The sequence below is a fragment of the Devosia sp. MC532 genome (genome assembly GCF_016461625.1).
In the GTDB taxonomy this organism is placed as follows: domain Bacteria; phylum Pseudomonadota; class Alphaproteobacteria; order Rhizobiales; family Devosiaceae; genus Devosia.
Window position 1 is genome coordinate 173,014 of the sequence record NZ_JAEMNZ010000005.1, and the last position, 107,751, is coordinate 280,764.

The window sequence follows — 107,751 nt, forward strand, 5'->3', positions numbered from 1 at the left end:
GTGAGCGAACTGGTATGGAACACGGGTGGCGGCATTTTCTGCGCCAACATGTTGCTGGACGAAATCGCCGCCATCTATGGCGTTGATCCAGCGAAGGCCGACTAAAGCCTGGCTGCAGAACCTCAACCATGGACTTTTGCACTGATTACGCCATTGCCCAGCCGCTCGCCGGCACCGGGGCAATGGCACTGCGCCACATGTTTATCCGCTGGCCGAAAGGGAAATGGCGTCGGCCACGGTACCAGTCGGCTGGTTTGGATGAGGTTCTGCAACGCGCCATCCACGAGTCCTACGGGCCGAACTGCTATGTCGGGCTGCTTGAGAGCGACGGCGGCCCAGACTTGGAACTGGTGTCATTTCCCGACAGCCGCACCGCCCTACCCGCAAATCAGACCGAAGCCGTAGCCCTCATTCGCGCTTGGGCGGACGGCACGCCACTGAGCGGTCCCGTTTTGCCGCGACCGGTCATTCTGTGCTGCACTGATGCCAAGGTGAATGCGTGTTGCGCACGCTATGGTTTCCCCATCTACAAAGCCCTTCGAGAACAGGCCGGAGCGTTTGGCTTTGATGTGATGCAGACCACCCACTTTGGCGGCTGTCACTTCGCCCCTTCGGTCATTGTCATGCCACAGCGCGCCCGCTATGGCCGCCTTACGCCAGATCAAATTCCAAGCTTCTTAGATACCCTCGCCCAAGGCCGACATTACCTGCCTGCCTTTAAGGGCCGCCCCGAACTCAGCGAGGCTGAACAGGCCGCTGAAATTGCAGCGTGGGAATGGGCCGAAGCAAACGGCTTCACCCAAGACGATGTGCGATTACTGGACCCAATTGAGGGAACTGGCGGCACCGCGAGCGCTCAGGCCATGGTCGGCAACGCTGTTCTCGCAATTGGCTTAGAAACCAAGTCGTTCCACATGCACGGCACCTGCCGTTCGCTAGCCAGCGACGACGGAAAAACCGTTGAGCGCCTCATCGTGACCGCGGTCCAAGTCGTCCATCGACCGTAAAACACACGAGTGCACTACTCGGCGTACACTTCGGCCCCGATGAGAGGCCGAATACCCGGCCTCTCATGATCTGCTATTCGCAGTGTCCGCAGCCTCAAACGTATTTGAGGCCCTTTTCGGCCAAGCGTTCACGCATCTTGTAGATATCGAGGCCCAACTCGCCAGCTGCGAGACGTTTGCGCTTCGCCTCTTCGGCAGCCGGGACGCTTGCACTCACCTTTTCCGTCTGGCTCGGGACGATAGAATACGGCACACCGTATGGTGCTGACTTCGAGTTTAATGCACTTGAATTGCCAGATCGGGCACTCATCCTATTAAACTACTTGGTGCTTCCGACATTAAACGTGGCACTCTACTTCGGGTTGATAGGCAATGACGTGCCCCCAGATATTGGACCGCCCGCCTGGGGCTTTTCCGGGGGTATGCGTTCAGGGATGGCCGGATGCCCCTGACACATTTATGAGCGATATCGGCGGTTTGTTGCCGATGGCGCACGAGGCGATGCTTGCTTAACCTTTTTCATCGCCGGAGGACCGGCACTGAAGTCATCTTCGCCTCGTGCAGCAGTCCCACGCCTCAGGCCAAGATCTCGACCCGCGGGCCCGCAGCCACGCGGCGCATGTTCACGTTTTTTGCTCTGAGCCCGTGGCACGCCACGCAATATTGCTATGCCCCAAACAGAGGCATAGGCTGCTCGCCAAGGAGGACAACACGATGGATACCGCGAGCAAATTTGGGGGCGTCACGCCCTACCTCAGCGTCGATGGCGCACGCAAAGCGATCGAGTTCTACAAGGTCGCCTTTGGCGCTATAGAGCGCCACGCCCTGCCAAGCGAGGACGGCAAGCTGATCATGCATGCCCATATCGACATCAACGGCACGCCGATCTTCCTCAGCGACTTCTTTCCCGACTACGGCTATCCCGCCGTCCCGCCCCAAGCATTCAATCTGCACATTCACGTCGACAACGCCCAGATGTGGTGGGACCGCGCCTTGGCGGCAGGGTGCACAGTCGGCCAGCCGCTCGAAAAGCAATTCTGGGGTGATATCTACGGCCAGCTAAAAGATCCCTTCGGCGTCACCTGGGCCATCGGCCAAGAGACTGCAGACTCGTAGTGCGCGCCGCGAGCCTTTAGGCCAACCCCTGCCGAACCTCAGCCGCATGTCTCCAAGACTTTTCCGATCATCGTCTTGGAGCCACGCGCGCCAAACACATGCGTATCGAGCTGATCAAAAGCCCCGCCGCCTTTCGTTCGCACAAAGGCAACCCGCATGCTGTCTCGCGCCTGTTGCGCAATCCGCGCCCACTGCCGCGCCACGGGGCCCCGCACGATCACCGAACTTCCATCCAGATGCACCAATGGCATGTCCTGGGCAAAGCTTGTTCCACCCCCAGATGACACCCGGCTACCAGAAGCCGCGTCCGGGGTAATCGCCACGCTAATCGAACTCGCGCCCACCACAGCTTTGTCCGGTGACTTCACCCAAAAGCCCATGGTGAGCGTTCCGCCGCGACACGCAAACTGAAACTGGGCCTTGTCTGTCTCAAACCACGCAATGGGCGTCGCACCGCCCTCATAGCGCCAAAGCTCATCGGCCATGAGCGGCGCGGTGAAAGCCAAAGAAAGAACTGCGGCAGCAAAAATACGCATGGCAAACCAGTGAGTGATCGACAGGTTCACTGGCCACCAAAACCGCTAAAATTCTCTTTCAATTTTCGCGAGCCAACAAAAGGTGATGACCCAGTCGCACAGGGCGCCTCACTCGCTGATCAAATAATTCCAGAGCACTTGCCAAGAGTTCGAGAGCAGAACACTCTCCTTCTCATCAAAGGACAAGCTTGGCTTGAGGACGAGTCTCATATGACCGAAGTACAATCCAATATCGGACTTAATCGTCGCCATGTTCTGTTTGGCGCAGCGTCTTTAGCGGCACTAACGCTGGCCGGGTGCACCAGCATGGGCGGCGGCATGTCGCACGAGGAAGCTCTGCTCGCCTATGGTCCTCTGCCCAAAGAACGTTTCCCGGTCCCGGCCGTCAATCTGAACAAGGTCGACCCACGGTATCTGCGCCGCACGGTCGCCTATAAATCCAATGAGGCGCCGGGAACGATCATCGTCGACCCAGGAAAATTCTACGTCTATCGCATCGAGGGGAATGGCATGGCCACGCGCTACGGCGCCAATGTTGGCCGCGCAGGCTTTCTTTGGAATGGCGACGCTTACATCGGCCGCAAGGCAGAGTGGCCCGTCTGGACCCCGCCACGCGAGATGATTGCCCGCCAACCTGAAGTCGCAAAATATGCAGGCGGCATGGCCCCCGGTCTCGACAATCCACTCGGGGCGCGGGTGCTCTATCTGTACCAAGATGGGCGCTACACGCTCTACACCATCTATAGCACCGTCATGCCGGAGACGATCGGCAAGAACATCACCAGTGGCTGCGTCGGCCTGCTCACGCAAGACGCCAAGCATCTGTTCGACCGAACCCCGGTCGGCACCAAGGTTGTGGTGCTCAAGGCCTAGTCGCCAAAACACAAAAGGCCCCTGCGGGGGCCTTTTAGCAGTCTATCGACGATTGGGCCTCAGCGGTCCTGCTCGTCGCTCCAGCCTTTGGCCCACATCATGCCAATGATCGCCCCTTTGATGGGCGGCATCACCGCGAGCGAGCCGAAAAGCGTCACCGGCACCAAAATATAGAGATAGAACATCGGGTCATTCGCTCCCCGCAGTTCCATATCCAGCATCAACACAGCGACAACATGAACAATGAGCGTGATGACCACGAGGCTGGTAAACAACCCGGCCTTAAACTCGCCGATTGGTTCATTGCAGTTGGCGCAGACATCCACCTGTTCGAGATAGTGATGGAATAGCCATCCCTTCCCACAATTTGGGCACTTGCACTTGAGGCCACGCTTCATCGCTGGCCATACGCGCTTCTGGTTAGAGACGGGCTCTTGCATCTGCCTTCCTCTCCTTCGGATTGCGGCCCTCTAGGGCTAGGTCCGCATACCGCCTGGGTCAAAGTGGCGATTTGTATCACCCTGACCAAATTTTACGCATCAGGCGACTATAGTAGCCAAATCCCAAGGAGATCGGCCACGGAACAATTTTTACGCGTGTGCGGTGCCTTAAGGGAGAAACACGCATATGGGTTCCACACTCTTGACCTTACCCCTTGGGAAGGCCGTACCTACCGTGCCGGTCCCGCCAACCATCGGTCAATCCGGCCAATTGCGGCCCACTTAAGCCGACTCAGCGGCTTTCAAATAGCGCTCGAAAAACCATAAAACGCTGTCCCGCATCTGGGGCGTTTCCATATGGCCAACACCCGGCTCTATCAGCAGGTCGAGCGCTTCTGGCTTACCCAGATAGGCTGCTTCAAGTTCCAGCCAAGCAGCCTTGAACGCATCTGGCGGCGTCAGGCTATCGTCTTCACCGATGCACACCATTTGCGGGCGCGGCGCGATTAAAGCTGCCACCTGTCCGGCGTCGAACTCTTCCAGCAAGCCCGGCACGACCATATAGATGCCGTGACCGTCATGCGCCCCGGAGGCGATCATCTCCCTCTGATTGGCAAAGCAACAGAGATGGGCCACGACGGCAATGCGCTCGTCCAAGGCGGCATGAAAATAGCTCAGCGTCGACCCCATGGACATGCCCAGCGCGCCGATGCGACCGGGATCAACATCGTCTCGGCTGGCGAGATAGCTCAATGCGGCAGCTTCTTCATTGAGCATTTTGCCAAGAAGCGATTTCCCATACCAAAGCAATGCCTTAGACGCGCTCGCTTCAGTAACGGTGTTACGTCGACCAAAGCACGGCATGTCGATACATAGGGTGACATAGCCCGCTTTCGCCAAAGCAGGCCCGGGCCCATCGAGCAAATACTCCCGCCCCCGGATCAACTCCTCGGCGCCAATATCATAGTTGCCACCATGCGAATGCGCATAAAGGATCGCTGGCCCGCGCCCGACATGGTCAAGCGGCCTGGTCAGCAGCCCCCGCACCTGCTCCTCGCCGATTTGAAGCGTTAGAACTTCAAGAACATAGCCGTCACGCCGCGTTTCGAGGCTATCAATGACTGCTGCCTCGGGAACCTGCCAGCGAATGAGCTCAGCAAGCCGAGCGCGTGTCTTCGTCATGGTCCCCTCCAAGCCCAAAACCTACGCGTCAAACAATCATACTTTTGAGAAAGTTCAAACTCTTTCCGCCACGTATAATTACCGCGCAGCAAGGCGATAGCGGCTCACCCGGCGTTCTAGAACCTGCAACAGATCGTTGATAATAATAGCCAACAGCCCAACGACCAGCGCCCCCTGAGCGATGAAGGCAATGTTGGAGTTGATCAATCCTGCGATGATCGTCTCCCCCAAGGTCGAGGCGGCAACAGTCGAACCAATCGTTGCCGTTCCCAGCGAAATAATCGCCGAAATCCGAATGCCTGCCAAAATCGCAGGCATAGCAATAGGCAATTCCACCTGAGTCAGCTTCTGCCATTCGGTCATGCCGACACCATCTGCGGCTTCCGCAACTTGGGGTGGCACCGAGCTTAGCCCCGTTAGCGCATTCTCAAAGATCGGCAGCAAGCCATAGAGAAACAGCGCCAGAAGCGTCGGTGCTGTACCAAACCCCAGGATGGGCACCGCAAGCGCCAGAACCGCCACAGGCGGAAAGGTCTGTCCGGCGTTGGCCAGCGTGCGCGACAGCGGCAGGAATTCCCGACCGAAAGGCCGCGTCACCAAAATCGCCAGTCCCACAGCCAATACAGCGCCCGCAAGTGTCGCCGCCAGCACCAGACCTAAATGGCTCAGCACCAGATTCAACACCGTGTTCTGCGTATAAATCACCGGCTGGCCCTCCTTGGCGAGAGGCGCGAACACAGGCTCAAACCACTGCGGCTGCGCAATGAATGCGACAAGGATGGCCAGCACAGCTATATTGATCAGCGCGCCCCACCTCATTGTGGCCTCGCCGCTTGCCGGATGGCCGTGTCGAGCGTCACACGTCCAATGATTGCCCCTTGCGCGTCAGCCACGGGCACGGCCTTGCGCCCGCTCCACAATGCCTCCTCCAGCGCATCGCGCAGTGTTACGTGCTGGCCCAGTGGCAGCCCGCTGGCCTCACCCGCCTCAATGAAGGTGCCAATGGGTTGCAACGCAAGGCGTCGGAACGCCCGCTCCCCGCTCCCCAGCAAGGCCCCAACAAATGGCGTTGCAGGTTTGACAACAATCTCGAGCGGCACGTCATATTGAACCAGCCTGCCCTGATCCATAACCGCGATCTTATCCCCCAGATCTATGGCCTCAGCCATGTCATGGGTCACGAGCACCACAGTCGTCCCTAGGCGTCGCTGAATGTGTTTGAGGTCTTCCTGCGCCCGCGATCGAATAATGGGATCGAGCGCGCCGAAGGGCTCATCCATAAGCAAGACTTTTGGCTCCGCCGCGAGCGCGCGGGCAACGCCAACGCGCTGTTGCTGCCCGCCAGAAAGTTCACTGGGATAGCGCTCCGCAAAATCCTGTTCAGGTAACTGAAACAGCTCAAGCAGTTCATGAACACGGCGCGCTATCCGACTCTGTTCCCAGCCCAAAAGACTGGGCACAGTCGCAATATTCTGCGCAACAGTGCGATGCGGAAAAAGGCCATGCCCTTGAATGGCGTAGCCAATCTCCCGCCGCAGCGTATGGGGTGGGACTGTCGAAATATCGCGTCCATCAATGCGGATTGCGCCGGAACTGGGCTCAACCAGCCGATTGATCATCCGCAAGAGCGTGGTTTTCCCCGACCCAGATGTCCCCACGATAGCCGCGATCTCGCCATCCGCCACGGTGAAGCTGACGTCATCGACAACGCATTTGTCGCCGAAGTGCTTAAAAACATGGTCAATTTCGATCATGTGCGCCCCTTCGTGGAAACACCTTCAACCAAAGCATCAAGAACAACGGCGGAGGCAAAGGCCAGCGCCACCGTCGGCACGGCACCGAGCAGGACCAGATCCATCGCCGTCTGACCAACGCCTTGAAACACAAAGACCCCTAAGCCTCCGCCGCCGATCAGCGAGGCAATGGTCGCAAGGCCAATGTTTTGCACCAGCACCACGCGGATTGCTGTGAGGAGCGAAGGAAAGGAGAGCGGAAGCTGGATGTGCATCATCCGCTGCCATGTGGTCATGCCCATGCCTTTGGCAGCTTCGTTGGCAGCGGCTGGCACAGCAGCAAGGCCAGAAAGAGTGTTGGCGACGACCGGCATCAAAGAATAGAGAAATAGCGCGACCATGGCAGGCGCGGGACCGATCCCTGCTATGCCCAGATTGGCCGCTCCGGGGATATTGGCCGAGACCCAGGCCAAAGGCGCAATCAGTAGACCGAACAGCGCAATGGAGGGCACGGTCTGGATCGCACTCAATACGCCGACGACGCCGGCCCGGATCGGCTTTGCTTTATGCAAAACAATGCCGAGAGGAATGCCAACGACAACTGCCGCTGCCAGCGAGCCCAGCGCAAGGATAATATGGGTGCCCAGCTCACGCCAGAATACCTCAGCCTGATTGGCATATTCGCGCAGCACCGAGACATTTTCCCAGAGCCCAAACCAGAGAGCGGCCCCCGCGAGACCCGCCATCAGCACCACGAGTGCGACGCGTGCCATCGGACCGAGCCTGAGTTTAACGACGCTATCCGTCGCCAAAAGCCCGAAAGCCAGCGCTGCAATCCACAGCCCACCGGCAGGCGCGGTCCGGGAAATCTTGTCGCCCTCTGTGGTTGCCATGTCCGCCGCAAAACCCAGTGCGACGGCTAGGCCAATAAGGGACGCCAAGGCCAGAACAAGCCGCCAACGCGGGTCAAACCGCAGCAGGGCGAGAGCGCCGACGCTCCCAAACACGCCCATGGCCACAAAGCCCAAGGGCGCAGGGAGCGCATCGACCCAGCCCAAGGCTTGGCCGGGCACGATACGGTTGGCTTTGAAAACGACCAATGGCGACCACAAGGCAAACGCAACCAGCCCGGCGATAATCACGCCGAGCCGATCACACCACGCGTGCCCCATAGGTGCAGCTTGGCTTTCAACCACGCTCATCGCCAAGACAGCGACGGGCTAATTAGAGATAGCCCTGCTCAGTGAGCCAACTCACAGCCACATCCTTGGCTGCCTCGCCATTGACCTGAACCCGACCATTCAGCTCTTGCAGAGTTGCCAGATCAAGTCCTTCGAAGATCGGGCCCAAAATGTGCTCCAAATGCGGGTTCTCGTCGATAATCTGCTGACGGACGATTGCCGCTGGCTGGTACACAGGCTGCACGCCCTTGTCATCTTCCAGAACGACAAGATCGGAAGCCGAGATTGCGCCGTCAGTGCCATAGACCATGGCAGCATTCACGCCATCCGTTTGCTGAGCGGCCGCAGCAATAGTGGCCGCCGTATCGCCACCAGCGAGCGTCACCAATTGTTCAGGCTTGAGGGTAAACCCATACACCTCCTGAAACTTCGGCAAGGCTGCGGGCGAACTGACAAACTCTGCCGAAGCCGCCAGTTTCACCTCTCCGCCTCCGGCAACAAATTTACCAAAGTCAGAAAAGGTCACGAGCCCATTGGCTTCGGCGACGTCTCTTCGGAGCGCAACCGCCCAGGTGTTATTGGCAGGCGCAGGGGCAAGCCAGACGATCTTGTTGGCCTCCAGGTCCAGCTTCGCCGCCTCGGCATAGGCCTGTTCGGCATTGGTCCAGAGCGGATCATCGGCCTTATTGAAGAAGAAAGCCGCATTGCCGGTGTATTCTGGATAGATGTCGATCTGACCGGCCAGAATGGCCTCACGCACCACCGATGTTGCGCCCAACTGGATTTTCTCTGTCACTGCAATGTCATTGGCTTGCAGCACCTGCGAGATGATGTTGCCGAGCACACCGCCTTCCGTATCAATTTTAGAGGCAACCACGACCTGTGCATGGGTCATCGTGGTCGTGATTGCTAGCGCAATGGCAATGCTCGAAATTTTGGTCACGAAACGCATAGTTGAAAACTCTCCATGTCGTCTGGCCAAATCCAGCCCGGCAAAAGTCTCGCCGCGCTGAGTGACAGAACTTGTCAGGGTAAAATCCTGTCACGCCGATGGGGTTCCCAAATTGCAGTCGGCCTAATCGCCGCGAGTCCTATGCGGCTTTCCGCTCCGCTCGGATTGCCACGAGGGCGGCGACAAGCGCAGCGACTGCCGTGGCGAGCATGATTAGGAGCAGGGAATATCGCGCGTTCTCAGGCGTAATGATCACGCCGACCAATCCTGAGATAACGGCGGCCCCGCCCACGGAAATCGCGCTGGCAAGTCCCGCGGCACTACCAATCAGCTGCGGCTTGACCGAAATTGCCCCCGCATTGGCGCTCGGCTGCGTAAAGCCATTGGCAAAGCCGACAAACATGCACGGCACAAAAAGCATCAGCACATGGTCTGCCCCTGCCCACACGACGAGCAGCCCACCCAAGAGCCCGCCGATGGCCAAAAGCCGCCCGAGCAGAAGCAATCGAGACAGCTCGAGCTTGCCCGACAAACGCCCGGCAAAAATACTACCCAGCATGAAGCCGACCGTGATTGTCCCCAAGAGCAGGCCGAGGGTTGCGGGCGAAATGTTATAGAGCGCGTGTGCGGCCAGAGGCGCGCCAGCCAGGAACGCATAAAATCCGCCCATGGAGAAAGACATGCAAAGCGCATATGCCCAGAACTTCTGCGACGACAGCAACTCCGGATAGGCCCGCATTTGCGACAGCACAGAGGTCGACCGCTTATAGTTGGTTTCGCGGAAATCAGACCAGCACAGAACCAGCACCAGAACCGCCAACACAGCCAGTAGCGCGAAACCGACGCGCCACCCGAACACTTGATCTATGACCCCACTGATGCTTGGCCCGAGCAAAGGGGCAATGCCCCAAGCCGTCGCGATATAGCCAATCTTGCTCGCGGCCTCTTCGCGCGTATGAACATCGCGAATTGAGGCCAAAGACACCGCATAAACCGGCGCAATCACCGCCTGCACCATACGAAACGCGAGGAAGCTGGTCGCGTCTTGCGCCAAGGCCGCGCCGAGCGTGGCGACAAGAAAAACCGCGAGGGCAGCGAGAATAACCGGGCGGCGGCCAAAACGATCAGAAAGTGGCCCAAGCACCAGCTGCAAACACGCCGATACGCCAGCATACCCAGCCAGCGCCAAGCCGACAACGCCGTAATCAACCTCGAACTCCCTCGCCAAAGCCGAAAGCGACGGAACGATGAAATTCAACGGCAAGACGGCAAGGGCAGCCAGCAAAATCAGGGTTATGACGCGCGGCGCGCGAACTTCTGTCGTCATTGGGAAACCGCCTTTGCCAGCCGGAGATGGAAGTCGAAACTGAGCCTCAGCCCAGTTCCTTCCATCTCAGCTTAACCTATGCAGCACGACAAAAATCGCCAACTCTGTTCATCATGTGAGAGACAGCTCGCATCGGTCGTCTATTCGCCAGACCATGGCCCACTTGAGCCGCGCGGCACCAATGAGACTGGCACAACACGATCTTCGCGGCTTATCCCCGGCGCCTTAATGCGCTGGATGAGCAGATCGACGGCCCCTTCGCCCAATCTGTCCAGAGGCTGACGCACGGTGGACAGGTCAATCAGCGGCCAACTGCTCATCTGCATGTCGTCAAAGCCGATGACAGAGACATCTTGCGGAACACGAAGTCCGAATGTTTTCAATGCACTCAGGGCCGCAATCGCAACCAAATCATTCACGCAGGCAATAGCTGTCACCGCGCGCCGACCAATGGCCTCTATGGCGCTTTCTGGCAGCTGGGGAATGAGATCAACCTCGTGCTCCCATACAATCTCAAGCCGCCCATAGGCTGTGGCGAGAAATCCCTCCCGCCGACTTTCCGAGGAGAAAAGCTCCTGTCGTCCGCGCAGATAGCCAACGCGCTTATGACCCAGAGCGATGAGGTGCTCTGCCATCAGCCGCCCACCGACGAAATGATCAGACATGATGCTATCGAGGCCGAGATGGGGAGAGTCCAACGCGACCAGCGGGAAGTGTTCAATGCCGTCCATATCAAAGCCGGGATGAAGGAGGGCGACGGCCCCGTCGACTCCATGGTTGATCAGCGTCTGGATCAAATTCTCCTCGCGCTCAATCTCGGTACCAGAATCAACAACAACGGTAGCGAAGCCATGCGCTTCAGCGCGCCTCTGAACTGCCTGTGCGATTTCGGGAAAGATCGGACTGGTCAAGCTAGGCAAGAGGCAACCAATAGTATTGTTGCGCCCGGTCTTGAGCGCACGAGCCGCGTTATTGCGCGTATAGCCCAACTCGGCCGCAACCCTGCGGACAAGCTTATCCACTTCGGACGAGACTTTATTAAGATCGTTCAACACGTAAGAGACTGTAGCGGAAGATACGCCCGCAGCTCTTGCGACGTCTTTGATGGTCGGACCGCGCCCTTTAATCATTCCGATCAAATCCCCCGTTCACCCGCCCCTTATTTGCTGAAAACGCCTCCGACGCCAAGGGAATACTAACCCCTGCCCACTCCGACTTGACGCCCGCCAGAAAATCCCCTTAGAAGTTTACACGATTAAACGCCGCTCATCAGGCGGTTTGCGAGCGCTCCGACTTCCGCAGCGTGACGAAGGACTATTGCTATGAAAGCTTGGGAACTCACCCGAGATCTACTGCGCGACACCAAGCCTGTCGTGCGGACCGCTGAAGAACAGACCTGGGACGCGACCGATGTCATGGCCGGGACGGACTTCAACCTGAAGCTCTTTTGGTCCAGCAATGTTCCGGGTTCCGCGGCCCCAGAAAGCCTGATGGCCGGCGCGCTGCAGTCGCTTGAAAACAAGGGCTATATCCTCGCGCCTTACGCTGACCTACTCCAGCAAGGTCTTGATGCTGTTGCCGCTGGCGACTACGAAAACCTCTACATGATCGACATGCGCCTGCGCGCCATCATGCAGGCCGCAAAGCCCGATCCAGAACACAAGTCGCAAAAGACGCTGCGCTACAAGTCTTGGAAAGAGTTCGACGCGGCCGTAACTTGGCCCGCTGATGAAGCGGTCGACACCACCAGCGAAGACTTTGCCGATCAGACCCGCGCCGCTTGGCTCGGTCAGCTCGTTGGCGCCGCTGCCGGCACCGCGCTCGAAGGCTACACGGCTGATAACATTGCCGAAGTGTTCGGCCCGATTACCAGCTACCCGCGCGAACCCAACACCTATAACGACGATATCACCTTCGAGATCGCCTTCCTCGAAGCCTATCGCGAAAAGGGTTCGGCTGTGACCGGTGAAGACATTGCCGCCCGTTGGACCGGCATGATCCCGCTCGGTTGGTCGGCAGAAGCCATCGCGCTCAACAATATCCGTCGCGGTATTCTCCCGCCGGTCTCCGGTTCGCTCGACAACCCGTTCGATGAATGGATCGGCGGCCAGATGCGCGGCACTATTTGCGGAATGGTCGTTCCCGGCCAGGCACGGGAAGCTGCGCGTCTTGCTTATATGGACGCAGAAATCTCGGCAGCCGGTAACGGCATTTTGGGCGAAGTGTTCAATGCCGTTCTCGCGGCCCGCGCTTACACGCTCACCGACACGCGTGAGCTGCTGAACTCGACCATCGATCTCATCTCCACCAAAACCGAATACGGTGCCGTTCTGGCTTTCGCGCGCAACGCCTGCGAAACCTCGCCAGATTGGCGCTCGGCTTGGGCCAAGTGCGATGAAGAATACGTCGAATACAACTGGATCCACGTTTACCCCAACGCGGCCGCTCAGGTCGTGGCACTGTGGTTTGGTGAAGGCGACTTTGACAGAACTCTCGAAATCATCTGCGGCATTGGTCACGACGTGGACTGCAACGCCGCTCAGATCCTGTGTGTCATCGGCATCCAGAAGCGCAGCGGCGTGATCGCTGAGAGCTGGTACAAGCCACTGATCGCAGACGATATCGTCACCTACATGCGCCGACCGGCTAAAATCGCGTTCGCAGACCTCGTTGCCCAGACAATTGAGGGCGCGCAGAAGGCGTGACGAGCGCAGAGCATGGCGGTGCCCCACTGCCGTGCTCTGCCCCCAATTACGCCCCGCAAGAGGCGTATAAACGCAAGGCCCTTCCCCCGAGGGCCTTGCAACCTCTAGCGGCTAGTCTCTCAGCCGCACCCAGCGACCATCAGAATGGCTTTTGGCCATGGCATGAATAGCGCGCTCAATCTCCAGCCCCTTGGCAAAATCAATCACATGGCCCTGCCCGCTCTTGATCGTGCGGATAAGCTCGTGCGCCTCGATCGCCTTGAGGTCGTTGAAACCCAGGCCATGGCCTGCTGCCGGAACAAATAGATTATAGGGCGGATGATCCGGGCCAGCCAAAATGGTCCTGAACCCCTGATCGGCTGGTTTGCCGCTGCGCGTGAACAGCTGCAACTCATTCATCCGCTCCTGGTCATAGGCAATCGTGCCGTCAGAGCCAAAAAGCTGAATGGCAATGCGCCCCTTACGTCCCCAAGCGGCGCGGGACAGTTGAATGGCGCCGGACACACCGTCCGTCAGGCGGAGGAGGACATGGGCGACGTCAAAGTTCTCGACATCGCGGGCCGTGCCGTCCGCGGTCACCCGACTAGCATAAGGCTTACCGAGATCGGCAAAAACCGCCTCAACAGGCTCGAGCATGGTCGAGAGAATGGACAGTGGATGCACGCCGAAATCATCGACCACGCCATAGCCGGACTTGGCCTCGCTGCGCCACGAGAAAGGCGCGTTCGCATCAGCCATGAAGTCTTCATCCATCTCCACACGGAATGAATGCACCTGACCAATCGCGCCGGATTTGACCAGCTTGGCCATGTGCCGGACCATTGGATTTTGGATGTAATTATAGCCCAAGACCGCCTTACGGCCGCTCGCCTTGGCGGCTGCGAGCATACGCTCGGCATCAGCAAAACTTGGCGACATCGGCTTTTCGCACCAAACATGCTTGCCAGCCTCTAGGGCCGCAATCGCCATTTCGGCGTGCAGAGCATTGGGCGTCGTGATGGAGATGACCTGAACTTCGGGGTCCAGCAGCAGATCCCGCCAATTGCCGGTCGCGCGTTTAAACCCAAGCTTATGCGCCTGATCGTCGGCCAGTTCGCGGTTCCATTCGGCCAGATGGATCAGCCGAGGCCGCTCAACATCCCCGAATATGGACGCCACGCTATTCCAGGCCAGCGCGTGGCACTTCCCCATATAGCCAGTGCCGATAAGGCCAACACCTAAGCCCGCCATGTTCTCACTCCCAGACATGCAGACGGCGCCCATAAAGAGCGCCGTCGTTTCGTTTGTTAAGACCGTTTACTTGTATTCAGCAGCATTGGACGCATCGACCAGCACGGTGCCGGTATCGACCCAAGCGTCGACAGTTTCGCCCTTCTTGAGCTTGATCAGGCTTTCAATGCCGAACTTGCCCATATTGGTTGGTGCCTGAGCAATCGAGGCTTCCATGTCACCTGCAATGATGGCATTGGCCGCATCTGGGTTGGCGTCAAAACCAACGATGGTGATCTTGTCGAGAAGCGCTGCCTGCTTGACAGCTTCAACAGCACCGAGCGCCATATTGTCGTTCGACCCGAAGATGCCAGCGAGGTTTGGATTACCAGCCAGAATGGTTTCGGTCACAGAAATACCGGTCGCACGATCCCAGTTTGCTGGCTGTTCGGCCACGATCTTGAGGCCGCAACCTTCAAGACCACCCTTCGCACCATTGTAACGTTCCTGACCGGTCGACTGGCTGATCAGGCCCTGCAGAATGGCGACTTCAGCGCCGCTCGGCAGGTTGTCACAAAGATACTTGGCGGCAAGTGCTGCGCCCACTTCGTTGTTGGTGCCGATGAAGGAAACGCCGTCATTGGTGCCACGGGTGTCGACGAACACCACTGGAATGCCCTGAGCCTTAGCTGCCTCCACAACTGGGGCCAGAGCATTTGGATCGGTTGGAGCCAGCGCAATGCCGTCAACCTTCTGAGCGATCAAGTCTTCGATCTGGTTGATCTGAGCCTGAACGTCGGATTCCTGTGGCGGAGCCACAACAATCACTTCAACGCCATGCTCAGCACCGGCCGCCTTGGCACCGGCTTCAACAGCGGCCCAGAACGGGTTGCCCGCGCCGGGGCCCTTCATACCGAGCACATAGGTTTCTGCCTGTGCGCCGATTGCCATGGTTGCGAAAGCAACGCTAGCGAGTAGTACAGCTTTCATCACGGTCCTCCCTAAGAACCACTCCACTTGAAACTACGGTTCGGTCCGGCTGGAGTGCACCGGACCGACCTGTTGGTAAAATCCTAGCGGCGAACCGATGCCCGACGACGGACCACGTCGATCCAGACCGCGAAGATAATGACGGCACCAATAAGAACCATCTGCCAGAACGGGCTGACATTGTTGATGTTTAGGCCGTTCCTCAAAAGCCCCATGATCAACACACCAGCCAGAACGCCGATCACCGTGCCACGCCCACCAAAGAAGGACGCACCGCCAATGATAACCGCCGCAATGGCGTCAAGTTCAAGGCCGATCCCGGCATTGGGGAAACCAGAGTCTGTGCGACCAGCGAGCAGCAACCCGCCAAGACCCGCAAAGAACCCCGAGATAACGTAGACCAAGACCAGGACGCGGTCGACGTTGACCCCGGACACACGAGCCGCCTGCGGATTGCCGCCGATGGCATAGATATGACGACCCACATTGGTCTTCTCGAGGAAGAACCACAGGCCCACAGCACAGACCGCAACCAGAAGGAGCGAGGCCGGAATACCTGCCGGTGGCGCAAAGATGCCAAGGTCATAATAGGCCTGCCCGATGTACCGTACTTCAGGCTGCAGACCCGAAACCGGCGCGCCATTGGTGGCGAGATAGGTCAGACCGCGAGCGATATTGAGCGTGCCGAGCGTCATGATGAACGGGTGCGGTAGCTTCAGCCACGTCAGGCCAATGCCGTTGACGAGACCCACTGCGATCCCAACGAGCGGCCCAATCAGAATAACGACCGGCCACGGCAGCCCCATCTTGCTGGCGACCGCCAGACACACCATTCCCAAGGCCATGGTTGAACCGACCGACAAGTCGATACCGGCGGTAACGATGACGACGAACATGCCGAGCGCCAACAGCGCCAAGGTCGCGTTCTGCTTGAGAATATTGGTCAGGTTCTGCGGTGTCAGGAACACGTCAGGACGCGACAGCGCAATCACAAAGGCCATCACCAGAACGACGATGATAATGCCGTAGGACTCAAGGAATTTGGAGAGCTTGGGGTTATACATCTCAGGCTCCTACAGACGGTCATGAGCAAGGGCTTCATTGTGCCCCTTGGTGCCCATGATCCAACCGATCACTTCGTTACGATGCGTTTGATCCAGCGGCGCTTCAGCGAAATTCGTGCCCTGATAGAGCGCCATGACGCGGTCGCAGCAGTAGAAGATATCGTCCATACGGTGCGAGATGATGATCACCGCCACGCCGTGGTCCTTCAGCCGCTTGATCAAGTCGAGCACCTTGCCCACTTCCTTGATCGCCAAGGCGGCAGTCGGCTCATCCATGATAACCAGACGCGCATCAAACGCCGTCGCACGGGCAATTGCCACAGCCTGACGCTGCCCACCGGAGAGATCTTCGGTGTTCTGGTCGACCGACTTCACATGAATGTGGAGGTTATCGAGATGCTTCTTAGCCATCTCTCGGGACTTGCTGTGGTCAATGACAGTCAGCGGCCCGAACTTCACACCCGGCTCGCGCCCCATATAGATGTTTTCGTAAATGGGCATGTTTCCGGCGAGCGCGAAGTCCTGATAGACCATCTCAATGCCTTGAGCACGAGCGTCCTTGGGGCTAGAAAACCGCACCGGCTTGCCGTCGAGCACCAATTCGCCTTCAGAAGGCTGAAACAGGCCCGACAGAATTTTCATCAAGGTCGACTTGCCCGCGCCATTGTCACCAACAACGCCCAGCACTTCACCTTTGCCAACATGGAAGTTCACATCATGCAGAGCGGTGATCGCCCCGAAATGCTTTGCTACTCCCCGCGCCTCCAACAGAGGCACCTGCGTATGAGCCATGTCTGTTCCTCCCAGTCACAGCAGCAAATAGAACGCCTGTTCATATTTGCGAGTTAGTAGAACATTCATTCCATCTATGTTAGAAAGCGTCAACAGTATTCTTCAAACAAATTGCTCGCCTTTTGGGCCAAACAGCGAAGACCACTGACACCATTGAATAATCTTCTCCCTCGCAGGGATCGCTCTGGAGTATTTTAGAATGACCAACTCAAAACACACTCCAGAACCCGACAACAAGCTGGCTCCGCCCCGCGATTATTCTGCCCTGCGCGACATGGTTGTTGCGCGCTGGGAAGACCTCCCCAAGCGCCTCACCGAAGTTGCTCGCTACGCACTAGATAATCCTGATGAAATTGCTTTTGGAACGGCAGCCTCGATCGCCGCCAAGGCCAATGTCCAACCATCGACCCTGGTTCGCTTTTCCCAGTCTCTCGGCTACCAAGGTTTTTCTGATCTGCAGGATGTGTTCCGCTCGCGTCTGCGCGATCAGGTGATTGGCTATGACCAACGCCTCGCCAAGTTCGGCGAGAATGCGGACGGCAAATCCCGCTCCACCTTGATTCTGGAAGGAGTTACCGAAGCCGCCAGCACCTCGCTCGCGGCGCTGCAGAGCCGCACTCAGCCCGACCAGCTCGACAAGGCCCTCGACATCCTCACCCCCGCCGAGACCATTTATCTCGTTGGCCTGCGCCGCTCGTTCCCGGCCACGTCTTATCTGGCTTATGTCTTGGGCAAGCTCGGAATTAAGTCCATGCTGATCGATGCGGTCGGCGGGCTCGCCCCAGAGCAAGCCAGCTTCATCACCCCGCAGGACGCCGCTATCACCATCTCCTTCACGCCCTATGCGAGCGAAACCGTCGCCCTGACCCAACAGGTGCGGGAGCGCGGGGCAAAAGTGGTGGCCATTACGGATTCAGTCTTCTCGCCACTGACAGCGCAGTCGGACCTCTGGTTTGAATTGGCCGAGGCAGACTTTGAAGGGTTCCGCACCCTCAACGCTACGATCACCCTCGCAATGGCAATCGCAGTTGGAATTGCCGACCGCCGCAAAGCGACAGCCGGCTAAATTATTGCCCAAAGGCAGACGTCAGAGCTTGATGACCGATCCGGTCTTCAGGCTCTCGGTTGCAGCTTCCGCCAGCTTCTGCGCCATCAGACCATCATGGCCAGACGCACGCGGAGCCTCACCCTTTTCCAGATAATCCAGGAACTTATGGATCTCGGCTGTGTAAGCTGCCTGGTAACGTTCAACGAAGGAGAACGGGATGGCGTCTTCAGTCCAACCGTTTTCATTGGCCAATTCCACAGTGGTGTTGTGAATATTGGCAGCACGCAGCAGGCCCTTCGAACCGTGCACTTCAATACGCTGATCATGCCCATAGGTGGCGCGACGCGAATTGGTGATGACAACCATTTTCCCTGAAGCCGTCTGCATATGCACCGCCGCGGTGTCGATGTCGCCCGCCTTGCCAATGGCCGGATCAGTCATCACGCCACCCAGGGCATGAACCGTCGCCACTTCTTCGCCGCCGAGCAGGAAGCGCGCCATGTCGAAGTCATGGATCATCATATCGCGGTAAAGGCCGCCCGAGCGTTCGATATAAGAGACTGGCGGCGCCGAAGGATCGCGGCAGGTGATGGTGATGATTTCCGGGTCACCAATTTCACCAGCGCGCAAACGCTTTTCAAGCACCGAAAAATTCGGATCGTAACGACGGTGGAAGCCGATCATCAGCGGCACACCGGCCGCATCGACAACCTTCAAGCATTCTTCAATGCGCGACACTGAAAGCGACACAGGCTTTTCGCAAAGGATCGCCTTACCTGCACGCGCCGCCATCTCGATCAAATCGGCATGGGTATCGGTCGGCGTCGCGATCAGAATGGCATCGACGTCGGACGCGGCAATAACCTCCTCCAGCGGAGCGGTTTTCGCGCCGACAACCTCGGCCAGCTTGCTCGCAGCGTCAGGCATAGCGTCAGCAATATAGCTGACCTTCGCACGGCCTGAGCTCGCAATAGAACGAGCGTGCACATTGCCAATACGCCCTGCCCCAAGAATACCGAAACGCAACATGAGTTTGCCTCCTAACAATCTCGCCGCGCATGTAGCGTTGCACGGACCTCACGCCAAGTCATAGTGATTTGCGTCATTCCGAAAAGAATTTCAACATTAAAATAGAACGTACATTCCAGATTGACGAAGTGGTGGAATTGATGTTTCACTCAAAACAACACATCCGCGAGCTCTGGACAGCGCGCGCATCGAGATTCTGAGGAGGCAATCGATGAGTGAGGTACACCCCACGCTCGACATTATTACTCTAGGCCGCGCCTCGGTCGACCTCTATGGCCAACAGATTGGCACACGACTCGAAGACACTGTCAGCTTCGCCAAGTCGGTTGGCGGTTGCCCGGCCAACATAGCCATTGGTTCGGCCCGTCTGGGCCTGAAATCGGCATGGCTTGGCCGCGTCGGTAACGAACAATTCGGTCGCTACATCACCGAACAAATGGCCCGCGAAGGCGCATCGACCGACGGGATCACCATCGACCCGACCCGCCTCACCGCCCTCGCTATTCTCGGCATTGAAGACGACAAGAAATTCCCACTCCTGTTTTATCGCGAAAACTGCGCCGACATGGCACTGAGCGAAGACGATGTGGACGAGACATTCATTCTGAGCGCGGGTGCCATCCTCGTCACCGGCACCCACTTCTCCCGCGCCAATACGGCTGCGGCCCAGTTCAAGGCGATCAAAATCGCTCGCGAAAACGGCATGAAGGTCGTGTTCGACATTGATTACCGCCCGAACCTTTGGGGCCTCGCTGGCCACAATGCCGGTGAAGAGCGCTACATCGCCTCCGACACTGTCTCGCAAAAGCTGCGCGACGTGCTCCCCCATTGCGATCTCATCGTCGGCACCGAAGAAGAAGTGCTCATTGGCTCCGGCGCTGATGATCTGCACGAAGCCCTCCGTACCATTCGCGCCCACTCCAGCGCCACCATCGTTCTCAAGCGCGGCCCCATGGGCTGCATCGTTTACGAAGGCGACATCCCGAAGGATTTGGAAGACGGCATTATCGGCCAGGGTTTTCCAATCGAGGTCTACAATACACTCGGCGCTGGCGATGCCTTCATGAGCGGGTTCCTCCGCGGCTGGCTGCGCAACGAGCCGCTCGACACTTGCGCCACTTGGGCCAATGCCTGCGGTGCCTTCGCTGTCTCCCGCCTCCTCTGCTCTGCCGAAATCCCGAGCTTTGTTGAGCTGCAGGATTTCCTCGCCAAGGGAAGCTCTGAACGCGCCCTGCGCAAAGACGCGCGCATCAATCACATCCACTGGGCGACCACGGCCCGCCGCCGCGATTATCCGACCCTCAAGGCTTTCGCGATTGACCATCGCATCCAGCTCGAAGACGTCGCTGACCGACTTGGCGCGCCGCGCGAAAAGATCTCCGAATTCAAGGTGCTCGCTGTGCAGGCTGCCGCCCGCGTTGCCGATGGCCGCGATGGCTTTGGCATGCTGCTCGACGACAAATACGGCCGCGACGCGCTGTTTGCCGCCTCGAAAGTACCAGACTTCTGGATTTCGAAGCCTTTGGAAGAGCCCGGCTCGCGCCCACTGCGCTTTGAGTTCAGCCAGGACGTGGGCTCGCGCCTCGTCGAATGGCCGATTGATCACTGCATTAAATGCCTCTGCTTCTATCATCCAGACGATCCTGCCGATCTGCGCGCTACCCAGATCGACAAGCTCAAAACCCTGCACGAAGCCGCTCGCAAGATCGGTCGTGAACTTCTGGTCGAAATCATTGCGGGCAAACACGGCAAGCTTGACGCCAACACCATCGCCCGTGCGCTGCAGGACGTCTACGACGCCGGAATAAAGCCCGATTGGTGGAAGCTCGAACCACAGGCCTCGCCCGAGGCTTGGGTCGCCATAGACGACACCATTGAACGCAACGATCCGCTCTGCCGCGGCGTCGTGCTCCTCGGCCTCGAAGCGCCCCGCGCCGAGCTCGAAGCAGCATTCAAAGCCACCACTGCCTCGCGCACCGTAAAAGGCTTCGCGGTCGGCAGAACACTCTTTGCCAGCGCTGCCGAAAAATGGTTGGCTGGCACAATCACAGACGATGAGGCCGTGGAGGATATGGCCCAGCGTTTCGCCGAACTCGTGTCGGCTTGGGAGCAGAGGGGGAACGCATGACCCAAACTATTCGCCTCACCATGGCTCAAGCCGTGGCGCAATTCCTCGCGGCTCAACGCACCATTATCGACGGCAAGAACGTTCCGATTTTTGAAGGCGTCTGGGCAATCTTTGGCCACGGCAATGTCGCGGCCATGGGCGAGGCGCTGTATTCGGTCAAAGACAAATTGCCGACATATCGCGCTCACAATGAGCAAGGCATGGCTCACGCCGCCATTGCTTATGCCAAGGCCAATTTCCGCCAGCGCTTCATGGCCTGCACCACCTCCATCGGCCCCGGCGCGACCAATATGGTCACCGCCGCCGCTCTGGCCCATGTGAACCGCCTGCCCGTGCTTTTCCTGCCCGGCGACGTGTTCGCCAATCGCCGCCCCGACCCTGTGTTGCAGCAGGTCGAAAACTTTGCCGACGGCACTGTCTCGGCCAATGACTGCTTCCGCCCGGTATCGCGCTATTTCGACCGCATCACCCGCCCTGAGCAGATCATCTCCGCTCTCCGCCGCGCCATGCAGGTGCTCACCGATCCCGTCGATTGCGGCCCAGTCACCCTTGCACTGTGCCAAGACACGCAGGCCGAGGCTTACGACTACCCACGCTCATTCTTCGATGAAACCATTTGGTCGCTCCGCCGCCAGGGTCCGGACGAGAATGAACTCGCTGCCGCTGTCGCAGCACTTCAGAACGCCAAGCAACCGGTGATCATCTCCGGCGGTGGCGTGCTCTATTCCGGGGCCACAGAGGCATTGCGCAGCTTTGCCGAAACCCACGGCATCCCCGTTCTCGAAACTCAGGCCGGAAAATCCTCCCTGCCCCATTCGCACCCGCTTAACATGGGTTCGGTTGGTGTTACGGGTTCCTCGGCCTCCAATCAGCTGGCAGAAGCCGCTGACGTGGTCCTCGCCGTCGGCACCCGCCTTCAGGATTTCACAACCGGCTCCTGGGCCCTATTCAAAAACCCGAACGTTAAATTCATCGGCCTCAACGTCGCCGCCCCCGACGCTGCCAAGCACCGCGCCTTGCCGCTCGTCTCCGATGCAAAGCTGGGTCTCAAGGCTCTCAGCGCCGCTCTGAGCACGACCAAAGCTCCGGCAACATGGACCAACGAAGCTGCATCCGGCAAAGCCGAATGGCTCAAGGCCGCTAACGCCGCGACCGCTTCGTCAAATGCACAGCTCCCATCCGACGCTCAGGTGATCGGCGCTGTTCAGCGCGCCATCCCCGATGCCATTGCCGTCTGCGCGGCAGGCGGTCTGCCCGGCGAATTGCACAAGCTCTGGCAGGCCGAAAAGCCGGGCCATTACCACCTTGAATACGGCTTCTCCTGCATGGGCTACGAGATCGCTGGCGGTCTCGGCGTCAAGCTGGCGCGGCCCGACGAAGACGTCGTCGTCATGGTCGGCGATGGCTCCTACATGATGATGAATTCCGAGCTCTCGACCTCGGTCATGATGCGCAAAAAGCTCATCGTCGTGCTGCTGGACAATCGCGGCTACGGTTGCATCAATCGCCTGCAAATGGGCACCGGCGGAGCCAACTTCAACAATCTGCTTGAAGACGCCAATATCGAAATCATGCCCGATATCGACTTCGCCCTCCATGCCCGCGCTCAGGGCGCGCATTCGGAAAAAGTCGCCTCCATCGCCGAACTCGAAACCGCCCTCGCCGCTGCCAAATCCCGCGACATGACCTCGGTCATCGTCATCGACACCGATCCGCTGATCACCACGCAAGCGGGCGGTCACTGGTGGGATGTGGCTGTGCCGGAAGTGTCAGACCGCGCCGAAGTCCGCACCAAGCGCGCCGAATACGAAACCAATATTACTCGCCAGACCATCGGCTAAGTCTTTTCTAGGGAACACGAAGAATGATCCGCATCGGTGCAAACCCCATCGGCTGGTCCAATGATGACATGATCGAGATTGGTGGCGAAACCAGTCTCGAAACCTGTCTGACCGAAGCGCGCGAAGCTGGCTTTACCGGCATGGAGCTTGGCAACAAGTTCCCGCGCGTCGCCAGCCAGCTCCGCCCGATCCTTGAGGCCCACGGCCACAACCTCGTCTCCGGCTGGTATTCGGTTGAACTGCTCACCCGCGACGTCGCCGCCGAACTCAAGGCCGCCGAAGCCCACGCCACGCTCCTGCGCGACATGGGCTGCAAGGTCTTCATCGTCTGCGAAACCTCCAACGCCATCCACGGCCAGATCGACACCCCGCTGTCGGCGCGTCCGGTCTTGGCCAAAGCGGATTGGAAGCAGTTCGGTGAGCGCCTCACAGCCTTCGCCGAAGCGATCAAGGCACAGTACGGCCTGACGCTGGTCTATCACCACCACATGGGCTCCATCGTCCAGACCGAAGCCGAAATCGACCGCCTGATGGCCGTCACCGGCCCGGCCGTACATCTCCTGCTCGACACCGGCCACATCACTTGGGGCGGCGGCAATCCGGCCCGCGTCGCGCGCAATCACCGTGCTCGCATTGGCCACGTCCATTGCAAGGACGTCCGCGCCGAGGTCATGAAACAGTCGAACTCGGAAGACTGGTCCTTCCTCAATTCAGTCCTCGCAGGTGTCTACACCGTCCCCGGCGATGGCCTGGTCGACTACCCGGCAGTCTTTGCCGAAATCTCGGGCTACGAAGGCTGGGTTGTCGTCGAAGCCGAACAGGACCCGAAAAAAGCTAACCCGCTGCAATACGCCAAGCTCGGCTACAAAAACCTACGTGGCTACCTTGAAGCCGCTGGTTTCACCGTCACCGAATAAAGCGAGAAGCCGACATGTCTAAACTGCTCGTCAAACCAAACGGCACCTCCGGCAAAGTCATCGACGTTACGCCGGAAAGTGCAGGCTGGACCTATGTCGGCTTCACCCTCCACAAGCTCAGCCCCGGCCAGTCGGTCAGCGCCCCAACAGGCGACCGCGAGGTCTGTCTCGTTCTCGTCTCCGGCACAGCCGACATCACCGCCGGGTCCGAAAACTTCCCATCGGTCGGCAAACGCACCTCGCCTTTCGAAGGCAAGCCCGAGGCCGTCTACGTCCCCGGCCATTCCGATTGGTCGGCAAAAGCCGTAACCCAAGTCGAACTGGCCGTCTGCTCCGCACCAGCGCTCACCGAGAAAAAGCCGCGCTTTATCTCGTCGGACGACATGAGCCAGGAGGTTCGTGGCAAGGGCACCAATGTGCGCCACGTCACCAATATCCTGCCCGAGACCGACCCAACCGCGGACTCGCTCCTTGTGGTGGAAGTCATCACCCCCGGTGGCCACACCTCGTCCTATCCGCCGCATAAGCACGACGAGGACAATCTCCCGCACGAGAGCTTTTTGGAAGAGACCTACTATCACCGTCTCAACCCGCCGCAGGGCTACGCCTTCCAGCGCGTTTACACCGATGATCGTTCGCTCGACGAAACCATGCTCATTGAAGATGGCGTCACCGCCCTCGTGCCCCAGGGCTACCACCCCTGCGCCACCATCCACGGCTATGATCTTTATTACCTAAACGTCATGGCCGGCCCGACGCGCATCTGGAAGTTCCACAATCAGACCGAACACGAGTGGCTGCTTAAGAAGTAGCGCCAAAAACACAAAAGCCGGGGTCATGCCCCGGCTTTTTCCTTCGAAGTTACGATGGCGAACTATCAACAGCACCGTCAAATTGACGATATATTACAATGAAGTACTAGCCACAACGCGAATGTCGACCACCAATCACCATTAACGAACTCTAAAAATCTTACCATGCCTGCATTGAAATCATAACGGATCGATCACACATCCGTGAACTTCAACAACAGCAATGCAAGGATATTTCATGAATTACACTGAAGGCGAGATCAGACTCGCCGCGCTGATAGCACTGAATGCTTCCGTGACAGGCACACTTACAACTACCGAGTTGATTACTGCACTGTCATACTTCATGCACCCGCGCGGACACGACGCGCAGATTGCACAAGGACGAGCGGACACGTACTTCTCGCAGAAGGTGCGAAATCTAATCTGTCACCGCGACTCCTTTAGTAGCCTCACAAGCCAAGGTCTTGTCGAGTACGATGCAGACAATGAAAATTTGACCATCACACAAACTGGTCGAGCAGTGTGCTCATTGTAACCGCTCAAACTTGGCTCCCCGAGTTGATCAGGGAGCCACCTACTAATTAGCGAAAATCCAAGCTAGCCAGGCTAGATTTACGGCGTCATCAACCGAACTTCCCCAGCCCAAAACTCCCCCGCCCCAAGCCCGCCGCAACTGCGCATTAAGTCAATCTCCACAGCCGCCCAAAGCTGCGCCAAATACCATTGCCTTGCGCCCATTCCGCACTATGGTCACGGCCAAATAACCCGAGATTGAGCTACATGTCCGAAATCGACACCCGCATTGCCAAACAGATCGCCACCGAAATCGCTGCCCGCCCCGAGCAGGTACGCTCCGCCGTGGAATTGCTTGATGGTGGCGCGACGGTTCCGTTCATTGCCCGTTACCGCAAGGAAGTCACCGGGGGCCTCGACGACACCCAGCTGCGCAACCTTGCCGAGCGCCTGACCTATCTGCGCGAGCTCGAAACCCGCCGCGCCTCGATCATCAAATCCATCGATGAAAAGGGCCAACTCACCCCCGAATTGACCGCCTCGCTCGTCGGCGCGACCACCAAGGCCGAGTTGGAAGATCTCTATCTTCCCTATAAGCCCAAGCGCCGCACAAAGGCCGAAATCGCCCGCGAGCGCGGCCTTGCGCCCCTCGCCGAAGCCATTTTGGCCAACCACGCTGCCGCCCCCTACAAGCTCGCCGAAGCCTTCATCACCGAAGAGGTTCCGGGCACCAAGGAAGCGCTCGAAGGCGCGCGCGACATCGTCGTGGAAGGCCTCACCGAAAATGCCGCCCTTCTGGGCCAACTGCGCGCCTATATGCGCGACAAGGCCATGCTCGTGTCCTCCGTCCTCAAGGGCAAGGAAGCCGAAGGCCAAAAATTCTCGGATTATTTTGAGCATTCCGAACGCTGGAACAAAACCGCTGGCCACCGTGCACTGGCGATGATGCGCGGCCGTGACGAAGGCTTTCTGGGTCTCGATATTACCATCGATGCCGACCTCACCGATCCGGTAAAACCTGTCGAACGCATGGTTGGCGCAGCGCTGTCCGCACAAGGCTCTGGCGCTGGCGATATCTGGCTGCGCGAAGTCGCCGCCTGGGCTTGGCGCGCCCGCCTCTCCGTCTCGCTTTCGGTCGATCTCATGGTCGAACTGCGCGAACGCGCCGAGGCCGAAGCCATCACCGTTTTCGCCCGCAATTTGAAAGATCTGCTACTCGCCGCCCCCGCTGGCGCCCGCACCACCATCGGCCTCGATCCGGGCATTCGCACCGGCGTAAAAGTGGCCGTTATCGACAAGACCGGTAAAGTCTTGGATACCGATACCATCTACCCCTTCCAGCCGCGCAACGATGTCATGGGCGCGCAAGCAGCCCTCGGCCTGCTCATTAAAAAGCATGGCGTTGAACTCATCGCTATCGGCAACGGCACTGGCTCGCGCGAGACCGAAAAGCTCGTCGCCGATCTCATCGAGCGCCTTCCAGCACCAAAACCCACCAAGGTCATCGTCTCGGAAGCTGGTGCTTCGGTCTATTCCGCCTCCCAGCTTGCGGCCAATGAATTCCCCGATCTCGACGTTTCGCTGCGCGGCGCGGTTTCCATCGCCCGTCGCCTGCAAGACCCGCTGGCCGAACTGGTCAAAATCGAACCCAAGGCCATTGGCGTCGGCCAATATCAGCACGACGTCGATCAAGGCCGCTTGGGCCGTCAGCTAGACGCCGTTGTGGAAGACGCAGTGAACGCCGTTGGTGTTGATCTCAACACCGCCTCCGCCCCGCTCCTCGCGCGCATCTCGGGCCTCTCCTCCTCGGTTGCCGACGCCATTGTGCTGCACCGCAACGAAAACGGCCCCTTCGCCAATCGGAAGGCACTGCTCAAGGTCGCCCGCCTCGGCCAGCGCACTTTTGAACAGGCCGCCGGGTTCCTCCGCATCACCGATGGCGACGAGCCGCTCGACGCTTCCGCCGTGCACCCCGAAGCCTATGGCGTCGCCCGTAAAATCGTCAAATCCTGCGGCCGCGACCTACGCACGCTGCAAAACGACAAAACCGCGCTCGCCAACATCGATCCGCGCCAGTTCGTTGACGACCGTTTTGGTCTGCCGACGGTCAAGGACATCCTCGCCGAACTCGAAAAGCCCGGCCGCGACCCGCGCCCTGCCTTCAAAACCGCCACCTTCGCCGAAGGCATTGACGAGATCAAACATCTCGTCCCCGGCATGTTGCTCGAAGGCACCGTCACCAATGTCGCCGCCTTCGGCGCTTTCGTCGACATTGGCGTCCATCAGGACGGTCTCGTGCACGTCTCGGCCCTTGCCGACAAATTCGTCAAAGACCCGCATGAAGTGGTCAAGGCGGGCGACGTCGTAAAAGTTCGCGTGGTCGAAGTCGACGTCGCCCGTAAACGCATTGCGCTCTCTATGCGCAAGGACGACACCCCCATCCAGCGCGAGCGCGGCAATGAACGCCCGAATGAGCGTCCAAGCGGCAATACCCGCCCGAACAATTCACGCCCATCCAATCAGCGTCCCGCCCAAAATAACTCTGGTGGCGCCTTTGGGTCTCTCGGCGACCGCCTCAACGACGCCTTCAAAAAGCGCACATAACAGCAAAAAGCGGGGCGACACTGTCGCCCCACTTGTCTTTTGCCACCGCCCTTAGGGCAGACGCACCGTATGGTTTGGCTCAAACTCGGCCTTGCCAAAGGTGGCGCGCAGGTTGTTGTCGGTCCATTCAAACGGATAGCCCAGCTTGAGCGGCATAGCCTCGGTGAGCTGGCGCTGAATTTCATCCGGCAGGTTGAAATCGCCCGCATGGAGGTTCTCCGCCACCTGCTCCACCTTGCGCGCCCCAATGATTGCAGCGGTAACCTGATGATTACCGAGTAGCCAGCTTAAGGCCACTTGGCTTGGGGTTTTGCCGAGCTGCTTGGCCACCGCGACCAGCACATCTATGGCCTTGAGAGCATCGTCGAACCAATAGCGCGGCAGAGCAATCGACGCCTGAATACCCATGCGCGTATCAGCATCGGGCTTATCCTTGCCCTGATATTTTCCCGATAGCATCCCCGCCGCCAGCGGGCTCCAGCAGATCATCCCCACACCCGCGTCCTCACAAGCTGGCAGGATTTCGCGTTCCACATCGCGACGAATGAGATTGTAGAGATGCTGCGCCGAGATCAGCTTCTCATAGCCCTTAGCCTCCGCCAGCGTATTCGCCTTGGAGATTTGCCAGCCGTAGAAATTGGAGCACCCAAGGTAACGCACCTTGCCTGAGCGCACCAGATCTTCCGCCGCCCGCATGCTTTCCTCAATCGGCGTGTAGGGGTCTGGCCCGTGGAACTGGTAGAGATCGATATAGTCGAGCCCGATGCGCTTGAGGCTCTTCTCGCAAGCCTCAATGATATGTTTTCGCGACAGCCCGCGCGAGGTCACGGCGCTATTGGTGGGAAACCAGCACTTCGTTGCCACCACCAGATCGTCGCGGACAAAATCTTTGAGCGCGACCCCGAGCATGCGCTCGCTATCCCCGCCAGAATATCCATCCGCCGTATCAATGAAATTACCACCGCCCTCGACAAAGGCACGCACAATGGCCGTGGATCCATCCTGGTCGCAGCCCCACTGTTTATTGCCAAAGGTCATAGTGCCAAGGCAGAGGCGCGAGACCAAAAGGCCCGACCGTCCCAAATAGCGATATTTCATAATCCCCTCCTCCTTGGACTAATCAAAGAAACCGGCGTCTTCCTCCGCGAGATATTTTTTGGCCCCTTCGGCATCAATGTCCAGCCCAAGGCCGGGCGCTTCGAGAAGCGCGACATGGCTATTGGTGACGATCTTTTTGGGCAGGCCAATGACGATGTCCGTCCACCACGGGTCAGACGCGCTTGGAAATTCAAAGGCGATGAAATTGGCTGGCAGCGTCGCGCAGACATTGATCAGCGCCCCCAGTCCCAGCAGGCCGTTGGCCGTGCCATGCGGCGCCATCATGATCGAGTGCATATAGGCGTGTTCCGCCACCCACTTCAACTCTGCTATCCCGCCAATATCCGCCGGGTCCGGCCCGACGACGCGCACGGCCTGCGTTTCAATCAGCTCTTTGAAATTATGCCGGAGATAAATCTGCTCGCCGGTATGGATCGGCGTTGAGGTAGACACGGTCAGCTCGCGATAGGCTTGCGGATTGACCCAGGGAACATAGTCCCCCGTCAGCATATCCTCGAGCCACATGAGGTCATATTTCTCTACCGCCCGCGCAAAGCGGATGGCATCGTTGAGAAACCACCCCGGCCCACAATCGAGCGCAAGGGATACCTTATCCCCCAGCACCTCCTTCATGGCCGAGACGCAATCGAGCATGTGATTGAACCCACGCTCAGAGATCTGCCCCTGATCCATCGCCCCATGATAGCCCGCCTTGGTCTGGCGCGGCCCATAGTGGAAGTCGTCTATGCTGTCCTTCATGTTGGAGTGGAAGCTGATCCCCTGCTTCACCATGAAGAAGTTCTCGTCGCGCTCCATCATCCATTTCACATCCGCCGCATAATCCTCAGGCCGATCGCCGGTGCGCTTCTGCCGGATGGAACCGTTGTAGACGCGCACACTATCGCGCACCTTCCCGCCCAGCAGCTTATAGGCGGGCACACCCGCCGCCTTGCCCGCAATATCCCAAAGCGCGTGCTCAATGGCGCTAACAGCCGCCCCATAAGGCTTAAACGAGCCACGCTGGCGGATTTTCATCATGCAGCGCTCGACGTCTGTCGGGTCCTCCCCAATCAGCGCCTCTTTGAAATGCAAAACGAAGGGCTTGAGATAGGTCTTGGTGAATTCCACCTCGCCTAAGCCATAAAGCCCTTCATCGGTCACAATGCGAACAATAGGGTGACGCCCGATAACGGCGCAGCGCAGATCAGTAATCTTCATGGGTCCCCTCCCGTAAAAAGATAAGACCTAGGCGCTTGCACTCCCTGGTGCTTTGAGACGCGCTAGGCGCATTTGCTCGATAATATGGCGCCCAGAACCCTCCACGTGCTGGGCAACAATAGCTGCGGCCTTCTCCGCGTCTTGCTTGCGGATCGCCTCAATCAGCTCTCTATGTTCCCGCACCACCGTCTGGCGACGGCTCAAGGATGTCGGGAATTTTCGCGCGATAGAGCGCAAAATCTCTCTGTGCCGCCACCAAAGGTCCGCCGCGTGGCGATTATAGTGCCGACCATAAATGACCATGTGAAATTGCGTATCGAGCTGGCCGTGCTTTTCCGGATCACCGAAGTTCAAACCCTCGATCTGATCCTGAATGCGTTCCAGTTCGGCGATATCCGGATCACTGGCAATCGTGCAAAACCACCGCGTCAGCGAGGGCTCAATGAGCATTTCGATTTCGCAAATATCGCGCACGAAATCCTCGTCAATGCGCACCACCCGCGCCCCACGATTGGGCTCGATCGTCACCAGCCCTTCGCCACGCAAAACCTGTAACGCCTCGCGCACCGGATTGGTCGATGTGCCATAGGTCGCGGCCAGTTCGCCGATCTTCAATCGCGCCAATGGAGCCAGTCGGCCCGAGACAATATCGTCGCGGATCCTCTGGTAAATCGTGCTGTGTGAAACGTCGAAATCAGGCGCGGTCATGATGCTTTTTGCGCAACCAACATGCCCCATCTGTAGCGCCAGAACATCGACAAGCCAAGAGCGATCATCACATAATCAGATTCAGATAATGTACGATCTAATTGCCATTGACAGACAGGTTAACGTCTGTAACGTTTTCGACAGCAACAAAACGTTCATCGAAAGAACGATTGCCAGCAAGCAGGCAGTACGTCCCGTCAGGCCCCGCATGGTCTGGACTGCCACCTAAGGAGGCGCAGCTGAGATTACTCGCTGCGGGGAGGACAAACCTCGGCCGAGGGGGCTGAGAGCTTCTCCCATGATGAGGAGGACTACCAATGACACATTCGCAAGGCCGCTTCACGCGGTCGGGCTGGGCTTGTGCACGGCGTGTTTCTGCTTACGCCCTAGCCGCAGCCACCACCGCATCCATGCTTTCACTTCCTGCCATGGCGCAGACGGTCGACCTCAGCAAATGGTCGCCCGAATACGTCAAATCCATTGCGGGCACCCACACATTTGACACCAATGGCGATTGCGCCGCTGTCGTCCCCGCCGACTACAAGGGCAAGGTCAGCTATTGGTACACTGGCCCCTTTGAAGCCGATCCCGAAATCGCCCACAAGGTCGACAAAGACTTCTGGGAAGCCTTCAAAGCCGCCTACCCCAATATCGAAACCGACGTTCAGTCGATCACCTATAATGAGCTCCTCGACAAGTTCCGTACCTCCCTGCTCGGCAATGCCGCGCCAATGGTCGTGCGCTTGCAAATTCTCGGTGGCGTCGAGTTCTCCGCCAAGGGCTATTTGAACCCACTCAAGCCCGAAGATGTCGGCTATTCCAGCTCCGACTTCTGGCCGGGCGCGATGAAATCCGTCACCTATGACGGCGTCCCCTACGGCATTCCCACCAATAACGAGACCATGGCGCTGATCTGGAACGCCAAGATCTTCAAAGACGCCGGTCTCGATCCTGAAAACCCACCCGCCACCTGGGACGATCTCGTCACCTATTCGAAAACCATCAAAGACAAGCTCGGCATCTCTGGCTATGGCCTCGTGGCCAAGCAAAACGCGGGCAACACCCCGTTCCGCTTCATGCCTCAGCTCTGGGCCTATGGTGGTGGCGCGCTCGACGAAGCCGCTGACAGCCCGTCCTATACCGATGTCTGGGTGAACAACGATGGCTCCAAGGCGGCGCTGCAAGCCGCCGTGCAGATGTATGTGACCGATAAGTCGGCTCCGACATCTGCCCTGACCAATACTCAGGCCGAAAATCAGGCGCCGTTCATTGCTGGCCAACTGGCCATGATGATCGCCCACCCGTCTGAATACGCCCGCATGGTCGATCTTTCGAGCAAAGCCACCGGCGCTGATAAAGCCGTAGCCGACGAAGTGATTGAGAACATGCGTTATGGCCTCATTCCAGAAGGCCCAGCCCGTCGCGCTGTGGTGTTCGGAGGCTCCAACATCCACGTGGTCAAACCCGAATATGTCAACGGCGGCGCCTATGACGAACAGGCTGTAAAGGCGCTCGTCTGCATGTGGACCAGCCCGGAATGGTCAACCAAGCTCGCTTGGACAGGCTCCAACCCGGGTCACCTTGGTGGCTTCACCACCGAATGGATGAAAGAGCGTCTCGACACCATCAAATTCCTCGACGTCACCACCTCCATGCTGCCCAACGGCATTCCCTTCCCGGTTCTGCCCGAAAGCCCGGAAATCATGAACATCGTCATTCCGGACATGATGCAGAACGCGCTGACCGGAGCCATGACGGTTGATGAGGCGGTCAACGACGCCGCGGCCAAGATCGAAGAGATCATCGGCGGCTTCTAACGCGGTTTTCGCTCCCGAAACGCTGATCGGCGGTCGCTGGCCACCCGCCACCGCCGGTCACTCTCAAGCCTATAGGGACGTCTCTAATGACCAATATTTCAGGGCAGCCCGCTATGCGTGGGCGGCGGTTAGACGAGGTTTATCGTAAACCCAATGTCGCCGAACGGGCCTGGCAGAGCCGTGCAGACTATCTCTACGTCATGCCAGCCATTGTGGTGATGTTGGTGGTGATCGCTTACCCGGTCTACTACACCATTGAATTGAGCTTTTTCAAAACGCCGCCGAGCCTCCAGCTCAAAGACAAGATTTTCATCGGCTTTGAAAACTACACCACCATTCTGGGCCAGGCCTCGTTTTGGAAGGTCACCGTCAATACGCTGATCTGGACCTTCTTCTCCACGCTCTTTGCCTTTGTGCTCGGCTTAGGCGCAGCCCTCGCCCTCCACCGCGAATTCGTCGGCCGGGCATTCTTGCGCGCCATCCTCCTTATTCCGTGGGTCGTCAGCGCCGTTGCTGCCTCTTACGTCTGGAAGTGGATGTACCACTCCGACTTTGGCGCCATCGGCGCGCTCATGGTGCAACTGGGCGTCACCGATCAGCCGATCAACTTCATCGACAACACCACCACTGCGCTGCCCTCGCTTATTGTCATCAACGTCTGGAAGGAATTTTCCTTCGCCATGATCATGCTCATGGCGGGCCTGCAGACCGTGCCCGAGCAATTGCTGCGCGCTGCCAAGGTCGATGGCGCCAATGCCTGGCAGCGCTTCTGGCATGTGACCTTCCCGCATTTGGCGGGCGTCTCCACCGTCACCGTGCTTTTGCTGCTGGTGACAAACTTCAATTCCTTCATCATCCCTTGGCTCACCACCGGCGGCGGACCCGCTGGCGCGACCGACATCTGGATCACCCAGATTTATCAGCTCGCCTTTGGCCGCCAACGCTGGGGCGTGGCAGCGGCCTACTCGGTCCTGCTGTTCCTCATCATGATGACACTGGGCTATTTCTATGTCCGCGCGCTCTCTCGCGGCGATGACAAGAGGGAAGTCGCATGAGCACTCTCACCGCATCGCAAGACCGCGCCGTTGCCAGAACCAGCTTTGACGGCTGGCGCTGGGGTGGCCGCTTGTTTTTGGTCTTTCTCGTCGGCTTCACCGTCATGCCTATGGCGTGGATGCTGATCACCTCGCTCAAGACCGGCTTTGCCGCCATGCAATATCCACCGCAATGGTGGCCGACCGAGCCAACGCTCGACAATTACTGGCGGCTTCTCGATCCACGTGGGCAAGTGGGGCAGGATTTCCTGCGCTACTTCGGCAATAGCGTCTGGGTTTCCGTCGCCACCACAGTTCTCGCCGTGGTCGTCGCCGTCCCCGCGGCTTATGCCTTCTCCCGCTTCCGCTTTCCGGGCCGGACATTCCTCTTCTTCGCGGTGCTGCTGCGCAACATGTTCCCGGCCGTCATCTTCCTCGTCCCGCTCTTCATCCTGATGCGCTGGTTGGGGCTGGTGAACACCCACGGATCGCTGATCCTCACCTATCTCACCTTTGGCCTCCCGCTCGCCATTTGGCTGCTCAAAGGCTTTTACGACAATATCCCGATCCAGCTGGAGCAAGCCGCCCGTATCGATGGCGCCACTCGCTTCCAGGCCTTCTTCTACATTGTCATGCCCCTCTCAACGCCAGGGATCATTGCCACCTCGATCTATTCCTTCATCGGAGCATGGAACGAATACATCTACGCCTACACCTTCCTGACCCGTCACGATCAGATGACGCTTCCGGTCGGCATTCAGCGCTTCTTCTCTGAAAACGCCACCGATTGGCCCGGCCTCATGGCCGCGACCTTCCTCATGAGCGTGCCCGTCGTGGTGCTGTTCCTTGTCCTTCAACGCTATTTCGTGCGGGCCCTCGCTGAGGGCGCCGTCAAGCACTAGGGAGCACTCCCATGGCTGAAGTCGTCCTCCAAAACATCATGAAGCTCTACGGCGATCTCTATGCCGTCAATGATGTGTCCTTCACCGTCAACGACGGCGAGTTCGTCGCCCTCGTTGGCCCCTCGGGTTGCGGCAAAACCACGACCCTAAACCTCATCGCCGGGCTCCTCCCGATCACGTCAGGGAACATCTCCATCGGTGATCGTAACGTTACCCGTCTTGATCCCAAAGACCGCGACATTGCCATGGTTTTTCAAAACTATGCGCTCTATCCGCAAAAGACGGTCTTTCAAAATCTGGCCTTTCCTTTGCAGATGCGAAAACTGCCCAAAGACCAGATTGAGACCAAGGTGAAAGAGGCCGCCCGCGTCCTCGACATCACGCACCTGTTGGAGCGTCGCCCCCGCGAACTCTCAGGCGGTCAGCAACAGCGCGTCGCCTTGGGCCGCGCCCTGGTGCGCGATCCGCTGGTCTTTCTCATGGACGAGCCGCTCTCCAATCTGGACGCCAAGCTGCGCGTGCAGATGCGCTCTGAGATCAAGCGCTTCCACCACAACCTCAACGCCACCATTGTCTACGTCACCCATGACCAGCTCGAAGCTGTCACCATGTCCGACAAAATGGCGGTTATGAACGGCGGCCTGCTCCAGCAATACGACGCTCCAGAGAAAGTCTTCGCCGATCCGGTGAACATGTTTGTCGCCAGCTTCGTCGGCTCTCCGGCCATGAGCCTTATTCCGCTCGAAGCCGTCACCAAAGGCGCCGATACTGTTCTGCGCTCTCCCGAAGGCTGGGACTTTACCCTGTCTCCAGAGAACGCCCGTAAAGCGCAACGCTCGACAACCGTCAAAGTCGTCCTCGGCGCGCGCCACTCAACCCTGAAACTGCACCACAGCGCCCAACCGGGCACCGTCCCCGGCAAAGTCTATACCGTTGAACCTACAGGCGACATCACCTTCGCCCAGGTCTTCATCTCCGGCGCAGTGGTCAACATCAGCCTCGATCCATCGGTCCACATCCGGCCCGACGATCTGGTCCACATCGAGTTCGACCAATCCCGCATCCATCTCTTCGACGAAAACACCACTATGGCCCTCAAGGCCGATTGAACCGAGTTTTGCCATGAACCTGCACGACGCTGCACTCAATCACGTCAATACAAACTCCCGTCCATCGGAACTGCGCATCACCGACATGCGGGTCGCCGAAATCCAGGGTGCCCCCTTCTATTCGGCCATTCTCAAGATCTACACCAACCAAGGCATTGTCGGCCTTGGCGAGGTCCGCGACGGCGCCAGCGCCACTTTCGCGCTCATGCTCAAAAGCCGTCTCTTGGGCGAAAACCCCTGCGATGTGGATCGCCTCTTCCGCCGCATCAAACAATTTGGCGGTCATGGCCGTCAGGGCGGTGGCGTCTCTGCCATTGAAATCGCCCTTTGGGACATTGCCGGCAAAGCCTATGGCGTGCCGATCTATCAGATGCTCGGCGGCAAATTCCGCGACAAGGTCCGCATGTATTGCGATACCGACGCCACCGTCCCAAGCGGCACCGAAACCGGCAAGCGCCTCAAAGAACGCATGGATATGGGTTTTACCTTTCTCAAGATGGACTTGGGACTCATGCAGATCGTCGACACGCCCGGAGCGGTCGTCTCGCCCGCCGGCTCGCTGGAAGGATTTAAAACCCACCCGTCACGCGGTGCTGTTCGCTCGATGGAAGATCGCCGCGCCCGCAACGCCGTCTATGACGTCCACAACGTCCGCCACCCCTTCACCGGCCTCAACTTCACCGAACTGGGGCTCGAGCTGCTCGAGCAATACATCTACGAGGTGCGCGAGGTCATCGGCTACGAGATCCCGCTCGCCATCGACCATGTAGGTCATATCTCGCTGCAGTCGGGCATTCGCCTTGCCAAGCGCATTGAAAAATACGCCCCCGCTTGGCTCGAAGACGTCATCCCTTGGCAATACGCCGAGCAATATCGCACGCTGCAACAAGCGACCACGGTGCCAATCTGCACGGGCGAGGACATCTACCTCAGGGAAGGCTTTGAGCCGCTCCTCAATTCCGGCATCGCCATCATCCACCCCGATCTTCTGACCTCGGGCGGCATTCTCGAAACCAAGAAAATCGGCGATGCAGCGCAGGAAAAGGGCATCGCTATGGCCATTCATATGGCCGAAAGTCCGGTCGCCTGCATGGCCGCCGCCCACATGGCCATCGCGACCGAGAACTTCATGGCCCTCGAATACCACTCGGTCGACGTCGACTGGTGGGACGACATCGCCGTCGGCATTGATGGCCCCATTGTCAAAGATGGCTTCATCACCGTCTCCGACAAACCTGGTCTCGGCATTGATGACATCAACGACGAAGTCATCAGCCAACACATGGGCCCCGGCGTCACAGGCATTTGGCAGCCGACCGATCAGTGGGACGATGAATACAGCTGGGATCGCACTTGGAGCTAAGGCGGCCACAGGGGGACTGTACCGATGAAAATCACAGCAATCATTCCCTACCCCGCCTGGGTTGGGATCAGAAACCAACTCATCGTCAAAGTGGAAACCGATGAAGGCATCTACGGCTGGGGAGAGTCAGGTCTCTCCGGCCGCGAGAAGGCCGTCATCGGGGCCATCGAGCATTTTCGGGAGTTCCTGCTGGGCAAAAACCCAATGGCTATTGGGGCGATCTGGCAGGAAATCTATCGCTCGCAATATTTCGAGGGTGGGCGCGTGCTCACCGCCGCCATGTCGGCCATCGACATCGCCCTGCATGATCTAAAAGGCAAGGCCCTCGGCGTGCCGGTCTATGAATTGCTCGGCGGCAAGCAGCGCGACTTCATCCCCACCTTCGCCACCGTTCGGGGCCCCTGTGGCGAGATCATGGTGCGGCAAGCCGAAGAACTGGTTGAGCTGGGCTGGCGCGCTATTCGCCTCTTTCCGCACGGCCATGAAAACCCCCGGATTTTCGAGCCCCGCGAAAGCCTCGCCGAGACGGCAAACTGGTGCACAAAAACGCGGGATGCTGTGGGCCATGAGATCGTTCTCGGCATTGATTACCACCATCGCCTCTCGGTCGCCGAAGCGGCGAGCTTTTGCCAGAAAATGCCCTCTGGCACTCTCGACTTCCTCGAAGAACCCATCCGCGATGAAACGCCCGAGGCCTATGAGGCCCTGCGCCGTCTCACTGACATTCCCTTTGCCATTGGCGAGGAGTTCGCCAGCAAATGGCAATTCCTGCCCTACATCGAACGGGACATTCATCAGTTCAATCGCATCGACGTCTGCAATGTCGGCGGGCTGACTGAGGCTATGAAAGTGGCCGGATGGAGCGAGGCTCACTACGTCGATGTCATGCCCCACAATCCCCTGGGGCCCATCTGCACCGCCGCCACCGTCCATTTCGGCGCGGCTGTACCCAATTTCTCGTGGCTCGAAACCCGCGCCTCGCCGGGCGAGCTCTACCACGGCTTCGACAACCCTGAGTTGTTCCCAAGCCAGATAACCCTCAACGGCACGGTCTATGACGTGCCCGATACACCCGGCCTTGGCGTCGAGGTGGATGAAGAGCGCCTCAAAGCCCAAAGCTTCAAATTCTGGGAAGCGCCTCATCTCATCCGCAGCGATGGCTCTGTCACCAATTGGTAATTTTGGATTTTTGCAACGATGACCCATACGCCTGATATTACCCGCCCTTCCCAGACCCTCGTTGACGCTGTCCTGCACATTGGTGCCGCCGCTGCCTCGTCAACCTTGGCCAAACTCGGCGTCCGCAATTGCCATATTCGCGGCCCGGTCGCGCAGCAGTCGGGCAAGGCCATTGCGGGTCCTGCTTTGACGCTCCAATTCATGCCCAAGCGCGAAGACATTTACGGCGAGGACGAATATTCCGACCCAGAAAAGCAGCTCCATCGCCACGTGCTCTACCACGTGCAAGCGGGCGACATTGTCGTGGTGGATGCGCGGGGCGACATGAGTTCCGGCGTGTTCGGGGATATGATGTCGACCTATTTCAAGGGCCGTGGAGGCGCGGGCATGGTCATTGACGGCGTGCTGCGCGACCGTCCCAATCTGTCAAAACTCGACATCCCGCTGTGGATCAAAGGCTGGACGCCGAACTTCCACACCCAGACCGACCTCATGCCTTTTGCCGTCAACGTTCCCATCGCCTGCGGCGGCGTCACCGTCATGCCGGGCGACATTATCGTTGCCGATGACGACGGCGCGGTTTGTGTTCCTGTCGCATTGGCTGCGCAAGTGGTTGAATTCGCCAACAATCATCACGAGTGGGAGGACTATTCCCGCATGATGCTCAAGCGCGGCGAACCGCTCCAGCGCTATTATCCGCTGCACAATGATGCGCGTGAAGAATACGAAGCTTGGCGCAAGCTTAACCCGCTACAGCTCTAGCGTCCCTAACGGGTCTCCCTCCCGGAGGAAGGGTGGCATGCGGATGCCACCCTTCTTTTTAGCTAATGCTGTGTGGGCCTTCGTCGGACCCGGCTTCCCAGCGCCGCAGCGCATCGCGACCGCGCGACAAGCGGGACATCACCGTCCCCGGGCGAACACCGAGCACCCTGCCCGCCTCGTCGTAGCTCAGCCCTTCCATCGCCACCAGGCGCACAGCGTCCTGCTGCTCACGCGGCAAAAGGTCAAACGCCCGCCGCAGCTGGCTCAGCCGAACGCTGTCTAATTGATTGGGCGCCAGCATATGGCTGTTCTGCTCAACAAAATCCCGCTCGCGCGCTCTGCCACTATGGCCCGAACGCAGCTGGTCGATGTGTAGATTATGGAGGATGGCGAGCAGCCACTGTTTTAGATTGCGCGAAGGGTCGTAGGTGGCGCGGCGCTCGATGGCACGGAGCAAAGTATCATGCACCAGATCGTCAGCATCAATCGGATGTCGCGTGAGCCTCAGCGCATAGCGCCTCAAAACCGGCACAGCACTTAATATCTCAAAATCGCTTGTGTCTAACCGCCCCATCAGCCCCCCAGCTTATCCAAGCGCATAGTCTAAGCTGACCACGAACAACTAGGCAAACGTCTTTTTGCGGCGCTCGCCTCCGCTAGACCTACAGCGATTTCAGACGTAGCCGCGCATTGCAGAGAAATTCTTGGACAAGTTCTTGGCGCGGCAACATAAAATCCAGGATCTTCTGTCGCCGCGCTTTTTCTATATGGGTCTAGGGCTTAGACAACTTTGGAGATGTCCGGCACCGCATCGAGCAGCATCTTGGTATAGTCCGCCTGCGGGCTATCAAAGATCGCGTCGGTCGGCCCTTTCTCCACCAACACGCCATTGTGCAATACGCCAACGGCGGTCGACATCTGCCGCACAACAGCAAGGTTGTGGCTGATGAGCAGATAGGTCAGCCCAAATTCGGCCTGCAATTCGCTCATCAAATCCAAGACTTGCGCTTGAACGGAAACGTCCAGCGCCGAAGTCGGCTCATCACAGACGATAAATTCCGGCTGGCTGGAAAGCGCACGCGCAATGGCGATACGCTGCCGCTGACCACCCGAAAACTCATGCGGGAATTTCCGCATAACGGACGGGTCTAGGCGCACCTTGGTGAGAAGATCAGCAACGCGTTGCTCCACTTCGCTGCCATTGCGCGCAATGCCCAGCGTCCGCATGGGTTCAGCGATAATGTCCTTCACCCGCCAGCGCGGATTAAGGCTCGCATAGGGGTCCTGGAAAATCATCTGAACGCGCTTGCGCCGCTCTTGATGCCCCGCGCCACCAGCCCAAATGTCGTGACCGGCCACAGTGATGTGGCCCGAAGTTGGGCGCAGCAACCCGACAATCATCTTGGCGCACGTGGATTTACCCGAACCGGATTCCCCCACAAGGCCAAAGGTCGTGCCCTTCTCGATCGAGAAGCTGACATCGTTGACCGCGCGGAATTTTTCCACTTTGCCCGGCAACAGCTTGAAGAACCCGCCACCGCCAATTTCAAAGTCACGGTGAAGGTTTTTCACCTGCACATAGGCTTTGTCGTCAGCGACAGTGGGCGCAATCGCCGCTGCCCCGTCCTTGCGTTCAATCGTCGGGATCGAGTTGATCAGCTTGATCGTATAGGGCTCGCGCGGACGACGAATAATGTCCCCGACCGTCCCAGTCTCCACCACCGTACCCTGATGCATCACCACCATGCGGTCAGCGGTTTGCGCAATCACGCCCATGTCGTGGGTGATCAGCATCACCGCAGCACCACGGCTCGAACAGAGCTTTTTCAGCACCTTGATGATCTGGGCCTGCACGGACACGTCAAGCGCCGAAGTCGGCTCGTCCGCAATGATCAGCTCCGGCTCAGCCGCGATAGCCAGCGCGATAACCACACGCTGGCGCATCCCGCCCGAAAACTGATGCGGATAGGAGTCGATGCGTTCCGCAGCGCGCGGAATGCCCGCTTCCGTCAGCAGATCAATTGCCTTCTGCCGCGCTTCCGCTTCGGAAAGCGGCAAGTGCGTGCGGATGGTTTCGATCAGCTGCTGACCCACCGTGTAGAGCGGGTTGAGGCTCGTCAGCGGGTCTTGGAAGACCATGCCGATACGCTTGCCGCGCAGCGCATCACGCTGTTCGGTCGGCAGATTGTCGATGCGCTGACCATTGAGGAGGATTTGGCCTCCCGCAATATGCCCAGGACGATCGATGAGCCCAATAACGGCGGAGCCGGTCATCGACTTGCCCGCACCAGACTCCCCGACGACGCCGACAATTTCGCCCGGCATGATGTCAAACGACACGCCGTTTACGGCACGGAACACGTCGTCGCGGAATGGAAACTCAACAACGAGGTCGCGAATAGAAAGAACGGGTTCAGGCATTAGCGCAACTTCGGATTGAGAGCATCACGCAGCCAGTCACCAAGGAGGTTGACCGACAGAGCGAGAAGGATGAGCGTCAGTGCGGGGAACGCGAGGATCCACCATTCGCCGGAGAACAGGAACTGCTGGCCGATACGGATCAGCGTCCCAAGCGAAGGCTGGGTCGGAGGCACGCCCACACCAAGATAGGACAATGTCGCCTCTTCGATGATGGCGAGTGCCAGCCCGATCGTCCCGATCACCAGAACCGGACCAACCACATTGGGCAGCACATGGCGGAAGATGATGAAAATCGGATGCACACCAAGGATGCGCGCCGCCGACACATAATCCTTCTGCCGCTCAACCAAGGTTGCGCCACGCACCGTGCGCGCGAACTGCGCCCAGTTGGCCAGGCCAATGGCAATGATCAGAACCCAGACCGCTGCGCCTTCCTGCTGATTGGGCGGAATAACGCCGCGCGCAATGCCGAAGATCAGCAGCGCAATGAGAATGGCCGGGAAGCTGAGCTGCACGTCGCAGACACGCATGATGATCGCATCCACGACGCCGCCGACATAGCCTGACACGAGGCCGAGGCCGACACCCATCACCATAGCGAACAGCGTCGCCATAATGCCTACGAACAGCGACACGCGCGATCCGTACATAATGGTCGAGAGCACATCGCGCCCCTGACTATCCGTGCCGAGCGAGAAATACTTGCCGGACATCGAAGTCGAATTGGGCGGCGTAAACCCGTCCATCAAATTCAGCGTCGCTGGATTGAACGGATTATAGGGCGCCAGCAATGGCGCAAAAACTGCCATGAGAATGAGCGCCAGCGCGATAATCGAGGCAACGATCGCCACGGGTGAATGGCGATAGGACCAAACAACGTCTGACTTGATAAAGCTCTGCCAACGCGACGGCGCGGCCGCTGGAGCTTCCGGAGTTTGAGGGAGGTCTGTCACGAGTTACTTCCCCGTTCTTGCGCCGTCGCGCAGGCGCGGATCGACGATAAAGTAAAGAATATCAACGATGAGGTTAATAATAACGAACACCAACGCCACGAAGACGAGGTATGCAGCCATGACCGGAACGTCGACGGCGGCGACCGAATTGACGAAGAGCGAACCCACGCCCGGCCACTGGAACACCGTCTCGGTGATAATCGCGAAAGCGATCACCGAACCCAGCTGTAGCCCCGTGATGGTGATCACCGGCACCATGGTGTTCTTGAGCGCATGGCCAAAGTTGATGGCACGCTTGGAAAGGCCCCGAGCGCGCGCAAACCGGATGTAGTCCGTGCGCATCACTTCGAGCATTTCTGCGCGCACAAGGCGCATGATCAGCGTCAACTGGAACAGCGACAGCGTAATCGCCGGCAGAATGATCGAGCGCAGTCCCGATTGGGTCAGCAGCCCCGTTTTCCACCAACCGAGCTCGACAACTTCGCCACGACCGAACGAAGGCAGCCATTTGAGCTCGACCGCGAACACATAGATCAGGCCAATACCGATAAGGAAGGTCGGCAAGGACACGCCCACCAGCGACAGCGTCATGATCACGCCGGTCGAAAACGCCTTTTGGCGCAGAGCGGTATAGATGCCGAGCACAACACCACCCACCAGAGCGATGATGGATGAGGCGAAAGCCAATTCGATGGTTGCGGGCAAGCGATCGAGGATGAGTTGGCTGACCGGCTGTTGCAGCCGATAGGAAATGCCAAACTGCCCCTGAAGTGCGTTCACCACGAAATGGAAGAATTGGACATAGAAGGGCTCGTTTAGACCAAGCCGTTCACGAGCCGCGTCATAATCCGCTTGTTTTGCGTCCTGGCTCAGCAAAGCTGCGAGCGGGTCGCCGACGTAACGGAAGACGAGGAAGGCAATAAACGCCACGACGAGCATGACGAGGACGGATTGCAGAAGTCGTCGGGCAATAAAGGCGAGCATGTGGCTCCCTCAAAATACGAACCGCCGCGGAAGAACTCTCTTCACGCGGCGGCCTTGGATTGCAGGAAGTTAGTCGAAGGTGACCGTAGTCATGTTCGGCTGGTTTTCCGGCTGAACAGCCAGGGTAACGCCATCACGCATTGCGTATGCGAGCACCTGGTTGTGGATCGGCATGAGCACGCGATCTTCCTTCACGACCTTCCAGATTTCGGCAATGGTCGCATCGCGCTGTTCGATGTTGTCCATGGTGCCGAGCGCGATGATCTTCTCATCGAGTTCTGGGTTGGTGTAGAGGCCGACGTTATAGGTGCCGTGCAGATCAGTCTTGGAGTGGACGAGGTCGTTGAAGACATAGGCCGAGTCAAATGTCGGAACGCCCCAACCGAGCAGGTAGAAGTCCGACTTATTCGCCAAGATGATCGGGCTGTGTTCAGCCACTGGACGCGATGCCAGCGTCACCTTGATGCCGATCTGGCCGAGCATGCCGACATAAGCGGTCGAGATCGCTTCGTCGTTCACGTAACGGTTGTTTGGCGTATCGAGTGTCACCGTAAAACCGTTCGGGTAGCCAGCTTCAGCCATAAGGGCCTTCGCCTTTTCCACGTCTGGCTTCGGATAAGCGTCGAGTTCTGGCGTCCAACCGTTTACGAACGGAGGGTTCGGGATACCGGTCGGGATCGACTGGCCGCGCATCACAACCTGCTTGATCGCATCACGATCGAGCGCCAGCTCCATCGCTTCGCGAACCTTTGGATTGTTGAAGGGGTTGCTGTCCTTGATGTCGGACGAAGCCAGTGGCTCTTCACCAAAGCGATAGCCGAAATAGATGAAGCGGTTTTCTGGGCCGATTTCGACCTTAAAGCCTTCGGTATTGCTCAGACGATCGATGTCCTGTGGCGGAACGTCCTGGACGATATCGACTTCACCCGAGAGCAGAGCCGAAACGCGGGTCTGCGCATCAGCGATCACCAGATATTCGATCTTGTCGACCGCAGGCTTTTCGCCCCACCAGCCGGCGTTGTAATCAAGCACGGTCTTCACATCGACTTCGCGCGAGGTCAGCGTATAAGGACCGGTGCCATTGGTGTTGAGCACCGAATAGTTGGATGCGCCCGAGGCAAAGTCCTGCACCACAGCCAGATCATGTTCATCGGACCAGGTCTTGTCCATGATGAAGGTGTTGGTGAGGTTGTTTGGGTAGATCAGGGCTGGGCCCTTCATCTGGAATTCGACGGTGTAATCGTCGACCGCAGCAACCGAAACCACTTCGGCATGCAGCTGCTTCATGTTCGAGAACTCGCTCTTGGCGCGTTCAATCGAGTAGATCACGTCTTCAGCCGTGAAGTCGTTGCCGTTGTGGAATTTTACGCCTTCACGCAGCTTGAACACCCAAACTGTTGGGTCGCCTTCCTTGAGGGCCCACTCTGTCGCCAAACGTGGCGTCAAAGCGCCGTCATTGGCGCGGCCGAGCAGCGTTTCATAGATGTGGTGGGAAAGAGTGTGGGTATTGCCTTGGTTCTGCGAGTGCGGATCCATAGTCAGCGAGTCCGAGGAACGCGCCCAGCGAATAGTTTCCGCGCTGGCCACACTAACGAGCATAGTGGATGCAGCGAGCACCGCAGCAATGCGGGTGAGTGAAGTGTTCATTAAGTCCTCTCCATTTCCTGAATACTTGCTCTCTCTCGAATGAACTGGAGAGCTTTGAAGACAGCAAAGCCGAAAACAAACGCCAGTGCAATTGCAGGCAATGGGCAACAATATTCAGGAATGTCGGGAAAACTAACCCACGTAGCCCCATTCCCCCGGATTCGGGAGGGTTATCTTTCGATAGCAGGCGCCAAGATGAAACACATACAAAGCTTGCAACGCATGCTTTGTATACGGAGCCAAGTCCGCTTTTCTTCCAATCGTCCTCAAAAAATAATCATTCTTCTGATTTCGCCGCTTTGAGACCAGTTCAACACAGCACGACCGCAGAGAATCTTTAAATTTTTCAAGTGTGACGCCAGTTCAGCCCCTCTGTCCTGCCTCTTCCATCTGCCCAAATCTCTGTCATGATCAGAAGAAGAGATTGAGGATTCCGGAGGAGACACGAATGACAGAACAAGGCCTCTACACTGTCGTAGATACGCGCTTCTCAGGGCTAATTTTGGGCAATGCCAAGCTCGAAACAATCTACACCGGCTGTCGCTGGGCCGAAGGCCCGGTCTGGTTCAAAGATGGCAATTATCTCCTGTGGAGCGACATCCCAAACCATCGGATGCTGCGCTACATCCCCGATGTCGGCACCCATGTGTTCCGCGCCGATAGCCACTACTCCAACGGCAACACCAGAGATCGCTCTGGCCGCCTGCTCTCCTGCCACCACGGCACGCGCAGCGTCACCCGCACCGAGCATGACGGCACCATCACCACGCTGGCCGACAGTTTTGAGGGCAAGCGCCTCAACTCGCCCAATGACCTTGTCGTTCATTCCAGTGGCAGCGTCTGGTTCACCGACCCGACCTACGGCATTCTCTCGGACTATGAAGGCTTCATGGCCACTCCAGAGCAGGCCAAACACAATGTCTTCCGCCTTGATCCATCAGGCGAGTTACAATCAGTTTCCGGCGACTTCTCCCAGCCCAATGGCCTCGCCTTCTCACCCGACGAAAAACTGCTTTATGTTGCCGATAGCGGCTCCAGCCACGACGAAAACGTCCCGCGCCGCATCACCGTCTTTGACGTCATCGACGGCCGCCTTTTGGCCAATGGCCGCAAATTCTGCGATTTGAAATTCGGTATTCCCGACGGCCTGCGCACCGACACTTTTGGCAATGTCTGGACCAGCGGCGGCAACGCCGTGCACTGCTACGCCCCCGACGGTACGCTTTTAGGGCGCATCAACATCCCCGAGACCGTGTCCAACCTCACCTTCGGCGGCCCGCGCGGCAATCAGCTCTTCATCACGGCCACGACCTCGGTCTACGCAATCTTCGTCAACGCCAAAGGCGCACAGGTGCCTTAAGCTCCGCGCCCCACCACAGCGCCAACTCCTCCCCCTTACAGGGGGAGGCTGGGTGGGGGTAACGCTCCGCAAAACAGGCCCAGCGCCCTCCCCACCGTTATTGCCCGACTTAATCGGGCAATCCAGTACGATGCAGAGCCAGTCTAGATCACCCGGACAAGCCGGGTGATGACGACGGGAGAGAGAGTGCTCAGAAGAGCAACGGCCGTTGTCTGAGCAATAGCTCGCCACACCACAGGGCCAACTCCTCCCCCTTCCAGGGGGAGGCTGGGTGGGGGTACGCCTCGCAAGTCAGCCTGTCACCCTCGCCAAAGCGAGGGCTTCTGTTTCGCTTCCGCATACACCAGCGCAACGAACGAACACCACTGCCCCGTCATTGACCGACTTAACCGGGCAATCCGGCCCAACGCTGGCCATACTCTGGATCACCGGGTCAAGCCGGGTGATGACGACGCAAAAAGCCAACACTCAAAAGCCCCGCCTTCCCCTGCCGCATAGCCCCTTCGCCTCCGTCCCCCTTGCGGTGAGGGACTGAGGGTGGGGGTCGGCGTGCGCCACACCCCGTCACCCTACGGCCACCCTCGGGCTTCTGCACTTTCCATTGGACCATCATCAAGCACACGGACGCTCTCGCCCGCACCGCCAAGCCCTCCTGCGTGCAGAACACTCCGTTTGTAAAAGTGACACGTCTTGCAGGAGGGAAAAGAGACGGGCAGGTTTCGGACGGCCCTGCAGCAAAAGCCGCCGTCGACCTAACCGACGAGCTTCCAGAACGACGCGCCTCCTCCCAGCAACTCCGAGCGCCTCGACCACTGGCCGGAGAGCATCGCGCGCTATCTCGCGGAGCATGATGAGACGGACCGTACAGAGAATGGACTGGCCGCGCCGCGGATCGAACATCCGATAGAGAGGCTGGCGTCACTTCGTGGGCGTCTCTGCGGCGCGGCCTCTATGCGGTGCGCGAAAGCAGTTGACCGGGGATTGCGCCTTCTTTCGCTGTGAACTCAAGCCATTCGCTTTGGGTCTGTGCGGTGCTGGCCTTCAACATCTCAGCGACAGACTTACCGGCGTTTTTTACGATTTCCGCCAGGGGAGCATTCTGGCTGTCCGTGACCACGATCCCGCGGGCTTCCAGTGCAGACTTGGCCTTCGCCATTCTCTGTTCTGCAAGGTCTGGGCCAACGATTGACTCGGTGCCTACGTCCTTTGCCAGAAAAGCATAGTCATCGGCGTATTCCGCACCCCCGCCATTGTAGAAGCGAGCGACCACTTTGCCGTCGATCTTGATTTCCGAATAGACCTTGGAGACGTGGTTGTCGAAGCGGGTCATTTCCCCGTCATAGGCGGGTGGCAGACGGTCGGCGACACCTGGAATGGATGGCCGCTTGGCAAGTTCATCAAGCCAGGCGCCCCTATCGGTTTCGCGCAGCTTAGAAAGAGCCCGATTCTTCGCTACCCTTTCTGCCACATCCTCGGGAAGGGTAATCTTTAGGTCAGCGGGCTCGCGCCGCTCAATTGTTGATGGCGCGTTTTTGGAGGTGTTGCCAGCTTCAGACGCAGCCCGCATGCCGGCTACAAACATTTCAGCCGTTCTGCGCGCCTCAAGACCGGCGCTAATACGATTGGAAAGGGCATCGACCATCTTGGTCTCCCGCGATCGAGATATTTCTGAGTTGCATTCGACTTAGAGACAGCGTTGCGGATAGAGAAGCATCCGCTTGTGCCTGTCATTTCTGCCCTAGATACTCTTCACGCTTCTGGATCAGTGTTTGTATATCCATATAGCGCGGATCGGCCTCCATTCCGATCCGGTCAACAATAAATTCTCGCTGGGGTGGCGGGGCAAGAGCCGCGAATTTTTGCTGTGTTATGGCCGTATCGGCCCTCGCGACTTTTCCGCCGAGCATTTCGGCGATCTGATCGGCTCTTGCCTGAGCCAGGTCCGGACCATTGGTCCCGTTCACGTCATTTATGAGCTTGCCTTGTAGTAACCCTTTCATGGAGTCGTCAGCCCTAACAGCACCTTGATTATCCACGGTGGCCACCACCTTGTTGTTCACGACCACCTCGGCATAGGTCTTGGCGCCTTCGTAGTTTTTTAACTCCGGCGGATCGATGAACCCGGTTGTATATTCAGACTCAAGGCGGGATTGAAGAAAACGGAGCGTCCGTTGATATTCCTCTTCCGATCCCTTCATTGCCCGCGAAATCATGTCTTCGCGCGGGGTGATCCCCTTTATCACCGCTGGGTCTTCGCTTGTGACGGAGGCTGTACCTCCGATGGCTTCCGATATGACCTTGAGTTCAGCCACCCGCAGGTCAGCGTCCCTGCGCGCCTCAAGACCGGCGGCGATGCGACTGGACATGGCATGGACCATCTTGGTCTCTAAGGTAGCTTGACGTGTAAAAGACAAGGTTCAGTAGAAAAATTTAAAATTCAGTTACTCACGGACATTGAATTTCATCGAAGTAGTTGAAGTGGCGCGAAAGAATATCTTCGTACCACTATAATTTTCAAAAAGAACATGTTCGATTTATCGTTGGCCAAGAACACTTCGATATGGTCCACCGAGATGAACTAGTCCGTCTGGCTGGCATAATTTTCGAATAGGGTATCTGCGGCGTCCGCAATGATCAGGGCGTTTCCATTGTGATGGAACGCTAGGTCAGAAACGCTTGCGACGTTGAAGAACAGGATATCCTGGCTGCCGCCGGAATCGAGGATCTCGTTCACACCATCATTGTTGTGATGGATGCTATCCTCCGCGAGACCACCTTAGATAATGCCAGTGCCGCTGGTCATGTCGAAGATCTTGTGGTCGTTGGCCCCGCCACCCTCAGACCCGCCCCGAAGTCTCGGCTCCGTGCCCGATCACCACCCCGTCTCCCTCGCGCAAGCGAGGGCCTCCGTTCCGCTGCCGCAATCACCGGCCCAGCCCCTTCCCCAAGTTTGGGGGAGGCTGGGTGGGGGTACGCTCCGCAAAAACAGGTCCAGCGCCCGCACCCCGTCATTGCCCGACTTGATCGGGCAATCCAGCCCAACGCTGGCCATACTCTGGATCACCCGGACAAGCCGGGTGATGACGACGCGAAATGCCCACACTCAAAAGCCCCGCCTTCCACTGCCGCATAACCCCTTCGCCTCCCTCCCCCTTCCGGGGAGGGACTGAGGGTGGGGGCGGCGCACACCAGCCCCGCCACCCCGGGGCCTACCGCGAGGCTCTGCACTTTCCATTGGATCATCATCAAGCACACGGACACTCTCGCCCGCACCGCCGAGCCCTCCTGCGTGCAGAATACTCCGTTTGTAAAAGCGACATGTCTTGAGGGGGGGAAGCGGACACACAGCTTTTGGCTGCCGGCGGAAGATTACCGACGTTCGGCGCACATGTATGTAGACGGCGGTGTCGACAGCAGCCAGTCAAGTTTGAGTTTTAGGGCCGCAGAACAGCTAAGCTGATTTCGTAATTAGGCTGCAGCGGCGTTAGCTGAACCATTCTGTTCAGTTCTACCAATTGATCGCCTGCTTCATAATGCCCTGAAGCCCTAAATTTCGGAGTTTTAGAGCGATAGTAGAAGACTGATCGATTGCGCCCTTTTGATGCATGGCTTCGTTGTATACCACTCCTAGCAGATGGCATGCCTCTGGGACTGGAATACCTATGCACTCGGCAAACGCAAGTTTGCTTGCAGTACCATTACACTCGAGCAAAAACTTTTGCCGTTCCGGCTCAGTGGGGATTTTAGAGTAAGCGCACTGCTCGATTTGCACTCGAACGTAGGCACATACTGCGAAAGGATCGTAACTCGCACCGCCTACAAGGCACTTCTCCCATTCTTCTTTCAAAAAGTTGTAGAAACCATGACTCTTGCCGTGCTTCTTCGGCAGTCCGTACGTCGTGTTGAATACCCCTGAGATATCTCGGTCGATCGGGTGATAATGAAGGAAGTGTTTTGACAGATCTGCCGCCCAACACTGATCCTCTCTACACATGATAATCTTCCGCATAGTTTCAGTAGTTTTTTGCGTTGCGTCTCCGAGGTATACGGTCTGCTGGCGCTTAAGCGCATATCCCTTGAAATACATAGGATCTAAGTGAGTTAGGAGGCACACGTAAATTTGTCCCCCTTCTTTTCGATATGCATCGATTAACTTACTTAGAAAATACTGTGCAACAACGATGTTAGCATCATCAAGATAATCGAAGACTTCATCGATCAATAGGATGCAGGGCTTCGAGCTAGTTGTCTCCCGTGTACGTAGCAAATTGCAACCGAAGTACAAAAGGTCGCGCTGCCCGTTCGACAGCGAGGAAGCGTCAGGAAAATTGACTAGGACGCGGCCTTTTGTTTCTTTAATTTCAGCAGTTACCCAAGCTCCATTGATGTCTTCGATAAAATCTCTAAGAGATTTCAAACGCCTGGAATAAACAGCGTACTGTAACCATTTCTTCAGATTCTGCCTGTCTGATACGCTCAAGTCCATTAGTATGTAACACAAGAGCGTACAATCAAGCCATGTGCTCTTCCCGCGCCTGTGCTTGCTCACTACATCAAAGACAGCTTTGAGATGCGGCAGTTCGTCAATTTTCGAAGCGTATACGGCCGACACTGCGTCGCTAATTGATGCTTTTGTCCCAACTAGACCCTTCACCTTCTGGATCAGCGCTTCGAAAAAGTCAGACGATTTTTTCTGCTTAAGTTTATCGATGGAGTCGATCGCGCTCAACAACTCACTTCTAAGAAGCTCGTCGTCACAGCTTGTAGAGAGGTTGGGGACAACTTTGCAGTTCGCGCCGAATAGCGTCTTATACTTATTTATATCGAAATTTATCTTTTCCCTGACGGATGCCGCCCCTAGGTCAAGCGAAGGAATCTCTAAGTATGGCTTCGCAATTGTGAAACCATTTATTCTTGGCAATTTCGCCTTAGGCTCAATATTCGACTTGATTACGTGAATATCAAAAATATCTGATATATCGTTTAATTTTGAACTTGCATGTAACGTTTTTCCATCATGCACAATTGACAGGCACGAAGGGTTATCGCTGCTCTTCTTGTGCTTATCTTTTTCGTCAACAGTTAGCTGTTTGCCTTTAGCGCAGTTAAACGCCGTCGAAATGCTACTTTTTCCAAATCCATTTGGAGCAACAATGATGTTGGTGAGATTCGGGCGAAGAGCAACTGTCAGATCCACATTCTCAAAACCTCGGATATTTTCGATATGAATTTTCGAGATCATCGTACCCAACACGAATCGCCAACATTCTATTTCTTCAATTTTGCTGCAAACCTCCATACTTCGGCAAGCGGTAGATGTGTTGCCGGTTACTTAGCGCAGGCCGTCGCAAGCATTGTCATTTGGTGCAAACTAGCACCAAGCTTGAATGTTGCGGTTGGGCCTGCCGCCGGAGTAGACGGCAGGCCATAGAGGGCATCTCTGATGTGACAACCGCTTTAGGGATGATATTAGCTTGAGGGGCCACGGTCATCGAACAAGTCCGAAGTGTCAGCACACAACTTGCCAACTATTCCGAGTGATCCCACCTCCTAGGTTTATTTCCTTTGTCGGCCGGGGGTACGGGTGTCTGCTTTTGGGCATGTGAGGCGGCCACATCCGTGGCCGAAATGGGGTCGCCAGCTGCCACCTCATGCTGCCTCACCAAAAATCCTCACCCAATGCGCAGTATCTCCACCTCACCCCCAGCCACGCTCGCCACATCGCCTTCCCCCTTCCCCATCAGCGCCCGCGCAATGGGTGAGCTGAACGAGATCGTGCCCGCCTTTGGGTCCGCCTCGTCCTCGCCAACAATGCGATAGGTCTGCACGCGGCCGTCTGCGCGCTCAAAAGTCACTGTCGTACCGAAGGCCACGACAGAGCGGTCTGCGGAATTTTCCACCACCTGTGCCGTGCGAATGCGTTCTGAATAATAGCGAATGTCCCGATAAGGCGACGCCGCTTGCCGACGACGCTCATTGATATCCTCCACCACCATCGCCGTGTCATAAGCGTGTTTGGCCGCCAGCAGTTGCGCCTCCAGCGCCTCCAGCCCCGCTGCCGTCACCAGATTGGGACCATCCGGGATCGGACGATCCGGCAGCATGGTTTCCGATGCCGTTTCAGCACTGTCTTCTTTTGTAAAAGCCACGCTCATCGCGGAAACCTCAGTGAAATATCAAGAACTTCGCACGCCCTAAGGCCCGGCCGCGCCCATACGGCGCCAAGCCAGAGGCCAAACAATGCCAGCCATATGCCCATAATTGGCCAAAAAAAAGCGGACCGAAGCCCGCCCTTTCTCTCTGCTGTATGAGCAGGTCTTAAAATTCCCAGTCTTCGTCTTCGGTGGCGACGGCCTTGCCGATGACGTAGCTCGAACCCGAGCCCGAGAAGAAGTCGTGGTTCTCGTCCGCGTTGGGCGATAGCGCCGACAGGATAGCCGCGTTGACCTGGCACGCTTCGGGCGGGAACAGAGCCTCGTAGCCGAGGTTCATCAGCGCCTTGTTCGCGTTGTAGTGGAGGAACTTCTTGACGTCTTCGGAAAGCCCAACGTCGTCATAGAGTTCTTCGGTGTAGCGGATTTCGTTGTCGTAAAGCTCAAGCAGAAGATCATAGGCGAAATCCTTGATTTCCTGCTTCTTTTCAGCCGACAGCGTTTCGATTTCGCGCTGGAATTTGTAGCCGATATAATAGCCATGCACCGCTTCGTCGCGGATGATAAGGCGGATCAAGTCGGCCGTATTGGTCAGCTTGGCGCGGCTCGACCAGAACATCGGCAGATAGAAGCCCGAGTAGAACAGGAAGCTTTCGAGGAAGACCGAAGCGACCTTCTTCTTGAGGCTATCCCCGCTCTCATACTGATCAAGGATCAGCTTGGCCTTGTGCTGCAGGAACTGGTTTTCTTCAGACCAACGATAGGCATCGTCAACGTCTGGCGTCGAGCAGAGCGTTGAAAAGATTGACGAATACGAACGTGCGTGCACCGCCTCCATGAAGGAGATGTTCGACAGAACAGCTTCTTCATGCTGGGTCTGCGCATCGCCCATCAGGCGGATCGAGCCAACACCATTCTGGATGGTGTCGAGCAGGGTCAGGCCCGTGAACACGCGGATCGTCAGCTTCTGCTCATGCGGGGTCAGCGTCGCCCAAGACGGTATGTCATTGGAAAGCGGCACTTTTTCCGGGAGCCAGAAGTTCGAGGTCAAGCGGTTCCAGACCTCAAGGTCCTTCTCGTCCTGAATACGGTTCCAGTTGATCGCACGGGCAGCAACGATGGGGCGGAATGGTACGTTCATTGTTCTAAAATCCCGGTCAGAGCGCGCAGGAGACGCAACCCTGCACCTCCGTGCCTTCTAGCGCCAGCTGACGCAGGCGGATGTAATAGATTGTTTTAATGCCCTTTTTCCACGCATAGATCTGCGCCTTGTTGATATCGCGAGTGGTCGCGGTATCGCGGAAGAAGAGCGTCAACGACAGGCCCTGATCGACGTGCTGCGTTGCGGCAGCATAGGTGTCGATGATCTTCTCAGGGCCGATTTCATAGGCGTCCTGATAGTACTCAAGGTTGTCGTTCGTCATGAACGCAGCCGGGTAGTACACGCGACCAATCTTACCTTCCTTACGGATTTCAATCTTGGACACGATCGGGTGGATCGAGGAGGTCGAGTGATTGATGTAAGAGATTGATCCCGTTGGCGGAACGGCCTGCAGGTTCTGGTTATAAAGGCCGGTCAGACGCACCTTAGCTTCCAGATCCTTCCAGTCTTCCTGGGTCGGAATGTGAATACCAGCATCTTCAAAGAGCTTTGCCACACGTTCGGTCGCAGGGGTCCATTCCTGGGTCGTGTACTTGGTAAAGTACTCACCCGAAGCATATTTCGAGTTCTCAAAACCCTTGAAGGTTTCGTTCCGCTCGGTCGCAATCTGGTTGGACGCGCGAATGGCGTGATAGGTCACGGTGTAGAAGTAGATATTGGTGAAATCCACACCCTCTTCCGAACCGTAGAAAATGCGCTCACGAGCCAGATAGCCGTGCAGGTTCATCTGGCCAAGGCCGATGGCGTGGCTTTCAGCATTGCCCTTGGCAACCGATGGTACCGAGCTGATATTGCTCATGTCCGACACAGCCGAGAGGCCACGGATCGCGGTTTCAATCGTGGTGCCAAAGTCCGGAGAATCCATTGCCGCAGCAATGTTTAGCGAACCGAGGTTGCACGAAATGTCCTTGCCCATGTGCTCATAGGACAGGTCTTCGTTGAACACCGAAGCGTCGCTCACCTGCAGAATTTCCGAGCACAGGTTCGACATGGTGATGCGACCGGCAATCGGATTCGCCTTGTTCACCGTGTCTTCGTACATGATGTACGGATAGCCGGATTCAAACTGAATTTCGGCGATCACCTGGAAGAATTCACGAGCCTTGATCTTCTTCTTGCGAATGCGCTTGTCGGCCACCATTTCGCGGTACTTTTCAGTGACCGAGATTTCGGTGAACGGCACGCCATAGACGCGTTCCACGTCATAAGGCGAGAAGAGATACATATCTTCGTTGTCGCGCGCGAGCTCGAAGGTAATATCGGGAATAACCACGCCCAGCGACAGCGTCTTGATACGGACCTTTTCGTCCGCATTTTCGCGCTTGGTGTCGAGGAAGCGCATGATGTCTGGGTGGTGGGCGTGCAGATACACTGCGCCCGCGCCCTGACGCGCACCGAGCTGGTTTGCATAGGAGAAGCTGTCTTCGAGCAGCTTCATCACGGGCAGCACGCCCGAAGACTGGTTTTCGATATGCTTGATCGGCGCGCCCATCTCACGAATGTTCGTGAGGCTCAGTGCTACCCCGCCGCCGCGCTTCGAGAGCTGCAGCGCCGAATTGATCGAGCGACCGATGGATTCCATATTGTCTTCAACGCGTAGCAGGAAGCACGACACGAGTTCGCCGCGCTGCTTCTTGCCAGCATTGAGGAAAGTTGGGGTTGCTGGCTGGAAACGGCCGGAGATGATTTCATCAACCAGCGACGTCGCCAGCTTTTCATCGCCGCGCGCCAGGGCCAGCGCCACCATGCAAACGCGATCTTCGTAGCGCTCGAGATAGCGCTTACCGTCGAAGGTCTTGAGCGTATAGCTGGTGTAATATTTGAACGCGCCGAGGAAGGTCGGGAAACGGAACTTCTTGTCGAAGGCGTGGTCGAACAGATCGCGCACGAAGTTGAACGCGTACTGATCGAGCACTTCCTGCTCGTAGTAGCCCTCTTCGCACAGATAGGTCAGCTTCTCGCGCAGATTGTGGAAGAACACGGTGTTCTGGTTCACATGCTGCAAGAAGAACTGATGCGCCGCTTGACGGTCCTTATCGAACTGAATGTGGCCCTCTTCGTCATAGAGGTTCAGCATGGCGTTCAGCGCATGGTAATCCAGCGACTGATCTTGCGCCTGCGACGGACGTTCTAGTGTGAGCTGGTCCAAAACCGTTCGAGTCCCTGTATGACGTTGGCGACATCCTCATCCGTTCCGAGCAATTCGAAACGATAGAGGAGCGGTACGGAGCATTTCTGCGAGACGATATCGCCCGCCAAACAATAACCCGTACCAAAGTTCGTATTCCCCGCGCCGATCACGCCACGGATAAGGCCACGATTACTGGCCACATTGAGAAACCGGATCACCGGTTTTGGCACAGCCCCCTTCCCGTCCCCGCTGCCGTATGTCGGCAGCACCAGTACGAAGGGCTCGCTCACCACGGGTGGGTCGCTCGCGGCATCCACCGGCAATCGTACGCTTGGTAAACCGAGCTTGACGACGAAGCGGTGAGTGTTTTCCGAAGTACTGGAATAGTAGACGAGAGAAGCCATGCCCGGGGCGCGGCTTAAGCGAGAGCGCCGATCATATCCGGACGGAAACCAGCCCAGTGCTGATCACCAGCTACCACGACTGGAACCTGACGGTAGCCCATCTGTTCAACGCGAGCGTAGGCATCTGCATCTTCTGAGATGTCGACGATAGTGTAATCAAGACCCTTACGGTCCAACGCACGCGTGGTCGCGGTGCACTGTACACATGCTGGCTTGCTGTAAACTGTAATGCTCATCGATAAACCTCGACAGGTTGTATGACGGGTAGTGAGCAGCTCGGCGAGATCGTCATCGCCCTATTCCGCCCCAGCCCCCGCCGGTGGACAATTGGCGCCTAAGCGATCTCAACCCGCATCCAAATTTGCGCCCGAATTTGTCCTCCCCAACCTCACGGCTCGGTGACAAACGCGACGCAAACTCAACGCTTACAGTTGCGGAATTTCGGTAGGTCTGAATAGTCAGCTTACCGTCCTTCCCTCACTCCAACTCTAGGCGAGCAGGAGTGTCTCAGACGCTATATATAGTATGCCGATACGCCGGCGCTTCAACCGTTCTTCGCACACGACAAGGGCTAATTCGGGCTTGACGGCATTTCGTGATCGGACCCGTTCGAATCGCGGTTCCGTGAAACACCCGGAAGCCCTCGGCTCTTGCCACCGTGAAGCAAAAACATCGCTCTTGATGTATACCAAAACTGTCTCGATAAGCTGCCGTATAGCGATACATTTTGAGGGGATGAACTATGGGGAATACGCGCAAACTTCGCTGGGGGATTCTCTCCACAGCCAACATCGGCATGCAAAAAGTCACCCCCGCGATCATGAAGTCGGCGCATTCCGAAGTCGTCGCCATTGGGTCCCGAAATCTGGAGCAAGCGCAGCGCGCGGCCAATAAACTGGGCATTCCTAAGGCTTTTGGGTCCTATGAAGAGCTCATAAGCTCCCCAGATATCGACGCAATTTACAATCCGCTGCCCAATCACCTGCATGTCGAGATGACGCTCGCCGCCAACGCAGCGGGCAAGCATGTGCTCTGCGAAAAGCCGGTTGCGATCACTGCTGAAGACGCAAAGCGCCTGCGTACGGCGCGTCCAGACCGACTCATCTTGGAAGCCTTCATGGTGCGCTTCCATAAGCAATGGCTCCGCGCCCGCGAAATCATGCGCTCGGGCGAATTGGGCGAAGTGCGCGCCGTTCGCTCGGTCTTCACCTATTACAATGCCGACCCAAACAACGTCCGCAACAAGGCCGACATCGGTGGCGGAGGCCTACTAGATATAGGGTGCTACCCCATCACGGGCGGTCGCTTCTTCTTCGAGAGCGAACCACTACGGGTAGTATCCCTCGTGGATCGCGACGCCAATTTCGGCACAGACCGTCAGGCGTCCGTCATTGCCGATTTCGGCAATGGTCGTCAGCTTACCTTCCTCGTCTCAACCCAGCTGGCGCCCAATCAATCGCTTGAACTTCTGGGCACTAAGGGCCGCGTCGAACTGATCATTCCGTTCAATGCGCCAGCCGATACGCCAACAGCTGTTTTGGTCGACGAGGGCAAGGCGCTTGATGGCTCGCTGGCCCGCCGTGAGATCATGCCGGCCTGTGACCAGTATACGGAAATGGCCCAGGCCTTCGCCTTGGCGGCTTTGGGAGAAGGCACCCTGCCCTATGGCGTTGAAGACGCGATCCGCTCGATGCACATCCTCGACGCTATCTTCGAAAGTGAAAAGACCGGTGCCTGGGCACCGGTCAAGAAAGACTAATTAGCGCTTTGATGGACGGGGTTGGCTTGGGCCGCCCCGTCGATCTGCCCCCGGACGAGCCGCTGGCTTGCCCGGGGTCGGGCGGCCAGACGTTGGGCGACCCGCAGTGGGCTTGCCGCCGACCGGCTTACCTGCTGCAACACGCCCTGCACTGGGCTTGCCCGCTGGCTTCCCTGCATCCTTAAAGCCAAGCTTGCCACCGCCCTTGCCGACTTTGCCTGCCGCAAGGCGCTCGGCGCGACGCGAGCCTTCGGCCCGGCGTTCTGCCAAACGTGTCGGCGAATTGCGCTTGTCCTGCAAAGCACGCGCACCACCAGTTGGGCGCTTCGCCTCACCATCGTCAAAACGCGCGCCGCCAGCGCGAGCCGGTTTCTTGCCTTCAAACTTACGGCCTTCCGGGCGCTTGAAGCCGCCCCCTGCCGGACGACCGGCGCCTTCCGTCCGTGGCGCACGCTCGCGCTCAACAAAACCTTCGGGCATCGGCGCATCGCGCCATTCGCCCGGCGCCAGTCCGTCCACCGTCCAATCGCCAATAGCCCAGCGCACCAAACGCAGGGTTGGGAAGCCGATAGCTGCCGTCATGCGACGGACCTGACGGTTGCGTCCCTCGGTAATGGTCAGCTTCAACCAAGTATCGGGCACACTTTTACGGAAACGAACGGGCGGATTGCGCTCCCAAAGCTCTGGCGGATCAATCCGCTCGACCTTGGCCGGACGGGTCTTGCCGTCATTGAGTTCAACCCCGCGCGCCAGCTTACGCAGCACGTCGTCACTCGGGTTGCCCTCGACCTGCACCAGATAGGTCTTTTCTTTTTTGAACTTCGGCGAGGAGATTTGGGCATGCATCGTGCCGCTGTCGGTCAAGATCAGCAGCCCTTCGCTATCCTTATCGAGGCGACCAGCCGCATAGACATCGGGCACGTCCACGAAGTCGGATAGGGTCTGCTCCCCGTCGCCATTGGTGAATTGGGTAAGCACCCCATAGGGCTTGTTGAGGAGTATAAGACGCGCCATCGACCTGACCAATAATGAATTGCCCCCTTAGTGCGGGTCCTGCGCCACAAAGGGAAGCAAAATTCTTCTCATTCACACGCTAGACAGGCCCAAATAACGAGCGCTTGATCGCCGCAGGCGCCAGAAAGCTTCTGGGAGGGGCAGAAATGGAACGTCACTACGGTTGGGTCGTCGTTGCGGCGGGGGCCGTGATTACCTGCCTCGCAATGGGTGCCATGTTCGCCCTGCCCGTCTACCTTCAGCCTATGGCAGACGAAACCGGCTGGTCTCGAGCGGGTATTTCCGGCGCGATGACTGTTGGCTTTATCGTCATGGGCATCGCTGGCTTTGTCTGGGGCACCATCACCGATCGCATTGGCGCTAGACCCGTTATCGTCACCGCTGCTGTCATTCTCGGACTTGGCCTCTTCATCGCCAGCCGCACAGAAAATCTACTCGTCTTTCAATTCGCTTACGGCGGACTTGTGGGGGCTGCGGGTGGCGCATTCTTTGCGCCCTTGATCGCCACCACATTGGGCTGGTTCGACAAAAACCGTAGCCTTGCCGTTTCGCTCGTTACCTTGGGCGCAGGCGTTGCCCCCATGACCATGACGCCGCTCGCCACCATATTGATAGAAGCCATTGGCTGGCGGCAGTCGATGGCCGTCATCGGTCTAACCGCCGTGGCCGTCATCATTCCCTTAGGATTTCTCATCCGCAGCGCACCGCACGTGCAGTTGCAACCATCGAGCAGCGACATTGCTCCGGCTGCAAAAGAACCCAGCCGTATTGGCGAAATCTTCCGCACGCCGCAGTTCATCATTCTGGCGGGCGTGTTCTTTCTTTGCTGCGCCGCTCATTCTGGCCCGATCTTTCACACGGTGAGCTACGCCATATTGTGCGGCGCGACGCCTTTAGCGGCGGCAAGCATCTATAGTGTTGAGGGCCTGGCCGGGCTTGGCGGGCGCGTTCTTTTTGGCCTCATGGGAGACAAGCTCGGCGTTCGTCGCGTTATCGTCGGCGGGCTAGCGCTGCAAGCGATCGGCATCTATTGCTATATTTACGTCACCGAGCTGCAGCACTTCTACATGCTGGCCGTCGTTCTCGGACTCGTCTACGGCGGCGTGATGCCGCTCTATTCCGTTCTGGCGCGCGACTATTTCGGCCCCAAAGTTATGGGCACCGTGCTAGGCGGCATAACCATGACCTCCTCTATAGGCATGGCTTTCGGCCCGGTCGGCGGCGGGTATCTCTACGACACCTATGGCAGCTACCACTGGCTCTATATCGCCTCGGCTGCTGTGGGTATTGGCGCAGCTCTGCTGGCTCTGGTGTTCCCGCCTAAGTCAACCAATGACGATTTGGCAACGCCGCAACCGGCCTGATCACCAGCTCGGCGGCCAATAGACATTGTCGGCAAAATCACTCGGAATGGGCGACATGCGCGAAAGTGCAGTCGCCGCGAGATCAATCTCCTTGCACTGCCGCTGCACCCGCATGGGCATCGGATTGCCCGAGACATATTCTTCCATCTGCCATTGCTCGATATTCAGTACCGCTTTGCGACGCCGCGCTTCGGCAAAAACCTCTTCTATGCCGATAAGCCGATTAGCAGCGACAAATTGGCCGTTCTCGGTCCACTCGCGCCTATTCACGAAGTCAGTATAACGCATAACAAACACCCCAGTACGAAGGTGATTTCACGCCGAAAGTCTTACTGAATACCAAACGATCCTTGCTTCGTGATCACAACTGCGCTTAGGCAAGGGCATGACTATTCTCTATCTCATGGCCGCGCCTGCAGAATATGGCCCACACCTGCAAAAGCGTATTTCACCTGTCATGATCGGCATTGGTCCGGTCGAGGCGGCCGTGGGCACCATGCGTGCTCTCGCCGAACGCGCGACCAATCTTCCGACGCTGGTCGTTTCTTTGGGCTCTGCCGGGTCGCAGCGCCTTAATCAATGTGAAGTGTATCAAGCGACCTCGGTCGCTTATCGCGATATGGACGCCACAGCGCTAGGCTTTGAAAAGGGCCTAACACCCCTCGCCGATATCCCGATCACCATGCCCTTGGCACCACACGTGCCGGGCCTGAAGCCCGCCACGCTTTCGACAGGGGCAAATGTTGTGTCGGGTGCCGCTTATGACCGCGTAGCTGAAGATATGGTCGATATGGAGACCTTCGCCGTCCTGCGAGCTTGCCAGAGTTTTAGCGTGCCGCTGATCGCCTTGCGCGGCATCTCGGATGGCAAGTCAGACGTTACCGAGCTCGCTCACTGGACCCAATATCTCCATATCGTAGACGAGAAACTGGCCGAGGCCGTCGACATCATCGAGGCCTATTGGGCCAACCGCGCCTAGACCTCGGGATCTTGCTCTTTCTCGCGCTCCGCTTTTTTATCGCGGCGCGAGCGGCTCCAGTTGTTGTACCAGCGATTACCGCGCAAAACCGTGTAGTTCACCGGCTTCTGCAGGAAGATCAGATCAAGCGCCAGGAGCAGCAACCCGAGCGGCAACATCCACACGCCGAGCACCGGCAGGAAACTAAAAATCCCGCCGAAGACGAGGAGAATGCCCAAGGGGACGCGGATAATCCGCGCCTCAGGGCGACGCACGCGCGCCAACCATCGCGCCGCGAACGGCGGTATGCTCCGCTCCAGCCTATCAAACAGACGGTTCAGTCGCTGCGCACTCTTGTTCATTTGAGCACCTCTCATCTTCTTCTAAATGGCGCTGCACTGTGTTCGTTCAAGGGCAAGTCGGAACCTGCAGCCATTCTATCTCGTTGATTGGCAAAACGAGGATGACCATGACCATTGACGACATCTTACTCCGCCTCGGCGTTCGCCCAAAGAAGCGTGGACTTGAAGCCCAGCTCGAAAACCTGCGCCGCGACATCCGCAAACTGAGCCATAGTGCGACAAATCACGCCGGGCATTTGGCCGGTTCGGTTTCTCACAGGGCATCCCATGTCAGCGATGAATGGGGCGACAGCCTTGCCGATCTCACCAGAGAAGCCGCACGCTATGGCACCCAAATCGCTGAGACCGCAGGAGAACAATCGCGTCGCGCCGTACGCGCCGTCAAAAACGATCCGCTACCGGTTATCGCTGTCATCGGCACGATCGTATTGCTGAGCACCCTGCTTCGCAGCAAGTAATTGGATTTTAACCACATCTCTGAGGCTTTTCTTAAGCGTAACCGGGCAATTTCTGCCCAAGAGCTGCTTATGCACTAGTCTCGGAGATGGTCCATGCCCCGCCTGTCCAGCGCCCTATTGCGCCTCACCGCTGTCGCTATCACAGCGTCGACCCTTGGCGGGTGTTCTTTCCTCGGCATGAATTTCGCTTGGAACCAGATGAGCGAAAAAGAATGCATGATGCGCGCGATGTATTTCGAATCCAATCGCTCCAGCGCCGAGGGCATGCTTGCGGTCGGTACTGTTGTGGCCAATCGCGTAAACGATCCGCGCTATCCTAAATCCGTATGCGGCGTTGTCGGGCAGAAGAACCAGTTCGCTCAGGGCGTACTCACCAAGCCGATGACGGACAGCGGCGCTGTGCTCGCCTCACAGGTTGCAGACTCGGTGATGCGCGGCGATCGTCACCCCGGCGTGCAAAATGCCCAGCACTTCCACACCGCAGGGCTCAGCTTCCCGTACAACAACATGCACTACGTGCTCGAAGCGGGCGGCAACGCCTTCTATGAGAAGCGCTCGACCCGCTAAAACCCTTTGCTCTGGCGCAGCACGTAGCCAATGACCACGGCCATGGCCTCATAAAGCTCAACGGGAATTTCCTCGTCGAGGTCGACCCCGCTCAGCGCCTCTGCCAGTATCGGGTTGGTTTCCACGAGCACGCCGTGCTCTTCGGCCAGCTCGATAATCTTCTCAGCGACAAAGCCACGGCCCTTAGCAACAACGCGCGGGGCCTCGAGTGACCCCTCCTCATATTGCAGAGCGACCGCGATCCGCGGCTTGGTGGGCATTGCGTCATCGCTCATGTCGTCGCATCCACATAGCTATGGCCGGCAGCGCGTTCCGGGCTGGCTGGAGCCCCGACACGCACAATCACCGCGCCCGGTTGTAGTCCGACGCTCTCAAGCCCCGTTTGCAGCTGTTCAATGTGCTCTTTAAGCGCCTGCCCCGTCGCTTCTTGATCGGCCCAGATCAATACGTTGGTCCGCTTGCCACGCAGAGACAACTGCGCGCCGACTTCGCCCTGCTCGGCCAAATGGATTGCGAAACGAACCTGCCATCCGCGGTCGGCGGTTGGTGTCTCCTCTTCGGGCGCTTCCCCCTGAATTTGAAGGCTCAGCACCGTGTGGTGCCCGGCGTATTGCACCGGGATATCAAGGCTCCACGATTGATCCTGCCGCCCCACAGTTTGGCTTTGGTCCGGCATGGAAGCCCCTTGATGCAAGCGCAAGCGCGCCAGACTGGCCTCAGTCCGATCGAGAAGGATCTTGCCGATCTCGGTCGGATCGCGCGGTAGGCCATTGGCATCCTCACGATGCTGCCGCACCCGTGGATTGAGCCCCTTGAGCGGCGGAGGCAATTGCGACAATTGCTGCACCATCTCCGCATTACTCCCGAGCCATGCGCCGAGGGCGCGCTGCAGGCCCAGAAGTGATCCTTTGAGGTCGCCATTTGCGCTTTGCGCCTGACCAGCCCCTAGGAGTGTCTCATGGAAAATGCCCGATTGTTTGACGGCATTTTTGAGCACGAGCGGATCGATTGCGCCACCATCCAGATTCATCTGCTGGCCGAACACGCCCTGCGCCGCTTTCAGCACATCAGGCGGCAGAGGCACGCGGCCAGCGACCGCCGAAATGACCGAATTCAACGCCGCAACACTGTTCTGCTTTGGCAACGCTTGCGACACCATTTGCGCCACTGCCGCTTGCGCATTGGCAGTGGCCTGTGCGCTCGCGCTCTGCGGCGTCGCTGCGGAGGCCGCAGGATTGGCCGGCACCCCATCAGCACGCGCTGGCGAGCCTAGATTCGCCTGCCCAAACGGCTGCCCCGACGACGACATCCCATAAGGCGGGCGGTCACCCAGTTGTGCCGCCCCACCAGCATCAACCGCTGCGATAACGGGCATCGGCGCAGGCTGGTAGGCCACCGTCCCCTTCACAAAGGGCGGAACGGCAGTGGCAATAGGCAGCTGTGGCGGCGCATCAGAGCGCGCTCCTGCCTGGGGATTGGAATATTGCTGGTGCGTCGGTGCGTAAGTCTGTGCTGGCGGCGTCGGCGGCGGCAGCGGAGCACCCGGGGGCAAGGCCTGCGGCGTCACCGGAGCGCCACCATTGCTCGGCCCTGGCGGCGGCAAGGTCACATGCTGCGCCAAGGGCGAAAGCTGCACCTGCGTCGCGGGCGGATTAACCGGCAAAATGGGGGAGCCTGCTGGCGAACTGGTCGGCGGCGCCAGCGTATTTGTCACGGCCGGGGTGACCGAGAGCAGCGATACCCGAACCTGCCCCTCAACTTGCTGAACCGCTAATGTGAGCGTCGTACCAACCGGCTGGGCGGCGGGCAGTTGCAGTGTCATGGTCTGCCGCCCGACCTGAACTTCCGTCGAGCCATTGGGCAGCTGGCCAACCACGCGCGCTTCCACAGTCTGCCCCTGTTGACGGGCCAGAGCCTGAACGGCTGCTACACTTGGAAGATCAGTAGTGACACTCATAGATGGACTGCCTCCAACCGCGCCTGCGGTTGCATCAGTCTAACCTATCATTATCAGATTGAGAGTCCGCGAATTTTAATCGCGGATATCTTTATATTCCTTAGTGACAGGCTTGCCGCGGAACGTCACCCAGAAGAAATTTAGCGTGTAAGTTCCAGCAGTTGCGAAGACGCCTTCCTTCTCCAGACGACGACCGGAGGTCTTCATCCGCAGCTTATAGGTCCACTTCACATTGCCAACACGCGACAGGCGGACAGCCACGTCGGTGTCTTCACCGAAGAATTCGATTTCGCGATTATAGCCACCAACATCGGCCCAAGCCTGACGCTTGAACACGAAATTGCCGCCCTGCACCACAGAACCGACGCGCAGGATGTAGCGGTTGAGGATATAAATCAGCTTGGTCAGCAGATAAAAACCGCCAATCATCGCACGGTTGTGCCACGCCATATCGTAATAGATATAGGGGCCGGAAACGCACACCAGCTTTGGATCTGCCGCGTATTCGCGCATCACCACATCCAGCCAGCCTTCGGGCACGATGGTATCGCTGTCGATATTGGCGACGAGATCATAGCCCTCGCTCGCGGCAAAGCCCGCGTCGCGCGCATTGACCAGTCCCTTCTTGGGCTCATCAACCACGGTGACACCATCGAAACTGCGAGCAATCTCGCCGGTCCGGTCGGTCGAAGCGTTATTGACCACAATTACGTCGGCAGGAATGCCAGCGCGCTTAATTTCAGCCAGCACAGATTGGAGGCACTGACCAATCAGCACTTCTTCATTGTAGGCCGGAATAACAAAAGCAAGCTTCATAAGGCACCCTTGCCGCAGACAGCGCGGCGTTTATTAGGTTAACGCACATACAGTGATGCGCCCGTATCGGCAACACCGACCATGTCAGGAATTGGCACTTTTGGAACCGATATTGCGTTGAGGCTTTTGCAAGTGGTGGCGTGATACGCCGAGAATGCAACAAAACCTGCCGGGGACCATGGCAAATAGCGACGACACTTCACCGCAAGAAAAGCGTGTCCACGCACACCCTTTTACCCGGTTCCGATCTCTCCTGCGCATTCTCTACCACGGCCAATCGCCTATGGCCGTGCGGTTTCAAGCAACGATTCTGGTCGTCGATCTTGCCATTATTGGCTTCTTTATCGCGACGCCATTCTTACGCGAATCCAGCACCTATATCTGGTTCGACTATTCCATCGCTGCGCTTTTGGGGCTCGATCTCGTGGCGCGAGGCCTCGCGTCAACGCATCCATTGCGTTGGGCGCGGCAGCTGCCGGTTGTAATCGACATCTTTATTCTGATCACCCTTTTGGCCCCGACCTGGCTCTTCAACTTCGGCTTCTTGCGCATACTGCGCCTATGGACCCTATCGAAGTCCAACTTCTTCTGGCGCGATTTGGAAAAGCACGGGCTTTCGGACTACCGCGAGACCATCCAGGCCATCATCAACCTTTTGGTCTTCATCTTCGTCGTCACGGGGTTCGTCTATACCGCGTTTGCCAAGCGCGATTCTGACATCAATGGCTATATCGACGCGCTTTACTTCACCGTCACCACCATGACGACGACAGGCTTCGGCGACATCACCCTGCCCGGCCCCTTCGGAAAGCTCGTGTCGATCGTCATCATGATCATCGGCATTTCGCTGTTCGTGCGCCTCGCGCAGCTGGTGTTCCGTCCGCACAAGGTGTCCTTCCCTTGCCCGCAATGCGGCTTACGCCGTCACGAACCAGACGCCATCCACTGCAAGTCCTGTGGCCATATCCTCGCCATTCCAGATGATGGGCACGACTGAGCTATTTGATCACCGGCAGGCGAATACGAAAACTTGCGCCGGGTAACACGCCCGGCACAAGCTCCAGTGTGCCGTTCATCCGCGTCACGATCTGGCGGCTAATGGCAAGCCCCAGACCCGCGCCACCTTGATCCCCGCTCCCCTCCACACCGCGCCAGAATTTCTGGAACACGAGCTTGCGGTTACGCTTGGAAATCCCCGGGCCGTTGTCAGAGATTTCGACGACATATTTGCCCGCCCGCACCGAAGAGGAAATCCGCACCAACGGCTCCTCCGCATCGTTGTATTTCACGGCGTTGGAAATGAGGTTGATGAAAACCTGACACAGCCGGTCAGCGTCCCCCTCGATCATGGTCACATGGGAGCGCTCACCCAGTTCGAGCCGCATCCCCCGTTGCCGCAACAGCGCATCGCAAACCGTGATCGCCCGGTCGAGCGCAATTTCCGCATCAACGGGCTGGTTTTGCCAACTCCGCTCCCCACGCTCCAGCGCACTCAAATCGAGGATTTCATCGAGTAATCGCGTTAAGCGCAGGCTCTCTTGATGGATGGTGGTGGTGAACTTGCGCCTTTGCCCATCGTCCAAATCGCCCGCTTCCAGCAGGATTTCAGAGAACGAACGGATCGAGGTCATCGGCGTGCGCACCTCATGGCTCACCTGACTGAGGAACTCGTCCTTCTGGCTATCGAGCTCGCGCAACTGCGCATTGGCATCCTCCAGCTTGCGCGCCGTAACCCGCAACTCCGCCGAGGTTTTCTCCAATTGCTGCGAATATTCAATGACTTGCTGAGTTTCGTCAGCCATCTGCATCATCTCTTCGAGCGACACGTCACCACCGGCCACAACCTTGGACAGCATAACGTGGGCCGAAGATGCGCCAATCGAACCCGCCAGTTCGCGCTCAAGTCGCCCGATAAACTCCGGCGTCGGCTCAAGCAGCGCTGGCTCCACCCCACTCTCGCGCGCCGCGCTTTCAAACAGCGCCGCAGCCCGCCGATCGCCCAGCACACGCTCAGCCACAAAGTAGAGATCATTTGCGGTCGCCGACCCTCGCATAAAATTATGCTGCAGGAGATTGCCGCGCTTGAACACATCGACAAACGCCGTCGCTTGAATGCGCTCCAAGGTTGAAGGGGTCGTTACGAGAGACCCAATGATCAGCACAGCGATGTTGACCGACAGGCTCCAGAACGTGGCATGAGCGAGGGAGTCCCAGCCTTCAAGCCCAAACATGGCTTCCGGTCGCAACCAGCTTATGCCCCAAGGCCCAGCCTGCAACAGCGCCGAAACCGAAGGCGAGACACTCTCGAACGAGGGCAGGAAGCAGCACCATGCCCAAACAATAAAGCCAGCGAGAATGGCGGTCGTCACCGCCTTGAGCGAAGCGTCTTTCCAAAAGATCGCCGCCAGAAGCGACGGGAAAAACTGCGCAATTGCGGCGAATGAAATCAGCCCAATCGGCGCCAGCGCATCGCTGTCACGCGTGAAGAAATAGTAGAAGAACCCAAGCGACAGGATCAGAACGATGGATACCCGTCGCGCCGGCAGCAGCACATGGCTCACCCCTTGCCCGTCAGAGTTTTGCCCCGCCGCCGTGAAGCGGAGCACCAGCGGCATAATGATATGGTTCGAGACCATGATCGAGAGCGCGATGGACTCCAGAATGATCATCGACGTCGCCGACGAGAACCCGCCTATAAAGGCAAACAGCGCCAGACCTGTCTGCCCGGATTGCAGCGGAATGGTCAGCGCGAACATATCCGGATTTGCGCCCGGCTCCGATACCGTCAGCCCATAGATGGCGATGGGCAGGATAAAGACGCTCATCAGCATCATATAGGCCGGGAACACCCAGCCTGCGACGCGCAGATGATCCTCATTGGAGTTCTCAACCACCGTCACCTGAAACTGTCGCGGCAAGCAGACAATCGCTGCCACCGACAAGATCATGGTCGTAATCCAACGACTATCAAAGCTGTGCCGCGTATCGAGCACAATGCCACTCTCAGCGGCGCGGGTGAAAATGCCCTCAAAACCGCCCCCGATGTAGACCACAAAGAGCCCTACCGCGACCAAGGCGACGAGTTTGACAACCGCTTCAAAGGCAATGGCAGCAACCACCCCGTGGTGCTGCTCCTTGGCGTCGACATGCCGTGTGCCAAAGAGAATTGTGAACAGCGCCATCCCGGCTGCAATGCCGAAGGCGAGACCGATGTCATCAATCCCCTTCAAACTGCCTTGGCCGAATTCCGACGCGCCAGCAACGGCCTGAATAGACGATGTCACCGCCTTCAACTGCAGCGCGATGTAAGGCGCAATCCCGACCACGGCGATGCAAGTAACCAAAACGCCCAAGCGGCTCGACTTGCCGAAACGCGACGACAAAAGGTCGGCGACCGACGTGATGCGATGGATATGACCAATCCGCACCAAACGCCGCAAAAGAAAATACCAACCGACGAACACCAGCGTCGGCCCAAGGTAAATCGTTAGGAATTCCAAGCCACTACGGGCCGCGTTTCCCACCGCACCATAAAAGGTCCAACTGGTGCAATAGACCGAAATGGAGAGCGTGTAGACCAGCGAGGAATTGAGCCAGGATTTTTGCCCCTGCCGTGCGCGCCGATCCCCGACATAGGCCAAAAGGAACAGCAGGCCGACATAAGCTATAGCTGTCGCGATGACGAAATCAGCTGACAGCATTGCCCTACCCGCCTTCGCCCTTGCGCCCGCGCTTGCGGCCCACGGCGGCGTTTAAAACAGCCGTCGCAGCGATCATCAGCGCCCATACCGCGAAGAGATAAGCGACGATGTTGGGAATGCCGAAGATATGGGCTGGATGATTGAACAGATGCACAAACGGTGGCAGCACCAGCAGCGCTGAGCCTATCGTCAGCACCAACAGACCCGCAACCAATTTGCGGTGGCGCTCAACCATCTTCGCCCAACAATTGCCGAACCACGCCCACCACCTCAGCATTGGCATAGGGCTTGGTTACAAAGGCATCTGCGCCCAGATCTTCGGCAATGCGTCGATCCTGCTGCTGGCCTTTTGCAGTCAAAATGAGCACGGGCAGGTCCCGCGTACTCGCTTCGCTGCGCAGCTGTTTGAGCACATCAAAGCCACTGCGCTTCGGCAGCATAACGTCGAGCACCAAAACGCGAGGGCGATTGAATCGCACTCTTTCCAAGACGGCGTCGCCATCGGTCACTGATTCAATATTCCACCCCGCACGGCGCAGAATAAAGTCGAGCGAATCCAATATGCTTGGCTCATCTTCGGCAATCAAAACATCGATAGCCAATTTCCCCCCTTGCCCGCAGTCTCCCCTCCGCAGGCAGGACTAGTTACGCATAATCAAGGCGCGGAGCCAAGGGTAAATCCATCAGGCACCAGCGCGGTCCGCATGGCTGGCACACTCCCAGAGGGGCCCATCGCTTCCTCTTGGCGGCTGGTGCAATCGGCCCGCGTACACAATCGGCAGCTTGGCCCAACAGGCACGTCGGCCGCGCTATCGGCCAAATTCATGCCCCTGCCATAAACGGTGCGATCCACATGCAGCACGTCACATGCGAGCATCACCGAGGCCATGACCGGCACTTCATGAAACGCCGCAGACCGCCGCTGCACAGTCCGTGCCAGAAACAAATATCGCCCACCGTCCGAGAACTGCACCAACTGCCGCACCGGCACGTCGGGCGTGCGGAAAGCCCCATAGATCGCCCAAAGCGGACACGCGTGACCCGAGTATGGCAGCAGCAAGCCGGGCAAGGGGAAATGCTTGGTGAGGCGCCCTGCAGGGTCGGACCGCAAAAAGCCGAAGGGAATGCCTTCCTCACCGCGCCGTCTCAACGTCACCAGCCGATGCGCCACCTGCTCGTAGCTGGCGTTAAAATGCTGGCGCAGCGCGTCAATATCATAGGCCGCCGCTTCCGCCGCCGCCAGAAACTGAGAATAGGGAAACACAATCGCCCCAGCGAGGTAGGACCCAAGCGCCCGACGCGCGAGACGCAACGCCTCTTCTGTCGTTAGCTTGAAACTGGCCATCTCACGATCGATCACATCCGCGGCTGTCATTTCCCCAAAGAGCCGCGCCAGCTGAAACTGCCGCGTCGCAAGTGTGCTCGCCCCCTGCAGCCAGAGAATGTTGCTCGGCGGATCAAACCGATACTGCCCCGGAAAATCCGTCCCGCGCCCCGGCGCTTTTCCCCCCACCACAACGCGCACCCCGAATTTATCCTCAAGGAGCCGCGTCAGCGTCGTCATGCCAAAGCCCCCGCCCGCATCGATCTGCAAGCGCAAACCCATCGCCGCGTCTTCCAGCGACTGGAAATAGTTCTCTCGCTCGATAAGAAGATCATCGATCTCGCGCGCCGGCGAAACACTGCGCCGCGCATCGCTGGCGTTTTCAAAGTGACCGATCAGATTGCGCGCCAGATCGCTCAGACTGCGGGTTTCGCGCCCAATGGCATCAACAAACCGCCTGCGTTCCGCCTCCCCCAAGTCTGGCACATCCTCGAGAATTTCCGCCCCCGAGCGCACTGCCGTGATGCTCGACAACACTTGGTGCAGCAATTGCGCCAACAAGGGGTCCGAGCGTAGCCGGTCCGCATAACTGTCGGCATGTTCTAAAGCCTGCACATAAGCCCTATGCACCCGCGCCAGTGCCATGGCGCTCGCCGGATATTGCGCCACGAGATTGCGCTGCTCATCCGGCTGGAACGGCAGTGAATCAAGCAGCGGGTCCGCGTAAATTTCTTCGAGGTCTGAGAGCAGTTTGCTTTCTGCCTCGCCGGTCAGATCATCAATATTGATGTTGAGCTCATGCGCAATGCGCTGCAGGAGCGCCCCCGCAACGTCGCGCTTATTGTTCTCGATCAAGTTCAGATAGCTGGGTGAGATACCAATTCTACGCGCCAGATCCGCCTGAGAAATCTTCAAAGATTTCCGCGCATTACTGACCCTAAACCCAATCGGCGCACGCATTTTCCGCCCCCACCACAACAGCGATCAGTAAATGAATTGACAAATACCAGACACCATTAGATCAAGTCTTTACAAAATATTCGAGCTTTTACAATGACCTATTGTCGAGATTTTCTAATCGCGTGAATACTGCGGTGTGCGGTGAGCCATTGGCAAAGTATCAATTGCCCCGCGCGCAAAGGAGGAGATCAATGACACTACTCACGCGTGGATTGAACCGACGCAGGGTTTTGCAGACTGGCATGGCGGGCATCATCGGTACCGGTGTTGCTCCTATGGTGTTCACCCAGGGGGCTTGGGCTCAAGAGTTCTGCAACAACCCGACTGGTGACACTGTTACCATCGGCCTCAACCTGCCCCTGACCGGCGCTTACGCCGAAGAAGGTGCTGACGAACAGAAAGCTTATGAGCTGGCAATTGCGCACCTGAACGGTGAAGGCGATGGCGGTCTGCTCAATGTGCTCACCCCCACTGCCCTCAAGGGCAACGGCATCCTCGGCAAGAAGGTCGGCTATGTGTCGTCCGACAGCCAGACCAAATCCGACGTGGCGCGTGCTGGTGCCACCCGCATGATCGAACGCGACGGCGCTATCATGATCACCGGCGGTTCGTCCTCAGGTGAAGCGATTGCGGTGCAGAGCCTGTGTCAGGAACTCGGCATCATCTTCATGGCCGGGCTAACGCACTCCAACGACACCACCGGCAAGGACAAGCGTCGTTATGGCTTCCGCCATTTCTTCAACGCTTACCAGTCCGGTATCGCTCTCGGTCCAGTTCTCGGCGAGCAGTATGGCAAGGCCCGTCGCGCCTACCACCTCACCGCCGACTACACTTGGGGCTGGACCCAGGAAGAATCGATCAAGGCTGCTACCGAAGCACTCGGTTGGGAAACCGTTGCCACCGTTCGCACCCCGCTCGGCTCGTCCGACTACTCTCAGTACCTCACCCCAATTCTGAACTCGGGCGCGGACGTACTGATCCTCAACCACTACGGCCTCGACATGGTGAACTCGCTGCCACAGGCAGTTCAGTTCGGTTTGCGTGACCGTCAGGCTAACGGTCACCAGTTCGAAATCGTCACTCCGCTCATCTCCGAGTTGATGGCGAAGGGCGCTGGCGAAGCTGTTCGTGGCGTCTTCGGCACCTCGAACTGGCACTGGAACCTGCAAGACCCAGGCTCTATCGCCTTCACCAAGTCGTTCGGCGCTGCTTACGGCTCGCCGCCGTCACAGGCCGCGCATACGGCCTATGTGCAGATGCTGCTTTACGCAGATGCCGTTGAACGCGCTGGCACCTTCTATCCGCCAGAAGTCATCAAGGCCCTTGAAGGCCATGAGTTCGACGGCATGGGTAACGGCAAGACGCTCTACCGCGCTGAAGACCACCAGTGCATGAAGTCCGTTCTTGTGGTGCAGGGTAACGCCGCTCCGACCAGCGAATTCGACGTTCTCAACGTCGTTCAGGAAGTCGATCGCGAGACCGCAACCTACGACGCGTCGATCTTTGGCGGCGAGCTCGGCCCGGCAGAACCCGCGCCTATGTGCGCGTAAGAGGCCTCTGGCCTCTTCTGACACACCGGTCAGCACTGTGATCAGCCCTCTCCCTTCGCGGGGAGAGGGCAAGCTCTCAATGACCACACGGCGCATCGGTCAAAGCGTAGGACGCTCCTCATGTTCGAAGTTATCTTTCTGCAATTTCTCAATGGGCTTGATAAGGGCGCGGCATACGCGCTGATCGCCCTTGGGCTCACCCTGGTGTTCGGCACCCTCGGCGTGGTCAATTTCGCCCACGGCGCCCTGTTCATGCTCGGCGCATTCATCGCCGTCACCGTGCGCATGTTCCTCACCCTGGAAACAGTCACGCTTGATCCAGAAAAACTCTCCCCCTGGGGTGCGCCGCTGGAAATCCGTGAGCCGCTGGTACAGGCCTGGCTTGGCGATTTCGGTGCCGTGCTGGTGAACTATTCCGTGCCGGTTTCCATCATCGTTGCCATCCCGATCATGCTGGTCATTGGCATCGCGCTGGAACGCGGCATCATCAAGCATTTTTACAAGCGTCCTCATGCCGAACAGATCCTTGTCACCTTCGGCCTCGCCATTGTGGCGCAGGAAGTGATCAAGTCGATCTTCGGCCCCAACCCAATGCCACAGCCCATGCCCATTGAGCTGCGTGGTGCCGCCGATATCGGCGCTTGGCTTGGCATGCAGGCCAATATCATCACCTACCCCATCTGGCGTTTGGTCTACTTCCTCTTCGCCGCAGTAATCATCGGTGGCGTGTTCGCCTTCCTCCAGTTCACCACCTTCGGCATGGTCGTTCGTGCTGGCATGGCTGATCGCGAAACCGTGGGCCTTCTGGGCATCAACATCGACCGTCGCTTCACCATCATGTTCGGCCTCGCCGCCGTCGTCGCAGGCCTGGCAGGCGTCATGTATACGCCGCTGCTGCCGCCCAACTATCACATCGGCATGGACTTCCTCGTCCTCTCCTTTGTGGTCGTAGTGGTGGGTGGCATGGGGTCTCTGCCTGGCGCGGTTGCCGCTGGCTTTATGCTCGGCATCCTCCAGTCCTTCGCGTCCATGAACCAGGTGAAGGCCGTCATCCCTGGCATCGACCAGATCATCATCTATCTGATTGCCGTTGTTATTCTACTCGTGCGTCCACGTGGTCTGATGGGCCGCCGCGGCGTCATGGAGAGCTAAGATGAACCTATCCATGTCCCGTCAGGACCTCACCCTCTTCCTCGGCTTTACCGCCGTCGTCCTACTCATGCCGATCTGGCTGGCGCCCTTTGGCGCTTCCTATCCGGATTTGATGCAGCGCTTCATGATCTTCGGCATCATGGCCGTTGGCTTCAACATTCTCTTCGGCCTTACCGGCTACCTCAGCTTTGGCCACGCCGCCTTCTTTGGTGTGGGCTCCTACACCGCCGTCTGGTCTTTCAAATTGCTCACCCTCGACGTGATCCCGGCGATTATCTTTGCCATCATCGTCTCGGGTCTGTTTGCTCTGGTCATCGGCTTCCTCTGCCTCCGTCGTTCGGGGATCTATTTCTCGATCCTGACCCTCGCTTTTGCGCAGATGAGCTACAACCTCGCCTATTCGGTTCTGACCCCGATCACCAATGGTGAAACCGGGCTGCAGCTCACCCTTGGCGACACCCGTGTCGTCGACGCATTGGTTGGCCATACCTATGTCGGCCAGCCGGTCCCGACATTCCTGGGCTCCCAAATGGGCGGCCTCGGCGGCTTCTACTTCTGCGCCGTCTTCCTGATCGTCGCCTTCTTCATCGCCCAGCGCATTGCTGGCTCGCCATTTGGCATGATGCTGAAATCGATCAAGTCCAACCAGACGCGTATGCAGTTCACCGGCTTCAACACCCGCCCCTATGCGCTATCGGCTTTCGTCATCTCGGGCATGTATGCCGGTCTCGCCGGTGCACTGCTTGCCGTAACCGACCCACTGGCAGGCGCTGAACGCATGCAGTGGACCGCATCGGGCGAAATCGTGCTCATGACCATCCTTGGTGGTGTTGGCACGCTCGTTGGCCCAGTCATCGGCGCTTGGGTGATCAAGTATTTTGAAAACATCTTGTCGGCACTCAACGACAACGTTCTCAAAGCCTTCTGGAGCTTCTTGCCCGATGGTGTGGCCGATGTGGTTGTCACCATCACCAGCAAGTTCGTTGGCGACGGTTGGCACCTCACCTTGGGCCTTGTCTTCGTGATCATCGTGATCTTCCTGCCCGGTGGCATCATGGAAGGCGCTCGCCGCGTCAACAATGCCATCACGAAACGCCGTGGCGGTCAGCGCCGCGCCGCACCACAAGCTGCTGAATAGGAGAACGTATAATGAGCACTCCAAATATCGTTCTCCACGTTGCCGACGTCCATAAGCGCTTCGGTGGCCTGCACGCTCTGGCCGACATCGACCTTGTGGTTGAGGAAGGCAAAACCCACGCGATTATCGGCCCCAATGGGGCCGGTAAATCCACCCTGCTCAATGTCATCATCGGCAAGCTCGCGCCAACATCCGGCCAAGTGGTCTTCGATGGTGCCAATCTCACCGGCAGAAAGCCCTATGAGATCAATCAGCTCGGCATCGCCCGCGTGTTTCAGACGCCCGAAATCTTCGCCGATTTGAGCGTTCTGCATAACGTCATGATCCCGGCCTTCGCCAAGCGCGATGGCCAGTTCACCCTCAACATGCTGCGTTCACTCGATAGCGAAACCATCATTCGCCAAGAGGCCGAGCACATGCTGGAGGATGTGGGCATGCTCAATCGCCAGCACATGCAGGCGGGCAGTCTCAGCCGTGGCGACAAGCGTCGTATGGAATTGGCCATGTGCCTTATCCAGCACCCACGCCTGCTGCTGCTCGATGAGCCGACCGCTGGCATGAGCCGCCACGATACCAACACCACCATCGAGCTCCTCAAGAAGATCAAAAGCCGTGGCATGACCAAGGTGATCATCGAGCACGACATGCATGTGGTGTTCTCGCTAGCCGACAAGATCTCCGTGCTCGCGCAGGGGCGTATCATCGCCGATGGCACCCCTGACGAAGTGCGCGGCAATCCCAAGGTGCAAGAAGCCTATCTCGGAGGAACCCACTGATGAGCGCGGTTGCAATGCAAATGGACACAACAACCTCACACGCCGCGGCCATGGAAACGTCCCGCCCGTTTTTCTCCGTGCGTGATATCCACGCCTATTACGGTGAAAGCTACATCGTGCAGGGCGTTAGCCTCGACATCCGCAAGGGCGAAATCCTCGCCCTGCTCGGACGCAACGGCGCTGGCAAATCTTCAACACTGCGCACCATCGCCCGCACCGCCAATCCGCACATGCGCCAAGGGGAAATCTGGCTCGACGGTGAACCCGTCCATGCCATGAAGAACTTTGAGGCGGCGCGCGCGGGCATTCAGCTGGTGCAGGAAGATCGCCGCATCATCCAGGGCCTCACCGTCGAGGAAAACATCAAGCTGGCTAAGGTCGCGCCAGGCAACGGCTGGAGCCTTGAACAGATCTACGAGAGTTTTCCGCGCCTTGCTGAGCGTCGCATGCAGGAAGGCGTCACGCTTTCCGGTGGCGAGCAGCAAATGCTGGCCATAGCCCGCGCCCTCGCCCGCAATCTCAAGCTGCTGCTCCTTGATGAGCCCTACGAAGGCTTGGCCCCAGTGATCGTCCACGAAATTGAGCGCATTCTGCATTCGATCAAGCCCTTGGGCATCACCACCATTATCGTCGAACAAAACGCCGTTGCTGCGCTCAAGCTGGCCGACCGCGCCGTCATTCTCGACACGGGTGAAGTGGCCTTCGCCGGCACCGCCAAGGAAGTCCTCGATAACACCGAACTCCGCCACGAATATCTGGCGATCTGATCTTTCTCTCTCGGCCTTAGCGTCCAGAGAGAAGCGAGCTACCCTGGGTCTTTCGGGTTCAAAGGCATAATGCCGATATCACCCTCTCCCAACCCGTGGTCCCAGGGTAATTCCACTTCCGGTTCCGAAGCCGCAATCGTAATCCCCTCACCCTCCAGCGCGTCACGAACCTCCCGTGCCAGATCAACGGCTCCGGGGGTGTCTCCGTGTAGGCAAATGGAACGCGCCTTGGACTTCAGAACGCTGCCATCGATGGCGACAATCTCGCCCGCTTGCGCCAACCGTAAACAGCGGGCGATGACGTCATCGACATCATGAATAACCGCACCGTCTTGGCTGCGCGGCACCAACAGTCCCTCGGCCGTATAAGCCCGATCGGCATAGGCTTCCCGAATGAGCGGCAGTCCCACGGCCATGGCCGCCCGCACCTGCTCGCTATTGTCGAGCGCCAGCACCGCCATTTTCTTATCCATGGCCTGAATGCTGGCGAACACGCCGATCGCAAAGGTCAGCTCTTCCGCCGTTTGGTTCGCCAAAGCGCCGTGTAGTTTGACATAGGACAGTGGATAGTCGACCTCATCGGCAATATGCCGAACCAGAAACATCTGCTCGCGAATTTGCGAGAGCAATTGATCCAGCGGCATAACCAAGCGAAAGCGACCGAACCGCACCGGATCGGCGTAACCGGGATGAGCGCCCGCACGCACGCCGCGAAGCTTACAAATCTTGAGCACACGCCGGATGGTGCCCGCATCTCCCGCATGACCACCACAGGCAATGGACGCGCTCGACACAATTTCGAGCAGGTCATCGTCTGTGCCCATGCCCTCACCGAGGTCGGCATTGAGGTCAATACTGGTCATTTTTGTCGGCTCCGCCACAAGGCCTGCGCATGCTCAACTGTTACGGACGTGAACGCAAGCTCGGTACCGGGTCGCATTTGTGCCAAACGATCAAGATCGGCGCGAATGACTGTCGCGATACGAGGGTAGCCTCCAGTCGGCTGATGATCTCGCATCAACACAATCGGCGTGCCATCGCCAAGGATCTGCACATCACCGGGCAGAACCGGCTCAGACACCAGCGACAGTGAACTCTTCCCCTCAAAAACATTGCCCGTGTCTTTGAGACGAAACCCCATCCTATCCATCGCCGCGGTGACGAAAAACGATGAATTTACAAAGCGCTGCCGCACGTCCTTCGTAAATTGCTCAGCGTGAACGCCCCAAATGAACCGAACCGGCGACAGATCTTGGTCGACTGCATCGACCGTCTGCCGCTCCAGCCCGGCGCCAACAATGGTCACCTCATCCTCTTGTCTCAAAGCCCGCCCGTCGAGCCCACCGATACGCGCCCGCATGCTGGTCGCGCGACTGCCCATAAGCTTGGGCACATCAATCTCGCCAGAAAAGCGCAGATAGCCAAAATTGCCCCAAGCCCCCGCCGCGATCTCCAAAACGCTCCCGGGCTGCAAATCCGCAGCCGAAGACCACGGCACAGGCACGCCATCGACGGCCGCGCGAAAATCGCCCCCACTCCAGCCGATGCTCACTGAGCCCTCGACAATTCTCAGCGCTATGCCCCCGGTGGTGAATTCGATCCCTGCCGTCCCAGATGTGCCCGCCAAATTCCCGGCCCGTGCAAAGGCTCCGGCATCCATCGGCCCCGAAGCACTTACGCCGTGGCGCAGGCCATTGAACCGCCCAGCGTCCTGAATGGTCGTCAGCGGCCCGCAGCGCAGCAATTGTATCCGCGCGCTCATAGGGCCGAAAACACCAAGCTATCGCCCGCACTCAGCACAGTGGGCGGATTGGAAAAAACGTTGAAATTACAAAACTCTGTGCGCCCGATCACATGCCAACCCGTAGGTACTTCAGTAGCCGTAATGGCCGTCTGCCCCGCAGCAAACAAAACACTGCCCACCGGAACCCGTGCCCGTACGCTGGCGCGGCGCGGCACTGTCATTTCTTGGCTATGAAAGCCGCAATAGACAAACCCCGGCGCAAAACCAGTCGTCAGAACACGCAGAGGCTGCGCGTTATGTTGCGCTATAAATTCGTCCGGTGTCAGCCCCAATTGCGCGGCGACGTCCAAGAGGTCGGGGCCATCCTCCCCGCCAAAACGCACAGCAATATTGTGGGTCTTTGCGGCGCTCGGCGCGGCACCACTGCTCAGCCGAAGCCCGATCTCGCCAGAGAGGCGCACCAAATCAATGACATCGCTGTCATATCGGACCAGTACCGATACGAGACTGGGGGCGATTTCGAGCACACCGGTAATCGGGCTTTGTTCAAGTGCATCGGCCAAAGCCAGTGCTGCGCGGTTCGCCTGATCGTCTAGCCGATCCGCAAAGCGAACCAGCGCGGCGGCGTCGCCGAGAGGCACAATACGAGCCCGCTGCACATCTGCGGCAGAGGTGCCAATCATGGACAGCTCCATGTCGTCAAAAGAGAACGCGAGAGTGCATGTCCCGCGCCCTCCAATTTTGTCAGTCTAAGCTGAAAATTCTGTATGAGACGCTGGTTTCACTGTCAGTTTGGGTCACGCCCCTCCTGTTCAATCACCGCCTCGAACAAAAGCTTGGTTTGTTCCGTCCCAATCGTCTCAACCGCTACTTCCACAATAGCTGCGAAAAGCTCAGCGATTTCTTGGGGATCGGTGATTTCGGCATCGTCGTCTTCGGCATCGGCGTTGATCAAAGAAAACATGGAACGCGCCTCCTGTCGGTGAGCCTACCGTTCCAGTGTGGTCGATTCCGCCGCGCCGTGAAACTGCACTTTCGCCTCGCCTTGGGCAGAGAGAGTCTTGCCCAACTTAGCCAGCCGTCTTATTCTTCGCCCGCTTCCAGATTTTCGATATAGGCTTCAACTTCGTCGAACGTCGCCGAAAATGGCTTCGGCACGTCGCCAAAGATGATCTTGTAGCTTTCGTCTTCGCGGATCTGGTGGCCGCCGTGACCGCCCAAAATCTTCATCTTTTCAGCCGTCATAATGGTCAAACCATAGCGGGCAGCAATGCGCTTCATGCGGCGCATACGCGAAGCGTCAAATTCCTTGCGGCTCATCAAGACCACTCCAAAGTCAATTCCGCCCCTTTTGCCTACAGTCAGCGCATCTGTCCAGCCTTGTGCCCTAAAGGGGCGATCAAGCCCCCTGCCGTGCTGACGCATATGCGCCCCAGCTCAGCAGACAGTCACATTCGCCGCCAGCCCCGCAAGGCTCGTTTCCTTGTAGCGTTCGCTCATATCCAAGCCCGTCTGCCGCATGGTTTCAACGCAAGCATCGAGGGACACAACGTGCTCGCCGTCCCCCCGCAACGCCAGCGACGCGGCCGTAATCGCCTTCACCGCGCCAAACGCATTGCGCTCAATGCACGGAATCTGCACCAGACCTTTGACCGGGTCGCAGGTCATGCCGAGGTGGTGTTCGAGCGCGATCTCGGCCGCATTCTCAACCTGTCGGGGCGTGCCGCCCATTACGGCGCATATCGCCGCCGCCGCCATAGCAGAGGCCGAACCCACCTCACCTTGGCACCCGACCTCCGCGCCGGAAATCGAAGCATTGTGCTTGATCAGCCCGCCAACAGCGGCAGCGGTAAGAAGGAAGTCATGGATTTGGCTCCGCCCTATGCCGGGCAGGAACTGCTCGGTATACTTCAACACGGCCGGAACCACGCCCGCCGCGCCATTGGTCGGGGCCGTCACCACGCGCCCACCGGCCGCATTCTCTTCATTCACAGCCATCGCATAGAGGCAGAGCCAATCATTGGCCGCCGTTGGTGAGGGCATGTTCTCGCGCTGCGACGCCTGCAACTGCTCATGGAGCTTTTTCGCCCGCCGATGGACTTTCAATCCCCCAGGCAAGGTCCCGTCCTGCTCCATCCCGCGCAGAATACAGCCGTTCATCGCCGCCCAGATCGCGTCGAGCCCTCGGTCCAATTCCAACCGGCTCATCTGCCGCTCTTCATTCGCCCGCTTCATCTGCGCAATGGACAAGCCCGATTGCTCCGCCATAGACAGCATGGTCTGCGCATTTTCGAACGGAAACGGCACATCAACCAGCCGGGGGTCGGCGCTTGGCCCGGCAACCAGCTCATCGGCGCTCAGCACAAAGCCGCCCCCGACAGAGAAATAGCGCTGCCGATATACCACCTGCCCGCCCTGATCGCGCGCCACAAACTCCATGCCATTGGGATGCCCGGGCAAGGGCGTTTTCATATCAAAAATCAGATCGACCGCAGGCCTAAAGCGATACGCCGGATGCCCCTCGGGCCGCACTTCGCCAGTCGCCTCAACCTCGGCAATCATGGCGTCCATCTGGTCCGGGTCGACACTCGCTGGCAACTGACCACAAAGGCCCAGAATAACCGCGCGCCCGGTGCCGTGTCCGACGCCAGTAAACGCCAGAGAGCCATGCATCGTCGCCACTATCGAAGCCGGACGCGCACCGACCGCTCGCGGACGATCGAGACGCTTGAGTTCTGCAAGGAACCGTCCCGCCGCCGACATCGGTCCCATCGTATGGGAGCTTGAGGGGCCAACACCAATTTTGAAAACGTCAAAAACTGACAGAAACATGCGCAAATCTAAGCATGTTCTGCGCCGAATTCAAAACGCAGCAGAACTGCTTCTCACGCCACGATATTCGGGCCGGACGGCCAATAAAAAAGCGGCGCGATTGTGTCGCGCCGCTCCAAATCGATCATCAGTGAAAAGCGATTACGCTTCCTGAATAGCCGACAACTGCCAGGTACCACCGACTGGACGAACGAAGGTCCAGAGTTCGGTGCTTTCGCTTGGCTCGTTCTCGTCGCCTTCGACAACGCGACCGCTCGAACGCTCACGCACGAAGTCGATAGCCGAATAGCGCATCGCAACGGTTGCGTATTCGGTCTGGCCTTCGCGCCAGCTTTCGGCCATGTCGCCCTGAAGCAGGGTCACATCGGTCACTTCGTTCTTCACGCCATTGGTGGCGTTGGTCGCGAGTTCTTCCGAGAGATATCCCATGATTTCTGGGGTCGTGAGCGCGCGCAGAGCGGCATAGTTTTCGTTCGAGAACGCTGCCTGAACGCGTGTCAGCATGCTTTCGAAGATTTCGAGGTCTTCCATGCCAATGCCGAGCTCGTTCGGATTAGCCGGAGCCTTTGCCGAACCACCGCGACCGAAGTTGCCCAAAAGGCCTTCGAGACGGTTTTCGCCCTGACGTGCAGTGGTGTGCTGCTGCGCTTCTGGCTGTGGAGCCTCATACTGTGGCGCTGCATAGCCGTTTGCCGCGGCAGCCTGTGGCTGACGACGACGACCGAAAATACGCATAGCCAGCCAGATCACGCCACCGATAACGGCAATCTGCACGATCATGGCCATGATGCCACCCATGCCGCCGAGACCGCCGCCCATCAGGAGGCCGATCAGGCCACCGAGCATAAGACCGCGCATAAGCGAGCCACCGAAACCGCTCATAAAGCCGCCCGGACGCGCTGCGCTCTGGGCCGCGCCAGCGGCAGGGTTATTCGCCTGCTGGTTCGGGGTCATCGAGCGCTGAACGGGAGCCGCAGCATTTGGCGCGGTCTGCGTTACAGCAGGCTGTTGGAAGGTACGGCCACCACGGCTACCAAAACTGCCACCCTTACGGGCCTCAGCTTCGCCAACGGCTACCATGGAGAACGCCATAACCAATACGGCGAAGACACTAGCGAACCGGAAGCTCCGGGAAGCGAACATAGGTTTGATCCAGATTAAATATAGTTGAGTGGGAATATAGGGAACCACCGCGCTGATTTGAAGGATCACGCACCATAAAAATCGGCAAAAATACCTAAGTGCCTGTCGCGATGCCTAGCATCGACCGCTGAACCGCCCGAAGATCGGCGCGCGCCGATAAATCATACAAATCAACTTGCTCGCCAACCATACAAGAAGTACAACCGGATTAGCTGATACAAATCAGATAACCGGTATCTTTGGGAGGAAGCGGTGAAGGCCAGTGTTGTGGCGAATAAGGATTACACGATCTCCAAAATTGACGATCGTGTCTATGGCGCATTTTTGGAGCATCTGGGCCGCGCGATCTACGAAGGCATTTACGAGCCCGATCATCCAACCGCTGACAAAGATGGCATGCGCGGCGACGTGGCCGATCTGGTCAAAAAGCTCGACGTCCCCTTCGTTCGCTACCCCGGTGGCAATTTCGTCTCTGCCTATAACTGGGAAGACGGCATTGGCCCGCGCGAAAACCGCCCTACCCGCCTCGACCTTGCTTGGCATACTTCTGAGAGCAATGCTGTCGGCATTCACGAATTCGCCGATTGGTGCGCCACGGTAAACACCGAAATGATGCTCGCGGTGAACCTGGGTTCGCGCGGCGTCGATGAAGCCCGCAACTTCCTAGAATACGTCAACCATCCGGGCGGCTCTTATTGGAGCGACCTGCGCATCAAGAACGGCCGCAAAGAGCCGTGGAACGTAAAGCTCTGGTGCCTCGGCAATGAAATGGACGGCCCTTGGCAGGTCGGCCACAAGGATGCCGATGAATATGGCAAACTCGCTGCCAATACGGCCCGCGCCATGCGCATGTTCGACAAGAACCTTGAGCTGATCGTCTGCGGTTCGTCCAATGCTGATATGCCGAGCTATCCCGATTGGGAACGCATTGTGCTCGAACATACCTATGAGCATGTCGATCACATCAGCCTGCATATGTATTTCGCCAACCGCGATGACAACACGCCGAACTTCCTTGGCCTCGCGGAAAAGCTCGACACCTATATCGAGACCGTCGCGGCGACCATTCGTCAGGTGAAGTCCAAGAAGCGCTCGAAGAAAGATGTCACCATCTCCTTTGACGAATGGAACGTTTGGTACCACTCCAACAAGAAGGATCGCGAGATCCTCGACGGCAATGGCGGTTGGCCGCACGCGCCGGGCCTGTTGGAGGACATGTACAATTTTGAAGACGTGCTGATGGTGGGCCTCATCCTCAACACCTTCATTCGCCGTTCCGATGTCGTCAAAATCGCCTGCATCGCGCAGCTGGTGAACGTCATTGCCCCGATCATGACCGAAAAGGGCGGCCCCGCTTGGGCGCAGACCATCTATTATCCCTACTACTTCGCCTCGGTTTACGGTCGCGGCACCGCGCTTCAGCTCGTCACCACTTCGCCGACCTACGAAACCCCACACTCGGCTGAAACCAAGTTTGTCGACGTATCGGGCGTGCACAACGAAGACGAAGGCGTTCTGACCTTCTTCCTCGTCAACCGCAATCCGAGCGAAACCGTCGATACCTCGGTTAGCCTCCAGGGCTTCAATGGGGTTGAAGTCATCGACCATCAGGTCATGACACATCCGAACCTTAAGGCGATCAACACCAGCGCCAAGCAGAACGAAGTCGCCCCCCGTAAGGGCGAAGGCGCCAAGCTTGCCAATGGCAATCTCTCGGTCAGCCTGCCGCCATACTCTTATCAGATGGTGCGCGTCCGCCTCGGCTAATCACCCCATATGCGCGCCCGGGCTCTGGTTCGGGCGCGCTTCTGTCATCTCTTGCATAACCCTGCACGCCGTCTACAAAAGAGCCAGCCGTTCTCATTTCCGGTAGTGTTGTGAAACCTGTCGATCCACAAGCGCCGCCACCGAAGGGGCACAAAAAACTGTCCAGCACCGGTCGTCGGGTCACCATGACAGATATTGCGCGAGCGGCAGGCTGCTCGCAGGCCACCGTGTCCTTTGTGCTGAACAATACAGCAGGCATGAAGCTCTCCGCCGAAACGCGCCAGCGCGTATTCGAAACCGCTTCCGCACTTGGCTATGCCATTCCCGAAGCGGCTACCGCACCAATACCCGCCGAAATGCCCAACCGCATCGGTATTATTGTCGATCAGATCGCCACCAGCCCCGAAGCCGTTCAGGCCATTGATGGGCTCAGCGCCGCTATCCAAGAGCGCGGCGGCCTCGTCTATGTTGGTCAAAGCCGTGGCGACAGCGACGTCGAAGCTCGGCTCATCGACGATTTTCTCCAGCAGGGCATTTCGGCCCTCGTCTACCTGACCATCTTCACGCGCGAAGTGACGCCGACCGCCGCCCTGCGCAATGCGCCAGTGGCGGTCTACCTTCTCAATTGCTACACCGCCAATCAGGCGACGCCGTCTGCCGTTCCCAGTGAAATCGCGGGCGGTCAGCGCTCCACCCATCACTTGATCACCCAAGGCCACCGCCGTATCGCCACCATCACCGGCGAAATCTGGATGGAAGCCGCGCAGGACCGCCTAAAAGGCTACCGCCGCGCCCTTGCCACGGCCGACATCCCCTTCGAGCAAGATCTGGTTTTTGAGGGCGATTGGTCGACCAGCGCTGGCTATGAGGCCACCCGCAAAATCCTTGCCCTCCCCGACCGACCCACCGCGGTCTTCTGTCAAAATGATCGTATGGCCGTCGGCTGTTATCAGGCACTCAAAGAGGCAGGCCTCAGCATTCCGCAGGATATGTCGGTGGTCGGCTATGACGACGAAGAAATCGCGCGCCATTTACACCCGCAGCTCACAACTTCGGTGCTCCCCCATCGCGCGATGGGTCAGTGGGCTGCCGAACAAATCCTGAGTGGCACTGAAGCGCGTGCCTCCGGCATGACCAAGGTCGAATGCCCGCTCATTATCCGCGCTTCCGTTGCCCCACCACGCCCTTAGAGCTTTGGCGCACCCACCGATTGCCGCTCAACAAGCTCACACTCGATCTTGAGCTTTTGCAGCCGCTCGTCGTCGTCTACGCCCTCAAAACTCTCGAGCAATTGCCCCACCGCCCAGCGCGCCATTTCATTGTGCGGCAGCACCAGCGTCGTGAGGGGTGGCAACAGGTTTGCGGCAATGTCTTCGTCATCAAACCCAATGATGGAAATATCCTCTGGGATCGAAAGCCCCAGGATACGGGCCGCGTCATAACACCCGACCGCCATACGATCGCAGAAACAGAATATGGCCGTGGGTCGATCTGACCGCGACAGCAGCGCCATCGCCCGCTCCCGCCCCTCGCGCACGTTCCAGCCACCCTGCGTTACGAGGCTTTCCTCAATGGCAACGCCATATTTCTCCATCGCCATCCGGAACCCCTGATAACGATCGGTTGACGCCGCGATAATGTCCTCACCGGCCAAATGCGCGATCCGCCGATGCCCCGCCTTGATCAGCGCTTCCGTCGCAACATAGCCGCCAACCACGTCGCCCGGCACCACGGAGGGGAAACGCAGCTCGCCCTCGTAGCAATTGAGCAGAACCAGCGGCAGCTGCGCGAAATGCTCGGGCACCACGACCTCGCGCGTAATCAGCGTCGTATACACCGCGCCAATCGCATTCTGCGCCACCAGCATGTCGATGGCCGTCTTCTCCAGCAGCGGATCGCCCCCGGTAAAAAACACGGCCACAGCGACGTCCTGTAACGCCCCTTCTTCCATCGCGCCTTCGAGAAACGGTCCAAGCATTGGCGTCGTCGTCACTTCATCGACAAACAGCCCAATCACCTTGGCGCGTCCCGCGGGCACCGGATGCTGCGGCCCCCGACGATATCCCAGTTCATCGGCGGCATCTTGCACACGCCGCCGCGTTGCTGCGGACACGCGCGCATTGCCAACCCCATTGAGCACGAGCGACACTGTCGCCTGCGAAACGCCTGCCTTTTCAGCCACATCCTGCATGGTCGCGCGCTTATCCATACTCATTCAATCCTTTGGCGAGCGCCCTGCTCCCATGCGCGCTGAAACTGTTTTCCTATCCAGCACACTTCGCTCTTGTATGTAAGTTGGATTCGATCCTATGCTGATAAAAATATAACTAATATTGCCTACGGAGGGATTATGAACTTGGGCCGCGCTGTTGACGCCGACCACCACAACGCGACGCGACAGACTGTGTCGCTCGATGGTGTCTGGCAGTTCCGCTTTGAAGATGGGGATTGGCGCGAGGCGCACGTCCCCCAGCCTTGGCAGGCTGAGTTCGATGATCTCTTCGATAGTTTCGGCCACGCCGTTTATAAGCGCAGCTTCACTGTCCCAGCCAATTTCGCTGGCAAGGACCTCGCTCTGCGCTTTGCCGCTGTTGCCTATGCCTGCGAAGTTCTCCTCAACGGCACCAAGATCGGCGATCATGAAGGGGCCTATCTCCCCTTTGAATGCGCCATTGATCCGGCCCTCCTCCGCGCGGAAAACGAAGTTGAAGTGCGCGTCACCACGCCTTCTGCCGATCAGCATGCCTTCCCCGAATACCCCTTCAGCGAAGTGCCGCACGGCAAGATGAGCTGGTATGGGCGCATGGGCGGCCTTTGGCAGTCTGTGTCGCTGGAAGCGCGCAACAAGAAGCGCCTGACCAGCCTCACCATCACCGCCAATATGCACGGCACCCTCGTCGCCAACCTTGGCTTCACCCCTGCCGCGTCTGGCCTTGAGGCCAAGATTGTCGTGCGCGATGATGCAGGCAAAGCCGTCGCCGAAAGCGCCGCCGCAGCCTCCGAGGCGGTTGATGTCGCCCTGGCTGTGGCTAATGCCAAGCTCTGGGATGTCTTCCAGCCCAATCTCTATACGCTCACCGTCACCTTGGGGAACGGCGAGGACGAAGTCACCGAGACTTTCGGCTTCCGCACCGTCACCACAGAAAACGGCTCTATCCTCCTGAACGGCAAGCCCGTTTACATGCGCGGCGCGCTCGATCAGGACTATTACCCTGAAGGCATCTACACCGCCCCTTCGTTGGAATTCCTCGAAGACCAAGCGCAAAAAGCCATTGAGCTTGGCCTCAATACCCTCCGCTGCCACATCAAAATCCCAGATCCGCGCTATTATGATGTCGCCGACCGCTTCGGCCTCCTCGTCTGGACCGAAGTCCCCAACGTTGCGATCTTCACCACGGATTCCGCGCGCCGCATGCGCGAAACCATGGAAGGCATTCTCCAGCGCGACCGCAATCACCCCTCCATTATCGCTTGGACCCTCATCAACGAGGATTGGGGCACGCGTCTGGTCGAAAACGCCGAACACCGTCAGTGGCTCAAAGACAGCTATGATTGGCTCAAGGCCGAAGACCCAACCCGTCTCGTCGTCGACAATTCGGCCTGCTTCCCGAACTGGCACGTCAAAACCGACCTCAACGATTTCCACTACTACCGCTCCGTTCCAGAGCGCCGTCAGGAATGGGATGATCTCACCGCCCAGTTCGCAGCCGGTGCCGATTGGACCTATTCGCCACTCGGCGACGCCGAACGCCGTGGCGACGAACCGCTGATCGTTTCCGAGTTTGGTGTTTGGGGCCTCCCCAATCCAAAACTCCTGCGCGGCGAAAACGGCAAGGAACCAACATGGTTTGAAACCGGCTCGCTCTGGGGCGATGGTGTTGGCCTGCCACACGGCATTGAGCAGCGCTTTGCCGCCCTCGACCTTTACCGCACCTTTGGTGATTTCGATCAGTTCATCGACAAGGTGCAGTGGTACCAGTTCATGAACTTGCGCTACGAAATCGAAGAAATGCGCCGCTATTCTTCGATCCAGGGCTATGTCATCACCGAGCTGACCGACGTTCACTGGGAAGCCAACGGCCTCTTGGATATCGAGCGCAACCCGCGCGTCTTCCATGATGTGTTCGGAACCATCAACGCCGACATCGTCATCGTTCCGCGCCCAGAACGCTACTCAGCCTATTCCGGCCAGCAGCTCGCACTTGAACTGCGTGTCGCCACAGGCGGTCTCTCGATCCCTACGGGCGCAGTCCTCCACTGGAGCGGCGACATCTCTGGCTCGATCGCCGTCCCTGCCACCGGCCCGGTCTCTGTTGCCGACCTTGGCAACACCGTGCTGACCATGCCGAAGGTTTCGACCAATAAGGAGCTGACCCTCTCCTTCTCGCTGGAAGCTGGCGGCTCAGTTCTGGCCACCAACACCTGCACCATCGCGCTCTATGCCGAGCGCAAAACCGCCGATCGCCCAACCATCGCAGTCAATGACGCGGCTCTGGGTGATTATGCCCGCGGCCTAGGCTATGAGGTTGTCGACAAGAAAAAGGCCGATATCGTGCTCGTCCACGCCGTCAATGGCGAAGACGTCGACGCCATGAAGGCCGGCGCGAAATACCTGATCCTGGCCGACGGCTCGGTCAAGACCAACCACAATCTGCGCACCGACATGCCCGATGGCGAGCTGCCCCACCGCTCCATCGTCGCCGATGGCAAGCAGTTCAAGCCCGCCTATGACCACCATCTGCCCAACATCAATCTGGTTGAGCGTGACGGCACCATCTGGCGCGGCGATTGGATCGCTGGCTTCTCTTGGCTCCGCCGCGATGGTGTCTTCGCCGACATTCCGGGCGGCCCGATCTTTGATCTCAGCTTCTCCGGCGTGGTCCCGCTCAGCCTTCTGACCGGCTTCAAGCCTTGGGAATTCGGCAACAATGTCCAGTCTGGCATCGTCTGCGGATGGGTTCACAAGCCCGCCGTCATCATCGGCAAAAAGCAGATTGGCCGGGGTGGCGTCGTCGCCACGACCTTCCGTCTGACCCGTGAAGCGCCCGGGGCAGACCCAGTTGCAGCAGCCCTTCTCGACCGTCTGATCTCGGCAACCGCCGGGCTCACACAAGACCTCTAAGGCAAACCGCTTGGGTAGTGAGAAAATCGCGCTCAAATCACGACTTAGGGATTGACGCGACAGACGTTTCGAGACTGAATAGTATGATAAATAGAGCGGCGAATGAGGAGATTTGCCGCTCTACAAAAATAGGCCGGAACGCAGTTCTGGCGCGGGAGGAAATATGGCCGATATCGTTCTCAAGGACGTCAGCAAGTCCTATGGTGTGGTGAGCGTTCTTGACCACGTGTCGATGCACATCCACTCAGGCGAGTTCATCGTCTTTCTCGGCCCGTCCGGCTGCGGAAAGTCGACCCTACTGCGCATGATCGCCGGACTTGAAGAGGTCAACGGCGGCGAGATCTATATCGGCAATGAACGCGTCGATCAGAAGCCGCCAAACCAGCGCGGCGTTGCCATGGTTTTCCAGAACTACGCGCTCTATCCGCACATGACCGTGCGGGACAACATGTCCTTCGGTCTGCAAAACATCGGCACCCCAAAGGCAGAAATCGACCGCCTCGTTGATGATGCCGCTCGCATGCTGGAAATCACCCAGCTCTTGGATCGCAAGCCCGCGCAGCTCTCTGGCGGTCAACGCCAGCGCGTCGCCATTGGCCGGGCCATTGTCCGCAATCCAAAGGCCTTCCTGCTCGACGAACCCCTGTCCAACCTCGATGCCGGCCTGCGCGTGCGCACCCGTCTCGAGCTGGCCCAGCTGCACAACCGCATCAAGGCCACGATGATTTTCGTGACCCACGACCAGACCGAAGCCATGACCTTGGCCTCGCGCATCGTCGTCATGAACAACAAGAAGATCGAGCAAATCGGCACGCCGATGGAGATCTACACGCGTCCCGCAACCCGCTTTGTCGCCAGCTTCGTTGGCTCTCCAGGCATGAACTTCCTGCCGGTCACCAGCGCCATCGAAACCAATGGTATGGCGCTGGTCAAAATCGGCTCGGGCGACACCATCACCACCGCCATTCCAAGCGCGGGCCTTGCTGCATCGGGGCTAACGCTGGGCATCCGCGCCGAGGCCGTTCGCGTCAGCCATAATGGCGAAGGCGTCACAGGCTCGGTCGATGTCGTCGAGCGCTTGGGGGAACGCACACTGGTCTACACCCGCCTAAGCGATGGCACCATTGTTGTTGCCGAAGACGCAGGTCTCAGCAGCGTGAACGCGGGTGACACTGTTCAGCTCAACTTCAATGGCGCCACCGCCATCCTGTTCGACGAAACAGGCAAAGCTTACCACCCCGCCGCTTAAGGCGGCCAAGAACAGATAGGGGCAAAGCGCCCCTATGAGGAGAATTCAGGATCGCGAGGAGCGTTCTGAAGTTAGGCACGGATCGTTTCGCCAGCGGTTCGGATGCCTGAGGAAAGGCGACGGGGCTTTGCCCCAAGGGAGGAATAACCGTGAAGAAATTCATCAAGATTGCCCTGCTCTCGACCACAGCAGCCATGCTGTCGTTCGGCGCATACGCTAAAGAAACCGTTGTTTGGTGGGACTTCCTCAGCGGCGGCGACGGCGTTCGCATGAAGGCGCTGATCGAAAAGTTCAACGCTGAGCACGCCGACACCATCGAAATCCAGCCAACCACTCTCGAGTGGGGCGTCCCATTCTATTCCAAGGCGCAGACCTCTGCCGCGATTGGCGAAGGCCCAGATGTGATGACCTACCACATCTCGCGCATTCCACTTGGGCTTTCGACCAACACCTTGGCTGAAATCACCCCAGAAGATCTCGCTGGTGTTGGCCTCTCGGCCGAAGACTACGCACCGTCCAACTGGGAAGCCGGTCAGGCTGATGGCAAGCAATACGCTGTCCCATTCGATATCCACTCCATCGTTCTCTACTACAATAAGGACAAGCTGGCTGAAGCTGGCCTCCTCGGCGACGATGGCCTGCCAACCGGCCTCGATGGCGCTGAAAACTTCACCGCAGCGCTCCAGAAACTTAAGGATGCAGGCTCCCAGTATGGCGTCGCCATCCACTCGGCAGCAAACGACAGCCAGTGGCGTATCTTCCTCGGTCTGCTGGCGCAGCAGGGCGGCGAATTCCTCGACGCTAACGGCGAATTCCTCTCGGGCGACAACCTCGACAAGGCCGTCAAGATCACCGATCTCGTTCGCGGCTGGGTCACCAGCGGCGTTGCACCAGAGCAGACCGAATATGCTGCCTCTGTAGCGCTCTTCACCTCGGGCGAAGCGGCCATGCACATCAACGGCGTTTGGGAAGTCCCAACCATGACCGACCTGCACGCCAAGGGCGAGCTGTTCGAATGGGGCGCTGTTCAGATGCCAACCTTCTACGACAAGCCAGGCACTTGGGCTGACTCCCACTCCTTCGTTATCCCGAATAACGTTGGCAAGGAAATGACCGCCGAAAAGCGCAAGGCCGTCATGGAAGTCATCGCTTGGATGAACAAGAACTCCATCTCTTGGGCAGACGCTGGCCACATCCCAGCCTACACCCCAGTTCGCGAAAGCGAAGAGTTCAAGAACATGCAGCCAAACGCGACCTACTCCTCGCTCGCTGACACTGCAGTCTTCGATCCGAAGTCGGTTCTGGCTGGCGTTGCCTCCCCAGTATACGACGCTGTCGGTAACTACATGGTCCCAGCCATCAATGGCGAAATGGACAGCCAGCAAGCCGTCGAAGAAATGCGCGACGACCTGAACGATCAGCGCGACTAATCCCAAACCTCTCTCCGGCCGGGGCAACCCGGCCGGTCCTATTGTCTAAGAAGAGCGCCTCGACGCGCTCCATCAGGGAGCCTTGGGATGATTAGAAGTAGACGTTCCGAGATAACTGCAGCGTTTCTATTCGTCGCGCCATTTGTTGCCGCCTATCTGGTCCTGTTCATCTGGCCCACCATTCAAATGGTGCTGCTCAGCTTTACCGACGCGCCGTTGATCGGCGAAGGAAAGTGGATCGGGCTCGACAACTACGTCAAAATGTTTGGCGATCGGCGCTTCAACACAGCCGTGGTCAATACCGGATATTTCGTCCTTCTCACCGTCATTCCCAATACGCTCATCGGGCTTTTGATCGCCATCGGCGTCAACCGACTAAAAGGTTGGCAGCAATCGCTGGTCCTCGCCCTCTTCTTCCTGCCCTATATCCTGCCCGTATCCGTGGTCTATCTCATGTGGAACTGGCTCTTCGACAGCCAATTCGGCATCATGCAGGGCCCATTTAGCCTGATTTTCGGCAAGCCCATGAACGTCTTCCGCACCACATGGATGTTCATGCCAGCCGTGGCCCTCGTCACCATCTGGTGGACCTGTGGCTTTAACATTCTGCTCTTCTTGGCCGGCCTGCGCTCCATCTCGCCCGAGATTTACGAAGCTGCGTCCCTCGACAATGCCGGTCGCTTGAAGCAGTTCTTCCGCATCACATGGCCCCTGATTTGGCCGATCACCGCGCTGGTGCTGACCATTCAGCTCATTCTCCAGCTCAAGATTTTTGATCAGGTCTATCTCTTCGTCCAAGGCGGTCGCGCCGACCCCTCCATGGTTCTGGTGCAATACATTTATCAGCAGGCCTTCCAGAAGAGCGAAGGCGGCTACGCGGCCACCATTTCGGTCGCCCTCTTCGTCATCATCATCACTGTTTCGGTCCTGCAATACGTCGCGCTGCGCGCAAGGGGTGAAAAATGACCGCCGCCACTGCTCCAATGGCCGACACCACGGTCTCCGCCCGCAAGCTCAAGACCATCAAGGCCATCGACAAAGTTGGCCTGATCATCTCGATCGTCACCATCATCTGCGCGCTCATCTGGGCCTTCCCACTCTACTGGGCGGTCGTCACCAGCGTGAAGCCAGAAAATCAGGTGGTCGAACCCGGCCTCGCGCTCTGGCCCCGCACTTTTACGCTCGAAGCCTATTCCGCCGTGATCTTCAACACCAAGATCGGCCTGTGGTATTTCAACTCCATCGCCGTTGCGCTGATCACGACCGTAATCGTCGTGGTCATGTCCGCCTGCTGCGGCTACGCCATCAGCCAGCTGAATTTCCCCGGCCGCAAGGTTCTCTGGTTCGTCATCATCGCCAGCTTCATGGTCCCCATTCAGGCGCTGATCGTGAACCACTACATCCTCGCCGCCCAGTGGAAGCTCATCAACACCTGGGCCGGCATCATCATGCCTTCCCTGATCGCACCTATGGCGACGATGATCTACAAGCAGTTCTTCGATGGCGTTCCTAAGGAATTCCGCGAAGCCGCGATCATGGACAACACCAATGAATTCCGAATGTTGTTCCGTATCTACCTGCCGATGAACTGGGGCGTTACCACCGCTCTCGCCATCATCACCTTCATCGGCGCGTGGAACTCCTTCCTCTGGCCCTTCCTCGCGACAACCCGCGAAGAAGCGATGACCGTCGCCGTTGGTATCACGCAGGTGAACGACGCCTTCGGCATCGCCTATGCCCGCGAACTCGCCGCCGCTGTTCTCACCGGCCTACCCGTCGCGCTCGTCTACCTCATCTTCCAGCGCCGCGTTACTCAGGCAATCATGCTCTCGGCTGGCGTGAAGGGCTAACACACCCAAAAAACTCCGCTTCCAAAACCCCGCTCCGGCGGGGTTTTTCTTTGCCAATTCATCACGCCAAAACAAAAGACCGGCAACAGTTTCGTTGCCGGTCTTGATGTGTGAGATGAAGAGTTTTCTTAGGCGTTGCGCATCCAGACCAACATTTCGCCCGGCGCGCGATTGTCCCATAGATGATAGGGCACGAGCCTTGCATTGACCGCCTCGGTCGCAGCTTCCGCTTCCGCATAAAGCGCATTCCCCCAAGCGCCAGCACTCTCCTTGAGCACCGGCAGATCGATGGCAATGGCCCCGCGCAGATCGGGAATAACCGCAGTCTGCGCCTTGCCCAAGCCATTCCCCAACAGAACGGAATTGAGCCCCACGCCATTGTCAGCGCCTTCCATGCAATAGACCAGCGGCCCACGCATAATCGCCACCCTGCCCGCATTTTGGCGCACATAGGGATGCGCCCGGACCGCACGCGGCTCAAGCGGCAACGTCAGCTGGATCACATCGCCCTTCGCCCACTCGCGCTCAATGCGCACATAGCCATCGGCCCCCAAGTCAAACAGCACAATAGGCTGCCCGTTGACGTTGAGCTTTGCGGCCCGCGCCCACTGAGGGATACGCAGCGACACGGCGAAAGTTGCGCTCTGCTCTGGCGCAATCTCAATGGCTATGTCGCCCGACCACGGATAGTCCGTCTTCTGCGTCAGCGTGAACTTTGCGCCATTGGCCAGCTCCACCCGCGCTTCGCTCTGCGCATAAAGGTGAACGGCGATTTCATCATCCGCCACCTGATAGATGTACGAGCCCAGCGACGTCACTAGCCGCGCAATGTTCGGCGGACAGCACGGGCACGGATGCCAAATCCAGCGATGGTGCTTGCCGGTCGACTCGAGCGGGTTGTCATAAAAGAACGTCTTGCCATCCATGGCGAGGCCAGTGATCGCCCCGTTATAGAGCGCCTGTTCCATCGTATCCGCATAGAGCCGCTTCGGCCCACGCCCCAACATGCGCGACGCCCAGAACACCAGCCCAACCGACGCGCAGGTCTCCGCATAGGCCGTGTCATTGGGCAGATCGTAGTAGTCGGTAAAACCTTCATTGGAATGCGCCGGGCCGATACCGCCGGTCACATACATCTGCTTTTGCGTCAGGTCCGCCCACAGCGTTTCCAGCGTCGCTGTCAGGCTGTCGTCATTATACTCGGTCGCAAGGTCCGCCATGGCCGAATAGAGATACATCGCCCGAACGGCGTGCCCCACCACCTTGCTCTGCTCACGCACGGGAACATGCGACTGCGAATACTCCAGAATATTCTTCTGCCACCCCTTCGGGTCGCGCCCAAACGCCTTCGCTTCTTCCATAAAGAAGTTCGGCGCTTGCCCGCGCTCATCCACGAAGAATTTGGCCAGATCCATATAGGCTTGCGTGCCGGTTTCACGCGCCAGCCGCACCAGCGCCAGCTCGATCTCCTCATGCCCGCAATAGCCGCACATCTGCCCCGGGCCATAGCCAAACTTGGCGACGCAGTAATCCGCCATGCGGCTCATGACATCCATGAACTTGCGCTTGCCGGTCGCCTGATAGTAGGCCACCGCCGCCTCAATCATGTGCCCGGCACAGTAAAGCTCATGGAAATCGCGCAGATTGCTCCACTTCCACTCCGGCTTAATCCGCTGGAAGAAGGAGTTGAGATACCCGTCCGCGTCCTGGAGCTTGGCGTACATGTCGATGATCTCATCCGCCCGCCGCTCCAGCTCTGCATTGGGCTTGCGATAGAGCGAATAGGCAATGGTCTCAATCGACTTGGCCATGTCGCTATCCCAGAACATCTGGGTGGTCCCGCCCCAATTCATAATGGGAAGAACCACGCCCGGGCTCGGCACATCCGGGTTAATCTGCTCGAGCATCCGAGCCGAGACACAGCGATCCAAAAGCGTCTTGGCGGTCTCGTCGCATACAGCGTCCTGCCAATCCCCCCAATACCCACCAATCGAGACGGATGGCACAGGCAATGGCCTGAACTGACGGTTCTCAGAAATAGTCATTCTCGTTCCCATAGATAGTCAGCGCGCAAGCCCCTCGGCCGCGCCCTCCTCATGACCAGTCTATAGAGATTCACCCCTCTGCCATACATGATTTACGGCAATACCGCGCCCGCTACACAAGGCCCGGAAACAAAAAAGGCAGGCCGAAGCCTGCCCTCACGCACTATGTCCGCACGCTTAGCCGCCGGCGACCATCAGCATCACCCGACGGCCATCTTCCGCCTTGAGTTCGAGCCCTTCAGGCGAGGTTTCTGCGTATGAAACCTGCTCCAGCGCATTCAACAGCGCGATGGTGTTTTTATACGCCGGACAGCTGTCCTCATAAAAACCCTCTACTTCGCTGAAACTCACCTTCGGCAGTGCAATCTCAACTTTCGCAGTCCAATCGGTTTCACACCCTGTTTGCCCGCCAACATGACCGAATTCTCTATCTGAAACGACAAGAGTGGTTGGCGCCAGATCAACGCCTTCGATCTTGCCCTCATATTCGATAGCGACCCAATGGAGGTCAAAGAGCTCGTCGGTCAGCGGCACCGCCTCTTGCGCCGACACGGCGCCACAGGCGCCCACCAGGCCCAAAGCGAGTACGATATTGCGAAGCCCAGCAGCGTTAAATGGCATGTGTGAAAATCACCTTCTTTGAATAGCTTAGTATCTTAGTCCTGCGCACTGCATACCAAGATCAAGCAAACAATGGTGCTTTTATGGTGACGCCGTCATTCAACAGGGCCCATCACCCAGCGAATACGCGTCCCGCTCGGGAAAGAGCACGCCACAAGGCCCCGGCAAAACCGGTTTTCTCTCAGCGACAATTTTGGAGATTTATGGCGGGCAGGGAGGGATTCGAACCCCCGGAAGGCTTGCACCTTCGCCGGTTTTCAAGACCGGAGCAATCAACCACTCTACCACCTGCCCGACGACAATGCGTTTAACGAGGGGGATCGCGCCTGTCCAGTAGCCCCCCTCGTTTTTTCGCTATGGCTTGAGGATAACTGATCCCGTCGTGCCCCGAGACTCAAGGGCGGAATGGGCTTTCGTGGCCTCCTCCAGTGCAAAGCGCTGGCTGATCTCGACTTTGATTGCCCCGCTGGCTATCGCGCCAAACAAGGCCTCCGCCCCTTCGAGCAGTGCAGAGCGTTCCGCGAAATAATGCGCCCCCGTTGGCCGGGTCACATACAGCGATCCCTTGCGCGCCAAAACGCCAAGGTCCGGGATAGCAACAACACCCGAGGCATTGCCAAAGCTCACCATCAATCCACGCGGGCGCAGACAATCGAGCGAGGCGTCAAAGGTCGCCTTGCCGACGCCATCATAAACCACATCGACACCCCTGCCCCCGGTCAGCGCCTTCACGCGCGGCGCGAAGTCCTCCGCCTTATAGTCGATAACATGGTCACAAAACCGCTGCGCTTTCGCGACCTTTTCCGGGCCCCCAGCCGTAGCGATGACCGTTGCGCCTAGGGCCTTGGCCCATTGCGTCCCGATCATCCCCGTACCGCCCGCCGCCGCATGCCAGAGGATGGTCTCCCCCTGCGCCACCGGCCAGGTCTTGAACAGCAGATAATAGGCCGTGAGCCCCTTGAGCAAAGCTGCCGCCGCCGTCTCATCATCGACCCCATCGGGGATCGGCACCACCCGATTGGCCGCGATAATCCGCTCCTCGGCATAAGCACCGACCGTACCCTGATAGGCGACCCGATCCCCTTCACGGAATTCGCTGACGCCCTCGCCCACCGCTGTCACCACGCCGGCAGCTTCATTGCCCGCCACAAAGGGCCGCGGCACGGGGTACAGCCCCGAGCGTTGATAGGTGTCGATAAAGTTGAGGCCGATAGCCGTCTGCCGGATTTTGACCTCTCCGGCTTTGGGCGCGCCGATGTCCCAGTCTTCAACTCTCAGGACTTCAGGACCACCAGTTTCATGGACGGCGACGACTTTACTCATTTAGGAGCCTTTGGCTTACGGGGCGCCGATTTCGGACGTGATTGCGCCCGCGAAATCGGCGTCGAACGCGGTACAGATTTTTCACTCAGAGGTGCTTGGTGCGACGCCGTCACGCCGCGGGCCTGCCCCACAGACGACAGCGCTTCTTCGGTCGAAACGCTACCAATGTCGCCCGTAAAGGGCGAGATTTTGTGTCCACCGCTGCGTTTTGCCCGGCGCTGCTTGGCAAACACATTGAATGCCTCGACCAATACCGAGAAGGCCATAGCCGAATAGATGTAACCCTTTGGAATGTGGAAGCCCAAGCCGTCGGCCACCAGCGTCACACCAATCAGCAACAGGAAGGCCAGTGCCAGCATTTTGGTCGTCGGGTGATCCGCCACGAACTTGGCGATCGGACCAGACGCCACGAACATGACCGCGACAGCAACCAGAACTGCGGCCACCATAACGGCCACCTGATCGGCCGGAACCATGCCGACCGCTGTGATGATCGAGTCGATCGAGAACACCATGTCGATGATCACGATCTGCACCAGAATGGCCTGCAGCGTTGCCGTTCCCGCACTCGCAGCGCTCACCTCATGGTCGCCCTCGATGGCAGCATGCATTTCGTGCGTCGCCTTGTAGATGAGGAACGCACCACCGGCGAGCAGGATGATATCCTTCCAGCTGAACGGCTGCCCGAAGGCTTCAAACACCGGATCTTTGAGCTGCACGATCCAAGAAATCAGGAACAGCAGGATGATGCGGAACACCAAGGCCAGCCCGATCCCGAGCTTTCGCGCAAATTCCGCCTGTTCGCGCGGTAGGCGCGAAACCAGCACAGAGATGAAAACGATATTGTCGATACCAAGCACGATCTCCATGACCGTGAGCGTACCAAATGCGATCCACACATTGGGATCGGAGAGGAGTTCCATCATGGCAGTGTCTCCCAAAGCCGACTCGGGCTCAATTGTCAGTGTATGGTGTGGGTGGCCAGTGGTGAAGCACCCGCCTCTGAACTGCGAAAATGGGCACGCCTGGGCTATTGTTTAGCGCCGAGCACTGCTATGGCCGGAACAGCAAATGCCCTGCGGCGGTTCCACTGTCGCAAATGGCTTTCGACCGACACCCAAAAGGATGCGCCATGAATAAGGATGCTGATGTCATCGTGGTGGGAGGCGGGCTTGCGGGCTCCGCTGCTGCTGTCGCCGTGGCGCGGCTCGGATTTTCGGTCATCCATCTAGCCCCCGCTGCGCCGCCCGATCGGCGCACCTCGGCCCTCATGATGCCAAGCGTCGAATTCCTCGTTGAAAGCGGGCTGGTTTCAGAGCCAGCGCCCCTCGGCCACCCGCTCACCGCCATTCGCATCATCGATGCCACGCCCCGCCTCTTCCGCGCTCCAGAAACCTTGTTTGAATCGACCGAAATCGGCCTGCCCGCCTTCGGCTGGAACTTTGGCAATGCGCGACTTCTTGAGCATTTTCAAAGCACTGCCCCAAAAATCGGACTCATTATCCGAACCGAAAGCGTGTCGGCCTATCACCACGATGGTCAACTGGGCACGGTCACTCTGGCCGATGGTTCGACCCTATCTGCGCCCCTCGTGGTCGGTGCCGATGGCAAGAAGTCTCTGCTGCGCAACGCCGTCGGCATCACCACGCGCGAGCATCAGTTCACTGAGGCTGCCCTCGTTTGTGATCTGGAACTGACCCGCAGCGTTGGCGGCACTTCCATTGAGTTCCACTACCCGCGCGGGCCCTTCACGCTGGTGCCGGCCGGTGGCAACCGCGCCAATCTCGTCTGGATCGACGATGAGACCAAGCTGGGCTCCATTCAGGCTGCGGGCCCAGAAGCGCTCAGAAATGCCCTTCTGGAGCGCTCACAACGCCTGTTCGGTGATCTCAAAATTGTCTCCCCCAGCTTCGTCTTCCCCCTCTCGACACTAACCGTTGATAAGGCGGGAGCTTCTGGGGTGGCCTTGGTCGGCGAGTCTGCGCACGCCTTCCCGCCCATTGGCGCACAGGGCCTCAATTTGGGCCTGCGGGATGTCGCCGATCTTATCGCCGCATTGAAAGCCACAGACACGACCCTGCCTGACTGGGGCGCCAAGGCCGCTGATGATTATGCGCGCCGCCGCGCAGCCGATCTGGCGCAGACCAGCACTATTGTCGACACGCTGTTCAAATCGCTTCTGGCTGACATGCTCCCCAGCCAAACTCTACGCGCGGGCGGCCTGTGGGCACTCAAACTATCCCCGTTCTTGCGCAAGCAGGCTTTTGCCGTTGGCATGGGCCGCCGCTAAAAGCCTCCTCGCCTCACACCTGTACAACAAAAAAGGCCCGGTTTCCCGGGCCTTTTTCAAATTCGTCTGCGTAACGCTTACTGTGCAGCAGGTGCAGCAGGAGCTGCTGGCGCTTCGCCTTCTGCTGGCGTTTCGCTCAGCTGCTTGCGGAGCTGCTCGGCGCGATCCTGAAGAACCTGCTCCAGTGCGTTTTCGCCCGATTCCTGGCTCTGCAGCTGTTCGAACGTCAGGGCCGTATCGCTATCATAAGTCGCGGTGAAACCAGCGAGGTTGATATCGATGGTCAGGTCCTGGTTCTGACGGTTCTTGGCGGTCAGCTTCAGGGTCGAGCCCTTCTTGAGCGAAGCGACATACTGTTCGTTGATCACGAGCTGAGTCGAGCACGACTGCTGATCACACAGCATGTACGGCACGCGAACTGGCTTGGCATTGTCGATCTGCCAGGTCAGGCCGAACGGCAGCAGCACGCCAAGCGGAACGGCAGCAACAGCCAACAGGCGGCTTTCTTGGCCCGGATCGTCACGCAGCAGGAAGGAGCCGAGGAACTGGCCGTTTGCGAGCACCACTTGGCGCATCACGCAAGCCTTCTGGCCGTCTTCGAGCGGATCACAAACCTTTAGCCAGTTCTGCGATGGCATATTGTCGACGACAGCGCCGACTTCAGCAACAGCACCGCCCTCGGCCGCAGCAGGAGCTTCAGCAGCCGGTACTGCAGGAGCCGCGTCCTGCGCGAAAGATACAGCCGGGGTCAGCATAAACGCTGCCGCTGCGATTCCGGCCACGAGGGGTTTCTTGAACGTCATAAAATGTCCTTGTCTTCCTTGGCGGTCCGGGCAGCCCAAAGCTACCGAAATACCTGAACTGCCCTTCAAGGGCTCAAATCGGGCAATAACATGACCGATGAGAGTTGCCAAAAGATTATAGCGCCTCGTGTCCGAGACTTCAGTTAACTCTTATTCTCAGCCAAACGCGCCAGTTTACTCATAATTGCGGCTGCACCCTTGAGCCTTTGCTCCGGCGTTGGCCAATTGCGCACGAACACGAGCTTCTGATCAGGCTTGATCTTCACCTGATTGGACAGGTCCGAAACCATGCGCACCAGACCAATCGGATTGGGGAACTCGTTGTTTCGCAACGTCACCACCGCGCCCTTCGGACCAGCGTCGACCTTTTCGACATTGGCCTGACGGCAGAGTGCCTTGACCAGAATGACCTTGAGTAGCGATTCCACCTCTTCCGGCAGCGGCCCGAACCGGTCGATCAGCTCCGCACCCGCAGCATCAATGTCGCGAATATCGCTCAAATCACCAAGACGGCGATAGAGCTGCATGCGCAACTGCAGATCAGGCACATAGCTTTCCGGAATCATCACCGGCATGCCGAGCGAAATCTGCGGGCTCCACTCGTTCTTGTCGTCGTATTCCTCGTCGCCACCAGCGCGCAGGTTCGCCACAGCTTCTTCCAGCATCGACTGGTAAAGCTCGAAACCGACTTCGCGGATATGGCCCGACTGCTCGTCGCCGAGCAAATTCCCTGCCCCGCGAATATCCAGATCGTGGCTCGCCAGTTGGAAGCCAGCGCCAAGGCTTTCGAGCGACTGCAGCACGCCCAAACGACGCTCTGCGGTGTCGGTGAGCTTCTTGTCGGCAGGCACGGTGAACAGCGCATAGGCGCGCTGCTTGGCCCGGCCGATACGCCCACGGATCTGATAAAGCTGCGCCAGACCAAATTGGTCGGCACGATGCACGATCAGCGTATTGGCATTCGGAATATCGAGCCCCGATTCCACAATGGTCGTCGCCAACAAAACGTCGAACTTGCCGTCGTAGAAATTGTTCATGATGTCGTCGAGTTCGCCCGGCGGCATCTGCCCATTGGCGATGACATAAGAGACTTCCGGCACCTGCACGCGCAAGAACTCGGCAATATCGGCCTGATCCTTGATGCGCGGCACCACATAGAAGCTCTGCCCGCCGCGATATTTTTCGCGCAGCAAAGCTTCGCGGATCGAGAGCGGATCGAAAGGCGAAATAAAGGTACGGATCGCCAAACGGTCGACCGGCGGCGTCGCCAACAGCGACAGATCGCGAACGCCAGTCAGCGCCAGTTGAAGCGTGCGCGGGATCGGCGTTGCCGTCAGCGTCAGCACGTGAACATTGGCCTTGAGCTCCTTGAGGCGCTCCTTGTGGCTCACGCCAAAGTGCTGTTCCTCGTCGATAATCAGGAGACCCAAGTCCTTGAAACTGATCGACTTCGACAAGAGCGCATGGGTGCCGATAACGATATCGACATGCCCATTGGCCAAGCCTTCCTTGGTTACTTTCAGTTCGCCCGCAGGCACCATGCGCGAGGCATGACGCACATTGACCGGCAAACCATGGAAGCGTTCAGAGAAGTTCTTGAAATGCTGACGCGCCAAGAGCGTTGTCGGCACAACCACCGCCACCTGCTTGCCCGAAAGCGCCACGGCGAAGGCCGCGCGGATGGCAACTTCGGTCTTCCCAAAGCCAACGTCGCCGCAGACGAGGCGATCCATCACCTTGCCCGAGGTCAGATCGTCAAACACCGCCCCAATGGCGTTGAGCTGGTCTTCCGTTTCCTCATAGGGGAAGCGCGCCACGAACTCATCGTAAGCGCCAGAATTGAGGTCCACCGAATCGGCGCGGACCAGCAAGCGTTGCGCCGCCAGCTTGATAAGCTGTTCCGCCATTTCGCGGATGCGCTTCTTGAGCTTGCCCTTCTTAGCCTGCCAGGCCACGCCACCGAGTTTATCGAGCGTCACCGAGGCATCGTCTGCACCATAACGGGTTAGCAGTTCGATGTTTTCGACCGGCAGGTAAAGCTTAGTCTCGCCGCCATATTCGAGCTCGACGCATTCATGCGGAGCGCCACCGGCCTGAATGACCTTCAGCCCCAGGAAGCGACCAATACCGTGGTCGACGTGCACTACGAGATCGCCTGCACTCAAACTCGCCGCTTCCGTCAGCGCATCCGAAGCCTTCTTCTTGCGCTGCGGCCGCAAAATGCGCTCGCCCAAAATATCCTGCTCGGTCAGAACCAGCAGGTCTTTGGTTTCAAAGCCAGATTCGAGGGGTAACACGATCAACGAAGTGGTCGCCGCGCTCGTGGTTTCCGCGTCTTTCCAGTTCTCGCCGAGGCGCGGATTGGTCAGCCCGTGATCCTTGAGCACCTGCGCCATGCGATCGCGCGTCCCCGCGCTCCAGCAGGCCACAATTGCGCGGCGACCATTGCGGCGCTCCGTAAGCAGCCGCTCCACCACCTTCTCAAAAAGGTTGACGTCATTGGCCAAACGGTCCGCAGCAAAGCTCGGGGCAATATGCCCACCGGCATCGTCACCCGATTTCGTCTGCGGCGACAGAAACGCCGAAAGCTGAATGACCGACGCCCCCGCCAACTGCGCTGGCGTCACATCAACATTGTAAAGCAGTTCTGGCTTGATCGGCTTATAGGGCGCCCCTGCCCCCGCCACCTGCGGCGCCAGACGCGCGGTCTCGCGCGCATCGTAATAATCGGCAATCTGCTCGACACGCTCGCCATAGGCTTCGTTCACCTGATCGTCGAAGACGAACGGGGCATCGCCCACATAATCCGCCAGACTATCGAGCTTTTCATAAAAGAACGGCAGCCAGTGCTCCGTGCCCGAATAGCGCGACCCGCCACTTACCGATGAATAGAGCGGGTCATCATGGGTGTTGCCACCAAAAGTCGCCGTATAGTTCTGACGGAAACGGCGAATGGTGGCTTCATTGAGCACCAGCTCGCTCATCGGCGTCAGATCAATGCGCTTAAGATTTCCCGTCGTCCGCTGTGTATCGGGATCAAACGTCCGGATCGTTTCCAGCTGGCTGCCAAAAAAGTCAAAGCGCAGCGGCGCATCCGCATTGGCCGGGAACAGGTCAATCAACCCACCACGGACTGCAAATTCACCGCTTTCGCGCACCGTCGGCACGCGCAAATAGCCATTGTTTGCCGCCCAACCGATTAGCTTATCGCCATCGACTACCCGACCCACCGCCGCCGAAAACGACATGGTTTCGACAACAGCGCGCGGCGGCAACTTTTGCACCAGCGCATTGACCGCCGTCAGTACAATCGCGCCCTTGGTTCCGCTGGTCAGCGCCGCCAGCGTTTTCATACGCGCCGCGATGGTCACATTGTTTGGCGACACACGGTCATATGGCAGGCTGTCCCAGGCAGGCAGTTGCAATATCGTGTGTCCGGGCAACATCGCCCCCAACACTTCCGCCATGCGCTGCAAGCGCCGTCCATCACGCGCCACGAACACCACCGCCGCCGCATCATCCGGCGCGTTTTTGAGGCGTTGTTCAACCAGCCGTGCCAACACCAATGGCTGCATGCCATCGGGTACGTTGGAGATGGTGCGAACTGTGGGCGTAATGTCAGAAGAAGTCATCGGGCGACGCGGGCCTCGTGGTCGGCAATAAGAAGGTCGAGGAAAGAACGATCCACATGCGCTGGCGGCTCCTCCTGCCGGAGCACCCATTTCAGCAATGGCGGGTCTTCTTCGTTCATCAGCGCTTCGAGCTTATCGAGCTGCGCCTCATCGTAGTTTTCCAGATGCGCATCCGCGAATGGACCGAGCACCAAGTCCATTTCCTTGGTCCCACGATGCCACGCGCGATAGCGCAGCCGTTTACGTCGAATAGCGATCTCTTCACCGGCCGTCATTTGCGACACCCATGATTGAATTTTGTTCTCGATTTGGACTTGTTCTTTACGCGTGTTAGCCAACAATGTCAGCCCTATTCCGTCATGCCCCTGAATGTCAGCAATTTGCCCCTTCAGTGGCCCAAAAGTGCCGGCCAAAGGCCACAGAAGTGCCAATAGATGCCCCTCGGTAAGGAGAATCATTCTTGTCCCGTCCCGATGAATTGCAGCCCCTGTTCCGCTCGCTCCACTCCATCAAAGGCGTGGGCGATAAGCTCGCAGCATTGCTGACCAAATTCTTCGGCGCTCCGGGCGGACAAGAGGCCATCGTCCTCGACATTCTGATGCATATGCCCTCCGGCGTCGTCGATCGCCGCCGCCAGGTCGGCATTGCAGAAGCCTATTTAAATCAAATCGTTACGCTGAAACTCCACATCGACCGGCACCAACCGCCACCACGCGGAAAGCTACATGTGCCACATCGCGTTTTCGCGCATGACGAGACCGGCGAACTGTCCTTGGTGTTCTTCCGCGCCCAAGGCGGCTGGGTCGAAAAAGCTCTCCCCGTCGGCGAAGAGCGCTATGTCTCTGGTAAGGTCGATTTCTTCAACGGCCAAAAGCAGATAACGCACCCAGACTATATCGTCGAAGCCGAGAAATTCGCAGAACTCCCCCTCGTCGAGCCAGTCTATCCGCTCACAAGTGGCCTGAGTTCCAAGGCCTTAGCGAAGCTGGTGCGCCAGTCCGTTGAAATCATTCCGGAATTGCCGGAATGGATTGACGCTGAAACCATGCGCCAACGCAAGTGGCCAAACTTCGCCCAAGCCATGCGCGAAGTCCATTTGCCAGAGAATCCTGACCAGGGCCAACTCTGGTCCCCGGCCCGCCAACGCCTTGCTTATGATGAGTATTTAGCGGGCCAAATCACCCTACAATTGGTGCGTTCGACCATGGTCGCCCAAAAGGGCAAGTCCCGTACTTTCAACGGGAGTATCACCTCCCGCGTCGCCGCCGCGCTTCCCTTTTCCCTGACCGACGGCCAAAATCAGGCCCTCGAAGAAATCCGCGCCGACCTCGCCAGCCCCGACCGCATGTCCCGCCTCCTGCAAGGTGACGTCGGCTCCGGCAAGACCGTTGTGGCTCTTATGTCCATGGCGGCAATGGCAGAAAGCGGCGCGCAATCGGCGTTGATGGCTCCGACCGAATTGCTGGCTTCACAGCATTTTAAAACCATTCAGCCTCTCGCTGAAGCGGCAGGCCTAGGCTGCGCATTGCTCACCGGAAAAATGCCCGCAGCCGAAAAACGCAAGATTCTAGCAGGACTTGCCGATGGCTCGATCCACATCGCCCTCGGCACCCACGCCCTCTTCCAATCCGGCGTCGCCTTCCACAATCTGGGCCTCACCGTCGTCGACGAACAACACCGTTTCGGCGTCCACCAGCGCCTAGCCCTCTCTGACAAAGGCCGCGACACTGACCTTCTCGTCATGACCGCCACGCCCATCCCGCGGACTCTGGTACTCACCCACTTCGGCGACATGGCCGTCTCTGTTCTCAAAGAAAAGCCGCGCGGCCGCCAACCCATTGATACGGCAGTGCTCTCGATCAATGACTACGGCCGCGTCATAAACCGTCTCATCGCCCGTCTCGGCGAAGGTGCGCAGGCCTATTGGGTCTGCCCGCTGGTCGAAGAAAGCGAATTTATCCAAGTCGTCAGCGCTGAAGATCGCTTTGCCGAACTGCAAAAAGTCTTCGGCGATCAGGTGGCCCTCGTCCACGGCCGCATGTCCGCCGCCGCCAAGCAAGAGGTTATGGCGCGCTTTAAAGCCAATGAAATCAAACTGCTGGTCGCCACAACGGTCATCGAAGTGGGCGTCGACGTCCCCAACGCCACGATCATGATCATCGAACACGCCGAGCGCTTTGGCCTCGCGCAGCTCCATCAGCTGCGCGGCCGCGTCGGCCGTGGCTCGCAACGCTCTGCCTGCCTGCTTCTCTTCAAAGAACCGCTCAGCGAAACCGCCCAAGCGCGTCTCGAAACCATCAAATCCACCGAAGATGGTTTTGAGATCGCCGAACGCGACCTCGACCTCCGCGGTCAAGGCGACGTCTTAGGCACCCGCCAATCCGGCATGCCCGGCTACCGCGTCGCCGTCCCAGACGTACATCGGCACTTGCTTGAGTTCGCCCATGACGACGCCAAAGCCCTAATGCAACGCAACCCCGGCCTCACCGGCCCCGACGGCGAAGCCGCCCGTACGCTGTTGTATTTATTCCGAAAAGATCTGGCGATTCCACTGATCAGGGCGGGTTAAACGGCAAGCACTGGCGCGACTCCTCCCCCTACCAGGGGGGACTGTTCATTTGGGACTCCTTATGAGGTGTCTGTTGAAGAACAGATTGAGCGTAATCTCGAGCATCTGCACTGTTTTGGAGACGCGCTTTGTCCGCCGATTGAACCGCGCAAGATTGTCCCTGATTGAGGAATTGGAGGACTCAATCAGGTGGGTTTGCGCCTTTGTTTCCAAATGTGGCACGGTCACGCCATTGCGCTTGAAAGCGAGTGCGTAACAAGAGTTGGCATCGGTAAAGATGGCCCCGATCTCACCCACAGCCT

At 58.3% G+C, this 107,751-nt stretch carries 93 protein-coding genes, 1 tRNA gene and 3 pseudogenes (1 of these 97 only partly in view); 39 read left to right on the forward strand and 58 right to left on the reverse strand.

Features of this window, described 5'->3' with window-relative positions:
• Both JHC09_RS08500 and JHC09_RS08505 read left to right on the forward strand, forming a co-directional pair.
• A protein-coding gene (locus JHC09_RS08500) for an iron-siderophore ABC transporter substrate-binding protein (protein ID WP_199531589.1) crosses the window boundary here: on the forward strand, positions 1-105 show its 3' portion. It extends 819 nt beyond the left edge of the window; 105 of the gene's 924 nt are visible here — the last part of the coding sequence; the start codon falls outside the window, past its left edge; its stop codon occupies positions 103-105.
• A gap of 23 nt (positions 106-128) precedes the next feature.
• The gene (locus JHC09_RS08505) at positions 129-1,007 is read left to right on the forward strand and encodes a sucrase ferredoxin (protein WP_199531590.1); all 879 of its coding nucleotides are present in this window, start codon (positions 129-131) and stop codon (positions 1,005-1,007) included.
• A gap of 94 nt (positions 1,008-1,101) precedes the next feature.
• Here JHC09_RS08505 and JHC09_RS08510 read toward each other — a convergent pair.
• Positions 1,102-1,206: pseudogene (locus tag JHC09_RS08510) on the reverse strand (4-carboxy-4-hydroxy-2-oxoadipate aldolase/oxaloacetate decarboxylase); the annotation flags it as partial.
• Positions 1,207-1,721: 515 nt separating this feature from the next.
• Between JHC09_RS08510 and JHC09_RS08515 the strand changes: the two are divergent.
• A complete protein-coding gene (locus JHC09_RS08515) occupies positions 1,722-2,123 on the forward strand; it encodes a VOC family protein (protein ID WP_199531591.1) in 402 nt (133 codons plus the stop codon).
• A gap of 38 nt (positions 2,124-2,161) precedes the next feature.
• Here JHC09_RS08515 and JHC09_RS08520 read toward each other — a convergent pair whose 3' ends face one another.
• Positions 2,162-2,689, reverse strand: a complete 528-nt coding sequence (locus tag JHC09_RS08520) for a hypothetical protein (RefSeq protein ID WP_199531592.1) — start codon at positions 2,687-2,689, stop codon at positions 2,162-2,164.
• Between the two features lie 180 nt (positions 2,690-2,869).
• Here JHC09_RS08520 and JHC09_RS08525 point away from each other — a divergent pair, with 180 nt between their 5' ends.
• Positions 2,870-3,532, forward strand: a complete 663-nt coding sequence (locus tag JHC09_RS08525; RefSeq protein WP_199531593.1) for a L,D-transpeptidase — start codon at positions 2,870-2,872, stop codon at positions 3,530-3,532.
• A gap of 59 nt (positions 3,533-3,591) precedes the next feature.
• Here JHC09_RS08525 and JHC09_RS08530 read toward each other — a convergent pair whose 3' ends face one another.
• The 8 genes from JHC09_RS08530 to JHC09_RS08565 all read right to left on the reverse strand — a co-directional run bounded on the left by JHC09_RS08530 (position 3,592) and on the right by JHC09_RS08565 (position 11,477).
• Positions 3,592-3,972 carry a DUF983 domain-containing protein gene (locus tag JHC09_RS08530; RefSeq protein WP_169196408.1) on the reverse strand — a complete coding sequence of 127 codons (381 nt, stop codon included), beginning with the start codon at positions 3,970-3,972 and terminating at the stop codon, positions 3,592-3,594.
• Between the two features lie 282 nt (positions 3,973-4,254).
• Entirely contained in the window at positions 4,255-5,154 is a 900-nt protein-coding gene (locus JHC09_RS08535) for a dienelactone hydrolase family protein (RefSeq protein ID WP_199531594.1), read from the reverse strand.
• 78 nt (positions 5,155-5,232) lie between these two features.
• The gene (locus tag JHC09_RS08540; RefSeq protein WP_199531595.1) at positions 5,233-5,973 is read right to left on the reverse strand and encodes an ABC transporter permease; all 741 of its coding nucleotides are present in this window, start codon (positions 5,971-5,973) and stop codon (positions 5,233-5,235) included.
• Complete coding sequence (locus JHC09_RS08545) at positions 5,970-6,908, reverse strand: ABC transporter ATP-binding protein (RefSeq protein WP_199531596.1); 939 nt, start codon at positions 6,906-6,908, stop codon at positions 5,970-5,972. Before JHC09_RS08545 ends, JHC09_RS08540 begins: the two co-directional genes overlap by 4 nt.
• Positions 6,905-8,059 carry an ABC transporter permease gene (locus JHC09_RS08550; RefSeq protein WP_199531674.1) on the reverse strand — a complete coding sequence of 385 codons (1,155 nt, stop codon included), beginning with the start codon at positions 8,057-8,059 and terminating at the stop codon, positions 6,905-6,907. Before JHC09_RS08550 ends, JHC09_RS08545 begins: the two co-directional genes overlap by 4 nt.
• 52 nt (positions 8,060-8,111) lie before the next feature.
• Positions 8,112-9,020, reverse strand: a complete 909-nt coding sequence (locus JHC09_RS08555) for an ABC transporter substrate-binding protein (protein ID WP_199531597.1) — start codon at positions 9,018-9,020, stop codon at positions 8,112-8,114.
• Between the two features lie 139 nt (positions 9,021-9,159).
• The gene (locus JHC09_RS08560; protein WP_199531598.1) at positions 9,160-10,347 is read right to left on the reverse strand and encodes a Bcr/CflA family efflux MFS transporter; all 1,188 of its coding nucleotides are present in this window, start codon (positions 10,345-10,347) and stop codon (positions 9,160-9,162) included.
• A 140-nt stretch (positions 10,348-10,487) separates the two neighbouring features.
• Complete coding sequence (locus JHC09_RS08565) at positions 10,488-11,477, reverse strand: LacI family DNA-binding transcriptional regulator (protein ID WP_199531599.1); 990 nt, start codon at positions 11,475-11,477, stop codon at positions 10,488-10,490.
• A 192-nt stretch (positions 11,478-11,669) separates the two neighbouring features.
• Between JHC09_RS08565 and JHC09_RS08570 the strand changes: the two genes are divergently transcribed.
• Positions 11,670-13,052, forward strand: a complete 1,383-nt coding sequence (locus tag JHC09_RS08570; protein ID WP_199531600.1) for an ADP-ribosylglycohydrolase family protein — start codon at positions 11,670-11,672, stop codon at positions 13,050-13,052.
• Between the two features lie 111 nt (positions 13,053-13,163).
• Here JHC09_RS08570 and JHC09_RS08575 read toward each other — a convergent pair whose 3' ends face one another.
• The 4 genes from JHC09_RS08575 to JHC09_RS08590 form a co-directional block, all read right to left on the reverse strand.
• Positions 13,164-14,282 (reverse strand): Gfo/Idh/MocA family oxidoreductase, encoded by a 1,119-nt coding sequence (locus JHC09_RS08575; protein ID WP_199531601.1) that lies wholly within the window; start codon positions 14,280-14,282, stop codon positions 13,164-13,166.
• A gap of 66 nt (positions 14,283-14,348) precedes the next feature.
• Positions 14,349-15,251, reverse strand: a complete 903-nt coding sequence (locus JHC09_RS08580) for a sugar ABC transporter substrate-binding protein (protein ID WP_199531602.1) — start codon at positions 15,249-15,251, stop codon at positions 14,349-14,351.
• A gap of 83 nt (positions 15,252-15,334) precedes the next feature.
• Complete coding sequence (locus tag JHC09_RS08585; protein ID WP_169196398.1) at positions 15,335-16,315, reverse strand: ABC transporter permease; 981 nt, start codon at positions 16,313-16,315, stop codon at positions 15,335-15,337.
• Between the two features lie 9 nt (positions 16,316-16,324).
• On the reverse strand, positions 16,325-17,107 hold the full coding sequence (locus tag JHC09_RS08590) for an ATP-binding cassette domain-containing protein (protein ID WP_169196397.1): 783 nt from the start codon (positions 17,105-17,107) through the stop codon (positions 16,325-16,327).
• 199 nt (positions 17,108-17,306) lie between these two features.
• Between JHC09_RS08590 and JHC09_RS08595 the strand changes: the two genes are divergently transcribed.
• Positions 17,307-18,173, forward strand: a complete 867-nt coding sequence (locus JHC09_RS08595) for a MurR/RpiR family transcriptional regulator (RefSeq protein WP_199531603.1) — start codon at positions 17,307-17,309, stop codon at positions 18,171-18,173.
• Positions 18,174-18,194: 21 nt separating this feature from the next.
• Here the strand turns inward: JHC09_RS08595 and iolG are convergent, their stop codons facing one another.
• Complete coding sequence (gene iolG, locus JHC09_RS08600) at positions 18,195-19,184, reverse strand: inositol 2-dehydrogenase (protein ID WP_182393870.1); 990 nt, start codon at positions 19,182-19,184, stop codon at positions 18,195-18,197.
• Positions 19,185-19,395: 211 nt separating this feature from the next.
• Between iolG and iolC the strand changes: the two genes are divergently transcribed.
• The 5 genes from iolC to JHC09_RS08625 all read left to right on the forward strand — a co-directional run bounded on the left by iolC (position 19,396) and on the right by JHC09_RS08625 (position 28,002).
• Positions 19,396-21,312 carry a 5-dehydro-2-deoxygluconokinase gene (gene iolC / locus JHC09_RS08605; protein ID WP_199531604.1) on the forward strand — a complete coding sequence of 639 codons (1,917 nt, stop codon included), beginning with the start codon at positions 19,396-19,398 and terminating at the stop codon, positions 21,310-21,312.
• Positions 21,309-23,153, forward strand: a complete 1,845-nt coding sequence (gene iolD / locus JHC09_RS08610; RefSeq protein WP_199531605.1) for a 3D-(3,5/4)-trihydroxycyclohexane-1,2-dione acylhydrolase (decyclizing) — start codon at positions 21,309-21,311, stop codon at positions 23,151-23,153. Before iolC ends, iolD begins: the two co-directional genes overlap by 4 nt.
• Before the next feature lie 23 nt (positions 23,154-23,176).
• Positions 23,177-24,070: a myo-inosose-2 dehydratase gene (iolE, locus tag JHC09_RS08615; RefSeq protein ID WP_199531606.1), complete on the forward strand. Its 894-nt coding sequence runs from the start codon at positions 23,177-23,179 to the stop codon at positions 24,068-24,070.
• A 14-nt stretch (positions 24,071-24,084) separates the two neighbouring features.
• Entirely contained in the window at positions 24,085-24,882 is a 798-nt protein-coding gene (gene iolB, locus JHC09_RS08620) for a 5-deoxy-glucuronate isomerase (protein WP_199531607.1), read from the forward strand.
• Positions 24,883-25,665: 783 nt separating this feature from the next.
• A complete protein-coding gene (locus JHC09_RS08625; RefSeq protein WP_199531608.1) occupies positions 25,666-28,002 on the forward strand; it encodes a Tex family protein in 2,337 nt (778 codons plus the stop codon).
• Positions 28,003-28,053: 51 nt separating this feature from the next.
• On the opposite strand, the gene JHC09_RS08630 is transcribed toward JHC09_RS08625, so the two are convergent.
• From JHC09_RS08630 to JHC09_RS08640, 3 genes are read right to left on the reverse strand one after another with little or no spacing between them, the layout of a single operon-like run.
• A complete protein-coding gene (locus JHC09_RS08630; protein WP_199531609.1) occupies positions 28,054-29,100 on the reverse strand; it encodes an aldo/keto reductase in 1,047 nt (348 codons plus the stop codon).
• An 18-nt stretch (positions 29,101-29,118) separates the two neighbouring features.
• On the reverse strand, positions 29,119-30,318 hold the full coding sequence (locus JHC09_RS08635) for a mandelate racemase/muconate lactonizing enzyme family protein (RefSeq protein WP_199531610.1): 1,200 nt from the start codon (positions 30,316-30,318) through the stop codon (positions 29,119-29,121).
• A gap of 27 nt (positions 30,319-30,345) precedes the next feature.
• Entirely contained in the window at positions 30,346-31,026 is a 681-nt protein-coding gene (locus JHC09_RS08640; protein ID WP_248308938.1) for a GntR family transcriptional regulator, read from the reverse strand.
• A 317-nt stretch (positions 31,027-31,343) separates the two neighbouring features.
• On the opposite strand from JHC09_RS08640, the gene JHC09_RS08645 reads away from it, so the two are divergent.
• The 7 genes from JHC09_RS08645 (at position 31,344) to JHC09_RS08675 (ending at position 39,192) form a co-directional block, all read left to right on the forward strand.
• Complete coding sequence (locus JHC09_RS08645) at positions 31,344-32,843, forward strand: extracellular solute-binding protein (protein WP_199531612.1); 1,500 nt, start codon at positions 31,344-31,346, stop codon at positions 32,841-32,843.
• 86 nt (positions 32,844-32,929) lie between these two features.
• Complete coding sequence (locus JHC09_RS08650) at positions 32,930-33,898, forward strand: sugar ABC transporter permease (protein ID WP_199531613.1); 969 nt, start codon at positions 32,930-32,932, stop codon at positions 33,896-33,898.
• Positions 33,895-34,779: a carbohydrate ABC transporter permease gene (locus JHC09_RS08655; RefSeq protein WP_169196382.1), complete on the forward strand. Its 885-nt coding sequence runs from the start codon at positions 33,895-33,897 to the stop codon at positions 34,777-34,779. Before JHC09_RS08650 ends, JHC09_RS08655 begins: the two co-directional genes overlap by 4 nt.
• 11 nt (positions 34,780-34,790) lie before the next feature.
• The gene (locus tag JHC09_RS08660; RefSeq protein WP_199531614.1) at positions 34,791-35,888 is read left to right on the forward strand and encodes an ABC transporter ATP-binding protein; all 1,098 of its coding nucleotides are present in this window, start codon (positions 34,791-34,793) and stop codon (positions 35,886-35,888) included.
• 13 nt (positions 35,889-35,901) lie between these two features.
• Complete coding sequence (locus tag JHC09_RS08665; RefSeq protein WP_199531615.1) at positions 35,902-37,251, forward strand: mandelate racemase/muconate lactonizing enzyme family protein; 1,350 nt, start codon at positions 35,902-35,904, stop codon at positions 37,249-37,251.
• 24 nt (positions 37,252-37,275) lie between these two features.
• Complete coding sequence (locus JHC09_RS08670; RefSeq protein ID WP_199531616.1) at positions 37,276-38,430, forward strand: mandelate racemase/muconate lactonizing enzyme family protein; 1,155 nt, start codon at positions 37,276-37,278, stop codon at positions 38,428-38,430.
• 18 nt (positions 38,431-38,448) lie between these two features.
• On the forward strand, positions 38,449-39,192 hold the full coding sequence (locus JHC09_RS08675; protein WP_169196378.1) for a ribonuclease activity regulator RraA: 744 nt from the start codon (positions 38,449-38,451) through the stop codon (positions 39,190-39,192).
• 58 nt (positions 39,193-39,250) lie between these two features.
• Here the strand turns inward: JHC09_RS08675 and JHC09_RS08680 are convergent, their stop codons facing one another.
• The 5 genes from JHC09_RS08680 to JHC09_RS08700 form a co-directional block, all read right to left on the reverse strand.
• Complete coding sequence (locus JHC09_RS08680) at positions 39,251-39,766, reverse strand: sigma-70 family RNA polymerase sigma factor (RefSeq protein ID WP_199531617.1); 516 nt, start codon at positions 39,764-39,766, stop codon at positions 39,251-39,253.
• 206 nt (positions 39,767-39,972) lie between these two features.
• The gene (locus JHC09_RS08685; protein WP_199531618.1) at positions 39,973-41,613 is read right to left on the reverse strand and encodes an ABC transporter ATP-binding protein; all 1,641 of its coding nucleotides are present in this window, start codon (positions 41,611-41,613) and stop codon (positions 39,973-39,975) included.
• The gene (locus tag JHC09_RS08690; protein WP_349236481.1) at positions 41,613-42,503 is read right to left on the reverse strand and encodes an ABC transporter permease; all 891 of its coding nucleotides are present in this window, start codon (positions 42,501-42,503) and stop codon (positions 41,613-41,615) included. The genes JHC09_RS08685 and JHC09_RS08690 overlap by 1 nt, the downstream gene beginning before the upstream one ends.
• A 66-nt stretch (positions 42,504-42,569) precedes the next feature.
• Positions 42,570-43,550: an ABC transporter permease gene (locus JHC09_RS08695; RefSeq protein ID WP_169196374.1), complete on the reverse strand. Its 981-nt coding sequence runs from the start codon at positions 43,548-43,550 to the stop codon at positions 42,570-42,572.
• 69 nt (positions 43,551-43,619) lie between these two features.
• Positions 43,620-45,197, reverse strand: a complete 1,578-nt coding sequence (locus tag JHC09_RS08700) for an ABC transporter substrate-binding protein (protein ID WP_199531620.1) — start codon at positions 45,195-45,197, stop codon at positions 43,620-43,622.
• A gap of 448 nt (positions 45,198-45,645) precedes the next feature.
• Between JHC09_RS08700 and JHC09_RS08705 the strand changes: the two genes are divergently transcribed.
• Positions 45,646-46,557 carry an SMP-30/gluconolactonase/LRE family protein gene (locus JHC09_RS08705; protein WP_199531621.1) on the forward strand — a complete coding sequence of 304 codons (912 nt, stop codon included), beginning with the start codon at positions 45,646-45,648 and terminating at the stop codon, positions 46,555-46,557.
• A gap of 949 nt (positions 46,558-47,506) precedes the next feature.
• On the opposite strand, the gene JHC09_RS08710 is transcribed toward JHC09_RS08705, so the two are convergent.
• From JHC09_RS08710 to nrdH, 8 genes are all read right to left on the reverse strand, one after another.
• A complete protein-coding gene (locus tag JHC09_RS08710; protein WP_199531622.1) occupies positions 47,507-48,199 on the reverse strand; it encodes a hypothetical protein in 693 nt (230 codons plus the stop codon).
• Positions 48,200-48,284: 85 nt separating this feature from the next.
• Positions 48,285-48,923 (reverse strand): hypothetical protein, encoded by a 639-nt coding sequence (locus tag JHC09_RS08715; RefSeq protein WP_199531623.1) that lies wholly within the window; start codon positions 48,921-48,923, stop codon positions 48,285-48,287.
• Between the two features lie 1,142 nt (positions 48,924-50,065).
• Positions 50,066-51,799 (reverse strand): ATP-binding protein, encoded by a 1,734-nt coding sequence (locus JHC09_RS08720; RefSeq protein ID WP_248308946.1) that lies wholly within the window; start codon positions 51,797-51,799, stop codon positions 50,066-50,068.
• Between the two features lie 430 nt (positions 51,800-52,229).
• The gene (gene greA / locus JHC09_RS08725) at positions 52,230-52,712 is read right to left on the reverse strand and encodes a transcription elongation factor GreA (protein ID WP_199531625.1); all 483 of its coding nucleotides are present in this window, start codon (positions 52,710-52,712) and stop codon (positions 52,230-52,232) included.
• A gap of 163 nt (positions 52,713-52,875) precedes the next feature.
• Complete coding sequence (nrdF, locus tag JHC09_RS08730) at positions 52,876-53,850, reverse strand: class 1b ribonucleoside-diphosphate reductase subunit beta (RefSeq protein ID WP_169196370.1); 975 nt, start codon at positions 53,848-53,850, stop codon at positions 52,876-52,878.
• A gap of 16 nt (positions 53,851-53,866) precedes the next feature.
• Entirely contained in the window at positions 53,867-56,020 is a 2,154-nt protein-coding gene (nrdE, locus tag JHC09_RS08735; RefSeq protein ID WP_169196369.1) for a class 1b ribonucleoside-diphosphate reductase subunit alpha, read from the reverse strand.
• On the reverse strand, positions 56,002-56,406 hold the full coding sequence (gene nrdI, locus JHC09_RS08740; RefSeq protein ID WP_169196368.1) for a class Ib ribonucleoside-diphosphate reductase assembly flavoprotein NrdI: 405 nt from the start codon (positions 56,404-56,406) through the stop codon (positions 56,002-56,004). Before nrdI ends, nrdE begins: the two co-directional genes overlap by 19 nt.
• A 14-nt stretch (positions 56,407-56,420) precedes the next feature.
• Complete coding sequence (nrdH, locus tag JHC09_RS08745) at positions 56,421-56,642, reverse strand: glutaredoxin-like protein NrdH (RefSeq protein ID WP_169196367.1); 222 nt, start codon at positions 56,640-56,642, stop codon at positions 56,421-56,423.
• 506 nt (positions 56,643-57,148) lie between these two features.
• On the opposite strand from nrdH, the gene JHC09_RS08750 reads away from it, so the two are divergent.
• Positions 57,149-58,165 carry a Gfo/Idh/MocA family oxidoreductase gene (locus tag JHC09_RS08750; protein ID WP_199531626.1) on the forward strand — a complete coding sequence of 339 codons (1,017 nt, stop codon included), beginning with the start codon at positions 57,149-57,151 and terminating at the stop codon, positions 58,163-58,165.
• Here JHC09_RS08750 and JHC09_RS08755 read toward each other — a convergent pair whose 3' ends face one another.
• A complete protein-coding gene (locus JHC09_RS08755) occupies positions 58,166-59,179 on the reverse strand; it encodes a pseudouridine synthase (RefSeq protein ID WP_199531627.1) in 1,014 nt (337 codons plus the stop codon).
• Between the two features lie 146 nt (positions 59,180-59,325).
• Between JHC09_RS08755 and JHC09_RS08760 the strand changes: the two genes are divergently transcribed.
• Positions 59,326-60,543, forward strand: coding sequence for an MFS transporter (locus tag JHC09_RS08760; RefSeq protein ID WP_199531628.1), 1,218 nt, complete (start codon positions 59,326-59,328; stop codon positions 60,541-60,543).
• Here JHC09_RS08760 and JHC09_RS08765 read toward each other — a convergent pair whose 3' ends face one another.
• Positions 60,544-60,831 (reverse strand): hypothetical protein, encoded by a 288-nt coding sequence (locus tag JHC09_RS08765; RefSeq protein ID WP_199531629.1) that lies wholly within the window; start codon positions 60,829-60,831, stop codon positions 60,544-60,546.
• 97 nt (positions 60,832-60,928) lie between these two features.
• Here JHC09_RS08765 and JHC09_RS08770 point away from each other — a divergent pair, with 97 nt between their 5' ends.
• Positions 60,929-61,522, forward strand: a complete 594-nt coding sequence (locus JHC09_RS08770) for a 5'-methylthioadenosine/S-adenosylhomocysteine nucleosidase (RefSeq protein ID WP_199531630.1) — start codon at positions 60,929-60,931, stop codon at positions 61,520-61,522.
• On the opposite strand, the gene JHC09_RS08775 is transcribed toward JHC09_RS08770, so the two are convergent.
• Positions 61,519-61,863 (reverse strand): hypothetical protein, encoded by a 345-nt coding sequence (locus tag JHC09_RS08775; RefSeq protein WP_199531631.1) that lies wholly within the window; start codon positions 61,861-61,863, stop codon positions 61,519-61,521. The two genes, JHC09_RS08770 and JHC09_RS08775, sit on opposite strands and share 4 nt — an antisense overlap.
• A 107-nt stretch (positions 61,864-61,970) precedes the next feature.
• On the opposite strand from JHC09_RS08775, the gene JHC09_RS08780 reads away from it, so the two are divergent.
• Both JHC09_RS08780 and JHC09_RS08785 read left to right on the forward strand, forming a co-directional pair.
• Entirely contained in the window at positions 61,971-62,321 is a 351-nt protein-coding gene (locus JHC09_RS08780; protein ID WP_169196360.1) for a hypothetical protein, read from the forward strand.
• 93 nt (positions 62,322-62,414) lie between these two features.
• Positions 62,415-62,879 (forward strand): annotated as a pseudogene (locus JHC09_RS08785) (cell wall hydrolase); the annotation flags it as partial.
• A 5-nt stretch (positions 62,880-62,884) separates the two neighbouring features.
• Here the strand turns inward: JHC09_RS08785 and JHC09_RS08790 are convergent.
• The 3 genes from JHC09_RS08790 to JHC09_RS08800 form a co-directional block, all read right to left on the reverse strand.
• Positions 62,885-63,163 carry an EscU/YscU/HrcU family type III secretion system export apparatus switch protein gene (locus JHC09_RS08790; RefSeq protein ID WP_199531632.1) on the reverse strand — a complete coding sequence of 93 codons (279 nt, stop codon included), beginning with the start codon at positions 63,161-63,163 and terminating at the stop codon, positions 62,885-62,887.
• On the reverse strand, positions 63,160-64,845 hold the full coding sequence (locus JHC09_RS08795) for a flagellar hook-length control protein FliK (RefSeq protein ID WP_199531633.1): 1,686 nt from the start codon (positions 64,843-64,845) through the stop codon (positions 63,160-63,162). Before JHC09_RS08795 ends, JHC09_RS08790 begins: the two co-directional genes overlap by 4 nt.
• Positions 64,846-64,920: 75 nt before the next feature.
• The gene (locus JHC09_RS08800; protein WP_169196356.1) at positions 64,921-65,661 is read right to left on the reverse strand and encodes a glycosyltransferase family 2 protein; all 741 of its coding nucleotides are present in this window, start codon (positions 65,659-65,661) and stop codon (positions 64,921-64,923) included.
• 178 nt (positions 65,662-65,839) lie between these two features.
• On the opposite strand from JHC09_RS08800, the gene JHC09_RS08805 reads away from it, so the two are divergent.
• Entirely contained in the window at positions 65,840-66,658 is an 819-nt protein-coding gene (locus JHC09_RS08805) for an ion channel (protein ID WP_199531634.1), read from the forward strand.
• A gap of 1 nt (position 66,659) precedes the next feature.
• On the opposite strand, the gene JHC09_RS08810 is transcribed toward JHC09_RS08805, so the two are convergent.
• From JHC09_RS08810 to JHC09_RS08825, 4 genes are read right to left on the reverse strand one after another with little or no spacing between them, the layout of a single operon-like run.
• Entirely contained in the window at positions 66,660-69,362 is a 2,703-nt protein-coding gene (locus tag JHC09_RS08810) for a sensor histidine kinase (protein WP_199531635.1), read from the reverse strand.
• Between the two features lie 4 nt (positions 69,363-69,366).
• Positions 69,367-69,597 (reverse strand): hypothetical protein, encoded by a 231-nt coding sequence (locus JHC09_RS08815; protein WP_199531636.1) that lies wholly within the window; start codon positions 69,595-69,597, stop codon positions 69,367-69,369.
• Positions 69,590-69,964, reverse strand: coding sequence for a response regulator (locus JHC09_RS08820; protein ID WP_169196352.1), 375 nt, complete (start codon positions 69,962-69,964; stop codon positions 69,590-69,592). Before JHC09_RS08820 ends, JHC09_RS08815 begins: the two co-directional genes overlap by 8 nt.
• Positions 69,965-70,017: 53 nt before the next feature.
• The gene (locus JHC09_RS08825) at positions 70,018-71,646 is read right to left on the reverse strand and encodes a short-chain fatty acyl-CoA regulator family protein (protein ID WP_282567675.1); all 1,629 of its coding nucleotides are present in this window, start codon (positions 71,644-71,646) and stop codon (positions 70,018-70,020) included.
• 191 nt (positions 71,647-71,837) lie between these two features.
• Between JHC09_RS08825 and JHC09_RS08830 the strand changes: the two genes are divergently transcribed.
• From JHC09_RS08830 to JHC09_RS08850, 5 genes are all read left to right on the forward strand, one after another.
• Positions 71,838-73,196 carry a substrate-binding protein gene (locus JHC09_RS08830; protein WP_199531638.1) on the forward strand — a complete coding sequence of 453 codons (1,359 nt, stop codon included), beginning with the start codon at positions 71,838-71,840 and terminating at the stop codon, positions 73,194-73,196.
• Positions 73,197-73,316: 120 nt separating this feature from the next.
• Positions 73,317-74,348 (forward strand): branched-chain amino acid ABC transporter permease, encoded by a 1,032-nt coding sequence (locus JHC09_RS08835; protein WP_199531639.1) that lies wholly within the window; start codon positions 73,317-73,319, stop codon positions 74,346-74,348.
• 1 nt (position 74,349) lies between these two features.
• The gene (locus JHC09_RS08840; RefSeq protein ID WP_199531640.1) at positions 74,350-75,486 is read left to right on the forward strand and encodes a branched-chain amino acid ABC transporter permease; all 1,137 of its coding nucleotides are present in this window, start codon (positions 74,350-74,352) and stop codon (positions 75,484-75,486) included.
• 11 nt (positions 75,487-75,497) lie between these two features.
• Positions 75,498-76,262 carry an ABC transporter ATP-binding protein gene (locus tag JHC09_RS08845; protein WP_210338126.1) on the forward strand — a complete coding sequence of 255 codons (765 nt, stop codon included), beginning with the start codon at positions 75,498-75,500 and terminating at the stop codon, positions 76,260-76,262.
• Positions 76,263-76,312: 50 nt separating this feature from the next.
• Positions 76,313-77,029 (forward strand): ABC transporter ATP-binding protein, encoded by a 717-nt coding sequence (locus JHC09_RS08850; RefSeq protein ID WP_248306078.1) that lies wholly within the window; start codon positions 76,313-76,315, stop codon positions 77,027-77,029.
• A 38-nt stretch (positions 77,030-77,067) separates the two neighbouring features.
• On the opposite strand, the gene pxpA is transcribed toward JHC09_RS08850, so the two are convergent.
• From pxpA to JHC09_RS08885, 7 genes are all read right to left on the reverse strand, one after another.
• Positions 77,068-77,892 carry a 5-oxoprolinase subunit PxpA gene (gene pxpA, locus JHC09_RS08855; RefSeq protein ID WP_199531641.1) on the reverse strand — a complete coding sequence of 275 codons (825 nt, stop codon included), beginning with the start codon at positions 77,890-77,892 and terminating at the stop codon, positions 77,068-77,070.
• A complete protein-coding gene (locus JHC09_RS08860; RefSeq protein ID WP_199531642.1) occupies positions 77,889-78,791 on the reverse strand; it encodes a biotin-dependent carboxyltransferase family protein in 903 nt (300 codons plus the stop codon). Before JHC09_RS08860 ends, pxpA begins: the two co-directional genes overlap by 4 nt.
• Complete coding sequence (locus JHC09_RS08865; protein ID WP_199531643.1) at positions 78,788-79,456, reverse strand: allophanate hydrolase subunit 1; 669 nt, start codon at positions 79,454-79,456, stop codon at positions 78,788-78,790. The genes JHC09_RS08860 and JHC09_RS08865 overlap by 4 nt, the downstream gene beginning before the upstream one ends.
• Before the next feature lie 104 nt (positions 79,457-79,560).
• Entirely contained in the window at positions 79,561-79,737 is a 177-nt protein-coding gene (locus JHC09_RS08870) for a hypothetical protein (protein WP_199531644.1), read from the reverse strand.
• A gap of 119 nt (positions 79,738-79,856) precedes the next feature.
• Positions 79,857-80,093 carry a hypothetical protein gene (locus JHC09_RS08875; RefSeq protein WP_169196341.1) on the reverse strand — a complete coding sequence of 79 codons (237 nt, stop codon included), beginning with the start codon at positions 80,091-80,093 and terminating at the stop codon, positions 79,857-79,859.
• Between the two features lie 117 nt (positions 80,094-80,210).
• Positions 80,211-81,605: an L-serine ammonia-lyase gene (locus tag JHC09_RS08880; protein ID WP_199531645.1), complete on the reverse strand. Its 1,395-nt coding sequence runs from the start codon at positions 81,603-81,605 to the stop codon at positions 80,211-80,213.
• Positions 81,606-81,746: 141 nt separating this feature from the next.
• Positions 81,747-82,748, reverse strand: a complete 1,002-nt coding sequence (locus JHC09_RS08885; protein WP_199531646.1) for a Tim44 domain-containing protein — start codon at positions 82,746-82,748, stop codon at positions 81,747-81,749.
• 252 nt (positions 82,749-83,000) lie between these two features.
• On the opposite strand from JHC09_RS08885, the gene JHC09_RS08890 reads away from it, so the two are divergent.
• A complete protein-coding gene (locus JHC09_RS08890; protein WP_199531647.1) occupies positions 83,001-84,515 on the forward strand; it encodes an alpha-N-arabinofuranosidase in 1,515 nt (504 codons plus the stop codon).
• Positions 84,516-84,700: 185 nt separating this feature from the next.
• The gene (locus JHC09_RS08895; RefSeq protein WP_199531648.1) at positions 84,701-85,705 is read left to right on the forward strand and encodes a LacI family DNA-binding transcriptional regulator; all 1,005 of its coding nucleotides are present in this window, start codon (positions 84,701-84,703) and stop codon (positions 85,703-85,705) included.
• On the opposite strand, the gene JHC09_RS08900 is transcribed toward JHC09_RS08895, so the two are convergent.
• On the reverse strand, positions 85,702-86,724 hold the full coding sequence (locus JHC09_RS08900) for a LacI family DNA-binding transcriptional regulator (RefSeq protein ID WP_199531649.1): 1,023 nt from the start codon (positions 86,722-86,724) through the stop codon (positions 85,702-85,704). The two genes, JHC09_RS08895 and JHC09_RS08900, sit on opposite strands and share 4 nt — an antisense overlap.
• Before the next feature lie 141 nt (positions 86,725-86,865).
• Between JHC09_RS08900 and JHC09_RS08905 the strand changes: the two genes are divergently transcribed.
• The 5 genes from JHC09_RS08905 (at position 86,866) to JHC09_RS08925 (ending at position 94,166) form a co-directional block, all read left to right on the forward strand.
• Positions 86,866-89,637, forward strand: a complete 2,772-nt coding sequence (locus tag JHC09_RS08905; protein ID WP_199531650.1) for a glycoside hydrolase family 2 TIM barrel-domain containing protein — start codon at positions 86,866-86,868, stop codon at positions 89,635-89,637.
• A 163-nt stretch (positions 89,638-89,800) separates the two neighbouring features.
• The gene (ugpC, locus tag JHC09_RS08910) at positions 89,801-90,886 is read left to right on the forward strand and encodes a sn-glycerol-3-phosphate ABC transporter ATP-binding protein UgpC (protein WP_199531651.1); all 1,086 of its coding nucleotides are present in this window, start codon (positions 89,801-89,803) and stop codon (positions 90,884-90,886) included.
• Positions 90,887-91,035: 149 nt separating this feature from the next.
• Positions 91,036-92,316 carry an extracellular solute-binding protein gene (locus JHC09_RS08915; protein ID WP_199531652.1) on the forward strand — a complete coding sequence of 427 codons (1,281 nt, stop codon included), beginning with the start codon at positions 91,036-91,038 and terminating at the stop codon, positions 92,314-92,316.
• A gap of 87 nt (positions 92,317-92,403) precedes the next feature.
• On the forward strand, positions 92,404-93,282 hold the full coding sequence (locus JHC09_RS08920) for a sugar ABC transporter permease (RefSeq protein ID WP_199531653.1): 879 nt from the start codon (positions 92,404-92,406) through the stop codon (positions 93,280-93,282).
• A 17-nt stretch (positions 93,283-93,299) separates the two neighbouring features.
• A complete protein-coding gene (locus JHC09_RS08925; RefSeq protein ID WP_199531676.1) occupies positions 93,300-94,166 on the forward strand; it encodes a carbohydrate ABC transporter permease in 867 nt (288 codons plus the stop codon).
• A gap of 128 nt (positions 94,167-94,294) precedes the next feature.
• On the opposite strand, the gene JHC09_RS08930 is transcribed toward JHC09_RS08925, so the two are convergent.
• The 5 genes from JHC09_RS08930 to JHC09_RS08950 form a co-directional block, all read right to left on the reverse strand.
• Positions 94,295-96,211 carry a beta-L-arabinofuranosidase domain-containing protein gene (locus tag JHC09_RS08930; RefSeq protein ID WP_199531654.1) on the reverse strand — a complete coding sequence of 639 codons (1,917 nt, stop codon included), beginning with the start codon at positions 96,209-96,211 and terminating at the stop codon, positions 94,295-94,297.
• 177 nt (positions 96,212-96,388) lie between these two features.
• Complete coding sequence (locus tag JHC09_RS08935) at positions 96,389-96,832, reverse strand: hypothetical protein (protein WP_199531655.1); 444 nt, start codon at positions 96,830-96,832, stop codon at positions 96,389-96,391.
• Between the two features lie 204 nt (positions 96,833-97,036).
• Positions 97,037-97,126 (reverse strand) — tRNA-Ser (locus tag JHC09_RS08940).
• Between the two features lie 60 nt (positions 97,127-97,186).
• Complete coding sequence (locus JHC09_RS08945; protein ID WP_199531656.1) at positions 97,187-98,155, reverse strand: quinone oxidoreductase; 969 nt, start codon at positions 98,153-98,155, stop codon at positions 97,187-97,189.
• Positions 98,152-99,081 (reverse strand): TerC family protein, encoded by a 930-nt coding sequence (locus JHC09_RS08950; RefSeq protein WP_199531657.1) that lies wholly within the window; start codon positions 99,079-99,081, stop codon positions 98,152-98,154. Before JHC09_RS08950 ends, JHC09_RS08945 begins: the two co-directional genes overlap by 4 nt.
• Positions 99,082-99,287: 206 nt before the next feature.
• On the opposite strand from JHC09_RS08950, the gene JHC09_RS08955 reads away from it, so the two are divergent.
• Positions 99,288-100,445 (forward strand): FAD-dependent monooxygenase, encoded by a 1,158-nt coding sequence (locus tag JHC09_RS08955; RefSeq protein WP_199531658.1) that lies wholly within the window; start codon positions 99,288-99,290, stop codon positions 100,443-100,445.
• A gap of 77 nt (positions 100,446-100,522) precedes the next feature.
• On the opposite strand, the gene JHC09_RS08960 is transcribed toward JHC09_RS08955, so the two are convergent.
• From JHC09_RS08960 to JHC09_RS08970, 3 genes are all read right to left on the reverse strand, one after another.
• Positions 100,523-101,248, reverse strand: a complete 726-nt coding sequence (locus JHC09_RS08960) for an invasion associated locus B family protein (RefSeq protein ID WP_199531659.1) — start codon at positions 101,246-101,248, stop codon at positions 100,523-100,525.
• Positions 101,249-101,391: 143 nt separating this feature from the next.
• Entirely contained in the window at positions 101,392-104,880 is a 3,489-nt protein-coding gene (gene mfd / locus JHC09_RS08965; protein WP_199531660.1) for a transcription-repair coupling factor, read from the reverse strand.
• Complete coding sequence (locus JHC09_RS08970; protein ID WP_199531661.1) at positions 104,877-105,338, reverse strand: succinate dehydrogenase assembly factor 2; 462 nt, start codon at positions 105,336-105,338, stop codon at positions 104,877-104,879. Before JHC09_RS08970 ends, mfd begins: the two co-directional genes overlap by 4 nt.
• A gap of 2 nt (positions 105,339-105,340) precedes the next feature.
• Here JHC09_RS08970 and recG point away from each other — a divergent pair, with 2 nt between their 5' ends.
• Positions 105,341-107,449, forward strand: a complete 2,109-nt coding sequence (gene recG / locus JHC09_RS08975; protein ID WP_199531662.1) for an ATP-dependent DNA helicase RecG — start codon at positions 105,341-105,343, stop codon at positions 107,447-107,449.
• Positions 107,450-107,494: 45 nt separating this feature from the next.
• Here recG and JHC09_RS16800 read toward each other — a convergent pair.
• Positions 107,495-107,751 (reverse strand): annotated as a pseudogene (locus JHC09_RS16800) (hypothetical protein); the annotation flags it as partial.

Excerpts from the sequence above, each read along its gene's own strand:
- JHC09_RS08550 (WP_199531674.1), bottom strand. The coding sequence starts at position 8,059 with ATGGGGCACGCGTGGTGTGATCGGCTCGGCGTGATTATCGCCGGGCTG.
- JHC09_RS08900 (WP_199531649.1), bottom strand. The coding sequence starts at position 86,724 with ATGGATAAGCGCGCGACCATGCAGGATGTGGCTGAAAAGGCAGGCGTT.
- JHC09_RS08515 (WP_199531591.1), top strand. The coding sequence starts at position 1,722 with ATGGATACCGCGAGCAAATTTGGGGGCGTCACGCCCTACCTCAGCGTC.
- JHC09_RS08810 (WP_199531635.1), bottom strand. The coding sequence starts at position 69,362 with ATGCTGTCAGCTGATTTCGTCATCGCGACAGCTATAGCTTATGTCGGC.
- JHC09_RS08930 (WP_199531654.1), bottom strand. The coding sequence starts at position 96,211 with ATGACTATTTCTGAGAACCGTCAGTTCAGGCCATTGCCTGTGCCATCC.
- ugpC (WP_199531651.1), top strand. The coding sequence starts at position 89,801 with ATGGCCGATATCGTTCTCAAGGACGTCAGCAAGTCCTATGGTGTGGTG.
- JHC09_RS08595 (WP_199531603.1), top strand. The coding sequence starts at position 17,307 with ATGACCAACTCAAAACACACTCCAGAACCCGACAACAAGCTGGCTCCG.
- JHC09_RS08660 (WP_199531614.1), top strand. The coding sequence starts at position 34,791 with ATGGCTGAAGTCGTCCTCCAAAACATCATGAAGCTCTACGGCGATCTC.
- nrdI (WP_169196368.1), bottom strand. The coding sequence starts at position 56,406 with ATGGCTTCTCTCGTCTACTATTCCAGTACTTCGGAAAACACTCACCGC.
- JHC09_RS08555 (WP_199531597.1), bottom strand. The coding sequence starts at position 9,020 with ATGCGTTTCGTGACCAAAATTTCGAGCATTGCCATTGCGCTAGCAATC.
- JHC09_RS08880 (WP_199531645.1), bottom strand. The coding sequence starts at position 81,605 with ATGTTTCTGTCAGTTTTTGACGTTTTCAAAATTGGTGTTGGCCCCTCA.
- JHC09_RS08865 (WP_199531643.1), bottom strand. The coding sequence starts at position 79,456 with ATGATTGGCACCTCTGCCGCAGATGTGCAGCGGGCTCGTATTGTGCCT.
- JHC09_RS08800 (WP_169196356.1), bottom strand. The coding sequence starts at position 65,661 with ATGAAGCTTGCTTTTGTTATTCCGGCCTACAATGAAGAAGTGCTGATT.
- JHC09_RS08970 (WP_199531661.1), bottom strand. The coding sequence starts at position 105,338 with ATGATTCTCCTTACCGAGGGGCATCTATTGGCACTTCTGTGGCCTTTG.
- JHC09_RS08870 (WP_199531644.1), bottom strand. The coding sequence starts at position 79,737 with ATGTTTTCTTTGATCAACGCCGATGCCGAAGACGACGATGCCGAAATC.
- JHC09_RS08585 (WP_169196398.1), bottom strand. The coding sequence starts at position 16,315 with ATGTATAACCCCAAGCTCTCCAAATTCCTTGAGTCCTACGGCATTATC.
- iolD (WP_199531605.1), top strand. The coding sequence starts at position 21,309 with ATGACCCAAACTATTCGCCTCACCATGGCTCAAGCCGTGGCGCAATTC.
- JHC09_RS08875 (WP_169196341.1), bottom strand. The coding sequence starts at position 80,093 with ATGAGCCGCAAGGAATTTGACGCTTCGCGTATGCGCCGCATGAAGCGC.
- JHC09_RS08685 (WP_199531618.1), bottom strand. The coding sequence starts at position 41,613 with ATGCCTGAACCCGTTCTTTCTATTCGCGACCTCGTTGTTGAGTTTCCA.
- JHC09_RS08700 (WP_199531620.1), bottom strand. The coding sequence starts at position 45,197 with ATGAACACTTCACTCACCCGCATTGCTGCGGTGCTCGCTGCATCCACT.
- JHC09_RS08845 (WP_210338126.1), top strand. The coding sequence starts at position 75,498 with ATGAGCACTCCAAATATCGTTCTCCACGTTGCCGACGTCCATAAGCGC.
- JHC09_RS08830 (WP_199531638.1), top strand. The coding sequence starts at position 71,838 with ATGACACTACTCACGCGTGGATTGAACCGACGCAGGGTTTTGCAGACT.
- JHC09_RS08665 (WP_199531615.1), top strand. The coding sequence starts at position 35,902 with ATGAACCTGCACGACGCTGCACTCAATCACGTCAATACAAACTCCCGT.
- JHC09_RS08695 (WP_169196374.1), bottom strand. The coding sequence starts at position 43,550 with ATGCTCGCCTTTATTGCCCGACGACTTCTGCAATCCGTCCTCGTCATG.
- JHC09_RS08935 (WP_199531655.1), bottom strand. The coding sequence starts at position 96,832 with ATGCCATTTAACGCTGCTGGGCTTCGCAATATCGTACTCGCTTTGGGC.
- JHC09_RS08565 (WP_199531599.1), bottom strand. The coding sequence starts at position 11,477 with ATGATTAAAGGGCGCGGTCCGACCATCAAAGACGTCGCAAGAGCTGCG.
- JHC09_RS08560 (WP_199531598.1), bottom strand. The coding sequence starts at position 10,347 with ATGACGACAGAAGTTCGCGCGCCGCGCGTCATAACCCTGATTTTGCTG.
- JHC09_RS08545 (WP_199531596.1), bottom strand. The coding sequence starts at position 6,908 with ATGATCGAAATTGACCATGTTTTTAAGCACTTCGGCGACAAATGCGTT.
- JHC09_RS08570 (WP_199531600.1), top strand. The coding sequence starts at position 11,670 with ATGAAAGCTTGGGAACTCACCCGAGATCTACTGCGCGACACCAAGCCT.
- JHC09_RS08525 (WP_199531593.1), top strand. The coding sequence starts at position 2,870 with ATGACCGAAGTACAATCCAATATCGGACTTAATCGTCGCCATGTTCTG.
- JHC09_RS08625 (WP_199531608.1), top strand. The coding sequence starts at position 25,666 with ATGTCCGAAATCGACACCCGCATTGCCAAACAGATCGCCACCGAAATC.
- JHC09_RS08650 (WP_199531613.1), top strand. The coding sequence starts at position 32,930 with ATGACCAATATTTCAGGGCAGCCCGCTATGCGTGGGCGGCGGTTAGAC.
- iolC (WP_199531604.1), top strand. The coding sequence starts at position 19,396 with ATGAGTGAGGTACACCCCACGCTCGACATTATTACTCTAGGCCGCGCC.
- JHC09_RS08755 (WP_199531627.1), bottom strand. The coding sequence starts at position 59,179 with ATGGCGCGTCTTATACTCCTCAACAAGCCCTATGGGGTGCTTACCCAA.
- JHC09_RS08535 (WP_199531594.1), bottom strand. The coding sequence starts at position 5,154 with ATGACGAAGACACGCGCTCGGCTTGCTGAGCTCATTCGCTGGCAGGTT.
- greA (WP_199531625.1), bottom strand. The coding sequence starts at position 52,712 with ATGAGCGTGGCTTTTACAAAAGAAGACAGTGCTGAAACGGCATCGGAA.
- JHC09_RS08530 (WP_169196408.1), bottom strand. The coding sequence starts at position 3,972 with ATGCAAGAGCCCGTCTCTAACCAGAAGCGCGTATGGCCAGCGATGAAG.
- JHC09_RS08655 (WP_169196382.1), top strand. The coding sequence starts at position 33,895 with ATGAGCACTCTCACCGCATCGCAAGACCGCGCCGTTGCCAGAACCAGC.
- JHC09_RS08710 (WP_199531622.1), bottom strand. The coding sequence starts at position 48,199 with ATGGTCGATGCCCTTTCCAATCGTATTAGCGCCGGTCTTGAGGCGCGC.
- JHC09_RS08920 (WP_199531653.1), top strand. The coding sequence starts at position 92,404 with ATGATTAGAAGTAGACGTTCCGAGATAACTGCAGCGTTTCTATTCGTC.
- iolB (WP_199531607.1), top strand. The coding sequence starts at position 24,085 with ATGTCTAAACTGCTCGTCAAACCAAACGGCACCTCCGGCAAAGTCATC.
- JHC09_RS08670 (WP_199531616.1), top strand. The coding sequence starts at position 37,276 with ATGAAAATCACAGCAATCATTCCCTACCCCGCCTGGGTTGGGATCAGA.
- JHC09_RS08790 (WP_199531632.1), bottom strand. The coding sequence starts at position 63,163 with ATGAGCGATGACGCAATGCCCACCAAGCCGCGGATCGCGGTCGCTCTG.
- JHC09_RS08590 (WP_169196397.1), bottom strand. The coding sequence starts at position 17,107 with ATGGCTCATACGCAGGTGCCTCTGTTGGAGGCGCGGGGAGTAGCAAAG.
- JHC09_RS08945 (WP_199531656.1), bottom strand. The coding sequence starts at position 98,155 with ATGAGTAAAGTCGTCGCCGTCCATGAAACTGGTGGTCCTGAAGTCCTG.
- JHC09_RS08675 (WP_169196378.1), top strand. The coding sequence starts at position 38,449 with ATGACCCATACGCCTGATATTACCCGCCCTTCCCAGACCCTCGTTGAC.
- nrdF (WP_169196370.1), bottom strand. The coding sequence starts at position 53,850 with ATGAACGTACCATTCCGCCCCATCGTTGCTGCCCGTGCGATCAACTGG.
- JHC09_RS08950 (WP_199531657.1), bottom strand. The coding sequence starts at position 99,081 with ATGATGGAACTCCTCTCCGATCCCAATGTGTGGATCGCATTTGGTACG.
- JHC09_RS08860 (WP_199531642.1), bottom strand. The coding sequence starts at position 78,791 with ATGAGCGCGCGGATACAATTGCTGCGCTGCGGGCCGCTGACGACCATT.
- iolG (WP_182393870.1), bottom strand. The coding sequence starts at position 19,184 with ATGTTGCGTTTCGGTATTCTTGGGGCAGGGCGTATTGGCAATGTGCAC.
- JHC09_RS08770 (WP_199531630.1), top strand. The coding sequence starts at position 60,929 with ATGACTATTCTCTATCTCATGGCCGCGCCTGCAGAATATGGCCCACAC.
- JHC09_RS08795 (WP_199531633.1), bottom strand. The coding sequence starts at position 64,845 with ATGAGTGTCACTACTGATCTTCCAAGTGTAGCAGCCGTTCAGGCTCTG.
- JHC09_RS08640 (WP_248308938.1), bottom strand. The coding sequence starts at position 31,026 with ATGACCGCGCCTGATTTCGACGTTTCACACAGCACGATTTACCAGAGG.
- JHC09_RS08835 (WP_199531639.1), top strand. The coding sequence starts at position 73,317 with ATGTTCGAAGTTATCTTTCTGCAATTTCTCAATGGGCTTGATAAGGGC.
- JHC09_RS08765 (WP_199531629.1), bottom strand. The coding sequence starts at position 60,831 with ATGCGTTATACTGACTTCGTGAATAGGCGCGAGTGGACCGAGAACGGC.
- JHC09_RS08815 (WP_199531636.1), bottom strand. The coding sequence starts at position 69,597 with ATGGTTGAGCGCCACCGCAAATTGGTTGCGGGTCTGTTGGTGCTGACG.
- JHC09_RS08760 (WP_199531628.1), top strand. The coding sequence starts at position 59,326 with ATGGAACGTCACTACGGTTGGGTCGTCGTTGCGGCGGGGGCCGTGATT.
- JHC09_RS08905 (WP_199531650.1), top strand. The coding sequence starts at position 86,866 with ATGAACTTGGGCCGCGCTGTTGACGCCGACCACCACAACGCGACGCGA.
- JHC09_RS08705 (WP_199531621.1), top strand. The coding sequence starts at position 45,646 with ATGACAGAACAAGGCCTCTACACTGTCGTAGATACGCGCTTCTCAGGG.
- JHC09_RS08635 (WP_199531610.1), bottom strand. The coding sequence starts at position 30,318 with ATGAAGATTACTGATCTGCGCTGCGCCGTTATCGGGCGTCACCCTATT.
- JHC09_RS08780 (WP_169196360.1), top strand. The coding sequence starts at position 61,971 with ATGACCATTGACGACATCTTACTCCGCCTCGGCGTTCGCCCAAAGAAG.
- pxpA (WP_199531641.1), bottom strand. The coding sequence starts at position 77,892 with ATGACCAGTATTGACCTCAATGCCGACCTCGGTGAGGGCATGGGCACA.
- JHC09_RS08630 (WP_199531609.1), bottom strand. The coding sequence starts at position 29,100 with ATGAAATATCGCTATTTGGGACGGTCGGGCCTTTTGGTCTCGCGCCTC.
- JHC09_RS08925 (WP_199531676.1), top strand. The coding sequence starts at position 93,300 with ATGGCCGACACCACGGTCTCCGCCCGCAAGCTCAAGACCATCAAGGCC.
- iolE (WP_199531606.1), top strand. The coding sequence starts at position 23,177 with ATGATCCGCATCGGTGCAAACCCCATCGGCTGGTCCAATGATGACATG.
- JHC09_RS08645 (WP_199531612.1), top strand. The coding sequence starts at position 31,344 with ATGACACATTCGCAAGGCCGCTTCACGCGGTCGGGCTGGGCTTGTGCA.
- JHC09_RS08825 (WP_282567675.1), bottom strand. The coding sequence starts at position 71,646 with ATGCGTGCGCCGATTGGGTTTAGGGTCAGTAATGCGCGGAAATCTTTG.
- JHC09_RS08715 (WP_199531623.1), bottom strand. The coding sequence starts at position 48,923 with ATGTCCAGTCGCATCGCCGCCGGTCTTGAGGCGCGCAGGGACGCTGAC.
- JHC09_RS08750 (WP_199531626.1), top strand. The coding sequence starts at position 57,149 with ATGGGGAATACGCGCAAACTTCGCTGGGGGATTCTCTCCACAGCCAAC.
- nrdH (WP_169196367.1), bottom strand. The coding sequence starts at position 56,642 with ATGAGCATTACAGTTTACAGCAAGCCAGCATGTGTACAGTGCACCGCG.
- JHC09_RS08895 (WP_199531648.1), top strand. The coding sequence starts at position 84,701 with ATGACAGATATTGCGCGAGCGGCAGGCTGCTCGCAGGCCACCGTGTCC.
- JHC09_RS08885 (WP_199531646.1), bottom strand. The coding sequence starts at position 82,748 with ATGTTCGCTTCCCGGAGCTTCCGGTTCGCTAGTGTCTTCGCCGTATTG.
- JHC09_RS08720 (WP_248308946.1), bottom strand. The coding sequence starts at position 51,799 with ATGATCTCGAAAATTCATATCGAAAATATCCGAGGTTTTGAGAATGTG.
- JHC09_RS08840 (WP_199531640.1), top strand. The coding sequence starts at position 74,350 with ATGAACCTATCCATGTCCCGTCAGGACCTCACCCTCTTCCTCGGCTTT.
- mfd (WP_199531660.1), bottom strand. The coding sequence starts at position 104,880 with ATGACTTCTTCTGACATTACGCCCACAGTTCGCACCATCTCCAACGTA.
- JHC09_RS08960 (WP_199531659.1), bottom strand. The coding sequence starts at position 101,248 with ATGACGTTCAAGAAACCCCTCGTGGCCGGAATCGCAGCGGCAGCGTTT.
- JHC09_RS08505 (WP_199531590.1), top strand. The coding sequence starts at position 129 with ATGGACTTTTGCACTGATTACGCCATTGCCCAGCCGCTCGCCGGCACC.
- JHC09_RS08575 (WP_199531601.1), bottom strand. The coding sequence starts at position 14,282 with ATGGCGGGCTTAGGTGTTGGCCTTATCGGCACTGGCTATATGGGGAAG.
- JHC09_RS08540 (WP_199531595.1), bottom strand. The coding sequence starts at position 5,973 with ATGAGGTGGGGCGCGCTGATCAATATAGCTGTGCTGGCCATCCTTGTC.
- JHC09_RS08580 (WP_199531602.1), bottom strand. The coding sequence starts at position 15,251 with ATGAAAGCTGTACTACTCGCTAGCGTTGCTTTCGCAACCATGGCAATC.
- JHC09_RS08850 (WP_248306078.1), top strand. The coding sequence starts at position 76,313 with ATGGAAACGTCCCGCCCGTTTTTCTCCGTGCGTGATATCCACGCCTAT.
- JHC09_RS08680 (WP_199531617.1), bottom strand. The coding sequence starts at position 39,766 with ATGGGGCGGTTAGACACAAGCGATTTTGAGATATTAAGTGCTGTGCCG.
- JHC09_RS08775 (WP_199531631.1), bottom strand. The coding sequence starts at position 61,863 with ATGAACAAGAGTGCGCAGCGACTGAACCGTCTGTTTGATAGGCTGGAG.
- JHC09_RS08805 (WP_199531634.1), top strand. The coding sequence starts at position 65,840 with ATGGCAAATAGCGACGACACTTCACCGCAAGAAAAGCGTGTCCACGCA.
- JHC09_RS08955 (WP_199531658.1), top strand. The coding sequence starts at position 99,288 with ATGAATAAGGATGCTGATGTCATCGTGGTGGGAGGCGGGCTTGCGGGC.